General features: G+C 49.4%; 96 protein-coding genes and 2 other annotated features (1 of these 98 only partly in view). Of the genes, 25 read left to right on the forward strand and 71 right to left on the reverse strand.

All coding sequences use genetic code 11. The features are described from left to right. Window positions 1-168 precede the first annotated feature (168 nt). The 10 genes from DFR60_RS20590 to add all read right to left on the reverse strand — a co-directional run bounded on the left by DFR60_RS20590 (window position 169) and on the right by add (window position 13,587). Window positions 169-1,110, reverse strand: coding sequence for a glycoside hydrolase family protein (locus DFR60_RS20590; RefSeq protein ID WP_110324572.1), 942 nt, complete (start codon window positions 1,108-1,110; stop codon window positions 169-171). A gap of 57 nt (window positions 1,111-1,167) precedes the next feature. Then, entirely contained in the window at window positions 1,168-2,001 is an 834-nt protein-coding gene (locus DFR60_RS20595; protein WP_110324573.1) for a carbohydrate ABC transporter permease, read from the reverse strand. Next, on the reverse strand, window positions 2,002-2,883 hold the full coding sequence (locus tag DFR60_RS20600) for a carbohydrate ABC transporter permease (RefSeq protein ID WP_110324574.1): 882 nt from the start codon (window positions 2,881-2,883) through the stop codon (window positions 2,002-2,004). Window positions 2,884-2,980: 97 nt separating this feature from the next. Next, on the reverse strand, window positions 2,981-4,279 hold the full coding sequence (locus tag DFR60_RS20605) for an ABC transporter substrate-binding protein (protein ID WP_167437663.1): 1,299 nt from the start codon (window positions 4,277-4,279) through the stop codon (window positions 2,981-2,983). A 142-nt stretch (window positions 4,280-4,421) separates the two neighbouring features. After that, a complete protein-coding gene (locus DFR60_RS20610; RefSeq protein WP_110324576.1) occupies window positions 4,422-5,954 on the reverse strand; it encodes a response regulator transcription factor in 1,533 nt (510 codons plus the stop codon). Between the two features lie 33 nt (window positions 5,955-5,987). Continuing rightward, entirely contained in the window at window positions 5,988-7,727 is a 1,740-nt protein-coding gene (locus tag DFR60_RS20615; RefSeq protein WP_110324577.1) for a cache domain-containing sensor histidine kinase, read from the reverse strand. A gap of 20 nt (window positions 7,728-7,747) precedes the next feature. Further along, entirely contained in the window at window positions 7,748-9,226 is a 1,479-nt protein-coding gene (hemZ, locus tag DFR60_RS20620; protein WP_110324578.1) for a coproporphyrinogen dehydrogenase HemZ, read from the reverse strand. A 13-nt stretch (window positions 9,227-9,239) separates the two neighbouring features. Then, window positions 9,240-9,884 (reverse strand): MBL fold metallo-hydrolase, encoded by a 645-nt coding sequence (locus DFR60_RS20625; protein WP_110324690.1) that lies wholly within the window; start codon window positions 9,882-9,884, stop codon window positions 9,240-9,242. 128 nt (window positions 9,885-10,012) lie between these two features. Beyond that, window positions 10,013-12,352: a RelA/SpoT family protein gene (locus tag DFR60_RS20630; RefSeq protein ID WP_110324579.1), complete on the reverse strand. Its 2,340-nt coding sequence runs from the start codon at window positions 12,350-12,352 to the stop codon at window positions 10,013-10,015. 242 nt (window positions 12,353-12,594) lie between these two features. Next, the gene (gene add / locus DFR60_RS20635) at window positions 12,595-13,587 is read right to left on the reverse strand and encodes an adenosine deaminase (RefSeq protein WP_110324580.1); all 993 of its coding nucleotides are present in this window, start codon (window positions 13,585-13,587) and stop codon (window positions 12,595-12,597) included. Between the two features lie 160 nt (window positions 13,588-13,747). On the opposite strand from add, the gene DFR60_RS20640 reads away from it, so the two are divergent. Genes DFR60_RS20640 through DFR60_RS20650 form a run of 3 tightly spaced genes read left to right on the forward strand, consistent with a single transcriptional unit; the run spans window position 13,748 to window position 15,980 of the window. Continuing rightward, complete coding sequence (locus tag DFR60_RS20640; RefSeq protein WP_110324581.1) at window positions 13,748-14,293, forward strand: cupin domain-containing protein; 546 nt, start codon at window positions 13,748-13,750, stop codon at window positions 14,291-14,293. 5 nt (window positions 14,294-14,298) lie between these two features. Further along, complete coding sequence (locus tag DFR60_RS20645; RefSeq protein ID WP_110324582.1) at window positions 14,299-14,844, forward strand: nitroreductase family protein; 546 nt, start codon at window positions 14,299-14,301, stop codon at window positions 14,842-14,844. Further along, complete coding sequence (locus tag DFR60_RS20650) at window positions 14,826-15,980, forward strand: hypothetical protein (RefSeq protein WP_110324583.1); 1,155 nt, start codon at window positions 14,826-14,828, stop codon at window positions 15,978-15,980. Before DFR60_RS20645 ends, DFR60_RS20650 begins: the two co-directional genes overlap by 19 nt. A 162-nt stretch (window positions 15,981-16,142) precedes the next feature. On the opposite strand, the gene DFR60_RS20655 is transcribed toward DFR60_RS20650, so the two are convergent. The 15 genes from DFR60_RS20655 to proC all read right to left on the reverse strand — a co-directional run bounded on the left by DFR60_RS20655 (window position 16,143) and on the right by proC (window position 32,017). Beyond that, window positions 16,143-17,354 carry an NAD(P)-dependent oxidoreductase gene (locus DFR60_RS20655; protein WP_002602154.1) on the reverse strand — a complete coding sequence of 404 codons (1,212 nt, stop codon included), beginning with the start codon at window positions 17,352-17,354 and terminating at the stop codon, window positions 16,143-16,145. 196 nt (window positions 17,355-17,550) lie between these two features. Further along, complete coding sequence (locus DFR60_RS20660; protein WP_110324584.1) at window positions 17,551-18,423, reverse strand: helix-turn-helix transcriptional regulator; 873 nt, start codon at window positions 18,421-18,423, stop codon at window positions 17,551-17,553. A gap of 226 nt (window positions 18,424-18,649) precedes the next feature. Next, window positions 18,650-20,263, reverse strand: a complete 1,614-nt coding sequence (locus tag DFR60_RS20665; RefSeq protein ID WP_110324585.1) for an amidohydrolase — start codon at window positions 20,261-20,263, stop codon at window positions 18,650-18,652. Window positions 20,264-20,294: 31 nt separating this feature from the next. After that, window positions 20,295-20,819 carry an adenine phosphoribosyltransferase gene (locus DFR60_RS20670; RefSeq protein ID WP_110324691.1) on the reverse strand — a complete coding sequence of 175 codons (525 nt, stop codon included), beginning with the start codon at window positions 20,817-20,819 and terminating at the stop codon, window positions 20,295-20,297. Between the two features lie 280 nt (window positions 20,820-21,099). Continuing rightward, window positions 21,100-21,474: a TM2 domain-containing protein gene (locus DFR60_RS20675; RefSeq protein ID WP_110324586.1), complete on the reverse strand. Its 375-nt coding sequence runs from the start codon at window positions 21,472-21,474 to the stop codon at window positions 21,100-21,102. 51 nt (window positions 21,475-21,525) lie between these two features. Beyond that, complete coding sequence (locus tag DFR60_RS20680) at window positions 21,526-22,392, reverse strand: sugar phosphate isomerase/epimerase family protein (protein ID WP_110324587.1); 867 nt, start codon at window positions 22,390-22,392, stop codon at window positions 21,526-21,528. A gap of 20 nt (window positions 22,393-22,412) precedes the next feature. Next, window positions 22,413-23,417, reverse strand: coding sequence for a Gfo/Idh/MocA family protein (locus DFR60_RS20685; RefSeq protein WP_110324588.1), 1,005 nt, complete (start codon window positions 23,415-23,417; stop codon window positions 22,413-22,415). A 91-nt stretch (window positions 23,418-23,508) separates the two neighbouring features. After that, window positions 23,509-24,702: a Gfo/Idh/MocA family protein gene (locus DFR60_RS20690; protein WP_110324589.1), complete on the reverse strand. Its 1,194-nt coding sequence runs from the start codon at window positions 24,700-24,702 to the stop codon at window positions 23,509-23,511. Between the two features lie 18 nt (window positions 24,703-24,720). Then, window positions 24,721-25,599 carry a sugar phosphate isomerase/epimerase family protein gene (locus DFR60_RS20695; protein ID WP_110324590.1) on the reverse strand — a complete coding sequence of 293 codons (879 nt, stop codon included), beginning with the start codon at window positions 25,597-25,599 and terminating at the stop codon, window positions 24,721-24,723. Between the two features lie 18 nt (window positions 25,600-25,617). Then, window positions 25,618-27,090, reverse strand: coding sequence for an MFS transporter (locus tag DFR60_RS20700; RefSeq protein WP_110324591.1), 1,473 nt, complete (start codon window positions 27,088-27,090; stop codon window positions 25,618-25,620). A gap of 152 nt (window positions 27,091-27,242) precedes the next feature. Then, a complete protein-coding gene (locus tag DFR60_RS20705; RefSeq protein ID WP_110324592.1) occupies window positions 27,243-28,469 on the reverse strand; it encodes a helix-turn-helix transcriptional regulator in 1,227 nt (408 codons plus the stop codon). A gap of 224 nt (window positions 28,470-28,693) precedes the next feature. Beyond that, a complete protein-coding gene (gene xerD, locus DFR60_RS20710; protein ID WP_002602131.1) occupies window positions 28,694-29,581 on the reverse strand; it encodes a site-specific tyrosine recombinase XerD in 888 nt (295 codons plus the stop codon). A gap of 262 nt (window positions 29,582-29,843) precedes the next feature. Beyond that, a complete protein-coding gene (locus tag DFR60_RS20715) occupies window positions 29,844-30,470 on the reverse strand; it encodes a stage II sporulation protein M (protein WP_110324593.1) in 627 nt (208 codons plus the stop codon). A 136-nt stretch (window positions 30,471-30,606) separates the two neighbouring features. Beyond that, window positions 30,607-31,155 carry an NUDIX hydrolase gene (locus DFR60_RS20720; protein WP_002602129.1) on the reverse strand — a complete coding sequence of 183 codons (549 nt, stop codon included), beginning with the start codon at window positions 31,153-31,155 and terminating at the stop codon, window positions 30,607-30,609. 64 nt (window positions 31,156-31,219) lie between these two features. Continuing rightward, entirely contained in the window at window positions 31,220-32,017 is a 798-nt protein-coding gene (gene proC / locus DFR60_RS20725) for a pyrroline-5-carboxylate reductase (protein WP_002602128.1), read from the reverse strand. Between the two features lie 327 nt (window positions 32,018-32,344). Between proC and DFR60_RS20730 the strand changes: the two genes are divergently transcribed. From DFR60_RS20730 to DFR60_RS20740, 3 genes are all read left to right on the forward strand, one after another. Beyond that, entirely contained in the window at window positions 32,345-33,079 is a 735-nt protein-coding gene (locus tag DFR60_RS20730) for a helix-turn-helix transcriptional regulator (protein WP_110324594.1), read from the forward strand. 94 nt (window positions 33,080-33,173) lie between these two features. Next, on the forward strand, window positions 33,174-34,328 hold the full coding sequence (locus DFR60_RS20735) for an aminotransferase class V-fold PLP-dependent enzyme (protein WP_110324595.1): 1,155 nt from the start codon (window positions 33,174-33,176) through the stop codon (window positions 34,326-34,328). Then, window positions 34,321-35,415: an amidohydrolase family protein gene (locus tag DFR60_RS20740; protein ID WP_110324596.1), complete on the forward strand. Its 1,095-nt coding sequence runs from the start codon at window positions 34,321-34,323 to the stop codon at window positions 35,413-35,415. Before DFR60_RS20735 ends, DFR60_RS20740 begins: the two co-directional genes overlap by 8 nt. A 130-nt stretch (window positions 35,416-35,545) precedes the next feature. On the opposite strand, the gene DFR60_RS20745 is transcribed toward DFR60_RS20740, so the two are convergent. The 5 genes from DFR60_RS20745 to dgoD form a co-directional block, all read right to left on the reverse strand. Further along, on the reverse strand, window positions 35,546-36,325 hold the full coding sequence (locus tag DFR60_RS20745) for an IclR family transcriptional regulator (protein ID WP_110324597.1): 780 nt from the start codon (window positions 36,323-36,325) through the stop codon (window positions 35,546-35,548). A 99-nt stretch (window positions 36,326-36,424) separates the two neighbouring features. Then, window positions 36,425-37,258: a carbohydrate ABC transporter permease gene (locus DFR60_RS20750; protein WP_110324598.1), complete on the reverse strand. Its 834-nt coding sequence runs from the start codon at window positions 37,256-37,258 to the stop codon at window positions 36,425-36,427. After that, window positions 37,251-38,129, reverse strand: coding sequence for a carbohydrate ABC transporter permease (locus DFR60_RS20755; protein WP_110324692.1), 879 nt, complete (start codon window positions 38,127-38,129; stop codon window positions 37,251-37,253). The genes DFR60_RS20750 and DFR60_RS20755 overlap by 8 nt, the downstream gene beginning before the upstream one ends. Before the next feature lie 84 nt (window positions 38,130-38,213). Further along, a complete protein-coding gene (locus DFR60_RS20760) occupies window positions 38,214-39,578 on the reverse strand; it encodes an ABC transporter substrate-binding protein (RefSeq protein WP_055656781.1) in 1,365 nt (454 codons plus the stop codon). Between the two features lie 28 nt (window positions 39,579-39,606). Next, entirely contained in the window at window positions 39,607-40,758 is a 1,152-nt protein-coding gene (gene dgoD, locus DFR60_RS20765; protein WP_110324599.1) for a galactonate dehydratase, read from the reverse strand. 370 nt (window positions 40,759-41,128) lie between these two features. On the opposite strand from dgoD, the gene DFR60_RS20770 reads away from it, so the two are divergent. The 3 genes from DFR60_RS20770 (at window position 41,129) to DFR60_RS20780 (ending at window position 43,500) form a co-directional block, all read left to right on the forward strand. Further along, window positions 41,129-41,761 (forward strand): bifunctional 4-hydroxy-2-oxoglutarate aldolase/2-dehydro-3-deoxy-phosphogluconate aldolase, encoded by a 633-nt coding sequence (locus DFR60_RS20770; protein ID WP_167437665.1) that lies wholly within the window; start codon window positions 41,129-41,131, stop codon window positions 41,759-41,761. A 19-nt stretch (window positions 41,762-41,780) separates the two neighbouring features. Further along, window positions 41,781-42,761 carry a 2-dehydro-3-deoxygalactonokinase gene (locus tag DFR60_RS20775; RefSeq protein ID WP_167437666.1) on the forward strand — a complete coding sequence of 327 codons (981 nt, stop codon included), beginning with the start codon at window positions 41,781-41,783 and terminating at the stop codon, window positions 42,759-42,761. Window positions 42,762-42,828: 67 nt separating this feature from the next. Then, a complete protein-coding gene (locus DFR60_RS20780; protein ID WP_110324602.1) occupies window positions 42,829-43,500 on the forward strand; it encodes a GntR family transcriptional regulator in 672 nt (223 codons plus the stop codon). Between the two features lie 28 nt (window positions 43,501-43,528). Here the strand turns inward: DFR60_RS20780 and DFR60_RS20785 are convergent, their stop codons facing one another. From DFR60_RS20785 to DFR60_RS20820, 8 genes are all read right to left on the reverse strand, one after another. Continuing rightward, window positions 43,529-44,950 carry a GntP family permease gene (locus DFR60_RS20785; RefSeq protein WP_002602126.1) on the reverse strand — a complete coding sequence of 474 codons (1,422 nt, stop codon included), beginning with the start codon at window positions 44,948-44,950 and terminating at the stop codon, window positions 43,529-43,531. A 19-nt stretch (window positions 44,951-44,969) separates the two neighbouring features. Then, complete coding sequence (locus DFR60_RS20790; protein WP_320955236.1) at window positions 44,970-46,136, reverse strand: UxaA family hydrolase; 1,167 nt, start codon at window positions 46,134-46,136, stop codon at window positions 44,970-44,972. An 18-nt stretch (window positions 46,137-46,154) separates the two neighbouring features. Further along, window positions 46,155-46,469, reverse strand: coding sequence for a UxaA family hydrolase (locus DFR60_RS20795; protein ID WP_002602124.1), 315 nt, complete (start codon window positions 46,467-46,469; stop codon window positions 46,155-46,157). Window position 46,470: 1 nt separating this feature from the next. Then, window positions 46,471-47,751 carry a nickel-dependent lactate racemase gene (larA, locus tag DFR60_RS20800; protein ID WP_110324604.1) on the reverse strand — a complete coding sequence of 427 codons (1,281 nt, stop codon included), beginning with the start codon at window positions 47,749-47,751 and terminating at the stop codon, window positions 46,471-46,473. 263 nt (window positions 47,752-48,014) lie between these two features. Continuing rightward, a complete protein-coding gene (locus DFR60_RS20805) occupies window positions 48,015-48,764 on the reverse strand; it encodes a DeoR/GlpR family DNA-binding transcription regulator (protein WP_002602122.1) in 750 nt (249 codons plus the stop codon). A 173-nt stretch (window positions 48,765-48,937) separates the two neighbouring features. Then, window positions 48,938-50,338, reverse strand: coding sequence for a GntP family permease (locus DFR60_RS20810; protein ID WP_110324605.1), 1,401 nt, complete (start codon window positions 50,336-50,338; stop codon window positions 48,938-48,940). Window positions 50,339-50,420: 82 nt separating this feature from the next. Beyond that, on the reverse strand, window positions 50,421-51,422 hold the full coding sequence (gene pdxA / locus DFR60_RS20815; protein WP_025530305.1) for a 4-hydroxythreonine-4-phosphate dehydrogenase PdxA: 1,002 nt from the start codon (window positions 51,420-51,422) through the stop codon (window positions 50,421-50,423). A gap of 27 nt (window positions 51,423-51,449) precedes the next feature. Continuing rightward, window positions 51,450-52,757 carry a four-carbon acid sugar kinase family protein gene (locus tag DFR60_RS20820; protein WP_110324606.1) on the reverse strand — a complete coding sequence of 436 codons (1,308 nt, stop codon included), beginning with the start codon at window positions 52,755-52,757 and terminating at the stop codon, window positions 51,450-51,452. A 325-nt stretch (window positions 52,758-53,082) separates the two neighbouring features. Further along, window positions 53,083-53,389, forward strand: a binding site (T-box leader). 139 nt (window positions 53,390-53,528) lie between these two features. Here DFR60_RS20820 and DFR60_RS20825 point away from each other — a divergent pair. Genes DFR60_RS20825 through trpA form a run of 7 tightly spaced genes read left to right on the forward strand, consistent with a single transcriptional unit; the run spans window position 53,529 to window position 60,246 of the window. Beyond that, the gene (locus tag DFR60_RS20825; RefSeq protein WP_110324607.1) at window positions 53,529-55,016 is read left to right on the forward strand and encodes an anthranilate synthase component I family protein; all 1,488 of its coding nucleotides are present in this window, start codon (window positions 53,529-53,531) and stop codon (window positions 55,014-55,016) included. Then, window positions 55,016-55,639 carry an anthranilate synthase component II gene (locus tag DFR60_RS20830; protein ID WP_110324608.1) on the forward strand — a complete coding sequence of 208 codons (624 nt, stop codon included), beginning with the start codon at window positions 55,016-55,018 and terminating at the stop codon, window positions 55,637-55,639. The genes DFR60_RS20825 and DFR60_RS20830 overlap by 1 nt, the downstream gene beginning before the upstream one ends. Before the next feature lie 58 nt (window positions 55,640-55,697). Next, window positions 55,698-56,741, forward strand: a complete 1,044-nt coding sequence (trpD, locus tag DFR60_RS20835) for an anthranilate phosphoribosyltransferase (RefSeq protein WP_002602116.1) — start codon at window positions 55,698-55,700, stop codon at window positions 56,739-56,741. A gap of 10 nt (window positions 56,742-56,751) precedes the next feature. Beyond that, window positions 56,752-57,585 carry an indole-3-glycerol phosphate synthase TrpC gene (gene trpC / locus DFR60_RS20840; RefSeq protein WP_110324609.1) on the forward strand — a complete coding sequence of 278 codons (834 nt, stop codon included), beginning with the start codon at window positions 56,752-56,754 and terminating at the stop codon, window positions 57,583-57,585. A gap of 45 nt (window positions 57,586-57,630) precedes the next feature. Next, complete coding sequence (locus DFR60_RS20845) at window positions 57,631-58,296, forward strand: phosphoribosylanthranilate isomerase (RefSeq protein ID WP_207659562.1); 666 nt, start codon at window positions 57,631-57,633, stop codon at window positions 58,294-58,296. Window positions 58,297-58,298: 2 nt separating this feature from the next. Beyond that, window positions 58,299-59,483 carry a tryptophan synthase subunit beta gene (gene trpB / locus DFR60_RS20850; RefSeq protein WP_110324610.1) on the forward strand — a complete coding sequence of 395 codons (1,185 nt, stop codon included), beginning with the start codon at window positions 58,299-58,301 and terminating at the stop codon, window positions 59,481-59,483. Further along, window positions 59,476-60,246: a tryptophan synthase subunit alpha gene (gene trpA / locus DFR60_RS20855; protein ID WP_110324611.1), complete on the forward strand. Its 771-nt coding sequence runs from the start codon at window positions 59,476-59,478 to the stop codon at window positions 60,244-60,246. Before trpB ends, trpA begins: the two co-directional genes overlap by 8 nt. A 101-nt stretch (window positions 60,247-60,347) precedes the next feature. Here the strand turns inward: trpA and DFR60_RS20860 are convergent, their stop codons facing one another. After that, a complete protein-coding gene (locus DFR60_RS20860; RefSeq protein ID WP_110324612.1) occupies window positions 60,348-61,334 on the reverse strand; it encodes a hypothetical protein in 987 nt (328 codons plus the stop codon). Between the two features lie 855 nt (window positions 61,335-62,189). Here DFR60_RS20860 and DFR60_RS20865 point away from each other — a divergent pair. Further along, window positions 62,190-62,657, forward strand: coding sequence for a hypothetical protein (locus DFR60_RS20865; protein WP_110324613.1), 468 nt, complete (start codon window positions 62,190-62,192; stop codon window positions 62,655-62,657). A gap of 35 nt (window positions 62,658-62,692) precedes the next feature. On the opposite strand, the gene DFR60_RS20870 is transcribed toward DFR60_RS20865, so the two are convergent. From DFR60_RS20870 to DFR60_RS20940, 14 genes are all read right to left on the reverse strand, one after another. Next, the gene (locus DFR60_RS20870; protein ID WP_110324614.1) at window positions 62,693-63,949 is read right to left on the reverse strand and encodes a response regulator; all 1,257 of its coding nucleotides are present in this window, start codon (window positions 63,947-63,949) and stop codon (window positions 62,693-62,695) included. Next, window positions 63,927-65,744, reverse strand: a complete 1,818-nt coding sequence (locus tag DFR60_RS20875) for a sensor histidine kinase (RefSeq protein WP_110324615.1) — start codon at window positions 65,742-65,744, stop codon at window positions 63,927-63,929. Before DFR60_RS20875 ends, DFR60_RS20870 begins: the two co-directional genes overlap by 23 nt. Window positions 65,745-65,897: 153 nt before the next feature. Next, window positions 65,898-66,629 (reverse strand): hypothetical protein, encoded by a 732-nt coding sequence (locus DFR60_RS20885; RefSeq protein ID WP_110324616.1) that lies wholly within the window; start codon window positions 66,627-66,629, stop codon window positions 65,898-65,900. Continuing rightward, window positions 66,626-68,638 (reverse strand): beta-galactosidase, encoded by a 2,013-nt coding sequence (locus DFR60_RS20890; protein WP_110324617.1) that lies wholly within the window; start codon window positions 68,636-68,638, stop codon window positions 66,626-66,628. The genes DFR60_RS20885 and DFR60_RS20890 overlap by 4 nt, the downstream gene beginning before the upstream one ends. A 37-nt stretch (window positions 68,639-68,675) precedes the next feature. Continuing rightward, entirely contained in the window at window positions 68,676-69,518 is an 843-nt protein-coding gene (locus DFR60_RS20895) for a carbohydrate ABC transporter permease (RefSeq protein ID WP_243005136.1), read from the reverse strand. Window positions 69,519-69,523: 5 nt separating this feature from the next. Next, window positions 69,524-70,411, reverse strand: a complete 888-nt coding sequence (locus DFR60_RS20900) for a carbohydrate ABC transporter permease (protein ID WP_110324618.1) — start codon at window positions 70,409-70,411, stop codon at window positions 69,524-69,526. Between the two features lie 61 nt (window positions 70,412-70,472). After that, window positions 70,473-71,882 carry an ABC transporter substrate-binding protein gene (locus DFR60_RS20905; RefSeq protein WP_110324619.1) on the reverse strand — a complete coding sequence of 470 codons (1,410 nt, stop codon included), beginning with the start codon at window positions 71,880-71,882 and terminating at the stop codon, window positions 70,473-70,475. Between the two features lie 152 nt (window positions 71,883-72,034). Further along, complete coding sequence (locus DFR60_RS20910; RefSeq protein ID WP_110324620.1) at window positions 72,035-73,510, reverse strand: sulfatase; 1,476 nt, start codon at window positions 73,508-73,510, stop codon at window positions 72,035-72,037. 14 nt (window positions 73,511-73,524) lie between these two features. Next, window positions 73,525-74,871, reverse strand: a complete 1,347-nt coding sequence (locus DFR60_RS20915; RefSeq protein WP_110324621.1) for a sulfatase family protein — start codon at window positions 74,869-74,871, stop codon at window positions 73,525-73,527. Between the two features lie 109 nt (window positions 74,872-74,980). Next, on the reverse strand, window positions 74,981-75,844 hold the full coding sequence (locus tag DFR60_RS20920; protein WP_110324622.1) for a carbohydrate ABC transporter permease: 864 nt from the start codon (window positions 75,842-75,844) through the stop codon (window positions 74,981-74,983). Window positions 75,845-75,855: 11 nt separating this feature from the next. Next, window positions 75,856-76,752, reverse strand: a complete 897-nt coding sequence (locus DFR60_RS20925; protein WP_110324623.1) for a carbohydrate ABC transporter permease — start codon at window positions 76,750-76,752, stop codon at window positions 75,856-75,858. 133 nt (window positions 76,753-76,885) lie between these two features. Then, window positions 76,886-78,190 carry an ABC transporter substrate-binding protein gene (locus DFR60_RS20930; protein WP_110324624.1) on the reverse strand — a complete coding sequence of 435 codons (1,305 nt, stop codon included), beginning with the start codon at window positions 78,188-78,190 and terminating at the stop codon, window positions 76,886-76,888. 261 nt (window positions 78,191-78,451) lie between these two features. Beyond that, the gene (locus tag DFR60_RS20935) at window positions 78,452-79,978 is read right to left on the reverse strand and encodes a helix-turn-helix domain-containing protein (protein ID WP_110324625.1); all 1,527 of its coding nucleotides are present in this window, start codon (window positions 79,976-79,978) and stop codon (window positions 78,452-78,454) included. Beyond that, window positions 79,975-81,771 (reverse strand): sensor histidine kinase, encoded by a 1,797-nt coding sequence (locus DFR60_RS20940; RefSeq protein WP_110324626.1) that lies wholly within the window; start codon window positions 81,769-81,771, stop codon window positions 79,975-79,977. The genes DFR60_RS20935 and DFR60_RS20940 overlap by 4 nt, the downstream gene beginning before the upstream one ends. A 156-nt stretch (window positions 81,772-81,927) precedes the next feature. Between DFR60_RS20940 and DFR60_RS20945 the strand changes: the two genes are divergently transcribed. From DFR60_RS20945 to DFR60_RS20970, 6 genes are all read left to right on the forward strand, one after another. After that, complete coding sequence (locus tag DFR60_RS20945) at window positions 81,928-82,842, forward strand: YitT family protein (protein ID WP_110324627.1); 915 nt, start codon at window positions 81,928-81,930, stop codon at window positions 82,840-82,842. 165 nt (window positions 82,843-83,007) lie between these two features. After that, window positions 83,008-83,493, forward strand: a complete 486-nt coding sequence (locus tag DFR60_RS20950) for a PTS sugar transporter subunit IIA (RefSeq protein WP_110324628.1) — start codon at window positions 83,008-83,010, stop codon at window positions 83,491-83,493. 36 nt (window positions 83,494-83,529) lie between these two features. Further along, the gene (licT, locus tag DFR60_RS20955; RefSeq protein WP_110324629.1) at window positions 83,530-84,366 is read left to right on the forward strand and encodes a BglG family transcription antiterminator LicT; all 837 of its coding nucleotides are present in this window, start codon (window positions 83,530-83,532) and stop codon (window positions 84,364-84,366) included. A 35-nt stretch (window positions 84,367-84,401) separates the two neighbouring features. After that, window positions 84,402-85,952, forward strand: coding sequence for a PTS transporter subunit EIIC (locus DFR60_RS20960; protein WP_167437667.1), 1,551 nt, complete (start codon window positions 84,402-84,404; stop codon window positions 85,950-85,952). Window positions 85,953-86,002: 50 nt separating this feature from the next. Then, a complete protein-coding gene (locus DFR60_RS20965; RefSeq protein WP_110324696.1) occupies window positions 86,003-87,352 on the forward strand; it encodes a family 4 glycosyl hydrolase in 1,350 nt (449 codons plus the stop codon). Window positions 87,353-87,620: 268 nt separating this feature from the next. Then, the gene (locus tag DFR60_RS20970; protein ID WP_002604492.1) at window positions 87,621-88,181 is read left to right on the forward strand and encodes a manganese efflux pump MntP; all 561 of its coding nucleotides are present in this window, start codon (window positions 87,621-87,623) and stop codon (window positions 88,179-88,181) included. A 132-nt stretch (window positions 88,182-88,313) separates the two neighbouring features. Here DFR60_RS20970 and treC read toward each other — a convergent pair whose 3' ends face one another. The 10 genes from treC to DFR60_RS21020 form a co-directional block, all read right to left on the reverse strand. Further along, window positions 88,314-89,978 (reverse strand): alpha,alpha-phosphotrehalase, encoded by a 1,665-nt coding sequence (gene treC / locus DFR60_RS20975; protein ID WP_110324631.1) that lies wholly within the window; start codon window positions 89,976-89,978, stop codon window positions 88,314-88,316. A 16-nt stretch (window positions 89,979-89,994) separates the two neighbouring features. Then, window positions 89,995-91,404: a PTS system trehalose-specific EIIBC component gene (gene treP, locus DFR60_RS20980; protein ID WP_110324632.1), complete on the reverse strand. Its 1,410-nt coding sequence runs from the start codon at window positions 91,402-91,404 to the stop codon at window positions 89,995-89,997. A 542-nt stretch (window positions 91,405-91,946) separates the two neighbouring features. Then, on the reverse strand, window positions 91,947-92,660 hold the full coding sequence (treR, locus tag DFR60_RS20985) for a trehalose operon repressor (RefSeq protein ID WP_110324633.1): 714 nt from the start codon (window positions 92,658-92,660) through the stop codon (window positions 91,947-91,949). Between the two features lie 154 nt (window positions 92,661-92,814). After that, window positions 92,815-94,005, reverse strand: coding sequence for a hypothetical protein (locus DFR60_RS20990; RefSeq protein ID WP_243005137.1), 1,191 nt, complete (start codon window positions 94,003-94,005; stop codon window positions 92,815-92,817). A 190-nt stretch (window positions 94,006-94,195) separates the two neighbouring features. Next, the gene (locus tag DFR60_RS20995) at window positions 94,196-94,651 is read right to left on the reverse strand and encodes a NanQ anomerase/TabA/YiaL family protein (protein WP_110324635.1); all 456 of its coding nucleotides are present in this window, start codon (window positions 94,649-94,651) and stop codon (window positions 94,196-94,198) included. Continuing rightward, the gene (locus tag DFR60_RS21000) at window positions 94,645-95,433 is read right to left on the reverse strand and encodes a hypothetical protein (protein WP_110324636.1); all 789 of its coding nucleotides are present in this window, start codon (window positions 95,431-95,433) and stop codon (window positions 94,645-94,647) included. The genes DFR60_RS20995 and DFR60_RS21000 overlap by 7 nt, the downstream gene beginning before the upstream one ends. 85 nt (window positions 95,434-95,518) lie before the next feature. Next, entirely contained in the window at window positions 95,519-97,648 is a 2,130-nt protein-coding gene (locus tag DFR60_RS21005; protein ID WP_110324637.1) for a hydantoinase/oxoprolinase family protein, read from the reverse strand. Between the two features lie 19 nt (window positions 97,649-97,667). Beyond that, the gene (locus DFR60_RS21010; protein WP_110324638.1) at window positions 97,668-99,014 is read right to left on the reverse strand and encodes a citrate transporter; all 1,347 of its coding nucleotides are present in this window, start codon (window positions 99,012-99,014) and stop codon (window positions 97,668-97,670) included. Between the two features lie 44 nt (window positions 99,015-99,058). After that, window positions 99,059-100,066, reverse strand: a complete 1,008-nt coding sequence (gene yiaK / locus DFR60_RS21015) for a 3-dehydro-L-gulonate 2-dehydrogenase (protein ID WP_110324639.1) — start codon at window positions 100,064-100,066, stop codon at window positions 99,059-99,061. 485 nt (window positions 100,067-100,551) lie between these two features. Beyond that, a complete protein-coding gene (locus DFR60_RS21020) occupies window positions 100,552-101,544 on the reverse strand; it encodes a LacI family DNA-binding transcriptional regulator (protein ID WP_025532487.1) in 993 nt (330 codons plus the stop codon). A gap of 471 nt (window positions 101,545-102,015) precedes the next feature. Between DFR60_RS21020 and DFR60_RS21025 the strand changes: the two genes are divergently transcribed. Continuing rightward, window positions 102,016-103,311, forward strand: coding sequence for an HD-GYP domain-containing protein (locus DFR60_RS21025; RefSeq protein ID WP_110324640.1), 1,296 nt, complete (start codon window positions 102,016-102,018; stop codon window positions 103,309-103,311). A gap of 45 nt (window positions 103,312-103,356) precedes the next feature. Here the strand turns inward: DFR60_RS21025 and DFR60_RS21030 are convergent, their stop codons facing one another. The 4 genes from DFR60_RS21030 to DFR60_RS21045 form a co-directional block, all read right to left on the reverse strand. Next, complete coding sequence (locus DFR60_RS21030; protein ID WP_110324641.1) at window positions 103,357-104,400, reverse strand: ribonucleotide-diphosphate reductase subunit beta; 1,044 nt, start codon at window positions 104,398-104,400, stop codon at window positions 103,357-103,359. Between the two features lie 53 nt (window positions 104,401-104,453). Next, entirely contained in the window at window positions 104,454-106,985 is a 2,532-nt protein-coding gene (locus DFR60_RS21035) for a ribonucleoside-diphosphate reductase subunit alpha (protein WP_110324697.1), read from the reverse strand. 454 nt (window positions 106,986-107,439) lie between these two features. Beyond that, complete coding sequence (locus DFR60_RS21040; RefSeq protein WP_110324642.1) at window positions 107,440-107,967, reverse strand: putative immunity protein; 528 nt, start codon at window positions 107,965-107,967, stop codon at window positions 107,440-107,442. A gap of 334 nt (window positions 107,968-108,301) precedes the next feature. After that, window positions 108,302-109,411 carry an RNA-guided endonuclease InsQ/TnpB family protein gene (locus DFR60_RS21045; RefSeq protein ID WP_110324643.1) on the reverse strand — a complete coding sequence of 370 codons (1,110 nt, stop codon included), beginning with the start codon at window positions 109,409-109,411 and terminating at the stop codon, window positions 108,302-108,304. 145 nt (window positions 109,412-109,556) lie between these two features. Between DFR60_RS21045 and DFR60_RS21050 the strand changes: the two genes are divergently transcribed. After that, on the forward strand, window positions 109,557-110,465 hold the full coding sequence (locus DFR60_RS21050; RefSeq protein WP_110324644.1) for a hypothetical protein: 909 nt from the start codon (window positions 109,557-109,559) through the stop codon (window positions 110,463-110,465). 130 nt (window positions 110,466-110,595) lie between these two features. Here DFR60_RS21050 and DFR60_RS21055 read toward each other — a convergent pair whose 3' ends face one another. From DFR60_RS21055 to DFR60_RS21070, 4 genes are all read right to left on the reverse strand, one after another. Further along, complete coding sequence (locus DFR60_RS21055; protein WP_110324645.1) at window positions 110,596-111,135, reverse strand: GNAT family N-acetyltransferase; 540 nt, start codon at window positions 111,133-111,135, stop codon at window positions 110,596-110,598. Between the two features lie 229 nt (window positions 111,136-111,364). Next, complete coding sequence (gene tyrS / locus DFR60_RS21060) at window positions 111,365-112,588, reverse strand: tyrosine--tRNA ligase (protein ID WP_110324646.1); 1,224 nt, start codon at window positions 112,586-112,588, stop codon at window positions 111,365-111,367. Between the two features lie 69 nt (window positions 112,589-112,657). Beyond that, window positions 112,658-112,937 (reverse strand) — a binding site (T-box leader). A gap of 68 nt (window positions 112,938-113,005) precedes the next feature. After that, the gene (locus DFR60_RS21065; RefSeq protein ID WP_110324647.1) at window positions 113,006-114,862 is read right to left on the reverse strand and encodes an aryl-sulfate sulfotransferase; all 1,857 of its coding nucleotides are present in this window, start codon (window positions 114,860-114,862) and stop codon (window positions 113,006-113,008) included. A 17-nt stretch (window positions 114,863-114,879) separates the two neighbouring features. Further along, window positions 114,880-115,343, reverse strand: partial view of an SLC13 family permease gene (locus tag DFR60_RS21070; protein WP_110324648.1) — the 3' end only. Its footprint extends 973 nt past the window's final position; the window shows 464 of its 1,437 coding nt (coding positions 974-1,437); the start codon falls outside the window, past its right edge; the stop codon is at window positions 114,880-114,882.

A 115,343-nucleotide genomic window follows, 5' to 3' on the forward strand; every position in this document is an offset into this window, starting at 1 on the left:
ACGGGGTTTTTCCTAAGTGTTAGGAAGCGAGTTTAACCGCCAAATAGCAAAATAAAGAGTCCGGCTCGCCGGACTCTCTCGCTGAAGCGCGGTCGCTTCAGCAGCCATATTTCCTTAGCGCGGAGTACGCATACCCGATAAAGCAGGGCACGCTGTTCAATCCTTCTCCTAACTTAAGTCCATTTCCACATCATCCCGGTTACACTCCAGATGATCCCCCGCCACAGTCAGCTCCGCCGCCTGCAGTGACGTCCTCCTGTGCCTGTATTCCCATACAAAATCCGGGTTATTCCGCTCCTCCCGGCCCACCTCCGGATGCGTAAAATAGAAGATATAGGCCCTGTCCTTATAAACCAGCACATCGGCATGGGCACCGATCGTCCCGTCGTCGGTTCTGCTGCCCGGCTGTACCAGAATATTGGGACAGCGGTCCCAGTGCTTCATATCGTCGCTTCTGTAAACCCCAAGTCCCTCCCACGGGTCGGTAATCATCCAGTAATGGTCTTTAAAGAAAAATACATTGGGGCCTTCATGAGGGCAGTCGGTAATTTCCGGTCCGCCTACCGTCCAGTAATACAGATCTTCACTGTACGCCGCATAGGTGTGACTATTATGTACTTCATCCTTATACCACATTTTCCATTTCCCATGCGGACAGGCCATCACACAGGCATCAATCACCCGGTCAGAGGAGAGAGAAAGCGGTCCTGCAAACGTCCAGTCCCACAGATTCCGGCTGGTATAGTGGAGAATCGTTCTTGGGCAGTCCCACGTGGTTGGAATTCCTCTTACATACGACACATACATGTGGTAAATCCCCTCATGCAGGACTATCTCCGGTGCCCAGTATGTATTTCTGCCCTTTTCATACTCAAGCCCCTGAGCAGTTCCCCTGTACGTCCATGTCTTCCCGTAATCATCAGAACTGGCAATCCCGATATCACTTCCGTGCATGTAGGAGAATCCATGATTCACCCCTGCCGCCCTTCTGTTTGTATAAAAAATCCACCAGTTCTGTTCCTGTTCGTTCCAGATAATGACCGGATCCGCGGCTCCATCGTATACCGGATCGCGAAACAGCGGTGCCTGTGGTATCACTCTGTTTTTCATGATCAATCTCCCTTTTTAGTATTGTAATGATATAAGTGCGCCCTCTTCCGGGTACTCTTATCCTTTAACCGCTCCGCTGGTAATGCCGGCAATAATATGCTTTTGCATAGCCACATAGAAAATTGTAATCGGAATCAGCACTATCACCATCGTACAAAGCATCACGGTCCAGTTATTGGCAAACTGTCCGACTCCCTTATATACCTCCATAATTAATGTAAATTTATCTGAAGAACTGATAAACAGATACGGCAGCATAAAATCATTCCATATCCACATAACGTCAAAAATTATAATTGTCGTCGTCACCGGTTTCAGCAAAGGAAACACGATCCGCCAGAACAATTTCCAAAGGTTCGCACCGTCGATCAGCGCGGCTTCCTCTAAATCCTTTGGCACTCCACCTAAGAATCCCTGATACATAAACATGGCAAAATTACACCAGCTGGAGTACAGTACAATCATGCCTGCTACCGAATTCTGAAGCTTTAAAAAAGACATCAGGTTAAACATTGGAATCAGCGTCGTCTGTACCGGAACCATGAATCCGACCAGAAAGTAAAAGAACAGAAACTGAGTCAGCCTGTTTTTTCTCCTGCTTATGGCATAGGAAGCCATGGAGCCTATGGATATAATAATCACAACTGAAACTACGGTAATTAGAATTGAATTGCGGAAGCTGCTCCAGAAATTGATGGTGTGGAGCGCCTCTTTATATAAGTCCAGAGTAAAACTTTTTATGGGGAGAGATAACGGTGACACAGTCGCTTCCCTGGCCGGTTTAAATGTATTGACGAGAAGATAATAAAACGGGATGAAAAAAATAACACAGACGCCAAGCATGGACGCTTCAGCCAGAATACCCTTTACACTCTTCTTTTTCACTACCATTTACTCCACCTCCCGCTTCTTCATAAGCTTTAACTGAATCACACTGACAATTGCAATAAAGACAAAGAAAATTGCCGACATGGCAGTTGCTTTTCCATAAGATTTTTCAACAAATCCAGTCTTAATAATGATCTGTGAAACCAGAGTGGTTGACGTGCCAGGGCCTCCGCTGGTCAGCGCAAACGGCAGATCGTACAGTTTCATGGAATTTAAAAGCAGCAGCATAACGCTGACGGTCATGGCCGAGGCCAGCATGGGAAAGGTAATATACCGGAATTTTTGCCATGCAGTCGCTCCATCCACATTAGCAGCTTCATAATACTCTGTTGGAATACTCTGAAGCTGAGCCAGATAGATGCAGGCATGCCAGCCGACGACACTCCATAAATTAACAAGAAGCACGGAGAACATCGCCCATTTCGGCACTGCCAGCCACATAACCGGATTGATCCCGAAGATTCCCAACAGCTTATTTAACAGCCCGTTGCCTGTAGGCGACAGAATATAAGACCACAGATAACCCAGAATAATGGCGCTGGGAACTGATGGGAAAAAGAATACGGCTCTCTGGAGGTTTTTTGTTTTCATCCCGGAATTCAGCACCAGTGACAGCGGTATGGCAAAAACCGTCGTCACCAGAGGAAATACAATGCTGTAAAAACATGTATTCAGCAACGCGTTCTTCATCGAACGGTCCGCAAATACCATTTTAAAATTCTTAAGACCCGTGAAGCTTAAGTTGCTCATAGAGTAACCATCCCAGTTGGTAAAGGACAGGCCCAGTGTCTGAACCAGCGGTATCACGGTAAGTACCGTGTATACAATAAACGCAGGCAGAATAAACAACAGATATGGCAGTTCTTTTCTCAGTTTAACCTTCATTTCAATCATCCTTTCATGAAAAATGGGTAGAAAAAGGGTGCTGCAAAAGGGTATGTTCCTTTTGCAGCACCCTTTTATAGCTCTTACATAATGAAAGCTATTGACTTAATTCTGCCTGTTTTTCATCAAGCCTTACAGGTATATTTTCAATCGTATCGGCTCCCGTAATCGTATCTTGAATACCAGATAAGAATTCCTTATAGATTCCTGAGGAATTATTCCACACAATCTGAGGCAGGTAGAAACTGCCTGTAACTGCGTCCTCTTTGAATTTCTCAAAGACGGTTCCCATGGTATAGTCGATTCCTTCCACTATAATCGCATTATTCGTGACCTTCTGCCACTTCACAATATTTTCATCCCTGGCCATATATTCTATAAATGCGCGGCAGGCATCTTTATGCTCTGAGGAGGTGCTGATTGACAATCCTACATTTACAGCCCCCGGCAGGACACGGTTTCCGTTATTGTCGGAAAGTCCGAAAATGTCGTAGTTCAAATCGGGATTCTTCTGTTCGATTGTGGCAATATTCCAGGGGCCTCCGTGCATCATGGCAACCTCGCCGTTGGCGAACATGTCAATCACCTGGTCGCTGTTCAATCCCAACGCCATCTGGCTATAGAGCCCGCTGGCTATCATATCCTCGTACCAGCGTCCTAACGGTTCCGTGTATTTTTCCTGAAACGTCGCACGGCCTTCGTTGATCTGAACATCCGCATCCGGTTCCTGACTGATTACACTGCACTGGTACAAATCCTGGGCCAGGTTATGAACGTTGTCGGCATCATCCAGATATGGTTCTACACCTATAGCCTTCAGTTTTGCTGCACACTCCACAAACTCCTGCCACGTCTTCGGCTCCCCTTCGATTCCGGCCTGTTCAAATAAGTCTTTGTTATAGAAAATACCGCCAATCCATGCATCAGGAGAATAACCGTATATCTTCCCATCTTTACCATAGGTCGCCGAGGTCGCCGGATCAATTCTTGAGAAAATCTCCATATCGCTGATATCCTCAGCTACCCCTTTACTTATAACCTCCTGCTTGTTCTCCGCAGCAATATAGAACATATCTGTCATCTGTCCTGATGCAGCTAAAACACTGAATTTATCCACATACTGTTGTACTGGCGGCACATACTGAAGGTCAATCTTTATATTGGGATTTTCCTGTTCGAATCCCGTGATAAAATCTCCCAGAATCTCATCCGTATTCCAGGATAAAAGGCTGATTGTAACCTTTCCCCCTGCGTCTTTCATCTTTCCTTCCGCCGTACTCTCTGCTGCCGTACTGTCCGCTGAAGCCGTCTGTCCTGTATCTCCCTGTCCGCCGCATCCGGAAAGAACTGCCGCTGCTGTTAATACTACTGTTAATAAAGCTGCTCCTCTTCTCATATGAGGAAACCTCCCTTTCTTTGATAAGTACATTATACCCATCCGGAACCCGTTACTAAATGCGTAAAACTCAGGTATTTTTGCTTCTTATCAAGGGAACGGCCAGCCTTCCTGCTGAAAACTACACTTTCTTTGCTCAAAACTACGAATGCCGGCGATACTGATTCGGCGACTGCCCCGTATACTCTTTAAACTTTCGTGAAAAATGGTACTCACTTTCATATCCAATCCGCCTCGCAACAGCCCCAACCGTGTCGTCAGTCGTCGCCAGAAGTTCTTTGGCCTTCTGCATTCGCAACTGTGTCACATAATCCCAGTATCCAAGCCCTGCTTTTTCTTTGTAAAGACTGGTAAAATAATTTTTACTTATCCCAATAAAATCAGCTGCCATCTGAACCGAAAAGCCGGGATCAGAGAATTTCAGCTCTGCAAATGAATTTGCCCGGAATACGACGTGCTCACCTTTTCCAGCCTGAAGAATCTTATGTTCCAGTTCTCCAAACGCCTCTTTTATTTTAAGGCATAAAAAGCCATTCAACGCTTCGCAGCTGACGGTATCATAGATTTTCTCCATGCGGAGGTTCCTCATAAGAAAGAACGACTCCTCAGGAGCAAATTTTTTCAGGCAAAACTTTATCTTTACCAGGACGTCAAGCACAAAATTCTTCAAAAGACGCGGAGAAATCATTTGATTTCTGGCATAAAAAAATTGACTGGCGATAAAGTCCAGCAGCCTCTCAGGCGAATTTTCCGAGAGAGCTGCTACGATCAAACCATCTAACGGCGCAGTATACAGCTCCGTATCAAGAAAGGGATACTCTTCTATCTCATACACTTTGCCGTATTTTTCATAAAATCCATAGTTTTCCTGTGAGCTGGACCGTGCCAGAAACTCGTAAAGCGGCCATGTGCTTTTCCCGTTTTTCCATGCGTAAATCTCTGCGGCATAATCATTTTTCCGGTAAAATCCTATGATAGACTGCATGGCCGGTTCATCAGAAAAAGTGCAGCCAGAGCCAAGATAGAGAGAGGTTCCTGTCAGAGAAAAAATCATGTCCAGATGCCCGGCGACTGCAGGCAGTGCCGCCAGCTCTGCAGTAAGCTTTTTCATCTCCGCTGCAGAGACCTCCTCGCCCAAAATCGGCCGCAGAACCAGGTGATACATTGTCTTTATTTCCGGAAGATGCTTAAGCGGCGGCGGCCCTCCCTCCACATTCTGAGAGATACAGGCAAATACCTGATTCATTTCATCGACATATGGATTGGAACAGATATCCCGGCTTTTCTCTGGCTTTTGCCTGGCATCCAGCGTCTTCCTGATTTTGTCCACCTGCTGATTCAGCATCATACGGCTCACCGGTTTTAAAAGGAAATCCTGAACACCGTAACGGATTGCCTTCTGCGCATATGAAAAATCGCTGTACGCGCTGACTATAACAATCTGGACATCCTGATTTTCTTCCCGGATACAGCGAACGCACTCAAGGCCATCCATGAGAGGCAGCTGGATGTCCATAAAAATCAGATCAGGCTGAAGGCGCTCGTACATCCGAAGCGCTTCCAGACCATCCGCCGCAGTTCCCACAACCTGAAATCCCTTTTCCTCCCATGGAACCATTTTTTCAAAAAGCTGGTAGTTAATGGTCTCGTCATCCACAAAACAAACCTTATACATAATCTCCCCCAATGATACAGTTAGTGCAGCGGATCATAAATCCTGGTACGGGATACGCAGCGTGACCTCCGTGTACTCTGATTCCATGCTGTCAATGGTAATGCCGTAGTCTTCACCGTAGGTCAGCCTAAGCCGGGAATTCGTATTGATAATCCCGATTCCCCCTGCCTCAGCCTGCCCGTTCAGCCGGCTGCACAGTGATACATAAGTCTCTTTCCCAATCCCGCATCCATTATCTCTCACCGAGATCAGAATATCTTTCTCCTCTTTCCATACTCGGATGACAATCATGCCTCCCGTTCGGTTCTTAAGCCCGTGCTTAAAACAATTTTCCACCACCGGCTGCAAAATAAACTTGCAGGTCAGACAGTCAGTCAGCTTCGGATCACAGATAATTTCATAAGAGAACATCTGTGTAAATCTTTTTTTGTAAAACATCAGGTAATCATCGATATAATCCAGTTCCTCCTTAAGAGGGACGCGTTCCCGTTTTCTCTCCATCGTGTAACGCATCATTCTGCTGAGCGCCTGAATCATCTCTTCAATCTCCAGATTATCTGACAAGACAGCCTTAGCCTGGATCAGCTGAAATACATTATAAAGAAAGTGGGGATTAATCTGGTTCGTCAGCGCCTCCAGTTCCGCTTCCTTCTGCTTCAGTTTTGCTACGTAAACGTCATTAATCAAGTCATTCATGTGATCTGCCATTTCCTCAAACCGGGAACGTATGACAGCCAGTTCCTGCGGCGCATGCTCGAAGCCGCTGATATCAGTAGACCGGCTTCCGTCGTAGGAAATGATTCTCTGAATCAGGGCGTTAAACGGGAGCTTGATCATATGGCTGTTGTAAGCAGTGATCATAACCAGAAAGATCAGAATCACTGCCATCAGCAGCGCCACAACCACAAGCAGCTGTCTGATCGGCCGTATGACGACACCCAGACCGTTCTCCGATACCATCGTCCAGTTATTCGACAGCTTTTTAGAGATATAAATGGACTGATCCGTCTGAATCACGCTGCATTCACCTGCCTGTAAACTGCTAAAAGCCTCTTCTGCCTGCTGCTCCAGCCGATTCCGCTTATTTTTATAGTCCAGAATGATATGGTTATTTTCATCAAGTATAACAAATCCGGAATCAGAAAGCTGCTGTGACAAAAAGGACTCCGTCAGCTTGGATAAATCGCACTCCATCAAAATATAGCCTATCAGCAAATCGGACTGATACACCGGATAAAAAGCCGTAATCGTCCTATACGGCCCTTTATTCTCATACATGTGGTCTCTTCCATGGGGAGACGCGTATTTTACAAAGGTATCCTTTGAAACAGCCTCCTGGAACCAGTTCGAATTCACGTAATCATAGCCGCTGCGCAGAATATCATTCATGCTGTACACAACGGTGGAATCCGGCTGGATGAAAAGTACATCGGTTATGTAATCACTGAACAGATTGATATTGGTCAGAAATGTGTCAACACTGCGTACTGCCTGCATCCAATCAGCTGAATACAGCGTATAATGGCTCCTCAGCAGTCTAACCGCCGGAGTGTAGCCTGACAGCGTGACGAAAGGCTCCTCCAGGCTTTTCAGCCGGCTGTCCAGCGTATCAGCCACAGTGACCAGCTGTTCCTCCTTGCTGCGAAGAATATTCTCCCTCATGTATCTGCCGATAAATATGGTAAACACAATGGTTAACAGAATAACTGCCGTAATAAATACACCTGAAACCCTCATAACTGTCTGGGTTACAATTGACCGCTGCTTTTTCAATATTTTCCCCTGCCCCCGGATTAATCCTGCTGACACCGCACTGCACGGACCAGCAGCCTTTCCTTCCTATCCAGCATCTCATCGATCCTTGATATATACTGTTCCACGTCCTTGACGTTCTCCACCCGTTCCAGCCGGTTTTCCGCCGGGAACACCACCTTTGTGGTTGTACCCGCTCCACAGGCCACGATCGTCTGTTTTTCTTCCATGATCAGAATATTATAGATGCAGGCTTTGCCCGGTCTGGAATAGCCTACATTTTCAAAATTACCTGCCATGTTTTTCTGGCGGTATAAATAGTAAGGCTCCTGTCCCATTTCGCGGGCGCAGGCGGCGGTTAAGTCAATCATCTCTTCGGTATTCATGATCTTTAAGTCTCCGTACCGCTCCTTAAACATGTTAAGGCGCGCCGCGCGCTTGATGGCCAGGGAGTGAACGGTGATGCTGTCCGGATCGAGCGATTTGATTTCTTCCATAGTACGGCGGACATCCTCCAAATCTTCCTCCGGAAGTCCGATAATTAAGTCCATGTTGATATTGTCAAAGCCCATTTCCCGCGCAAGACGGTATTTCTCCTTCACCATATCCACCGTATGGCGGCGGCCGATTAAGTCCAGCGTCGCCTGCTTCATGGTCTGGGGATTGATGGAAATACGGGTGACGCCATGATCCAGCAGAACCTTTAACTTTTCCCCTGTGATACTGTCCGGTCTTCCCGCCTCAACTGTAAATTCCTTGACTGTGGAGAAATCAAATGTGGCTTTTAGCTTCTTCATGACCATCTCTAAGTGTTCCGCAGAAAGGGAAGTAGGCGTCCCGCCCCCAAAGTATACCGTATCCAGGGTGCGGCCAGCCATGGTCCGGGCCACATAATCCATTTCTTTAAATAATGCATTTAGATACTCATCCATCCGCTTTTCCCAGCTTTTAATAGGGAATGAGGTAAACGAACAGTAAAGACACGTGGTTGGACAAAATGGGATTCCGACATACAGGCTATAGCCGTGTTCATAGTCAATGGCAGAAAGCAGCTCCCGCTCCCGTTCTGCAATCTCAATACTCAAATCGATCTTAGCGTCACTGGCTAAGTACGTCTCTTTCATGTAAGTCCGGATTTCATCCTCATTTTTACCTTCCAGCAGCTTGGTCATGGCTATTTTGGTCGGCCGGATTCCCGTGAGCGTCCCCCAGGGCAGCTCTTTCTTCGTTTTTTTCGAAAGCAGGCCGTACAGCATACGCTTAATCCGGTTTTTTGTCTCAAAACGGTTGGAATAGTCTGCTTCCACTGCTGCTTCGTTTTCGAGGATTTTTCCATCCTCCCCATACTCTCTGACGGTCAGCGAATAGCAGTCCGTTCCTGTAGTTCCATATACGGAGAAACGGGGCATCTCCTCCCCGTCCCTTTCTTCATGAATATACGTTTCTCCCGGGTAAAATGCCATGAGCAGCTCCCGGATATCCTGCTCATACGCGTTGTCATCTAATATAATTCCTATCATCGTATGTTCGTTCCTATCTATTGTAAAATGCAACCGGATTATGGGTCTTCTCATGTCCTATGGTAGTCGGCTCTCCGTGTCCCGGATAAACCATCGTCTCGTCCGGCAGTATGAATAAGCGCTCTTTGATGGAGTGTATGATCTCTGCGGCGTTTCCTGTCGGAAAATCGGTCCGTCCCAAAGATTCCGCAAACAAGGTGTCTCCGGATATCAAAACATCTTCCTCCTCAATCCATAGGCAGACAGAGCCGGCGGTGTGCCCCGGAGTCTCCAGCACCTTCCACTTGAAACCGGCAAGCTCCAGAACGTCCCCATCCTTTACCAGGCAGTCCGGGCTCAGCGAAAAGCCGGTTCCGTAGGAGCCTGTCATATTAAGCCTGGGATCCCCCAGAAGCTTCGCTTCCTTCTCCGCCGCGTAGACGGTTATCTCCTTGAATGCACGGCGGATCTCCTCCACCGCTAAAATGTGGTCGAAATGGCCATGGGTCAGCACGATCGCCTCCGGAATGATTCCATACTCCCTGCACTTATTCAGAATATGGGCTCCATTGTCTCCCGGGTCCACAATGACCGCCTTTTTTAAATCTTCCCTGTAAACCAGGTAGCAGTTGGTTCCGACCATTCCAACGGTACACGTTCTGATTCTGAAATTATTCATACGCTCATCCTCTCTCTCCACGTTCATTTCCCTCTGCTTTATTATAAAAGCCTTTTCGTCAATGACCCTGCCGGAAATTCCGAAGTCTTCGGTGTGCCGGCAGGGTCATAAGGAAAAGCAAAACTGCGTTATCCCGCAGTCCTCTCTATATCAATTACGCCTTCAATTTGTCTCAGTTTATCGGTCAGCCGGTTCAGTTCCTCCACACCGTGAATATCGAATGTCATCGTGATGGTGGCCTTTCCCTGTTTGTTCGTTCTGGAATTCATGGAGGTGATATCGATCTGGCGCTCCGTGAAGACCTTGGAAATATCGACGAACATACCGATCCGGTTGTTTGCATAGATCTTGATCTCCGTCGAGTAGCGTTCCTTCGTATCATCGCCCTCCGGTGTCTGCCACTCCGCATCGATCAGACGGCTTCTCTCATCTTCCGGAAGGTTGATGACATTTACGCAGTCGGTCCTGTGGATGGAAATTCCACGGCCGCGCGTGACAAAGCCTACGATCTCGTCGCCCGGTACCGGGCTGCAGCATTTGGAAAAACGGACCGCCAGATCATGGATTCCCTTGACCACGATGCCGCTCTTGCTGTGTTTGTTGACAGGCAGTTTATTGCTCATGTCCTCGATATCATTTAAAATCGTGGTATCGGTGACTTCCTTCTTCATCTTCTTGGCCCGCTCATCCACCATCTTGTTGATGACCTGGCCCTCTTTCAGTCCGCCGTGTCCGATCGACGCCAGCACGGACTCCCAGTCACGGAACGCATAGCGCTTCATGACCTTATCCTGATACTCCGGCTTGTTGATATCGGAATAGACGATACCCTTCGCCTTGCAGTAGCGGTCCACCATCTCTTTGCCCCGGAGAATATTGTCCTCCTTAAGCTCTGTCTTGAACCACTGGTTGATCTTATTCTTGGCCTGTGTGCTCTTTACGATATTCAGCCAATCGCGGCTCGGCCCCTTGCAGTTCTGGGAGGTGATGACCTCCACCTGGTCGCCGTTCTGGATCACATAATCGATATTGACCAGCTTACCGTTCACCCGCGCGCCGACCATCTTGTTGCCAACCGCACTGTGGATGGAATACGCAAAGTCAATGGGTGTGGAGCCGCTTGGAAGATTCTTGACATCGCCGGATGGGGTGAAACAGTAGACACTGTCGGAAAACAGGTCCAGGTCGCCCTTGACCATATTCAGGAATTCCTTGTTGTCTGACATGTCTTTCTGCCATTCCAGGATCTGGCGCAGCCAGCTTAACTTCTCCTCTTCCTTGCCTGCCGCCACCTGTCCGCTTCCGCTCTCCTTATACTTCCAGTGGGCAGCGATACCATATTCCGCGGTCCGGTGCATCTCATACGTACGGATCTGAATCTCAAACGGCTGACCGTTGCTCCCGATCAGTGTTGTATGAAGTGACTGGTACATATTGGGCTTCGGCATGGCGATATAGTCCTTGAACCTGCCAGGAATCGGCTTATACAGTTCATGGATGACGCCCAGCGCCGCATAGCAGTCCTTGACGCTGTCCACGATGATTCTCACCGCAAACAGGTCGTAAATCTGGTCGAGAGTCTTGTTCTGGTTTACCATCTTCTTGTAGATACTGAAGAAATGCTTCACTCTTCCGTCCACCTTGGCTACGATGACCGCCTCGTTTAAGTGTTCCTGCACTTCATCCACGATACTCTTTACAAACGACTCTCTGGCGTCTTTCTTTAAGGAAATCTTCTCAGCCAGATCGTAATACACATCAGGCTGCAAATATTTTAAGGACAGATCGTCCAGTTCTATCTTAATTTTGGAAATACCGAGCCGGTGAGCAATGGGGGCATAGATCTCCATGGTCTCGCGGGCTTTTTCCTTTTGTTTCTCCGGTTTCATGTACTGGAGCGTTCTCATGTTATGAAGCCGGTCCGCCAGCTTGATGATGATGACACGGATATCCTTCGCCATGGCCAGAAACATCTTCCTCAGATTCTCGGCCTGCAGCTCCATCTTATCCATGGACCAGGACAGCTGAGTCAGTTTCGTAACGCCGTCGACAAGAAGCGCCACCTCTTCCCCAAACTCTTTTCCCAGTTCATCGAGCGTCATAACAGTATCCTCCACAACATCGTGAAGGATTCCTGCCGCGATCGTCTCCTTATCCATCTCTAAATCGGCCAGAATAATGGCAACACAAAGAGGGTGAATGATATACGGTTCACCCGACTTCCTCTTCTGCTCCTTATGAAAATCATCAGCAACATGGTAAGCCTTTTCGATCATGCTGATATCATCGGAAGGATGGTATCTGCGGATACTGGCGATCAATTCCTGATACAGCACCTCCGGACTGGTAAAATCAGCCGGAGCCTCCAGTTCCTCATCATTAGGCGACTTGATCTCCACCGCACCGTCAACCCTTCCAACTCCCAATGGAGTCTTATTCAGTTTTTCCATGGTTGATTCATCTGCCATATACTGTCACCTTTTCGCAACTTATCGGTTATTATAAACATAGTTAACATTCATTATAAAATTTTTTGACGAAAAATGCAAATGGTTTTTTATCCCCATGTGCCAGCAGCCGAAAACAGGTTGCAGTTCACTCCCCACCAGGGACACCGCAGTCCGGTTCGGCGGTATCCCTGGTGGGGAGTGAACTGTAGCAAAAACGGAAGATGAGATTCGGTAAGCCAGCTTATCGAATCTCATCTTCCCTACTCACCTAAAACCAGCTTTCGCAGCCTGCCTTTCACCTCTTCTCCCACAAACGCCCCATCAATCGCATACTCATTCATCTTCTTAAGTTCCTCTTCCCGGAATCCCAATTCACTCATAATCAATTCTGCCTCCCGCTCCAGGGAAGTGTCGGATACCGTCATATTATCGGTATTATATGTGACTCTTATGCCCCTGTCGAAAAACTTCTTCAGCGGATGCTCCTTGATTCCGGCCACAGCCTTTGTCTGCAGATTGCTCACCACGCACATCTCCAGGGTGATCTTCTCCCGTTCCAGCAGCCTCATGCAGTCTTCCGACTGAATGGCCGCACAGCCGTGCCCAATTCTCTTCGCGCCAAACGCCACGGCTCTCGCCACATTCTCATAATCTCCGCATTCCCCGGCGTGAATCGTAAACGGTACCCCGGCCTGATACACCCGCTTAAACATTCCTTCAAAATGCTCCATCGGAACGAATCCCTCCGGCCCGGCGATATCGGCTCCGACCACACCGTTCACGGTCTTTTCTCCGCAAAACGCCTTCGCCAGTTCCATGGTCTCCGCATTCTCTGCATCGCTGCCGTTTACCATGGCGCAAAGCAGCACACCTGCGTAAATTCCGGTCTCCAGACATCCTGCTCTCACGCCTTTCACAACAGCCTCCACCGCCTGTCCCTGCGTAAGTCCCTTCTGTTTATGAAGCTGCGGTGCAAATCGAATCTCTGCGTAAACCAGCCCCTGCCCGGCCAACCTTTTCACCAGATCACAGGCCGCATATTCCAGCGCCTCCTCCGTCTGAAGCAGAATGCCTGGCAAATCAAAGCATTTTAAATAATCCGGCAGGCTTTCACAGTTTTCGCCTACAGACAGCAGTTTCTTTACATCCTTCCCTTCAAAATCATATTCAATTCTATCTGCCAGTGTTTTTACTGCATCAATAGACAGCGATCCATCGAGATGCAGGTGTAAATCCGTTTCCGGTCGTCTCATAATCAATCCCTCGTTTCTGCAAAATGATAGATTCAGTATAACATAATCATAAAATTCGCGAAAGAGCGTTTCCAGTTGTATTTTTTTGAAAAAAGCATTATGATTAGAATCAGGATACGGACCTCCGCGGCAGATCTATCTTACATAAAAAAGGAGCTTCATGAAAAACAAAAAAGAAAACAGCAATACAGGTAATTCCCATTCCTTAGACCCGTCTTTCATCTGGAAAGATGCAGCAGGTCTTATCACGAAAGAACTGGGAAAATCCGTGGGAAGTGAACGAATTTATATTCATTTAGACATTGTACCTCCAGGTACTTTCAGCACATCGTACCACAGCCATTCCTGCCAGGAAGAGTTCTTCTATATTATGTCAGGAACCGGAACACTTCGTCTCAATGATGAGAACTATCCGGTCGGACCAGATGATTTTCTCGCCAAACCCGCAGGCAAAAATATCGCTCATTCCTTCTACAATTCCGGCAGTGAAGATTTGTGCATTCTCGATATCGGAACCGTAGATCCTGAGGATACCTGCTACTATCCGGACGAACAGATGTATCTGCATAAATCAAATGGAGAGAGAAGAACGTACCGCGCGGATGCTACCGAAAGCGACTGGTCTTCCGCCCCGAACGATCACTCACACGCTATGCGCACGATTCACCGCGACAATCAGCCGCACAAACACAAGAAAGGAGAATAACAATCATGGATACTATGAACGCAATCCGCAATCGCAAAAGCTTTCGTGGCCCCTTTACAGACGCCCCCGTTTCACGGGAAGATTTGACAGAACTTCTGGAGGCAGGTTACTTAGCCCCCTCCGGCTGCAACCTGCAGACCACCAGGCTGATCGGCGTGGATGATCCGGAGCTTCTGGCCAAACTTGCCGATATCTACAGCCACGAATGGGCAAAGGGAGCCACCGCCGCCATCCTTCTGCTCGGCAGCTTCACTATGTCCCCCAGCGGAGTTTCCTACCACGTCCACGATTACTGTGCAGCCGCTGAAAACATCTATCTGGCTGCCGCTGACAAGGGCCTTGGAACGGTGTGGATTGAAGGTCAGATCCGCGGAGAAAGGGCAGAAAAGATGGGCAGATTACTGGGTGTTCCGGAGGATCAGACCGTCTATATCTACATGCCGGTGGGTTATCCCGCACAACCCGGTCCTGATGCCAAAAAGAAGCCGTTTGAGGAACGGGTATGGTTCAACGGATACGGGGGCGCCGAATCATGCACTTCACCAGAATAATAAAAAAAGCAGGCGTTCTCACCTTCCTTGCCCTGACTCTGGCCCTGGGCCTGACCGCCTGCTCAAAAAGCCTGGCAGGGGAGGCGGATTCCTCCTCCCAGACATCCACGCAGCAGTCCCCGGCCTCCGATACAGCCGGACAGCAGACCGCCGCTGTCGATTCCACAGCCCCGTCTGCCGGCCAGATCTACTTGTTCGGTGAGGAACATGCCGTGGAAAAAATCCTGAATAAAGAGGTTGAAATATGGAACGATTATTACCACAACCAGAATATGAGACATTTATTTGTGGAGCTTCCATACTATACCGCAGAATATTTAAACCTGTGGATGAAGTCGGACAGTGACGAGATCCTCGATGCCATCTACGATGACTGGGACGGCTCCGCTGCCCACAATCCCTACATCAGGCCATTTTATAAGGCAATTAAGGAAAAGTGCCCCGAGACCATTTTCCACGGAACCGATGTGGGACACCAGTACCTCTCGACCGGAGAACGATATCTGGCTTATTTGAAAGAAAACGGGCAGGAAAACTCCGAGCAGTACCAGTTTACACAGAAGGTTATCGAACAGGGAAAATACTATTACGACCATTCTGACGATGTCTACCGTGAAAACATGATGGTAGAAAACTTTATCCAGGAATACGATAAGTTAAATAACATAGACATTATGGGCATCTACGGAGGCGCCCACACCAATCCCGAGTCCCTGGACAACACCGGTACCATTCCATGCATGGCAAACCAGCTGAAGGAGCATTACGGTGATGTCATTCATTCGGAGAACCTGATTCTGGCTGTGAAAGACGACACTCCCGTCCGAACCGGCAAACTCACTGTCAACGGAAAAGAGTACGAGGCTTCCTACTTCGGGAAACAGGATTTAACAGGCTTTAAGGATTATTTATCCCGTGAATTCTGGCGCCTGGACAATGCATACGATGATTTTAAGGGCTGTGCTTTAACCGGAGAGCAGCTTCCCTATGGCAATTACCCCATGCGGATCGAAACCGGACAGGTCTTTGTCATAGACTACACTAAAACCGACGGTTCTGTTACGAGGCAGTATTACCGGTCTGACGGAAACCAGTGGAACGGATCGCCGTCAACGCAGGGCATTACCGTGGAGTAATTTCTCTCTGCTCGTAGATATAAAAATGGCTGCGCCGGAAAGTACGATGAGATATTCTGTGCTTTCTGACGCAGCCATTTTCACTTATTTTCTTATGACGCCTGACGGTTTGATTTCATATGTGCATTTCATATATCCAGTTCTTATATCCATTTCTTATATTCATCTCATATACTCATCCATGGCTTCCGCCACCACTTTGGAATAGGCGGCCGCCTCCACCACAGTTCTCGCGCCCAGCACCACATCGCCGGAGGCAAAGATTCCCGGGATCGTTGTCTGGCCATTCTCATCGGTCATCAACAGGCCGTTGGGCGAAGCCTTCAGCCCTTCCGTCGTATTGACGAGCTTGCTTTTCGGACCCTGGCTGATGGAAATGATCGTGGAATCAGCGTAAATCTGTTCCATCTTCTCATCGACACCGGTCTGATTGCCCTCCTCGTCGTAGAGTATATTTTCAAACACCGGTCCGTCATCTGTGATCTCTGCAATCTGTTTCCCAAATTCGAAGGCCGCGCCATCCAGTCTGGCGTAGGCGGTCTCATGTTCACTGGCATTGCTGGCAAGGCCTCTCGCATATAAGGTCACCTCACGGGCGCCGTGACGGATCACGGTACGGGCCACATCCATGGCCGAATTCCCCATGCCGATAATGGCCACCCGTTCTCCCAGATCGTAGGCGTCCGGGTTCGCCAGATAGTCGATGGCATAGTGCACATTTCCAAGGGATTCCCCCTTGACGCCCAGGGTCTTCGGCCTCCAGACTCCGGTTCCGATAAAGATGCTCTCGTATCCGTCCCGGAACAGATCTTTAATCTCCAGCGCCGTGCCGATGGCCGTGTTGGGCCTGATCTTCACACCGATTTCCAGCAGCTTCTTCTTATAGCGGTCCAGGATCGTCTTCGGCAGACGGAACGCGGGGATTCCATACTGAAGGACGCCTCCGATCTTATCCTTCGAATCGAAGATGGTGACGCTGTAGCCCTTCTTTGTCAGCAGGATAGCAATGGTAATTCCGGCCGGGCCCGCGCCGATAACCGCAACCTTTTTTCCATTTTTCGGCTGACACTCAATCTTCATCTTATCAAAAATAGTATCGGAAATGTAATTTTCAATGCTGCTGATATGGACCGGCTGTCCTTTTCTGCCGAGTATGCAGTGGCCCTCACACTGATTCTCATGATTACATACCAGAGAGCAGACTAAGGACATGGGATTATTGGCGAATATCATATCTCCCGCCCGGTTTAAATCGCCTTCCTTAAACGCCTCGATCATTTTGGGAATCGGTGTGTGTATCGGGCACCCCTGCTGACACATCGGCTTCTTGCAGTTTAAACATCTGTTTGCTTCATCAATTACATGAACAGCCATGACAATCCCTTCCTTTCACTGTTTGGAACACTGCTGTATTTTGTATACAATTATTTTTGTCCACATCATAGCACAAAGGAAACCAGTAATCAATATCCGGACTTCATGTATTGAAAAAAATAAATTTTGATATTTTATTATCTTTTTCGTTTATTTTTAAACGATTTGAAACAGGGCTTGGGGCCGTTTAATCCCCTCACTTCTTATCCCCCCAGATCACCGCTACAACGGCACAGAGAATTCCGCTGATGGGGTAGACGATCCAGGCAATCCGAAACATATCCCATGCCAGCCCCAGATAGAGGAAGAGAGCCGTAGCCAGAAGCATAATGACACCGCACGCCTTTCCCACGATCGTCTCCCCTTTCTCTCTGCTCCCATCGTGGCGCTTATTGTATTCCTCCACCTCATACTTTTCCTTCTGAATTCCGAAGTACACAAACATACCAACCGCAATGGTGACACAGAGCAGGAAAAAGCCGCCGGAAAACTGTTCTTTTAAAGGAATGTTTATGGAATCCAGCGCGATATTCACACAGATTCCAAACAGGATCAAACAGACTGCAAAAGCGATGGCAATGCCGAGTCTTCTGGTGAAGACGGAACGCTCTTCTTCCGAATAAAAATCCTGAATATGAGGATATTTCTTTTCAAACGCTTCCATGCTGATACCGGTCACAATCATAACGGCCACTGACACGCCCACGACCGCGATCAAAAAAATCGCCAGAATATCCTCATGAACGATCCCATCCAGGAAAGCCATCAGCGTAACCGCGGCCAGAATTAATGTAACGCAGGCTGTTATGCGATGGGAGAAGCTGTTCATGAAACGGTCGTATCCCGCAGCATCCGCCTGGTCCTCCAGTGTCATATCTCCCTTGACCAGGGAATCCATGTCACAGTGAAACATATCGCAGATGATTAACAGTTTTTCCATCTCCGGATAAGACTGACCCGATTCCCATTTGGAAACCGCCTGCCTCGATACCTCCAGCTGCTCCGCCAGCTGTTCCTGAGTCAGATTGTTCCTTTTTCTCAACACTTGTAAATTATCAGAAAAACTCATATATTTTCCCTCCTGTAGGATATATTTTATAGTCTTATTCTACAGTTGCATGGCCGCCACTTCCACCAACCTGACGTAGCATTCCATTTTTTTCATGCTACTTGCGGTTGCATCCCTTATTTTGCGTGCTTTTTGATGAGTTCTATTACATAAAAACGACCGGCCGCACGGTCTGCCTTTTGGCAGTCTGATACTGCGGCCGGCCTCCATAAGGATCGCCGTTACCTTATAGTCTGAAAATTGTATCTCCGGATTTTATCGTTTCAAGTACTCTTATTTCTCTAAGTTCATCTTTAGGAACTGTAAGGGGATTTCTTTCCAGTACAACCAGGTCTGCATCCTTCCCCGCCGCTATGCTTCCCTTCCTGTCCTCTTCAAAAATCTGGTACGCCCCGTTCACCGTCACGGCCTTAAGCGCTTCCATTACGGTGATCGTCTGCTCCGGTCCCAGCACACGGCCCTTTGCCGTCTTCCGGTTCACGGCGTTGTGTACCGCCCCCATCACGTCGGGCGGAGCCACCGGACTGTCCTGATGAAGCGTAAAGGAGACTCCGCGCTCCAGGGCCGAACGGGCCGGGCTGATACGGGCCGCCCTCTCCGGGCCCAGCACGGACTCATAGTGGTAGTCGCCCCAGTAATACACATGGTCGAGGAAAAAGCTGGCAATCATGCCGATCGCTTTCATCCGATCCAGCTGATCTTCCCGCACGGTCTGGCAGTGAATGACCACAGGGCGCAGATTCTTCTCACTTCCCGTCTCTTCAAGTACCGACTGATAGCAGCGGATCATCTGCTCGATCGCTTCATCTCCGTTGGCGTGTACATTGATCTGCCAGCGGTTTTTCACGCAGGTACGCATGATATCCATCACATAGGCTTCCCTCTGCACCGGAAATCCCCGGTAATCCGGCTTTTCACCGTCCGGAACCACGTAGTACGGCTCTGACAGCCAGGCCGTCTTCCCCTGAGGCGAGCCATCCAGAAACAGCTTCACTCCCGCGGGGCGCAGATGGTTTTCATAGCCTTTCGCCGCAAGCGCTTCCGGTCCCTGCTCCGTCAGAAACTGACCGGCCAGCTCCGGTATCAGATACATGACCACATCGTTCTTTAAAAGTCCCATGGACGCGGCTCCCTTTAAGAGCTGATACTGCCCTTCCGTAACCTTGCCGTCGTGAACCGTAGTCAGGCCATAGGATGCGTACAGCTCTGAGGCATCTCCCACCGCCTTCACTACATCTTCGGGAGCCGGCCCCTGCATCACTCCGTTTTTCCCGAGAAATGCCTGTTCCTTCAAAAGCCCTGTGGGTTCCACGACTCCGCCCTCGGGAACTGTGAAATGATCTCCCGTGTACCCTAAAAGCTCCAGCCCTTTCGTGTTCACCACACACAGATGGCCGGAGACGTGAGTCGCCGCGACGGGAATCTCCGTGCTCACACGGTCTAAGTCTTCCTTCGTGGGATGAACGCCCTCCGGGAAGACGCTGTTGTCGTATCCCATGCCCAGCAGCCACTGGCCCGGTTTTAGTGAATGCGTCTCCAAAAATGTCTTCAGCACCTGCACCACGTCCTCCACGCTGTCGCAGGTTCCCAGCGGCGACGGCTTTAGGTTGGCGATTAACAGCTGGTACGCCACCGCGCTTAAGTGGGAGTGGCCATCGATAAAGCCGGGAAGCACCGTATGGCCTTCCATGTCCCAAAGCGCGCCGTCCGGAGCCAGCGCCTTCATCTCCTCCAGCGTGCCGGTTCCGCCGATCATTCCGTCCCGGATCAGAACCGCCTCCGGTTCAGTCCGGGACTCATCCATTGTCAAAAATGTTCCATGGTACAGGATTTTATCCATTCTCTACACCTCTGTGATTCATTTTCCTCAATTAGTTACCCTCGTAGGCAATCAGGGATTCCACATCATATCCCTCTAATTTTTCTCTTCCATTCAAGCCCTTTAACTCCATGATAAAGCAGATCTTTACAACCTCTCCGCCCATCTCCTTTATCAGTCCGATAATGGCCTCGATCGTGCCGCCCGTGGCGATTAAATCATCGATGATCACGACCTTCTGGCCTGGCTTTATGGAATCTCTGTGCATCTCGATGGTGGCTTTGCCGTATTCCAGCTCATAATCGGCGGAGATAACCTCCCTCGGAAGCTTTCCCTGCTTTCTCACCGGAACGAAGCCTTTGTGCTCCGCGTAGGCAACCGGAACGCCGAAGATAAACCCTCTCGATTCCGGGCCGACTACGACATCGTAATCCACATCCTTTAACATCTCCCGCACGCCGTCAACCGCCAGTGCCAGTCCGTCCGCGTCCTGCAGAATGGTGGTGACATCCCGGAAAATGATGCCCGGCTCCGGAAAATCCGGGATACTTGTTACGTAATCTTCTAGTTTTTTCATGCTTTTTACCTCTTCTTTATATTTTGTAGTTTTACTTTTTTCATGCATCATTTCATAGGACAAGCTTTCCTCGTATGAAATAAAAAACAACCGGAAACCATGAGCGGTTTCCGGCAGCGTTCCGAATCTTCCTTGCTCTTCGCGGCCCTTTCATTATAGCACAGGCCCACGAAGAAATCAGTCTATTTTTTTGCTTTTCTTTTTACATTTCTTATTCCTGTACGGCAAAAAAAATGTACCAAAGCTTCCAGCCAGCCGGGACGCAGAAGCTGCAGCGCCATTACAGAAACAGCCTGCCCTGCTCGTCAGCCTGCCTGGGCAGTGCAATCATCAAATCAATCAATGTCATTGCAAACGGAATTCCGGTCCAGCAAAACAGCAGGTAAATAAAACCCAGGGCATACTGCTTCGTATAAAACCGATGACCGCCGGCCCAGCCCAGGCACAGGGCTAACAGGATATATTTCTTTCTGTATACCGGTACCGGCTGTCTGGTCCCGGCATGGTTTGCGATGAAATCGCCAAGACGCATCCACCACTTCGGTTTATCCACGATTCCGTACTCTTTTTTCAGCGCAGCCATCTCCTCTTCCAGAGCGATCATCCGGTTGGGATCAATGTAATCCGGATGGTCCTGCATCCTTCTTTTCCCCATCGTTTTACCTCCTGCCGCCGGGAGCCGCACTCCCGGCAGGTATCTAACCCTCTAATCCATGAAAAACCAGTCCGCATATCCCATCTTCTCCAGGTTCTCTTTGCTGATCCTCAGGCTTTCAAACGGGTCTCTCCCGTACGTGGTATCCTGTTCAATAAGAAAATATTCGCTGCCTCCGGCAAAACCGGCTTCTATACATTCCTTAACCGGAAGATTCCCCTCTCCTATCTCCGCAAATTCCACGATGTCAGAAAATGCAGCCATGAAGGCCTTCGGATCAAACGGTCCCTCCGGCATCTGAATCTGTCCGATGCGGTAATCCTTTAAATGGAGCAGCCGGATTCTTCCATCATACTTCTTTATGAATTCCACCGGATTCTCTCCACCGCGGTGGATCCAGTGGATATCCAGCTCAAATCCCATATATCTGGTATGATTCCTGATAATGTCCAGCAGATATTCACCGTCATACTTTACGAACTCCACATGATGGTTGTGATAATATAAATCAATTCCCTGCTCTTTTAATCTGCCGGCGATCTCATCTGCACGTTTCACAAAATCCAGAGCCTTCTCACGGCTCCCCATGCAGGTCATTGGAAGCATGCCGATACGCAGCATATCACAGTTTAACGTCCTGCAGTCCGCCACAATCTTATCGAAATCTGTAGTCAGGTATTCCCCTGGCATACCCGGCATCATCGGCTCCATGGCTGCGCTTAAAGCTGCGATTTTAATTCCGAATTCCTCACAGGCCTTCTTCATGCCTGCAACATTCTCCTCTGTCATAGGGATCTGAGACACCTCCACGCAGTGATATCCCAGCTCTGCGCAGGCCTTTAGTGTCCCATAGGCCCCAAGTTCTGCAATTTTATCTTTGATGGTACTCATCTGAATTCCGATCAGTCCCTTATTCATACGATATCTCCTCTCTGAAATCACGATATGGTTACGTAAGCGCCGCTCCTGCCAGACTCTAAAATGGCGTCTATCAGGCGTATGCTCATTTCCGCGTCCTTTACTCGGATATAGTCCCCTTTATCCTCTTCCAGTACCTGATAAAACCTGCGAATCAGTTTTTCGTGACTGGCGCCGTAATAGAAACGGGTCCCTGGAAATTTCCTGTCCTCAGTCAGATACTTTTTTTCTCCATCCGGCAGGATTTGATACAGGATATTTTCCTCTATACGGAACTCAGCGCGTTCCAGCTGGACCGCAATCTGCACCGCCTCGTTCTTGTAGCTGGCATTCGTGGCAAAGAACAGACCTCTCGCACCATTTGCATAATCCAGCCTTGCGGTCACCGTATCCTCTACCTCGATGCCATAATCCATGATCTGGCTTACAGAGGCTTTCAGTCCTTTCACATTTCCGCCTAAATAGTACAGAAGGTCCAGAGTATGCACCGACTGATTGATCATACAACCTCCCCCTGCCGTAATCCAGCTTCCTCTCCAGGGCTTTACGCGGTAATACTCGGCCGGACGGTACCAGGGCACGATGCCTCTCGTCCCCACCACCTGCCCATATTCACCACATTCTATGAGCTTCTTTAACAGCTCCACGCTTTCGTTGAGACGGTTCTGCAGGCAGATGGTGATACGAACCTCCGGATGCGCTTCTTCCAGCCGGACAAACAGTTCGGCTTCCTCCGTATTTAAGGCCACCGGCTTTTCACAGAAGACGCTGCATCCCATCTCCACCAGCTCTTTCGTCACCGGATAATGCAGGTAATGGGGCAGACACACATGAACACAGTCCGGTCTTTCTTTCTCCACCAGCTCATGGTAATCCGTATAAAAGGCTGTGCCGGACGGCGCTGCTTCCTTCGTCTCCGGATTGCTGTCGCAAACCGCGCACAGAACCATATCCGGACTTGACTCTATGATCGGTATATGTATTTTGGATATATCTCCCAGTCCAATAACTGCGGCCTTCTTCATCTTTCTTCCTCCAGGTTCTGCGGATATGCGCCGGTGCAGAACCGGCGCATTTACGCTAATGCTGGTACTGTGGAATTCGTGCAATGCAGTACTAGCGGGTTGGAAATTTGCCTTCGGCGGCAATCTTCCTGTTTAGTTCTTCCAGATACAGCTCCTCGTCGACCGGCAGATCCACTTCCTTTCCCAGCCAGCTGGAAAGCAGGGTCGCATTCGCCAGGTTTACACCGTTGATGCCGTCGGCCCCCGGTGCCAAAAGAGGGGTTCCCTCCAGTATATGGCATGCGAAATCCTCCATTACGGTCATATGCTGCACGCCCCATCCATCTGTATTCTCAAAGGTTTCCACCGTGTACAGGCCATCTGCTCCGGCAGAGTTGCCCTGTGTCAATTTCACCAGCTCCATCATGGACATCGTGCGGTTTAACTCGTCTTCCTTTTTCTTCAGCCGGTAAACTGTCGCTGTTCTGCTGTCTTCCACGACAATCTTTCCGCCGTCCAGGTCGATCTCCAGACGGTCTGTACCGATGGGATCATGGGTACAGGTTACAAAGCTCCCGGTCGCTCCGCCAGGATATTCCGTAACAATGGTAACGTCGTTCTCCACAATAATATCCCTGTGATCGCCATAGATGCATTTTGCGTAAACCTTATTGGGGATTCCGCATATCCACTGCCACAGATCCAGCTGATGAGGCGCCTGATTGACCAGGACACCTCCGCCCTCTCCTCCCCAGGTCGCGCGCCAGCCGCTCTGACGGTAATAGCTGTCCGGACGCCACCAGGAATTGATAATCCAGTTAGAACGGCGGATCTGTCCCAGTTCTCCGGACTCGATGATATTCTTAACCTGCTGATACAGCCTGTTCGTACGCTGATTAAACATAATACCGAAAGCCGTCTCCGGATGCGCCGCCGCGCATTCGTTCATCTCACGCACAGACTTTGCGTATACCCCCGCCGGCTTCTCAACCAGGACAATCCTCCCCCTTTCCAGACAGTAAATCGCAATCTCTGTGTGGAGATAGTGGGGAACCGTCGTAACTACCGCGTCAACCGTACCGGAATCCACCAGATCCTTCCAGTCTCTAAAAAACGGTGTCTCGGGATACTTTTCTTTACACATGGCCTCCTTCGCAGGGTCCGTATCGCACAATGCACCGAGGGCACAGTGAGGCGGACACTCCGGTGCGGGCATCCCCGGGAAGCCGCCCCTGCCCGTTAAAAATCCAGCGTACGCGCCTCCCTGCGCCCCGATTCCAACTAATCCAAATCTTACTTTATCCATAATAACTCTCCTTTCCACCTAACACTCTATAGCGTTTAATATCTCTTTCAGAGCGTGATACTGCATCGCGTAGCCTTCCGCACCGTCCGTGGCCTTGTTTTCCCGGATAATACTGTCCGCATCCGCGAGCTCCAGGGATTTCAGCGCATCAAATACTACCAGATGGGGTTCCAGTGTCAGGAAGCCCTCATACCCTTCTTCTCTGACAGCTCTCTCCAGAATCTCTTTAATTTTTCCTTCGCCGGTCCCGCAGAGCACATTTTCTTTATCTGATACCACGGCATCCTTAATGTGGATATAAACAACCTGGTCATGGAGAAGCTTCCAGCACTCCGCAGGGTCCTCTCCACACTGCACAAAGTTGGCAAAATCAAAGACTGCCTTAAAATGATCACTTCCCAACGCATCCAGGATCACCCTGCAGCGCTCCTTCCCATCTCCATAGATCCCCTTTTCATTTTCATGGATCAGTACAACGCCGTACGTTCCGGCTACAGCGTCAAACTTTATCAGCTTTTCGATCACTGCTTCCCGGTAGTCCTCCGGATTCCGTCCCTCCGGAATATAGAAACTGAAAATGCGAATGTAACGACAGTCCAGTACCTTTGCGATCCTGCATAGCTCCTCCAGCTGAACCAGCTGCTTTGCGAACCCTTCCTCATCACCGATTTCAACTTTACCGATGGGAGAGCCTAAGGAAGATACCCGGACTCCTGCGTCCTTAAGCTTCGGCAGCAGCTTCTCCGTCACTTCTTTTGCCGTATAATCGGCTATACTCTTACCATCGGCAGTACGAAGGGAAATGTACTCCATACCAAGTCCCGTAACCACCTTCAGCTGTTCATCGAAATCAGAACTGATCTCATCGGAAAATCCGGAAATCATAATTTTCTCCATATGAAGCATCCTCCTGTTTTAAGCATGCTGCGCCTGCGCTTTGATTTCTGCGATCCTTTCCTGAATTTCTTCCATCTTTTCCTTTGTCAGAGGATAGAACTTCATGGCAACCAGGTTACAGAACAGGCCAAATAAAATCAATCCAAAGAAACAGGTCAGGCCGATGACTTTCAGTTGAGGACTATAGGGAGTATCTACAGTAGGCAAAGTCTCTTTAAAACCGATCATGGCGCACATAACGCCTACGATACTCGCCGCCAGAGAGGAAATCAGCTTATCTACAAAACTGAACAGGGTTCCCATCAGGCCTGGAACGTATTTGCCGGAACGGTAAACTTCATAGTCGGCACAGTCAGCAGTCATGGGAATAACGATGTTGCCGGATACTCCCATACACCCCTGTCCCAGAATATACAACACCAGGAATGCGACGGTGAAGAAATTCCAGCCGGTGAAGCCTGCAATACCCGGAAATGACATCTGCGCCGGATCTCCGACCACAAACAGTACAATATTTAAGATTGTAAAAATGAGACCTCCCCAGGTTCCGAACAGCATGGCCTTTCTCTGTCCTAAACGGGTTGCGATCCAGCCTACGCCGAAGAACAGGATCAGCATGTTCGGAATGGACGTATAACCGGCTACAGCGCCGGACAGTGCATAGTTGCCGCAGATGATTGCATACAGGATAACGCCTATGGTAGAGTTGCTTCGGACAGAGGATGCCAGCTTATCCGTAGATGCCGCTACTACCAGCATCTGGATAGCTCTGTTATTCTTAAGCACTTCCCAGTAATCCTTAAACCCTACCTTGACCGCTTTGCCTGTACCAAAGAACTCCAGGCGGTCCTTGCTGGAAATGCAGTAAACTGCAATACAGGTCAGAATCGCGGATACAGCTGCCACATAGCACCAGATTTCGTGGAAGAATGCGGCGTTGAATCCGCCGTGTTTCGGTACTAAATAACCGGAAATAAAGATCGGAAGCACCGCAAATACGAGCGTATTATAAACGCCGTCAAATATCGAGAACAGAGGTCTCTGCCTTGGGTCATTGGTCAGACAGGACTGGGCGGATTTCGTAACTACGCATTGGAACGTATAGCCAATGATATAAATCATGTAAATCAGCACAAAGAAAATAAAACGCGCCCCCTGCGGAAAGAGATGGGTAACATGAAGCAGGATAAAGCTTGCCACGGCAAGAATCACATTCCCGATAACCATAAACGGACGGTTTTTGCCGAATTTTGTATTCGTCTTATCTACCAGATATCCGATAAACGGGTCTGTGACACCGTCCCAAATACGCATTGTGGTAATCAACGTTGATGCAACGACTACACCTACGCCTACATAGCCGGTTAAGTAATAAGCGATAAAGTTCATCATAAACATGTACAGGTTCGTAGCCGTATTATTAAATGCAAATCCCCCGATCTGCCACAACTTCGCGCGGTGCATGCCGCTTGTATTCGTTGTTGTTCCCATATGTATAAACCCTCCTGATATTTTAATAAAAGCATGGTCCCGTTAGGACAGCCGTCCTCCTTTTTCTAACGACATTTTAACACTGCTCAGAAAAATGTATGAGGAGAGTTTTTGTAGAAATCTGTAATATTATTATATTTTTTGTGAGCTCCCTACAATTGGGTCCTGACGAGAATCAGCTCCCGATACTCGCTGGGAGTTTTACCTGTAGCCTTTTTAAACAGCTTGCTGAAATAATTCACATCCGAGATTCCCACATCTGCCGCAATATTCTGAATCTGCATATTGGACGTATTCAGATAACGGATCGCCTGCTTCATCCTCTGCTGGTTTACGTATGCCGTAATGGTTACTGACATCTCCTTCTTAAACAGTGAGGACAGATAGCTGGGATTAACACAATACTCTGCCGCCAGATTCCTGAGTGATAAGTCGGACATCAGGTTTAAATCAATATGGTTGACTACCTTTTGAACCAGAGGCGAATATCCCTGAAGAGAGTAATTCCTCACGAGCATACAGTACTTGCGAATCATCTCCAGATTGAACCGGTCTGCCTCTGTCTTCGTCATCAGCGTTTCTATCTTCTTCGCAAACCTGCAGGACAATTCATCGATATGTACCGGATGCACGCATCCCGCCTGGGCCGCCTTCCGGTAAAGTGTATTGGCCGTAATCATAAGATTCCTGAAGTTCCTTGCAGGATCTTTATACCGTTTGGCAATGTGGAAATTACGGAATCTCCCATGAACCTTTAAAGCTTTTTCCATATTTCCCTGAGCTATGGCAGCCAGCAGCTCCTCTTCTGCTTTATATCTTTCTTCAATCAGCTTTGCCGCCAGAGGCTCAGCCGCAGGATTAGTGAAAAAATTCATATCCCCGTATTCATCAATGCTTTCTCTGCGGACAACTTCCATTTCCACTCCACCATAGAGTTTCCCTGCCATAGCTGTAAGGACTGCCAGCCATGGCTCATAGAGCAGCATAACCGGAACCGCATTATAGTATTCCTGCAGCTCCTTCATCAGCCCCATGGGGATTTTATGGGACTGCACAAGCATATTGAGCTGATACTCATCCACATATTCCTTCTGATACGGCCCAACTAACACCATTTCTCCATACTGGCCTTCTTCCTTCGGTATTCGGAACAGGCAGTACTCCATTTCAAAACAGTCATTTAAGAAGTACAGGATCCCCTCCCGGCAGAAACTGTACAGATGCCTTACCGTCTGTCCGATCCCGCCTTCCTCCATAAACGTTTTCCTGATACCCAGGTCAAAATCCCCGATTTCGTCATCAGGTGTTTTTATGACTGTCATATTTACTCCAAAGCCCCCTACGAACTCCTCAATGACTTCCAATAAATCTACCTGCATCTTTTCCTCCATCTGTTTTACAAATATACGAATTCTGCATCAGGACACACGGCCTGTGATCTAATTGCTAATATACCTTAAAACGTTTTGGAATCGGTAGAACAATTTCAAGCATATATCGTAAAATTTTTACCCCAAATGATCGTTACTCCTGAAATTTTGCTGTTTACTGCATCAAAAAAGAGCCAGGTACTGAAAACCTGGCTCTTTCATAAAATTCTCTGTTAATTTCTCGGATGTGCCCCCGCGTATGCACTGCGAACCGCCTCTCCCTGGGCATAATTCATGTACATCTGGGTCGTCGCCATATCGGAATGGCCCATCATGGCCTGAACCGCGTGAATATCGGCTCCGTTCTTAAGAAGATGGGCGGCGAAGGAGTGACGCAGCGTATGAGGCGTTATATCCGCCTGAATACCGGCCTTTTCTCCATAAAATTTAATAATCTTCCAAAAACCCTGGCGGCTCATGGGGCGGCCGCTGCAGTTGGTGAACAGCCACTCGCTCTCCTGGCCCTTTAACAGGCTGACGCGTCCGTTTTCCATGTAATTCAGCATGGCCTGCTTCGCAACCTTCCCGAAAGGAATCATGCGCTCTTTATGTTCATCCCGGCATGTGATAAAACCGACTGCCAGATTGATGTCTTCCACCTTTAAATTAATCAATTCCGAAACACGGATTCCCGTAGCATAAAGAAGCTCCAGCATGGCCTTGTCCCGGATCTCCTTCGGCGAATCGCCGTTTGGCTGCTCCAGTAAGCTGTTCACTTCCTCCACTGTCAGTATGGTCGGGGCTTTTTTCTCAATCTTCGGAGCCTTTATAAGTTCCGCCGGATCTCTTCGAATCCGTCCCTCTCCGAATTCATAGTGAAAAAACGCTTTCATGGAAGCCAGAGTTCTGGAAATGGTTGTAGTCGCCCTGCCCTCCTTCTCCAGATACAGCACATAGGAATTAAGGCTTGTCTTTGTAACCTTTTCCACATCCGTAATTCCCTGCGCCTCCAGATAGGAAGCCAGCTGCAGTAAGTCTCTCTGATAAGAGACCTCCGTATTCTTAGAGGTCTTCTTCACCTCTCTTAAGTACTTTACAAACTCATTTATCTCCGTAACCATCTCTACGTCCCCTAACCTGCCGGTATCAAAACAGCCCCAAAATCGGCCTCTTCCTATCCATTATATAGAGTTATTTCGATAAAATCAAACACATTTTTCCCACTTTGGGGGCATTTTCGTACTACTTTACATAAAAAGTACAACATGTTGGAAACGCAGGGATTTTTCTCGCAACATGTTGTAAAAAAAGTTTTAAATATTTTTTTGACTTTTTTCTTCATTTAGCCTGAAATGCCCTTTTCATGCGGTCTTTCAGACATTTTTACCCAGTCATGCTCAGGAAGTAGGGATTCAGCCACACCTCGCACGCGCTTCCGGCAGCCACAAAGGCCAGCACCAGAAGCAGCGCCGGAATTCTCAGTCTTCCGTTTCTCCTGATTCCCCACATAAGCAGCAGACACCAGACCGGAACGTACAGAAATGCCTGCGGCATCACACTCGCAAGAAAAAACGGCAGTCCCAGAATTCCCTTCTGTCCCGTCATGACGGATAAGACCACCCCCACCGACAGGCCGAAACCGGCGCTCAGGACGCAGAAGCACGGCACCGCGTAGGCGGTCAGGCCGATCAGCCAGGCGATCAGCACTTCAATCATCCTCTGACGGCAGATATCTCCAAACAGCGCCAGCTGCTCCGTCCTTCCCAGATTCGACTGGTGGCTCAGCAGATTTAAATAGTATCCCGCCTGATCGCTTAAAGAAGCATGCAGGAAATTAGCCGCGGCTGTCCCTGCCAGGAGTCCGGCAAAAAAGAACAGGATAAAACGGTTTCCGCCGCTTCCGTATCCCACGGCAGGCAGGGCAGCCGGGCTTTTCCGAAAATGGATGGGCGTAAACGTTCCGCCCCGTATCCGAAATCTCGGCCCCATGCTTCGAAGTCGTATGGCCATATACAAAAACCCCCTCACAGGTCTTGTCACAATCTATGCCTGTAAGGGGATTTCTATGCACCGGATTCGCCGGGGAGCGGCTGATTCGTCCCGCCGACCGGCTAATCCGCCTGCTGCCGACCGGCTAATCCGTCCGTTATTCCACATGGTATTTTCTGGCGTATGCCATGATGGCGGCGATCGTCTTTCCGTCCGTAATTTTTCCTTCAAAAATAAGCTTCTCCAAATCAGCAACTGTCCATTCTTCCACATCGATGCACTCGTCGTCATCGAGATGCTGTCTGGACGGCTCCAGTTCCCTCGCCACAAAGATGTCGATGGCCTCGTCACAGAAGGCCACGGTCGTGTTCACGCTGATTAAATACTCCATCTTTTCTTTGTCTGTCTTAAATCCGGTCTCCTCTTCCAGCTCCCTGTGTGCACAGTCCAGCTTCGGCTCCTCCGGGAAATCCAGAGCGCCGGCCGGAATCTCCAGCGTATAGCGGTCCAGTGCGTTCCGGTACTGGCGGACCATCAGAAGCTTTCCTTCCTTCGTCACGGGAACCACTGCGGCCGCGCCGTTGTGATGGATAAAATCCCAGTGAGCCTCATGCCCATTGGCTTCCACTGTGTCCTCGTAGATCTTTAAAATTGTTCCCTGATACTTAAGTTCTCTGTTTAATCGCTTTACCGGCGGCTGTTCCATCTGATATCCTCCATCTTTACACTTTATTTCTTAATTATATATTTCGTCATTCTGATAAGTGGCGTCATTTTATATTTTCACATTTCTCATAACAGGCGTCTCCCGCCTTAATCACCGCATTGCGGAAACCATGTTCCTCCAGCGCCGCTACCGCCGCGATCGTCGTACCGCCCGGCGAGCAGACCTTGTCTTTCAGCGCACCTGGATGTTCTCCTGTTTCCAGCACCATCTTCGCGCTTCCCAAAACAGTCTGGGCCGCCATCTTATAGGCGGTGTCCCGGGGGAGTCCGTACTTTACCGCACTGTCAGCCAAGGCCTCGATAAACATGTATACATAGGCCGGAGAGCTTCCGCTGGCACAGACAACCGCACTCATCAGCCGTTCCTCCACGATACACATCTCACCAAATGAGGTAAATATCTCCCGGATGGTCTCTTTTTCCTCATCATCAAACGCCTTTGCATCGTAGCAGACGCCCGTCATCCCTTCGCCCAGGAGCGCCGGTGTATTCGGCATCGCCCGCACCACCCGTTTTTCTATTCCCAGCTTTTCCTTCAGCTGGCCGATGGTGATTCCCGGCGCAATGGAAATAATCACATTGGCTTCCGTCACCACGTTGCGGATATTTTTAAGCACCGGATCGAAATACTGGGGTTTTACCGCCAGAATGATGTACTTCGCCTGATTGGCACATTCCGCGTTGCTTCCCACATGAGTGACTCCCGTCTCCTCCGTGATCTCTTCGCATTTCTCCTCGTTCACATCCGTGAAAATGATGTCTCCCTTACCATATACATGAAGCAGCCCCTTTAATATCGCACTGCCCATATTGCCGATGCCGATAATTCCAATCTTCGCCATATACGATGCCTCCTGTTCCTTATGTTTTGCCTGTTCCTTATGTTCAGCCTGTTTCAATGATACATATTCTAACACTCTTCCGTTCATTATTCAATGGCCGCAGAACCATGAAATTCCTTTTTCAAAAAATCCCGCTCAAAAATCAATTCATTTTATACTCATCCATATATCCATTTTAATTTTTTCTACTTTTTGTCAGGTTATGTTCATACTTTTTGTTGATTATATCGTTTTTTCCATATTCTTTTCAACATTTTGTTTGACTAACCCATACCTCAGTGATAAAATTAAATGAGAAAAGACAAGCCATCAATAACGGAGGGGTTTATGAAAACTATCTATGATAACTGGCCATTCTGGCAGAGGCTTTTAAACATGCTGGAGAATGAATTCGGCAACCGCTGTGAACTGATTCTGCACGATCTGACCAGGGATTACGCCCATACGGTCGTCGATATCCGTAACGGCCACATTACCGGGCGCAAAATCGGTGACTGCGGAAGCAACCTTGGGCTGGAGGTACTGCGCGGAGAAGTTAAGGACGGAGACCGGTACAACTACGTTGTCCACACACCGGATGGGAAGATTCTGCGCTCTTCCACGATGTTTCTCTATGACGATGATGGTAATGTAATCGGCTCACTCTGCATTAATCTGGATATCACGCAGACCGTCGCCCTGGAAGGGATACTGCACCAGTATAATCGTTACATTCCCGGCATGGAGACAGAAAAAACGGAGGAGGAATGCAAGGAGACGTTTGCAGGCAACATCAGTGATGTACTCGATTTTCTTATTGAGCAGGCCGGAGAACTGATCGGGAAACCGGCAGATGAGATGAACCGTCTGGAAAAAATCCGTTTTACAGGATATCTTGACGCAAAGGGCGCTTTTCTGATTACCAAAGCCAGTGACCGGGTCTGTGATTACTTAAAGATTTCCCGCTATACACTGTATAACTACCTGGATCTGGCCAGAACCGAGAATGGTGAGTGCAATTTAAGCACCAAAAGTTTAACAAAATCAACGAGAATTCTCCCAGCCTCTACAAGTGGGAGATGAATCGCAAAAACAAACTTGTGTCATTCTGGTTTTTGTATTCTGGACTCAGAATGTGGATTGAAATAAGCACCAAAAGAGAAGGGACAGGGGAAAAATGAATATTTATGACGAACTGAATGTGGACAGAATCATCAATGCCAGCGATACCTACACACGAATCGGCGGTTCCCGCATGAGCCGCCGCACACTGGAGACCATGCAGGAAGCCGCAGAAAGCTTTGTGGACATCGGAGAATTATCTGATGCCATCTGCAAACGAATTGCAGAGCGCACAGGCAATGAGACGGCGTTTATCTCATCGGGGGCGGGAGCCTGCGTCGTTCTCACTGCCAGCGCCTGTATGACCAGGGGAAACGAAGAGCTGATGTACCAGCTGCCGGATGCCTCTGCCTGCCCGAAGAATGAAATCATCGTATTTGCGTCTCAGAAGAACTGTCCGATTCTTCCCTACTGGCATTTAACTGAGCTTTCCGGCGCATCGCTTATTCCTGTAGCGGACAGTATGAAATCGCTTCAGGAGGCCATCAGCCCGAAGACGGCCGCCGTCTTTTTCTTCACCGGAACCGTTTATGAATGGACCACTCCCGACTTAAGGGATGTGATTGAAACAGCACACGCGGCCGGTGTGCCCGTGATCGTGGATGCGGCGGCTCAGCTTCCTCCGAAGTCTCTGATGTCCTGGTATACCGTGGACCTAAAGGCGGATGCCGTCATTTTCAGCGGCGGAAAATTCATAAACGGTCCTCAGACGACAGGGATCGTGCTGGGGCGCCATGAGATTCTCGACCACTGCCGGGCCATGGCCAGCCCTAATGTAAGAATCGGCCGGCCCTATAAGGTAGGCAAAGAGGAGTATGCGGCATTTTACAGGGCCTGCATGGATTTCCTGGACCTGGATGAGGAAACGAAGTACCAGGAACTAAAGGCAGTTCTGGAACACATAAAGGCCTCCCTTTCCGGCGTTTCAGGGTATCACAGCTACATAGAGGAAACCGGACGTCTCGGCCAGCAGATTCCCATGCTCTACCTTCAGTTCACCGATGGAACTACGGGAAAAGAGTGCTATGACTTCCTGTATTCTGCACCAGAACGGATAGATATCGGAACCTTTAACCCCAAAGATCCCACGGGTGATCCGTGCCGCATCTTCATCAACGCCATCAATCTGCGTGAACCGGATCTCCCAATTCTGATTCAGAAACTGAACCGCTTCCTCACCTTGCCGGAAAGGGGGCGTTCCCATGAATAAAAAAACGCTGGTCCGGTACTACGATGCCGAAAAAAACCGTTTCTTTAACGGCGAGCTCTGTGGCCGGGATGGAGACTGGCATGTCGAATACAGAAACGACGGCCCGCCCGAAACAGATCTTTTCTTAAGCCCCGGATGGATCGATATGCACGCTCACATCTTTGACGGCTTCGGCATTTTCGGTACGGAAGCCGATGTGGTTGGCTGGAAGACAGGAACCTGTCTTCTGGTCGATGCCGGAACCGTGGGGGAGTACACACTTCACGGCTTTACAAAGTATGTGGCGCCGACTATTGAAACGAATATCAGGCTGTTCCTCTGCATCAGCCCGATCGGCGTGATCTTCCATCACGATTACAATGCCATGCAGTATTTGAATGCTGACCGCTGTGCCGCATGTGTGGCCGAACATCCCGGACTGATTTCCGGTGTGAAGGTGCGTATGGGCAGTGAGACCATCCGTCACGAGGGTCTCGAACCGCTGCGCTTAGCCAGCCTTGCCGCCCGGAAGGGAGGTGTTCCGATGATGGTTCACATCGGAGGAAATCCCCCGTATTTAAAGGATATGGAACCGTATTTTGAAAAGGGAGACATCATAACCCATGTATTCAATGGCCGTGGCGGCGACGTGTGGAACCCTGACGGTACACCGTCAGAAGCACTTCAGAGGCTGATCGACCGTGGCGTCTGGCTTGATGTGGGACACGGAAGCAGCAGCTTCGATTTCGATGTATTTGAAAGAGCCGCCCGCCACCCGCTGCCCCGCTTCCTGATGGGAACCGATTTACACCAGAGCTCTGTGAAAAAACTGGTACGAAACATGGCTGTTCTGCTCTCCAAACTATACGGCTGCGGTGTTTCTCTGGAAGACATTCTTTACGGTGTCACCACAGGTCCCGCGACGGCGCTGGGACTCACCGACTGGTGCCGCTTAAGTACAGTTCAGAATGCCACACTGTTCCGCATCGTGAATCATACGGAGACGTATGAGGACTGTCAGGGAAATTCGCGGACCTTTCACAAAGCGTTTTCGACAGAGGCTGTTATACTGAATGGGGAGTATCGAAAGACTGCTGCTGGATTATAACTAAAAGGAAACAAAAAAGCTGATCTCCATGGACCGTTTGGATCCACGGAAATCAGCTTTACTTTTTTATCAGGAAATGTCTCTCATTGCTGCGGCTTTCCTTCCCCACTGCTCTTACCGCCTTCCACAGCTACATAATCCCATTGAAATCTGCGTTTTTCAGCAATTTTTCCAGACGAAGCTGCGCTTCTCTTAAAAGCCGGATCGTGAGCGCTTCCTTTTCCGGATCATACCGGAATACCGGCATGGCGATGCTCATAGCCGCAATGACTCCGCCATCCCGCCGGATGGGTACAGCCACACAGCGAATGTACTGGGTTGATTCCTCACATTCAAAGGCAAGCCCGTTTCTCTGTATCTCATCCAGCTGGTATGAAAGCCTGTCTATGTCGGTTATCGTATTCGGCGTCAGCGCTTTTAAGCCGTCCGGATACAATCGCCTCAGTTCGTCCTTTGATTTTCCTGACAGCAGCGCTTTCCCGATTCCCGTCGCATAAGCGGGCAGCCGCTGTCCCGGGGATACCACGGAACGGACCGGCTCGGTGGAATCCACCTTATAGAGGTAGAACACGTCTCCCTCTACCAGTTGGGCAAAGTAGCAGGTCTCGCCGCAGGCTTCCACAATCGTATGCATCTGCGTCTGAATGTCGGTGGTGAGACCACCTCTTCTTAAATATACATTACCAATCTCATAAGCCTTGTACCCGATACAGTACCGGCCCGTATCAGGATTCAGGGACAGCATATGAAGCTCACAGAGCGTATGTACAATTGGGAACAGGCTGCTTTTCGGAGCTTTTAATGCGGAAGCAAGCTCTGTCAGCGTCATTCCCTGGGCGGGCGCCGCCGTCAGCTGCTCCAGCGTATCAATCACGCGTTTCGTCGCGCGGTGAAGTTCCTCGTTTGGCACGTTCTAACACCTCTTCTTTTATTTACAGCTGTGTATCTGCCGCACAGCTGAACAGTTATTCTTATTGTACACACTTTTTCCAAATAGTACAAGCATTAATTAACCTTTTACAGCCCCCTGCGTCATGCTGCTGATAAAGTAGCGCTGCAGGAAAATAAACATTACCACGACGGGAAGACTGGAGAGCAGGGAAGCGGCCATCAAGTCGTTCCACATGATCTTATCGTAACTCGCCATCTGTCCGATCGCCACCGGTAACGTCTTCATCTTATCCGATGTAATACACAGCATGGTAAACATATATTCATTCCAGCTCTGGATAAATGCGTAAATGGTCGTGGAGATCAGACCAGGCAGCGTCAGCGGAGCAATAATTTTCCAGAATATCTTCAAATGGCTGCAGCCATCGATTCTGGCCGCCTCGTCCAGTTCCCGTGAAATGCTGTTAAAGAATCCATACATCATCCAGGAACAGAACGGTATGACACTGGCGATGTGAACCAGAATGATTCCTCTTCTGGAATTGGCCAGTCCATAGATTGTAAGAAGCTTGTAATAGGGTACAAACAGCATAACTGCCGGAAACATCTGTGTCACAAGAATGAACATCATGATCATCCCTTTTCCTTTAAACTGAAAACGGGAGAATCCATAGCCGGCCAGCGTGGAGAAAAGGACCGCAAGCACGGTTGCCACCGTGGAGATAACCACACTGTTTTTTAAATAGGTAAAAAACGGATACTCTGTTATCACGTTTTTGTATGCCTCCAAAGAAAATGTCTTTGGGAACATCGTTACGGTGGAGCTGGTCATAATCTCGTTGATTGATTTGAATGAGGTGGAGGCCATATAGAGAATCGGCACAAGGACGATTAAGCTTCCCAGAGTCAATCCCATATAGCAAAGCGCATTTATTCTCTTTTGACTATTCATCCTTTAACAACCTCCTCTGCATAATACTGATAACAATACAGATCAGGAACACCACAACCGCCAGGGCGGACGACGGACCGAAATCGAAAAATTCGAATGCCCGCTTATAGATATTGACGCCGATGGTATTGGTGGCGCCGTTGGGACCGCCCTGGGTCAGCAGCCAGATCATCGTCACATGCTTGAACCACCATACGACATCGAGAATCAGGGTAACGGAAAGTGTCGATTTCATGCTGGGAACCGTCACATACCAGAAGGTCTTCCAGTTGGTGGCCCCATCGATTCTGGCCGCCTCAATGATGTCACCCGGCACAGTCTGAAGTCCGGCCAGAAGCTGGATCATCACGAGAGGGTATCCTTTCCAGATACAGATAAAGATTAGTACTGCAAGTGCCAGCTTCGGAGATCCCAGCCAGGACATCGGTTCCTGCAAAATCCCCATGGATACCAGCGTACTGTTTAAAAATCCCATGGTAGGATTGAAAATCCACCGCCACAGGTTAGCGATTACAACTTCCGGAAAGAGCCATGGAAGCAGTAAAATAGCCCGGAATACGGTGCGCCCCTTTATATCCCGGTTCAGCATAACCGCAAATAAAAATCCAAAAATAAAGTGTCCCAGCACGACGCCAACCGTAAAGATCAGTGTGATCTTCATGCTGGAATAGAAATCGGCCTCCGTCAAAACCTTTGCATAGTTTTTCAGGCCGATAAAATTCCATTTGTTGACCAGATTCGTCTTAAAAAAGCTGATATAGATTCCATAACAGAACGGATAAAGAAGCAGCAAAGCCAGCGTAATCACCGCAGGCGTGACAAAGCCATAGGCCGCAACGCGCGTTTTTACCCGATTCATCGTTCCATTCATTCCGTGCTTCAAATAATCACTCCCCTCAACATACAGGAAAGACCGGCTGCCGGAGGGCAGAGCCGGTCTTTCCTGGCTGGTACTTTAACCTTCATTCGCGGCGTCACAGATCTCCTGCGCTCTCTTCTGCGCTTTGGCTGCTGCCTCCTCTACGGTCGATTCTCCGGTGAATACAGACTGATATGCCTGTCCATGTACATCGTTGATCTCGCTGTAGCCTGGAATGTTCGGTGTTTCATAAACGGTCTGGCGTGCCTCTAAGAAACCGGCCAGCTCCGGCATATCGTTGATGCTCGGATCGTCAAGAGTCTCTGTACGGGTCGGAAGACGGCCTGTCATAACAGAAAATTCAAGCGCTCTCTCCTTCTCAAGCATAAACTTAATAAATTCAGCAGATTCTTTTTCATGTTTTCCAGGTGTAATGAAATATCCAAACCCGCCCGGTGTGCTGACAGAACGCTCCACTGCCGGTACCGGGAAGGAACCGAGTTTGCCCTTTAACTCCGGAACCTGAGAGGTTATCGCACCAATTGCATTGGAGCCGGTAATCAGCATGGCTGCTTTGCCTGATGAAAACAGATTGACTGCGGTCGGATAATCGGTCTCAATGACTCCCGGAGGGCAGGTATGGTAAGTCACATCCAGATCGGTGTAGGCACGCAGTGCGTCAATATACTTCTGAGAACCGATATCGGTAGTCCACTTTCCATCGTCTCCCAAAATAAACTCATCCACACCAAAGTTACGGATCACATACTGGAATCTTCCTGCGCCGGAACCATTGTTTGCGCCGACCAGTGTATTGCCGTAGGCTCCGTCTCCTGTCAGGGCTTTGGATACTTCTACAAATTCATCCCATGATTTCGGTACCGCTACCCCTTTTTCATCGAAGATATCTTTACGGTAAACAATACCAGATGCTCCGCTGAACCATGGCGCTCCGTAAGCCACTCCGTCTACACTTGCGCTTGCAAGGCTGACACTTTCAAATCCATCCACGTAGTCCTGACCAAAAATTGGTGCGATTTCCGCAGCCAGCCCCATGTCCACAATCGTAGCGGTATCCAGCATGTTCGCCAGGAAGAAGTCCGGCATGGAATCCGATGTTGCCAGCGTTATGTACTTTTTCATAAGATCATTGGCGCTGACGCCCTCTACTTCCACGGTAATTCCGTTGCCCAGCGCATTGAACTCCTCAATACACTTCTTTTCAAAGTCTCCCTCCGGAGACTCCAGAATCGTGGAAGAAATATAAGTAATCGTCACATTCTCTCCACTGCTTTCCTTTGCAGCTTCTGTCTCCCCCTCTGTCTTTGCTGCTTCCGTCTGCTGTGTCTCTGCAGCTGCCGCTTTCGTAGTCTCCGGAGCCGCTTCTTTTCCACCGCATCCGGCCAGCATAGAAGCCGCCATCACTACTGATAATCCAATTGCCAGATTCTTTTTAACCATTTCTTCTCCTCCTTGTATCTCTTTATCATTACCATTCAATTGGTGTTCCGTCGTAGGTCCGCCACATTGGATTCTTCCAGTTATGGCGGTTCTTGTTCTGTTCCTGAACCATCTCCTCGTCTACTTCTACGCCGAGTCCCGGTCCTTCGGGAATCTCAACAAAACCATCTTTAAAATGAAATACTTCCTTATTCTTTAAGAAATTGATCCTCGGGTTCGTATCGCCTGCATCGTGAATATCAATGCTCTGTTCCTGAAGTACCAGATTCGGTGTCGCCGCTCCCATCTGAATACAGGAAGAAAATGCAATCGCGTCCAGAGGACAGTGCGGCGCAACTGCCACATCGTAAGCTTCCGCCATGGCTGCGATTCTTCTCGCTTCGCTGATACCACCCGCATGGCTCAAATCGGGCTGGATAATATCCACATATCCCTGTTCAAACAGAGATTTATAATCCCACCTGCTGTACATTCGTTCTCCTATGGCAATGGGCGCAGATGTATACTTCGCTACCTCACGCAGCGCTTCCTTATTCTCCGGAAGCACCGGTTCCTCCATAAAAAGCGGATGAAACTGGTCTAATTCCCGGACCAGAACCTTTGCCATAGGCTTGTGAATTCTTCCGTGAAAATCAATGGCCATATCGATGTTGTTACCGATGGCATCACGGATTGCTCCTACTTTTTCCACCAGCTTACTCACGCTTTGCAGAGTATCTACATAGTGGGTGGGGTCTGTCGGCGAAGTCTTAATGACTGTATAGCCTTCTCTGACCGCCTGTCTCGCATCCTCTGCCACTTCTTCCGGCGTATCACCGTGTATGCTTCGGTATACCTTAATCTTATCCTTGACCTTTCCCCCCAGCATCTCATAGACAGGAGCATGATAATAACGCCCCTTGATATCCCACAACGCCTGGTCGATACCGGCGATCGTGCTCATCAACACCGGACCTCCCCGATAAAAGGCGCGGCGGTACATGGTCTGCCAGTGCTCCTCAATCCGCAGCGGATCTTTTCCTATAAAATAGTCGCGCCACTCATTCACGGAAGCTTCCAACGTTGCAGCTCTTCCTTCTACCAGAGGTTCTCCCCAGCCACAAATTCCTGCATCCGTCTCAATCTTTAACAGCAGAAAACGGTGTGGCATAAAATAGAGCTTCATGTCTGTAATTTTCATTTCTCTCCTTACATCCCTTTCTATTTCGTTATTCGTACTTCTTGCTTATTTGTTCGTATATAGGAACTCAGTTCCTTATATTAACCATATTTTTACTATACCCCATGTTTTCCCGTCTGTCAATACAGAAAATCGTTTTTTTCTGTATTTGTTGTTTATTATGTATTCTTTTCTTCTTTTACATTTCATTTTTTCTAGCATATTATTATTATATTTATTCTTTTAACAAAAAACAATTGACAAACGCTTTTCCTCACGCCTATAATATAATTAGTTTTTACAGAACGTAGTTCGTATATAGGAACAATTAGTTTTTCAGATTATCAACTTTATTTTACTTTTCATGTTCTTTAAACAGGAGGTCATCATCATGACAACTTTTGATAAAGTTCTGGCAGGCGGTATCATCACAATTATCCGCGGCCTGAATTCCGATCACGCGGAAAAGACGGTGGAGGCAATCTTCGCGGGCGGGCTTCACCTGGCCGAAATCACCTTTGATCAGACGGCCGAGCCGGAGGTTACAGCGAATATCATCCGCACTCTAAACCGGAAATTCGAGGGGCGGGTCCTCATCGGCGCAGGCACCGTCATGACCGCCAAGCAGCTTCATGCAGCGTATGACGCCGGAGCCGCCTACATTATTTCACCCAATGCGGATTCCTCCATTATCCGTGAGACAAAACGACTCGGCCTTCTTTCCATGCCCGGTGCCTATACCGCTACGGAGGTGGCACGCTGCTATGCCGACGGAGCCGATATTGTAAAGGTATTCCCCTCTGATTCCGCCGGTCCAGGTTACATAAAAGCGCTTCGCGGCCCGCTTCATCACATTCCGCTTGCCGCAGTCGGCGGAGTAAACCTGGAGAATATTCGGGACTTCTTCGACGCAGGAGCCTGCTGCGTGGGCATTGGCTCCAATATTGTCAGCAAACAGGCCGTACAGGAAGGGGATTTTGTCAAGATCCGAATGCTTGCCGCCGCTTATGCGGCAAAACTTTAATAAGAAAGTTGGTGTTTCCTTGTATTACTTCTACTTTGACTCAGGTACAACAAACACGCGGGCCTGCCTCTTAAAAGGCGGGACCATTCTAAACCGCGGAGAAATTCCGGTCGGTTCCCGCGATTCAGCCCTGCATCAAAACCGGGATGTCCTCATATCCGCGTTAAAGCGGCTCTATGACCAGCTCCTCTCCGAATCAGGAATTGTCGATACGCAGGTGGCGGATATCTATATGTCCGGAATGATCTCCAGTCCCTCTGGAATGACAGAGATTGAGCATTTGTCCACCCCTGTGGATTTTAAGAAATTGAAAAACAGTATTGTCACTCATTATGAGGCCGATTTCTTTCAGCGAAACGTTCATATTATTCCCGGAATCAAGACGCTTCCCCAGGGAGTGACGGCTTCCGTCGAGACTGTGGTTGATGCCAATAACATGCGCGGAGAGGAAACCGAGCTGTTTGGAATTCTCCATCGCTGCCCTGGTCTGGCCAGCGGCAGAAGCATCATCCTGCTTCCCGGTTCCCATACACAGGCGGCTTTCCTGTTCGACGGTACCATCGAAAATATCTCTTCCACCATAACAGGGGAGCTCTATCACGCCCTGACCGGGCACACGATTCTCGGTTCCAGCATCAATGGAGAGAAGTGTACGGAACTTCTCCCCCACATGGTCTGTATGGGATACGATATCGTCCACCGGTATGGTTTCAACCGCGCGCTGTACGTCGTCCGCAGCATGGACTTATTCGCCGGTTCGACGCTGTCTGAGCGGCGCTCCTACTTAGAAGGCGTAATTAACGGCGGGGTCATGGATGCCATCGTCTCCGTCACGCAGGACAAACCAGCTACCATCGCCGTGGCCGGACCGCATATGCAGTATGAGATCTTTTCGGCCTTTGCCGATAAGCTGTTTCCGCAGTTTAAGATCACGGAAGTGCCTGTCACTCCGTCATTTCCGTTTGCCGTAGAGGGATTTTTAAGTCTTATGGGACTTTAGGAGACATTGACATTTTACCCCTTTTCAACTATGATTGTTATACAAATCATTTAAGGGGGAAACTGCAATGGCAGGAACACGCAGACCGGTCACTACCATTAAGGAACAGGTATATCAAATCATCAAAGAGGATATCTGTAATGGTGTCTATCCGCCGGGCTACTGGCTTCAGGAAACTGATCTTTCCGCCGCGCTCTCCGTCTCAAGAAGCCCGATCAGGGAGGCACTGCGCCAGTTGGTTGCGGATGGACTTGTGGTAGAATACCCGAACCGCGGTGTCTTCGTCAAGGAATATACACAGAAGGATATAGAAGATATCTTCGATCTGCGGATTATCCTGGAGAGTTATGCCATCCGGCGGTCCGGTCAGAATCTAACCCCTGCATATATCGAAAAGCTTAACGCCTTCATGGATACTTTAATCTACTACCATAAAGCAGATGATCTCCAGAATTACATCAACGCTGACACCGGACTCCACCAGCTGATCATCGAGCTGAGCGGCAACAACCTGGTTATCAGCACTTATGAAAGGGTCTATTCCATGGTACAGCAGTTCCGGATCTATTCCCTTACCAGCAAGGAGCGTTTTGACGAATCGGTGACGGAACATACCAATATCATACAGAACATCCTGTCCGGGAACGCCCGTGAGGCCGACCGGATCAATCGGACTCACTTAGAACTGGCCCGCGAAAAGATCATAGTATACTTAAACAAAAAAGATGCTCTCCCTTAGCCTGTCGCCAAAGGAGGGCATCTTTTTATTAATGGAAAAATACTGCAAGAATACAGATCAGGACGGAACCAAAGATCGGTATGATAATGGTTCCTATGCTCCATGTCTTCAAGCTGGTCTTGATATCCATTCCACTGAAGTTGGTTACTACATGGAAATAGCTGTCGTTTAAGAAGGACGGACACATGGAGGTCAGGCAGACCGCCAGACCGGCCAGGTACGGATTAATTCCCAGGGTTGTAAGCATAGGGGCAATAATCGCGGAACCGGTAATCATCGCGGTTGTGCCGGAGCCCTGTGGGAAACGCATAATCGTTCCAATCAGAAGCGGAACCAATATTCCCGGAATGCCTACTGCGACGATTCCATCTGCCATCAGCTGAGCCGCGCCGGTTGCTTTTACGACCGCACCCAGAGCGCCGCCTGCCGCGGTAATGCAGACGATCGGGCCCGCATCCTTTAACGCGTCGTTCATCATTCCGTTGACCGTCTTCTTATCCATGTCCTTAGCCAGAACAAAGGCGCCCAGACAGAGAGAGATAAACAGTGCGATTACAGGATTTCCGAGGAAGGTAATCACGCCTCCCACGGCGTTAGCCTTCCATGCGGTCTGGCTGACAACGGTATTGCAGAGAATCAAAAATACGGGAAGCAGCAGAATCGTAAAGGAAATACCCGCTGACGGAAGCTTTTCCGTGGACAGCAGCGCCTCAAAATCAGAGTTCTCCAGCTCTTTTCCTTCTTTCAGCTTTTCATCGATCTTATCCAGAACCACCAGCTGAGCCTTCGTATACTTGCTTCTGTCGATCTCGCTCGGAACGATGAAATCAGGGTACCGGTTTCCGAACCAGCGGAATAAAAAGATGGATACGATGAACAGCGGAATACTGAAAAGCAGTCCTGCTATGATAAACATACCCAGATCAACGGGGATGCCTTCTTTCTGGAACGTACTGACTACCGCCAGAGGTCCCGGTGTCGGCGGAACCATAAAGTGGGTAATATAGAGGCCCATACCCAGGATGCCGCCCAGTCCTACCATGGATTTCTTGGTCAGACGGGAAAATTCTTTTGCCAGTGACGATAAGATGACGAATCCCGAGTCACAGAACACCGGAATGGAAACCACAAAGCCCGTCAGGCCCAGCACCACATCGGCCCGTTTCACACCTACCATCTTTAAGATGGTAAGAGCCATACGCTTTGCCGCTCCGCTCTTCTCCAGGAAAATTCCCATGATACAGCCGAAGCCGATCACGATGCCGATACTGGCCATCGTCCCGCCAAAACCGCTCGTCACGGTGCTGATGGATTCTCCTAACGGAATGCCTGATAAGATGCCGATTAAAATTGCAGAAATAATGAGTGATGGAAACGCATGCATTCGCGTAAAAATAATCAGTCCCATCATAACGACTACACCAATTAACATAGCTATTACTGGATTCATACAGTTACTCCCCTTTCTACTAGATGACCGGACCGAGACACTGAATGTCGATCGAGCTGAAATACTGGATCGCTTCATTCTTTGTCATTTCTCCATTTAAGGTCCGTATCATTTTATCAAACGCTTCTTCTCCTACCTGTTCAATCGTCTTTTCACCGGTAATAATCAGTCCGGCGTTTAAATCCATATCGTCTTCCATCCGCTCATACGTATTGGGATTTCCGCAGATCTTGATGACCGGCATGCTCGGGAATCCCTGAGGCGCCCCCCGTCCAGTGGAAAACATCATGAACTGTGCCCCCGTGGCCGCCATACCGGTCAGTATCTCCGGTTCTCTGCCCGGCGTATCCTTGATCCAGAGGCCCTTCTGATCCGTCACCCGCTCCGGATAGTCAAGCACGCCCTGAATCGGCTTTGTTCCTGACTTGACGATGGCTCCCAACGATTTTTCTTCAATACTGGAAAGTCCCCCTGCGATATTCCCCGGTGTGGGCTGTCCTTTTCTCATATCACAGCCTAAGGATTTCGCCCTGGCCTCCATCTTGTTTACAATGGTGTAGATCTGATCTCCCACCTCTTTACTGACCGCTCTGCGCGCCAGCAAATGTTCTCCTCCGATAAACTCCGTCGTCTCGCCAAATACCACCGTCGCGCCCAGATCCACGAGACGGTCGGCCACATAGCCGATCACACAGTTGGAGGCCATGCCGCTGGTGGTGTCTGACGCGCCGCATTTGATCGCCATGACGACGTTGGATATATCCGCAGGCGAACGCTGCATGCCCGAGGCCTCGATCACGAGCCGGCGCGCAATGTTGGTACCGGCCATGATGGCCTTGCTGACTCCGCCCAGTTCCTGAATGTGGATGATCTCCACGCGTTTTCCGGTGGCGGAGATCTCCTTTACCATCCGTTCATGATCCGTCCCCTCGCATCCCAGGCTTACGATCAGCACGGAGGCCGTGTTGGGTGAACATCCTATGCTGATTAAGGTATCCGTCACCCGCTCCAGATCAGGCGGCAGCTGACAGCAGCCCTGATGATGCAGATAGGTTACCGTTCCCTGGACCTGGCGGCAGATGGCAAGCGCCACGTCGTTGGCGCACGTCACGCTGGGAATAACCGCTACGAAATTGCGGGCGCCCACCTTTCCGTCTGGGCGTATGTACCCCATGAATTCCATCATTAATCCTCTCCTTTCCGTCTACTGTGCGGCTTTCTCCGCCCAGTCTCCTCGTCCGCGCATGCTGTCCAGATTATGAACATGCACGTATTCCCCCTTTTTTATATCCGCGGTGGCAATTCCAATCTCTTCTCCGTACTTTTTTATCAGTTCTCCTTTCTTAATTGTTGTAACTGCTATTTTATGTCCATAAGGAACATCGCCTGTTACGGTCACCGTCTCCCCGGTTCCCTTTTTGTCACGGATCTCCACTTCCGTTCCATCCGTAATACCTTCAGCGAAGATTGTAGCCACGTTGTCATCATCGCTGACCTTCAAAGCTAATTTCAGACTCATGTTATTCCTCCTTTACCACCATAACACTGACCCCATCGGGTATTACCACGACGCCCGCTTCGATTCCCTTTCTCTCATAAGCCATTTTAAGCGCCTCATCCAGGCTGGAAGCGGGAATCATATTGGCTCGCCTTACCATCTCATGATCCAGGAATGTCGTAACCACGATCACCGTATGTTTTCTTAATATTCTGGAATAAATCTGCGGGCACCACTGCTCCGCGATCGTCTCCTTCGGCGGTATCTTTGATAAATACGCGTCGATCTCCTCCGGCGTTCCCAGTGTGATCAGCCGTTCAAAGTGGGTTCCGCCCATACCGTCACAGCAGGAACAGCACATGATGATGACTCCGTCCTCACCCGCGCACACCTCTGCCGTGGACACGGCCTTGGGGCTCTGATACAGATTCTGGTCCAGAGGATATCCCCCGTTGGATGTCACCACGATATCTCCGGTCACCGCCCGGCACTGGGACTGAGACCGGATAAATTCCACGCCTGCCTCATGGGCCTCCTCCAAGTCTCCCGCGAAGGCCGCAACCACCTTCTTCTCTCCGTCGAGCGCCACATTTAAGATAAATGCAGTATTGACCTTCCTGGCCGCATAGACCATATCCTCATGAATCGGATTTCCCTTCAATACTCCCGTAGCCGCATACGGACTGGCAATCGCCCGATAGCTGTGATTCTCATTCACCGTCTCTTTGCTGCAGATTCCCGGAAGTATGCTCTTTCTTCCCCCTGAAAATCCCGCGAAGAAATGGGGCTCGATAAAGCCCTCCGCCAGCAGAAGATCGCACTCCGCCGCCAGCTTATTCACATAAAAATCAGCGCCGGAAGGAAGCGTGCAGATATTTGTAAACTGATCCGGATCAAATGCGTCATTGGAAACTATCGTTTCATGATCCACAATGTCGTCCCCGAACATCCGGCGCTGCTCCTCTTCCGTAGGCGCGCGGTGCAGTCCGGTCCCTATGAGGATCGTAATCTCCGCCTCCGGATTCCCCTTTCTGATCTCCCGAAGCAGAATCGGAAGCGTCAGTTTGCTGGGCACGGCTCTCGTATGGTCGCTGGTCACAAGCGTCACCCTCTTCTTCCCTACCGCCAGCTCACTTAACCGCTTCGTTCCGATGGGATTCGCCAGCGCCTCCTCCACGAGCTCTCCTTCTCCCTTTGTCCGGGTGAACTCATGCATTTTAGCAGTAATCACCGCCTTTAAATTTTGTTCTGATACATGAAGGTCCATTGTCCCTTTGTAATATGGAATTTGTATGGTCTTCATCCTCATCCCTCCTTCTCATGATCTGTTACTTTTTGAAATTACACCATAAAATGGAACCGTCCGAAAATCGCATGTTGTAGATTGTGTGTTGTAGATTGTATGCAATTTCGATCTATATTTTTGATTATAATATAGTTTTGTGCATTGTCAACAATAAAATAGTTTTATTTTTAATTTTTATATATTTTATCACCTGTATTTTTTTGCGTAATCGATTAAGTACGCAAAAAAACAGCACTGGATTGCTTCAATCCAGTGCTGTTTCAAACCGTTATGATACGCGCGCCCTCTTTTCTCAGCAGCGTCTTTTCCGTTTCCTTAAACTCATGGTCTGTAATGACTCCGGTGTAGTCCGACAGTTTATTGATAAAATTCATTCCCTGCCGGTTAAACTTGGAATCGTCCACCACCAGAAAGGACTGCTGGCACTGATGGGCCAGCTGGCGTTTTAAGAATGCCTTGTCGATGGTGGGCGTCAGAACGTGAAACTCCTCGTTGATAGCCGCCGCTCCGAAAAATCCCATATCAAAGCGGAAGTTTTCCATCATCTGTGTCGCATAGTAGCCGACGGCGCTCCCCGTCGATTTTTGAATGTAGCCGCCGCAGATAAACAGTTCCACCCGACTGCTCTTTAAGAGCAGGGCGACCTCTAAGTCGTTGGTAACGACCGTCATGTTCTCGTATTCCATAATGTGCTTCGCTATTTCGTACGTGGTGGTTCCCGCGTCCAGGAAAATTGTCGTCCCGCCGCGGATAAACTCCGCCGCCTTCAGGGCGATTTTCTCCTTCTGGGTGTGGTTGCTGACACTCTTCACCGCGTAATTTACCTCGGTCTTATTGACAGCGCCGCCATGGCAGCGCTCGATCAGACCGTCCTTCTGAAGCTTCTCCAAATCCCTCCGGATCGTCATGTGGCTGACGTCCAGCTTCTTCGCCAGTTCCTCCACCTGTACGCTTCCATTATCCTGTATCATTCCTAAAATCTTCAACTGCCTTTCGGCCATTAACATCATAAATATGCCTCCTCATTCCGGGTTTCTTTCCTTTCCGCAGGCGCACGGCGGGCCGGAATGCGCTTCGTTCCCCGGGACAGCTTCCCCGTTAAAACGAAAAGGCCCCGTACCGGAATACCCGGCAGCGGAGCCTTTGTATCTGCACATGAATCCCATGTGTCTATCATATATGATTACAGGAAAATACTCAATATCAAAACTTCAATAAATCCTACCGCCCACGCAATCGTTGACGTGATGGAATACGTCATGATCTGGTCCTTTACCTCGCCTACGCCCAGAGTTCTGTTTACAACCCAGAAATAGCTGTCGTTGAAATAGCTGAAGAATAAGGAGCCCACGCAGCATGCCAGCGCGCCCAGGATCGGATTCACACCGGCTGCAAGGATGATCGGAGCGGAGATGCTGGCCGCTGTCGTCATGGCTACCGTACCGGAACCCTGGATAAATCTCATTGCCGTGGAAATGATGAACGGAAGAACTACGATCGGAACCGCTGTTCCTGCAAGACCTTCTGCCATATATGTACCGAGTCCGCTGTCCTTAATAATCTGGCCCAGCGCACCGCCGCCGCCTGTTACCAGCATGATGATGCCTGCGGAAGCCATTCCCTTTTCCATTTCCTTAATTGCTTCTTCTCTTGTTAAGTTTCTTCCAAGTGTTACAATCGCTACGACGAGTCCTAAGCCTACCGCCACGATCGGGGATCCAAGGAACTGGAAAATCTGCATAAATCCGGTTGTAAGACCGAGTGCGCTGGATACCGTACTGATCAGGATCAGAATGATCGGCAGTACAAGGGGTGCAAATGATTCAAGCGTAGATGGAAGTCCGGTGAAATTCGTTGTAAAATCAGTGGAGTAATCCGGTTCCTGATAAGGAAGGCGGTCAAAGCCCTCGTCGTCGTTGGGAATCTGATAGATTTTCTTGCCGACCCATCTTGCGTAAATGGTACAGGCAATCGCCATCGGAATCGCAATCACTATGCCAAACAGGATAAATTTTCCCACATCGACTCCGAAAATACCGCAGACACCCAGAGGACCTGGTGTCGGAGGTACCAGCGTATGGGTAATAACGAGGCCTGCCGCCAGTGCGACGCCCAGGGAAATTACGGATTTTTTGGTTACCTTTGAAATCGCTTTTGCAATGGGAGCGAGAATAACGAAGCCGGAATCACAGAAGATCGGGATGGATACAAGGAATCCGGTGATGCCCAGTGCCTCTTCCTCTCTTCCCTTGCCGAACAGCTTTAAGAACGTCTGCGCCATTCGTTTCGCTGCGCCGGTCCGTTCAAATATCTGCCCCATCATGACACCGAAACCGATAATAATACCGATGCTTCCCAGCGTACCGCCGAAGCCGGTTGTAATCGAGTTGATGATGCCCAGCGTCTTGCCGTTTTCCAATGTTACATTCACCATCGGCATTCCGCCCACCAGTCCGATGATGACCGCACTCATAATCAGCGCGAGAAATGCGTGAATCTTGGTCTTTAAGACCAGAACTACCAGTACGATAATACCGATCAACAGGCCGATCAGCATCCTTTGCCCACTAAGTCCGCCTACCATAAAATAAACCCTCCTTTAAATAAATTGACTTTTTATTTCTATGCCCCCCGGACACGAAATACTGTTTCAGTTTCGCCGCAAATTATTTTCTGGTAAAATTTGGTGAATACTTTGCCGCCAGTAAAATAGCCTCAATCATGCTTATGGCGCTTACCTTGCCCGTACCTGCGATATCGAACGCGGTTCCGTGATCTACGGAAGTTCTGAGAATCGGCATTCCGTTGGTGATCGCAATCGTCCTGTCGAAATCCAATGTCTTCGTCGCGATATGGCCCTGATCGTGATACAGGGAGAGCACACTGTTAAACCGTCCCTGTGCCGCCTGATGAAATACAGAGTCTGCACCGATCGGTCCGGTTACCGGATATCCTTCCGCCTGCAGCTCCTCGATGGCCGGCATGATTTCCCGAACCTCCTCGTCGCCGAACAGGCCGTGCTCGCCGCAGTGAGGATTTAATCCGGCAATCGCCATGGTGCCGCCGGTTACGCCCAGCTTCTCAAGGGCCTCCAGACAGCGTTTTACGTAATCCTTGATTCTCTCCTTCGTAATCATGTCAAGCATCTGGCGCAGGGAAACGTGTCTCGTCAGGAAGAACACACGCATTCCGTTGGTCTCAAACATGGTGAGTGGATCTTCCGTTCCCGTCAGCGCTCCAAATATCTCGGTATGGCCGATAAAATGAATATCGCCGGCCTTTAATGCCTCTTTATTGATCGGAGTGGTGGCTACCGCATCCGCTTTTCCTTCATTGGCGAGCCGGATACTCTCGGCGATATACTCGTAAGCCGCTTTTCCGCACATTCCGCTCACTTTGCCGAATTCAAACTGGTCCATGTCGATATTGTCCAGGTCAATGAGATTTAAGACGCCCGGCTCATAGATCCCTTCCTCCGGTTCCTTAACCACGTTTACCCTTACCTCTGCTCCCGTGATCTTAACAGCCTGCTCCATGATCTTCCGGTCGCCGACGATGATACATCTGGCCGCTTCCGCCACCTTGCTGTCCGCCAGGGCCATTGCTACGATTTCCGGTCCGACACCCGCCGGATCTCCGATAGGAATTGCAATTAATGGTTTGTTCATGATGTTTTCCTCCATTCTCTTTTTATGTTACATGTATAATTTTTCTTTCAGATAGGTGATACAGCGGTTTGCGGCATCGCTTTCGCCCACCATTCCGCCTTTTGTGATGATATGAACGCCTTCGAAATCGCCCTTTAAGAACTGGCCGTAGGCCGCCAGAGGAAGCACCTCATCCAGCAGACAGAGGCCCGCCGTCTGGAATCTCCGGCACACGGAGACGGTGATATCGCCGCCGCTGCTGTATATTCCCTTGAATCCCTTGTGCATGGCGAACACCCGGTGCGCGATTTCGGCAAAGGAATCGTTGATCGTTCCCGTCATATCGTCCACACCGCCCGGAAACCGGTTTTCGTATTGTTTAAAGTCGATTCTGTTTTCCGGATAAATGCCGTCGCCCGTCACGGTTATAATATCAAAAGCCCGGCTGGCCTCCAGCACCTCGTCGGTGATGCGGGTGATTTCCGCTTCCCGCTCCTCTTTACTCTCCAGAAAACGTTTGGTGGCTGCAAATATATTATACGCAGTTCTCTGAGAAAGCCACAGCTCTTCCATCTGCTGTCTCGTCACCGGGTTTACGCTTCCCACAACTGCCAGAATCTTCTTTTTCTCCTTCTTATCGGCCGGCGCGATCAGCTTTCTCGCAATGGTCGCCGTAAAGACTCCCGGATCTACGGCCACGAATTTCAGCTGGCTCGTGATTACGGCGTCTGCAATCAGGTCTAAATCTTCCTGGGTCACACAGTCCGTCACGATGATCCGGCACCCGTCGGCAGCCATCTCCTTCATGCGGTCGGCCAGGTAATGCTTTCCGTTCATCATGTCGTTCATCAGAATGCTTCCTACCGGATACTTGCTCTGCTGCTCAAAAATCTGTTTCACATCTGACACGGTAACCGGCGTCTTCGGATCCAGCGCTACCTCGGTCTTATGAAGCGGCAGCCCCTTGACCAGCATGTAACCGCCTATCACAATTCTTCCCGATGCCGGGAAACAGGGTGCCGCAATGGCTATGTAATCATCTCCCAGCGCGTCTAATATGGCGTCTGTCTCGCTTCCCACATTTCCCCGCATGGTGCTGTCAATCCGCTTTGCGTAAACCTTTACCCCGTCTTTCTTTAATAAATTCGTTACGTTGTATACCCGGTTGTATGCCAGTGAGCTGCTTACGCCCCTGCTGTCCGTCGGATACATGACACAGTCACAGCTGTCGAACAGTGCCAGCTCCAGACGTTCGGAATTCATCACCGTATACGTCTGATAATTCATCTTTTTTAAAAGTACCCCCGTCGCATTGGCCCCGGTCAGATCATCTGCAACTACTATACACTGAGGCATATCATTTCCCCCTTTTAACCGCCCGTTTTCCATTTTGCTTATGTTCGTTTATGTTATATTATATGTTCGTTCTAGTTCGTATACTACATCACTTCGTCACATTTGTCAATATTATTTTTCGTTATTTCGGTTGTTTTTTTGTTTTTCTCATGTTTTGTTGTTTGTTTGTGTTCGACTTCAGAAAATGATCTGTTTTGTTCCTTTCGGTGGGCAAAACGCTTTCCGTGAACGGGAAAGAAACACGGGCGGAAAAATTTTTTAGATTTTTTTGGAAAATAATATTGACATTTCAGATTCGATCTCATATACTGTAGCAAAGCAAATCGATAAACCGATGAGCAGGAGTAAGTAAGATTTTTCTATCATGCGCAGAGAGCTTCCGGATGGTGTAAGGAAGCGTTGGTAATGAATCTGAATGGACTTGCGAGGGCGGCTTGAAACCGGTATTCAGGGAAAGCAGTTCTGTCTGAGAAGACAGGGGGAGCGTGAACTGGCCGGAAGTAGATACCGACGGGTTTCCTATCCGTTACCAAGGGGAGGCACATGTTAGTGTGTTACAGAGCGGATGAATGATATATTCATCAATCAGGGTGGTACCGCAGAAGAGAATTTATAGAGCTCCTGTCCCTCTTTATCCATATTTTATGGGTAAGAGGGACGGGGGCTTTTTTGGTTTCACAGGAACGTTCGCCCCATGAAACCAAAACCTTCCGACGGCCCGTACTTAACTATAAAAACAGTTTATCACTCACGAAAGGAGCGTTGCCAGCTATGAAACTCACACCAGACTGTACAGAAATTGAAGCACTCGCAGCAAAGTATCCTATCATTCCAGTATGCAGAGAAGTGTTCGCCGATATTGTAACGCCGATTACACTGCTGAGAAAAATCGCAGGTTTAAGCAGCCGCTACTGCCTGCTGGAAAGTATTGAGGGCGGTGAGAACTGGGGACGCTACTCTTTCCTCGGGTATGACCCCATTCTCCGGGTCACTAACAAAGACCACGTGGTAACGATCCGCCGGGAACCGGCCGGTATGAGGAAAGAAGAAAAAGTGATAGAAACAGACCAGCCCTTCGATATCCTCAGAGACATTTTAAAGGAATACCAGTCTCCGAAGCTTGATGGAATGCCTCCGTTTACAGGCGGCTTCATCGGATACTTCGCCTACGGCATGATCGGTTACGCCGAGCCGACGCTGAGCATCAAAAAGGGGGACTGCAGCGATTTCGACCTGATGCTGTTCGATACGGTTATCGCCTACGATCATCTGAAACAAAAGATCGATATTGTTGTCAATATGAAGACCGGGCAGAGGGCGGAATGCATGGCCAATTACGGAGCGGCCTGCGCCAGGTTAGAGAGCATTGCGCAGATGATCGCCAATCCCGCGCCCCTGGAAAAATCGGTTGCAGACGACAAACCGGACTTTACCTGCAACGTCTCCAAAGAAGAGTACTGCCGGATGGTGGAGAAGACGAAAGAATATATCGTGGACGGAGATATCTTCCAGGCAGTCATTTCCAGACAGTTTTCCAGCGATTACCACGGAAGCCTGCTCAACGCCTACCGGGTACTCCGCACCACCAATCCTTCGCCCTACATGGTTTACTTATGTATGGACGATACGGAGATTATGAGCACCTCACCGGAGACTCTGGTCCGTTTAAAGGACGGACGGCTCACCACATTTCCGGTGGCCGGGTCCAGACCCAGGGGCGCCACACCGGAGGAGGACGCCAGGCTGGAAAGAGAACTTCTGGCCGATGAGAAAGAGCTGGCCGAACACAACATGCTGGTCGACCTGGGACGGAACGATCTCGGACGGATCTCAAAGTTTTCCACCGTGGAGGTCACCGGATACCAGATGATCCACAAATACTCCCGCATCATGCACATCTGCTCCCAGGTGGAGGGAGACATATTAAAGAACTGCGACGCGTTTTCCGCCATCGGGGCAGTCCTCCCGGCAGGCACCTTATCCGGCGCGCCAAAGATCCGGGCGTGTGAAATTATCGAGGAGCTGGAAACGGTGCCGAGAGGCATCTACGGAGGGGCGCTGGGATACATTGATTTCACCGGAAACATGGATACCTGCATTGCAATCCGCATGGCGGTAAAGACCAAAGGAAAGGTCTATGTTCAGGCCGGCGGCGGCATTGTGGCCGACAGCGTCCCGGAAAAAGAGTATGAGGAATCCGCCAACAAGGCAAAAGCCGTAATTCACGCCATCGAGGCGGCAAGCGAGGTGAATGACTGATGATATTACTGATCGATAACTACGACAGCTTTTCCTACAATCTGGTCCAGTTTTTCGGCACGCTCTGTCTGGAGAACAAGGAAACTCTCACTCCCCATCGTTCGGGGGAATGCACCGGAGCGGAACCGGATATCCGGGTGATCCGGAACGATGCGATGACCACAGAAGAAATCCGGAACCTTCATCCAGACCACATCATCCTCTCCCCCGGACCCGGATATCCGAAAAACGCCGGTGTCTGTGAGGATGTGGTTCGCCAGATGAAGGGCGAGGTCCCTATCCTCGGCGTTTGCCTCGGACATCAGGGCATCTGTGAGGTATTCGGCGCCGAGATTGTTCACGCGGCAAAGCTGATGCACGGAAAACAGAGCACCATCACCATCGACAACAGCGATCCCATTTTCCAGGGCCTTCCGGAGAAGATTCCGGCGGCCAGGTACCACTCTCTCATCGCCAGACGCGGTTCTCTCCCCGATACCTTAAAAATCATCGGCGAGGACGATATGGGAGAAATCATGGCAGTCCGTCATACCGACTATCCGGTCTACGGCCTCCAATTCCATCCGGAATCGATTCTGACCCCCGACGGCATGACGATACTTCGGAATTTCCTTAACTTATAACCGGCAACAGCAAACAGAAACGAACAACGTTAATTTTCATATATGGAGGTAACAGACTATGATACAGCAGGCGATTCACGATGTAATCGAAGGACAGGATTTAAGCTTTGAGGCTGCAAAAGAGGTCATGAACGAAATCATGAGCGGCGAGACGACTCCCGCACAGATGGCGGCATTTTTAACAGGACTCCGGATGAAAGGAGAGACCATCGACGAAATCACAGCCTGCGCGACGGTCATGAGAGAAAAGGGGCTGAAGCTGGAACCGAACTTTGCGGTAATCGATATTGTAGGTACCGGCGGCGACGAGGCAGGCACCTTTAACATCTCCACCACCAGCGCATTTGTGGTCGCGGCGGGCGGGGTTCCGGTGGCAAAGCACGGAAACCGAAGCGTATCCAGCAAGAGCGGAGCCGCCGATGTACTGGAAAACTTAGGCGTGAACTTAAAGCTTACGGTGGAACAGTCGGAACAGATTTTAAAGGACACCGGCATGTGCTTCATGTTCGCCCAGTCCTACCACTCTTCCATGAAATATGCCGGACCGGTCCGCAAGGAAATGGGAGTCCGCACCATTTTCAACATTCTGGGGCCTCTGGCCAATCCGGCAGGAGCCACCATGCAGCTTCTGGGCGTCTATGATGAGAAGCTGGTGGAACCGCTGGCAAAGGTGCTCAGCAATCTGGGCGTCAACCGGGGACTGGTAGTCTGCGGCAACGACGGGCTGGATGAAGCTACCGTCACCGGACCGACCCACGTGTGTGAAATCCGTTTCGGCGAACTGACCATGTATGAAATCACTCCCGAGCAGTTCGGTTTCTCCCGCTGCAGCTTACCGGAGCTGGTCGGTGGTAATCCCGAGGAAAATGCACAGATTACCAGAGATATCCTGACCGGGAAGCTCACCGGACCGAAACGCGATATCGTCGTCTTCAACTCGGCTCTGAGCCTCTATCTTGGAATCGATGACTGTACGATCGGCGACTGCGTCGCTCTGGCCAATGATTTGATCGACTCTGGAAAGGCGGCCGCCAAACTGGAGGAATTTGCAAAAGCAACCAACAAATACAACACTCCATCGGCTGCCGGCGGAATGGAATAGGAGGGTCCTCATGATTTTAGATACACTGGCTGCTTCCACCCGGAGACGGGTGGAAGCGGCAAAAGAAAAAATCCCCCTTGAGACCATGATGAACCTGGCCTCGCAGGCGTCCGAATCCGAGCAGAAAGCCGCCCTCACATGCGTTCAGCAGAATGTTACGAAGGAACGTGTCTTTTCCTTTGAAAAAGTGTTAAAGGCGCCGGGAATGTCCTTTATCTGCGAGGTAAAGAAGGCTTCTCCCTCCAAAGGCCTGATCGCCCCCGATTTCCCCTATGTGGATATCGCAAAGGATTATGAGGCCGCCGGAGCCTCCGCCATCTCCGTCCTCACGGAACCCGAATACTTTTTAGGAAGCAATGAATATCTGAAAGAAATACGCCGGCACGTCTCTGTTCCTCTGCTTCGCAAGGATTTTACCATCGATCCCTACCAGATTTTCGAGGCGAAGGTCATCGGAGCTTCCGCAGTTCTTTTGATCTGCGCCCTCCTTGATACGGAGACGCTCCGTACCGGGATCCATTTATGTGACAGTCTGGGGATGAGCGCGCTGGTCGAGGCCCACGACGAGGAAGAGATCAAGTCCGCTCTCCGGGCAGGCGCACGGATCATCGGCGTCAATAACCGGAATTTAAAGACCTTTTCAGTAGATTTCTCCAACTCCATCCGATTAAGGAGCCTGGTGCCCGACGGCGTACTCTTCGTCGCGGAAAGCGGAGTAAAATCAGCGGACGATGTCCGGCTGCTCCATGAAGCCGGGGTGGATGGCGTACTGATCGGCGAGACGTTAATGCGTTCCGCCGACAAGAAAAAAACACTGGATTCCTGGAAACAGGCGTGTGGGTAAAGGAATGCAGGGAGTCATGCAGAAGGAAGAGAAGGAGTCTGAATCATGAGTAAGTCAAAAAAAACGCTGCACAAGAGAATAAAGATTTGCGGCCTGACACGGCCGGAAGATATTGCAGCTGTGAACGAATACCGGCCCGACTACATCGGTTTCGTCTTTGCGCCCAGCAAGCGGAATGTGAGTGAGATGAGGGCCGCCGGACTGAAGAAGCTCTTATCACCGGATATCACGGCCGTCGGAGTATTTGTCAACAGTCCCATCGATGACATCGTGCGGCTCGTGAGCCGGGGGATTATCGGCGCGGTACAGCTCCATGGCGATATGGAAGGCTTTGAGACAGTTCAGTATGCAGAGGATTTAAAGAAGGCGCTGGCCGCGGCAAGGCCGGCCGCTTCCGTTCCCCTTATCCGTGCTGTGCGGGTAAAGGATGGGGACGATATCCGCAGGGCCGTGAGTTATCCGGCCGAATACCTGCTTTTTGATACCTTTGTCAAAGATCAGTATGGCGGAAGCGGAGTCCGTTTCGACTGGTCCTTAATCCCCCACATCGAAAAACCGTGGTTTCTGGCCGGCGGCCTCTCTGCCTCCACCATAAAAGAAGCGCTGAACACGGAGGCCTGCTGCCTCGACTTAAGCAGTGCCGTCGAGACCGACGGACGGAAGGACCCGAAAAAGATACAGGAAATCATACAAACAGTAAGGAGTGTTTAATCATGTCAAAAGGAAGATTTGGACAGCACGGCGGACAATTTATCCCCGAAACGCTGATGAACGCAGTAAATGAGCTGGAAACAGCCTACGAAAAATATATCCATGACGAGGCGTTTCTCGCCGAACTCGACGAGTTAAACCGCACCTATACGGGAAGGCCCTCTCTCCTCTACTATGCGGGAAAGATGACAGAAGATCTGGGCGGTGCGAAGATCTATTTGAAGAGAGAGGATTTAAACCATACCGGCTCCCACAAGATCAATAACGCGCTGGGGCAGGCGCTTCTGGCCAAGAAGATGGGCAAGACCCGCGTCATCGCCGAGACCGGCGCAGGTCAGCACGGCGTTGCAACCGCTACCGCCGCCGCGCTCCTGGGGCTGGAGTGTGAGGTCTACATGGGAAAGGAAGACACCGACCGCCAGGCCTTAAACGTATTCCGCATGGAGCTTCTGGGCGCCAGGGTCCATCCCGTCACCAGCGGCACGCAGACCTTAAAGGATGCCGTCAACGAAACGCTGCGTGAATGGACGAACCGCGTGGAGGACACCCACTATGTGCTGGGTTCCGTCATGGGGCCTCATCCGTTCCCCACGATCGTCCGTGATTTTCAGAGCATTATCGGCAAGGAAGTAAAATCCCAGCTCATGGAAGCAGAAGGAAAGCTTCCGGACATGCTGATCGCCTGCGTCGGCGGCGGCAGCAATGCCATGGGGCTCTTCTACGACTTCATTGACGAGCCGGGTGTTGCGCTGGTGGGATGCGAAGCCGCCGGACACGGTGTCGATACGGATAAGAATGCCGCCACCATCGCCACCGGCAGCCTGGGAATCTTCCACGGCATGAAATCCTATTTCTGTCAGGATGAATACGGCCAGATCGCTCCGGTCTACTCCATCTCCGCAGGGCTGGATTATCCGGGAATCGGACCGGAACACGCTTCTCTGCACGACACCGGCCGGGCTCAGTACGTTCCCGTCACCGACGATGAGGCAGTAGATGCATTCGAGTACTTATCCCGGATGGAGGGAATTATCCCGGCCATCGAAAGCGCCCACGCGGTAGCTTACGCAAGAAAAATCGCTCCGGCAATGGGAAAAGATCAGGTAATCGTCATTAATCTCTCCGGCCGCGGAGATAAGGATGTGGCGGCAATCGCCAGATATAAGGGGGTAGAAATCTATGAGTAGAGTAAAAGACGCATTTGCAGATGGTAAGGCATTTATCCCGTTTGTCACTGCCGGAGACCCGGAGCTTGCTGTCACGGAAGAGCTGATTGTTGCCATGGCCGGCGCCGGCGCCGATCTAATAGAAATCGGTATCCCGTTCTCCGACCCGGTGGCAGAGGGAATCGTCATACAGGAGGCGGACATACGGGCACTGGCTTCCGGTACCACCACCGATAAGATTTTCGATATGGTGAAGCGGATCCGTGAGAAGACAGATGTACCGCTGGCATTTATGACCTATATCAATCCGATCTTCGTCTACGGAAGTGAGAAATTCATCCGCACCGCGGCAGAAACCGGCGTCGACGCGCTGATCGTCCCGGATATGCCTTACGAGGAGAAGGGCGAGCTGCTCCCGCTCTGCCATCAGTACGGCTTAGAACTGATCTCCCTCATTGCCCCCACATCGAAGGAGAGAATCCGCGCCATTGCGAAGGAGGCCGAGGGCTTCGTCTACTGTGTCTCCTCCATGGGTGTTACCGGGGTCAGAACGGAGATCACTACCAACATCGGAGAGATGGTTTCCTTGGTAAAAGAGGCGCAGCCCATCCCATGTGCCATCGGCTTCGGAATCTCCACGCCGGAGCAGGCCAGGAAGATGAGTGAACACGCCGACGGCGTCATCGTCGGAAGCGCAATCGTCCGGATGGTGGCGAAATATGGAAAAGACTGCGTTGGTCCGGTGTGCGAGTACGTCAGGGAAATGAAAGCAGCAATTTTATAAAAATTTGTTTCTCCCAAAAAGCCTTATACAAACCAGGAAAGCGGCTTCTAACTATAGTCGCTTTCCTGGTTCTTTTTATAAATTTCTCTTAATTCCTGATTTTAGGGATTTTTACCTGTTTTGTTTCTGTTTAATAGAATTCCGGCAATTTCTAAATCCGTTTTCCCGACCTTCTCTGCCAGCAGATTCAAAACGTTTTTTACGTAAGGTTCCTCCGTATTCAGCATGTCCGCAATTGATCGGGGATCAAGCCCTTTAGCGGCCATATTACGGATAACCATTACTTTTTCCGCCTCTCTTCCTTCTTCTCTTCCTTCTTCTCTTCCTTCTTCTCTTCCTTCTTCTCTTCCCGCTTTCTTAGCGCCTTCCCGAGCAATCGCCAGTTGTTTCTGCTCATCATATTCATATAGAATCAAATTACATACCTCCGCTCTGTTCTTTTTCAGAATGTCTGCAAGTATCCCCTCATTGATACAGGAATTAACCGCCAGCTCTACCGCTTCATTAAGAGCCATGCCTCTCCTTTCATTTTCCCTGATACGGTTCACAAACACCGCATAATCTTTCAGACGTTTGCAGCGGTCCATCAGCTCCTTATTATGGCCATAATTAATATTAATCATAGTCGCTCTGCATTCCAGGCAGCCATTTTCCTCCGGATTCTGGCACAAAAATGCGTCCGAAAGCCTGAGTTCCACCCGGTCCGGTTCCTCTTTTGTCCCATTGTAAAAGACAATATACTGCGGCATCGGAAGGCGGATCAGCTTTTCTCCATAGATGTCCAGTCCGTTCCTATCAATATATTCCCGGTAGGTGTCTGCAAAATAATTCAGCCCCCGGACAGGCATATTAGGATTAATACTGCTTTGATGCTCATATAAGTTAAGTACATCCGATACCAGAAAAGATATATCATTTTTCATACCCAGATAAATCGCGTCTACCAGTGTGGTAATGATAAGATCATCCGGATTCGTATACTGTCTGCCGCTTACAGCGTTATACAAATCCAGCAGATCCTCTTTCTCCTGAAAGGCCAGCCGGAACAATCTGTCTTTATAGTTTCTGTTTATGTTGGTCTGCTGCATTTTCCTACCTCCATTATAAAGGATTCTATCTGTAGTTGCAATAAAAAAACATTGTTTTTATGTAAACCTAATTATTCGTCATAAGCAGACCTCCCCCCTGTAGTTTTGAGTACTCTCGGAAACTCCTTGTGCTCAGATTTGTGAGATGATTTTTCGTCAGATGTGCACAAATTTACGAGGCGTACACGGCGTGTACGTTGAATAAATTTGTGTGCATATGGCGGAAAATCAGCCACAAAGATGGGCGCAAGGGAGTTTCCGAGAGTGCTCTTATTAGAATACTTGAGAAATTGTGGCTGAAACGCCAGGACGATTCTCCATGGTGAAACAACATAAAGAACCGAATGAAACTCAGCCGCTGTGATCCGGCTGAAAAAGGAAACAGATCATTGTTTCGTTCCTTTATTATACCTCGTATAAGATAAAATACAAGACTCCATTCTGGTAATACAAATCCTTTTGTTACAATTCACGGCTCCTTTGTCCGCCCCCGCTGTTCGGTCTGCTTTGGCGGTTCGCACTCCGGTTCCAGTTCCGGTTTCGGGCATAAGCGGTTCTAAACGTGCAGTATTTTTCTAAAAACCAGAGAAAATGCCCAAACTCGCTGCGCTCAAACAGGTGGGTATTTCCCCTGAACGAAAAATTCTGCGCGTTAAGAACCGCTAATGTCCTGCAAAGTCACAGGAACCGGAGTGCGAACCGCCAAAGCAGACCGAACAGCGGGGGCGGACAAAGGAGCCGTAAATTGTAACATCCTTTTAGAAAATATTAAGAAAATTATGCTCTGTTTTTTCCTTTCAATCTGTTATTCTCATATTACAGACAAACGGAAAAACCAGGAAAGGGGGATTTACCATGAAGCGCACCGCACTCTTTACAATACTTATCATATTCTGTCTCTCAATAACCGCCTGTGCCACTGATCCAAATCATTTAATCGATGCTCAAACCAGCATCTTCCATTCACTGAATGTCACACATACAGACCGCTCCATCGTCGTAAAGGCTGACGCCTACTTAAACATTACCGACGCCGATTTCTTAATAATTGATGTCTCTGAAGAAGAGACTGTTTCCCTCACCTACACACTGACCAGAAATAAAGGGGACATTACACTCTCTTACCGCACACCGGATGACAGCACGGTTCTCCTCGCGGATACGGAAGACAAGACATATGGGGAGGAGACAATCACTTTACAGCCGGGGATCACCACATTTTTCCTTGCGGGCACGGACGCTGCCTTTCAAGTGTCCTTCTCGGTCAAGGATATCGATATCTCAAAGGTTAAGTCCATCAATGACACTGCTCCCGAATTGTAGGGAGAGGACGGAAGAAAAAAGGAGAAAGCACCATTTTATGGGTTCTTTCTCCTCTTTTCTTTTGACATCGAATGTCCCAGCTGCTTTTTATAGACACTGTAGAGATAATGCCAGTCGGAATATCCCACCAGCTCTGCAATCTCATAGATTTTCATGTCTGTGTTCATATACAGGCTTCTGGCCTTCTCCACTCGTAGCCTGGTGACATAGTCGATAAAATTGACGCCCATGACTTCCTTGAATATCCGGCTGAAATAATTCCGGCTGATTCCAACCTGATCCGCCACCGTCTGAAGCGACAAATCCTTATCCCCCAGATGGTCCCGGATATAATCCAGGGCTGCCCGCATCTCCTGTTTTAAACTGCCGGAATCCGGACCACCGGCATAGAATATCCCCGTTTCACTTTCCCTTCCATTGTCCGCAGCCTCCGTGTATCCCTGACAGCAGTCAAACAGGCTGGCTGAACTGCGGCTGATGCCGATGGAAAACTCCAGTCCGTAATACCGCCTCAAAAAGTCTGCCGCTGTCCGGATCAGCGCTTCCAGCCGTTCATAAAACTCCTGTCTTCCATCTTCCCGTGCCTCCCAGACAATCCACACGTACTCATCAAACTTATTGCATAGAAACTGGCAGTCCTTTACGGAATCCAGCGCCTCGGACATGACATTGCAGACAGAAGCACGAAGCAGGGAAACGTCATTTTCAAAGATTTCCGCCATGCTTTTCCGGTACCGGATCAGCCGGAATACCACAACTGCATTTTTTCCCACCGGCTCCGGCAGTCCAAACGCGGCGGCCCGCTCTTCAAACCAGGTTCTTCCGATTCCAGCCGCGCTTATAAGATCCCGAAAAAACTGTTCTCTGTCTCTGGAAAGCCTCTTTCTGTCAGATTCCGCTATCCTGCTGCTGCTCTTTTCCCGCTGTTTCTGCAGCGCCTTTTTGACCACCTCGATGATATCCGGCGGAAGCATGGCAGGCTTGAACAAATAGTCAAACGTGCCGAGCTTCATGGCCTGTCTCACAAGATCAAACTCATTATAGCTGCTCAAAATGATGACCTCCATGGAAAGGCCTCGTCTTCGCACCTCCGCCAGCAGCTCCAGGCCGTTCATACCAGGCATTTTGATATCCGTCATCAAAAGGTCAATTTCTTCCCTCTCTAGGATTCCCAGCGCCTCTGAGGCTCCTCTGGCACTGAAGACTTCTATGCCGCTCCACTCGGCCCGCAGAATATCTTCAATAGCCGTCCTGGAAAACATCTCGTCGTCAACGATTAAAATCTTTTCCATCTGCCTCCTCCGCCTTTTCGCAAACCGGTATTTCCACCGTCACTGCAGTTCCTTCTCCTGGCTCACTTTCCAGTTCCACGCCGTAGCCATCTCCATAGTTCAGCCGGATTCTGTCCTGAATATTATGAAGCCCCACGCCGGTTAGTTTATCGAAGCCCTCATACAGAAAGCCCTGTCCATTGTCCCGGATTTGAAACTGTACCCGGTCTCCCATAAGCCTTCCGGTTATCAGGATCCGGTTATCGATATTGTCCTCGCCAAAGCCGTGCTGCATGGCGTTTTCCACCACCGGCTGAAGCAGCATCTTTAAGACCAGACAATTCTCCAGCTTCGGATCGATGTCAAACTTCATATGAACGCTGCTGCAGCACCGCCCTTCCTGGATGCAGACGTAATTTTTGATGAAATTTATTTCCTCTGAGATGCGAACGGGCACATCGATCTTTTTGCAGCTGTATTCCAGCATATTAACCAGGGCTACTACCATCCGCGCGATCTCCTCATTCCCCGCCCGCACCGCCATCCACTTCACGGTATTCAAGGTATTATATAGAAAATGGGAATTGATCTGGGAATTGAGGGCCGTCTGCTCCATGTTAAGCCGTTCTCTCTCTTTTTCTATGTTTTCACGCATCAGCTTATCCACCTCGGACACCATGGTGTTAAAGCTTAAGGCCAGCTCGGATAAGTCTTTATCCTTCGGTGTCTCCACCTTTGTGGAAAAATCGCCGCGGCTGACGCGGCTCATACTCCTTATGAGGCTGGTGACCGGTTTTACAATGCCGGCCGAAAGGCTTGAGGCGAGAAGAGCCGCGGACACCATACAGGCACCGACCACGGCCGCCCATACCTTACGGAATCGGTCCAGCTCCTGCTTAAGCATTCGTCCGCTGTTGATCTGAATAATCGAGAATCCGCTGTTTCCTACGCGGCGTTTGCGAATCGTGCCGCTGTCTCTTCCATAGTCCAGATGAATAAAAAAGTTTCCGTCCTCCTCCGCGCCTCCGTCAACAGCAGAAAGAATCTGCGCCAGACTATACGTCCCCAGAGAAACGTCTGCTGCAGAAAGTCCCGCCATGGACTCCTTCGGCGCAAAGATTACCCGCCCCTCTTCGTCCACGACAAACGCCATATCGCTGTCGTCCATCTCCATGCAGTCCATGGCCGCCCTGATCTTTTCATAGCTCAAATCAATCTGTACCAGCCCAATGACGCTGTTTCCCGTATAGCGGTTTAAATACGTTACGATACTGACCACCAGGGGATCCGCCGCTCCGGAGTTCAAGTATTTGTAAGCGGCCGGATGCGTCGGTACGATAATACTTCCGCCTGGCTGGTCTTCCCGAATCTCTGTCCAGTCATTTTCGGCAAATTCACGTTTATTCCAGCCCACATTAGACGAATAAGCGCCTCCATCAAACGCCAGCAGATAGATATGATCGATGGAATTATTGGCGATCCGGATGTTCGACAGTGTGCCGTTTATATTGCGCATCAGGTTTAAGCGCTCATAGGCATTCATCTCTGTGTAGCCGGAGAACAGGTCCGAGGTGACGGAAAGTCCCAGAACCTGGTTCAGCACCACCTCGCTCTGCTTGATGATATCCTGCATCTTCGCCTCCATCAGCCTCAAGGTATTCTCCTGGTACATCCAGGTCTTATCCTGGTAGAAGTCCCTCACATTCCTGTAGTAAACTACCGCCAGTATCAGCCCCGGAATCAGCGACATCAATACCATGGCAAGTGTAAATCTCACCTTCAGTGAACTCCGGTTCCCCTTTTCCGTCTCCCTCATCCTTATCCCTCCGCTGTTAAAACCAGTACTGTATTGCGTAAATAACTGTGATATAGTGCTTGATATCTGCGTCAGGTGTGCGTCCGCGAAGCGACGGCGTAGTGGACCCTACGGCTAGCTTCACGGGCGTGCTCCTGGCGTAGATAGCGAGTGCTATATCACAGGAATTTGCGCTATACAGTGCTGGCATATCCTTTCGTAAGTACGACATTCCGAAAGCTCCATACAGAGTACTTCCGGCTTCCTCCTGTACTCCTTCTCCATCAATGCCAGAACCTTATTATAATCCCGTTCCCCGCCATATCTGTCCGATGTGGAGATTCCCACCAGTCTCCCCTTCCTCATCTCCAGAATGCAGTTAAAATACAACGCCCCGCCGTTCGTAATCCACAACAGATATGCATGATCCCCGTCTTTATCCCCCAAAAGCCGTCTCAGCCGTTCAAAATACCAGCGTTCTTCTTTTTCCTTTCTCCGCACAACGGCCACTCCAGCCGTGCTCTCGAAGATACTATAGATTTCAGATACTGCCTCGTCAATATCCAGCTGATACAGCTCCGCTTTCTGGCTCTCTGCGAAGCACTGCCGCAGACCTTCCATCGTATAAATCCTGATTTCCATAATATCATAAAAATCCCGAAAAATCCGCTCCGTATTCAATTCTTCTCCTTCCATATACTGGGAAAGATCGAGGAACGGGCAGCCGGAATCACTCACACACACGGTGCCTGGCCCCCTGCTGCACTGAACCGCCCGGTACAAACCGGAAGCCAGCCTTCTGACGTGCAGGACCTGCCCCAGCTCGGATAATGGCCGCAGGATTTCCCCCAGATGCGTCCAGAGTTCCGGATCCAAATATTCCACTTTTAAACCACCGTCTATCATACGTTCTCCTCCACACTCAAAATGGCCACAGTATAACCGGGGATCTGTGCCGTTATGCCGTCTTTCTCCATTTTTATCTCCACAGGCCCCTGCAGCACAGAAAAACGGCGTCCTCCTGTACAGGTTATAAATGCCGTTTTCTCTTCTCCTGAGAGATTGGCTATATAAAGCAGGTGATATCCGCTTCCCTCCCTCCGGTGCACGGCCAGCTCGATCTCCGGATCCCCGCATCCGTACTCTCTGCTCCGCCTTAACCGCTCCCAGAAACCGGCACCGATCTCTCCCACCTCTTCCGCAAACAGAATTCCGGAGTCCTCCCCCTCTTCCACCATGCGTTTCAGTATTTCACACGACTTTAGGTTTCTGTCACACCGGGGAATGACCGGTCCCAGAATTACAGCCTTTCCCGGCAGACCGGCAAAATCCGCCAGGCGCTTCTGCGTCTTTGCATCCATGATATCCCCCGATGACACCGCAATCACATCGTATGGGAGCCACCTGTCATAGTCCAGATATTCATCGGAATAATCATAGATTTCATGTTCTTCGTCAAAGTGCTTTGCCAGTCCTTTTACCCAGGCATCATCCCAGTAATTTAATTCCCTGTCCAGATAAAATCCCAGCTCTTCCTCCGGCAAGAACAGCGTGGCAGGTATATCCGGCCCCTTGATGAAACAGTTGGACGAAAACGAATTACAGTCCATCACGGAATAGAGGGCCTTCAGCCTCCCCATATCGTAATTCTTTAAAATCAGCACGCGGGGAGATCGGTTGAAATGGTATATTTCATGATCTTTCAACAGTCTCAGCAGCTCCGAGAACATCTCGTAATACGGCTTCCTGATTCTTCCGTCGTTGGTCACAGGACAGCCCGTCCATCGGTCCCGCTCTGCCAGCATATAGAAATTCACGCCCTTTAAACCATTCATCACAGAATACAGGTATCCGAACCGCTCTTCCTCTGCGGTCAGAAGCACTTCCCGGTCAAACCAGGAGCCGGAACCAAATTCCGGCACGAACGGAAAACGGCTGCTGCCAGCCAGATACCGAATTCTCTCCTTCAGCATGGCTGTATCTCCCGGCTCCGGATAGGCATCAATCCCAGCCACCATGAGGCCTGGTATCTCCTCGTCTCTCTGAACCGAGACAGGCGTATAGTTCTGATACGCGCAGTTATGGAAAATCGGTACCGGCAGCTCCAGGCGGTTTATGATGTCCACCATCCGCCCCAGGGCAGCGAGAATCTGATACTCCTTAAATTCTATCCAGTCCAGATAATAGCAGAGCGACGAAAAATCGCCTTCCTCAAAGCCGCAGGGCGGTTCTGTCTCCTGAAATCCACTGTAATTTCTGTGATACCTCTCGTTCATGGCCGCCGTGGTACCGTATCGCTCCGCGAGGAATTTATGGTACTGTGCCTTCGAGCAGTCCGAGTAATCCATGATATACGGCCTGTCCCGGAAGAAATTACAAGTCTCGTTATCCGCCTGGATCAGGCAGATACAGCCGCTGCCGCCGCAGTGCCGCTGCAGAATCGGCTTCAGCTTCTGAAAATAAATCTCCGTCTTCTCATACAGCTTATCACTCGCATAGGAAGGGATTGGAAAGGGGCCCGTGGCATAGGGATACAGAACCGTGGTTCCCCATGGATTTTTCGCCTGAATCTCCTCATCCATCAAAATCCACTCCGGATATCCGAAACCGGTCATCTCCGCGTTGATATGAGGCCCCGGACGAACGATGACGGCCAGGTTCATTTCCTCGCAGAGGGTTAAAAACAGGTCCAGATCCTTCTCTTCCTCGATCTCTCCAAAATCATACTTTCCTTCCTCATATTCATGGACCGACCAGGGAATATACGTTTCCACGATCTCAAATCCCATGCCCTTGATCTGTGACAGAACATGCCGCCAGTCTTTCTTCTTCGTCCTCCAGTAGTGTATCGAACCACTGTATAGAGGCCTTTCCACTCCGTTTATCCAGATTCCGTCATGTGTGAATTTCACCATGTTATTTCCTCCTCCGGCGCTTCCTTTCCGGACGCGCCTAACCCTTGACTGCTCCCGCCGTCATACCAGCTATAACCTGTTTCTGGAACAGCAGATACATAAAGACTACCGGGACGATCGAGATGACGAAGCCGGCGCAGAGGAGACCGTACTGTGTCACATAAGATCCCTTCAGCGCGGAGATTGTCATGGAAAGCGTCTTTCTGGCAGGCGTGGAGATCAGCACCAGCCCCAGAAGCAGATCGTTCCAGCAGTTTAAAAATGTGATGGTAGCCACCGTGGCGATTCCCGGCTTCGCTACCGGAAACACAATGTGAAAGAAGATTCCCGCCCGGCCGCACCCGTCGATCGTCGCCGCCTCATCGAGCTCCCTGGGAATCCCCTCCATGAACCCGTTCATAATAAACATGGCAAAAGAAATGTTCACCGCTGTGTATACGATCATCAGGCCGGACAGATGGTCGATCAGATGAAGCCCTTTAAAGATCAGTACGGAGGGAATCAAAAGCGCATGCACCGGAATCATAATACCCAGAGAAAAGTACACGGACAGCAGTCTGCTCTTCGTAACCCTCGTGAGAATATAGCTGGCCATGGACGTAATTACGGTAAGCACCGCCAGCGTTACCAGGCAGACGAGAATACTGTTTACAAAGCTCCGGCCGACTCTGGCTCCCTTCCACGCCTCCGCGTAGTTTGACCACATCGCCGCCTTCGGAAGGCCGAAGGAATTGCTGTAAATCTCATTGTTGTCCTTGAGTGAGGAAAAGACCACCCATATAAAAGGGTAAAGCGCTGCGACCGCCGATATGCTCATGATGGCATAGCACAAAACAGCGGTAACCCTGTATCTCAGAGATCGTTTTAAAAATCGTTCCACAAGCCTCACCCCTTCTTTCTCTCTGCAAACCAGTTAAACAGTATGGTAACCGTTAAGGACACCGCCACAATGGTAATCGTCACCGCGCTTCCGAGGCCGAAATCCGAATTTACAAAGGCCGACTTATACATGAATACTCCCAGGTATGCGGAGCGCACTCCCGGTCCGCCTCCAGTCATGATCCAGGAATGATCGAATGCCTTCAACGATCCGGTCAGGCACAGGATAATGCAGATATTTATAAATCCGGTGATCTGCGGCAGGATGACGTGGAAGAACGACTGTAATTTCCCCGCCCCGTCGATCTGTGCGCTCTCGATCAAGTCCTCCGGCACCGATTGAAGCGCTCCTAAAAATATGGTTACATAAAGGCCTATATACTGCCATACCTGCGGCGCCATTACCGCATATAACAGTGTACGCGGATTGGACAGCCAGTTTGTCGCAAATCTTCCCAGACCGACCGCTGTCAGGATCTTATTGAAAATACCGATTTCGCTGTTATAAAACAGGGAAAACATCAGACCGATGGCAACCGGTGCGATAACCACCGGAAGGAAATAGATGGTGCGGAAGATCTTCATCCCCTTCGTCCAGCTGTATAAGAGGTAAGCCAGAAGAATTCCGGCTCCGATCTGGACGATGAGAGAGATCACGGTAAGCTTTACCGTGTTGGAAAATGTGAGCCAGTAGTCGCTGCTCGACGCAAGCTCCCTGTAATTGGCAAGTCCTGCAAAGACCTTCGCGGAAACGCCGTTCCAGGTCGTCAGACTGTACCAGAGCGTGAGAATCAGCGGCAGGAACAGAAAGACCGTGTAGATTAAAAATGCCGGTGCCAGGAACATCACAGTAACCGGCAGATTATGATATTTTTTGAAGTATTTTCTTTTCATGCAATCACCTTAAAAATGAGGCCGTTCCTCTCGTCCCGGAACAGCCCCATTATTTCCCCGTTTACTTATTATTCTTGTCCAAAACCGCCTGTACCTTGTCGATCAGCTCCTGCGGCGTCAGCGCATTGATAAAGAACTCGTCTAAGCTGGAATCCATCATATTAACGGCATCCTGATCGGGCATGGTTGTATAGTGGACGGAAATCAGCTTTTTATCCTGGGCATATTCCATCATTTTCTTAAAGATAAGCTTCTGGCTGTCCATGTCAATTTCAATATTCTTTGCCGGAATCATGCCGCTCTTCGTCAGCTCTGCGGATAATTCATCAGAAGCAAGGAAGTCGCAGAGCTTAACCATGGCATCGTGCTTTGCCGCATCCTCAAAGGAAGCCTTATTAATTTCAAATCCGTATACCGTAAACCCTGTCATGATACCGGCCGGATCGATATCCGCGTCAGGGAGCATAGGCAAAGGTACGATCTCACTGGCTTCCTGAATCTCTTCCGGTATGGACTCAAACATCCATGGATACGTATAGGTCATAGCCGCCTTCCTGTCGGTATAAAGCTGAAGGCTTGCAGCCCATCCCCCGTTGGCCACCGTATCCGCAGGAAACATCTTCTGATCGATCATGTCCTTAATGTTGTTCGCTGCCTTAAGCGCATTTTCGGTGTTGAAGGTCCTGGTCGCTGCCAGCTCCTCCAGTTCTTTTGCCGCCCCGTCATACTGGCCATACAGCTCACTGAAAAAGAATTCAGACGGTGTTCCGCCGTTGCTGCCGATCGCGATCGGGATAATGCCCTTTTCGTTAAAAGCCTTAGCGGTTTTTAAAAGCTCCTCATAGGTCTTTGGAATCTCCAGCCCGTTCTCTTCAAACAGCTGCTTATTAGCCAGAAATATTCCCCTGGTAGATTCAATCGGGATTCCGTAGGTCTTTCCGTCGGAAGCCGTGTAATATCCGAAGGAGGTCGGTTCAAATCCGTCTCTCTTTACCTGATCCGACGCGTTAAAGTACTCTTCCACATCGAGCAGCAGTCCCGCTTCCACCATATCGGTCATCATCGCACCGCCCCAATAGGTAAATACATCCGGCAGATCACCGGAAGCTGTCTGTGTTTTAATCTTTGTCTTGTAGTCTTCTGTGCTGTAAGTCTCCAGAGTAATGTCCATCGTATCGGCATTCGCTTCCTGAAATTCCTGAAACTTCGGATAGAAATAGTTATACTTGGAGTCCCCCTCACCCCAGTTTGTTGCAAGAACCAGTGAAACCTTCTTCTTTGGCACGGCACTCTCTTTCCCCGCTTCCGAAGCCTGTTCCTTTCCTGTTTCTCCGGTCTTCGCCTCCTTCTTATCCTGAACCGCTGTCTCCTGGGCCTTTGTTTCCTGAGTCTTTCCGCCACAGGCTGTAAGGCCCGCGCACATCGTTCCGGCAAGAATCAGGGCAGCCGCTTTATAGATACCCTTTCTCATAGTATAAGTCCTCCTCCTTATAGTAACATCATTCTCATTGAACCTGCGCAGGTATTTCTGATGGTTTTATTATAGGGGAATTGAGAGGGGAAATAAATAGGAATAAATTATGGGAAATGTTATAAATTATTACACAGTATGGGGATCTCCCCTCAGGCAAAACCGAATCTTAAATACAACTCCTCCGGAGCATCGTTAAGCCTCATAAGCCGGTACATGCTCCGCTCCATTTCGCCCGTTATATCTTCCGATACAATCGGATGCTCCTGCCCCGGATCATTCCGTAAGTCAAACAGATAGTCCCCCTCCTCGATACACCGGACTGCCGGATCTGCATCAATCTGCATAACGGGACAATTTTTCGTAAAGGAAAAGGCCTCGCGGCGTTTCATCGACTCCAACTCTTTCGTCGCAAAAAACGTCATCATATGGGTTGGCATTAACGTATACTCATGAAGGGGTGATTCCAGATTTCGCGGCGCCCTCATATACACGTATCTTCCATCCGTACAGCACAGATGTGCCCCGAATATTCCGAACAGCCCGCACGTCCGGCTGCCTTTGTCCTCCTTTATGATCCGGGAAATGTCCTGTCCCTGCATATCTGCGGCAGGATCGATACCGAAAAACTGCAGAATCGTAACCGGCAGATCTATGGTTTGCACAAGTGCCGCTCTGCTCGTTCCGGCGGAATCAGAGAATCTTGGATCCCAGATAAACAGCGGTGTATGGACAATTTCATCGTAGCAGAGCATATAGTTTTTGGCCCAATACCCGTGTTCTCCCAGCATATATCCATGATCCGTATTGACGATAACCATCGTATCTTCCCACAGATTCTGTTCGTCCATGTAATCCAGCAGACGGCCTAACTGCTCATCACACATTGTTAAGTCGGCAAAATAGGAGTACTTAATCTCGTCTGCTTCCTCTGCGGATTCCTTTACCGGTGCGTAATCCGGCCACTCATACTTTTTGCCTTTTGTTTTTCCGGGATACATATCCTTAAACTCCCCGCTCGCCATGAAGGGCTCATGGGGTGAAAATGATTCTATCTGTAAAAAGAAAGAATCCTTTCCCTCATTTTCTCTCAGAAATTCAAGGCCCTGGTCAAAGGTCTTCACCAATGGGTACTGGTCTTTTCCGGTCACTCTTGTCCGGTTCGCCAGATTCTGCCTGTACAGTCCGCTGCGCAGCCCTTCTGTAAATGCGGCAAAATTCGGGTCCTCATCCTCTGCACCTCCAACCACAGGAGCCCAGGGATCTCCCTCCTGTCCCCGTATACATTCCCATGTCGTATATTGTGTGTGATACGTTGCGCCTCCGCATTCCCAATAATGGCCGTGATCGCTGACCAGATGGCTATGGATGCCATGCCCCCGCAGGATTCCCGGCATGGAATCATCAAAAGGCTCCAAAGGACCCCAGGACCGGTGCAAAAAATTATACCGGCCCGTGTGCAGCTCTCTCCTTGCAGGAATACAGGGCAGACTTCCGGCGTAGCTGTTCTCAAACCGCACGGTTTTCTGTGCCAATCTGAGAAAATTTGGAGTGATTGTCTCCTGACAGCCATACGGCTCAAGAAATCTGCGGTTTAAGGAATCAAACATTACCATGATTGCTTTCATCTCAGCGCCTCCTTTCATTCTTCTCGAAAAGGACGAATCTCCGGTCTCTTCTCCCCGGCCCGTTCCATACAAAGCAGGAGCTTCTCACGCAGCACCCTTCTTGCCGGTTCACAGGCAGGGTCTCCCGCCAGGTTGCATCGTTCCGCCGGATCGTGCTCTAAATCAAACAGGTACTGTTCATAATAGACGTCCGCCCCCGGGCAGCTCCAGCCATCCGCATCCGCAGCGACTGCATATTTCCACTGATCGGTCCGGATTGCTCTGCCGACCTCGCTTTCACTGATCTGTATAAACACACAGTCCTCCCAGCCTTTTGATGTCCCATCGGCAAGGGGTTTCAGCGAATTCCCCTGAAAATCCTCCGGTTTCTTTATACCTGCGCAGTCAAGCAGCGTCACCGGCAAATCAATAAGACTGACCAGCTCCGTGATGGTTCTGCCGCCTTGAAACGGTCCGCCCACAGCAAGCAGCGGAATATGGATGCTCGCCTCATGACAGGAACGCTTGTACTCGCTGTTCCTTGTGCAGAAATGGCAGCCATGGTCTGATGTGTAAAACAGGATCGTATTCTCCCACAATCCTCTCGCCTTCAGCGTATCGACAAGTCGCCCGACATTTTCATCCAGGCTGTGACACTGGCCTAAATAGTCCGGGTAATGTTCCTTCCAATCCCCCTTATCCACAGGAATGTCAGCCGGCAGCTCATAATCGGTAAACTTCTCCCGCACGCCATCCGGCGCCTCAAACCGGCCGTGATCATTCTGATGATGAGGCTCGATTTGAGAAATAAACAGAAAAAATGGTTTCTCCCCATCATACTGGTGGAGGTAATGAATCGCATAATTATTAATCGAATCCGCGCGGTAACCGATAAACTCACATTTTTTCCCTTCTCGGTCAAACACATATCCATCGTATCCATGGGAGGTTGCCTCCAGAACATCGGCCGCCATCCAATAATCCCGATACCCGCCCCTGCGTTCCGGAGGAATCGCCCGGGTCTCGTAGTTTTCCTCATCGAACGGCGCCGTATAGCTGCTTCTGTTTGAGGCCAGATGCCATTTGCCCACGTAAGCCGTCTGATAACCGGATTCGTGGAAATAATCGGCCAGCGTTTTTATATCCTGCGGCAATGCCAATGCATTTCTATGGCAGTTTACCTGTGTCGCATATTTACCGCTCTGCAGGCAGGAACGCGCGGGACCGCAAACCGGCTGGCAGGTAAATGCATTTTCAAACTTTACGCCGTCCTTTGCCAGTCTGTCGAGATTGGGAGAAACGGAAAGCGGTTGTCCATAACACCCCAGCGTATCCCAGCGCTGCTGATCCGAAAAATATACAATAATATTGGGTCTTTTCATCCCTGTACTCCTCTCTGGTTACCGTTCACTCGCCACCAGGGGCACCGCAGTCCGGTTCGGCCGGGCAGGCTTGCCCCTGGTGGCGAGTGAACGGTAACCCTCTCTGCTGCTACTTAATTCCGGTCGAGACAACTCCCTGTACAAAATACTTCTGTGCACACAGGAATAACAGAATCATCGGAAGCGACATTAACGTTGCCGCCGCCATCATGGGGCCCCAGCGCACCGTGCTTTCATCCCGGAACATGGTAAGCGCCAGCTGTACGGTTCTCATATTCACTGAATTTGTCATGACCAAAGGCCATAAGTAATCGTTCCAGACTGACGATCCCTTTAACAGCGCCAGGGTTGCAAGAATAACCTTTGAGTTGGGAAGGTATATATAGAAATACGTTTTCCATTTACCGGCCCCGTCAAGCATGGCGGCTTCATCGAGGGATCTGGGGAAGTTCTCGTAAAACTGCTTCGACAGGAAGACGCCGAAGGACCCCGATACCAATGGAATAATCACGCCGGGAAACGTATTCATTAATCCCGAACCGCCAAATCCCAGAATATCATTTCCACCGATCAGCGGAAATCTCGCCATAATCAGGAACGTGGGCAGCATCGTTACCTGCGGCGGCATCATGAGGCCGACCAGCAGCAGTGTAAACAATACCTTCGATCCTTTAAAATGCAGCCGGGCAAACGCATACCCCGCAACGGAATTAAACAACAGCGAGAATACAATACTGATCAGGGTGATGACCAGGGAATTTCTAAAATAGATCAGCCAGCTTCCGGTGGACATCGCCGCCTTATAGTTATCAAGATTCAGTGACTCCGGCAGGAAATGAAATACCGCCGAGTTAATCTCCCCTGTTGTTTTAAATGAAGTTAAAATCATGACAAGAATCGGAAGCAGGATAATCAAAGAAACCATCGTCATACCGACTATCCAGATCATATGTAACCTTTTTTTCCTTTTCATCTTCGCTCCTCCTATGAAACATCCACATCCTGACCTTTATTGCCAAACTTAAATACCATCATGGTAACGATTAAAGAAAACACCAGGAGTAAAACCGCCATGGCACTCGCATATCCCATTTTGAACTCCAGAAAACCTCTCCTGTATATTTGATGGACGATCGTCGTTGTTCTGTTTAAAGGCCCGCCGTTCGTCATGATATTCACCTGTTCGAACACTGCAAAGCTGTTTACGATTCCTGTTACGAGCAGGAAAAAGGTCGTGGGATACAGCATCGGCCACGTGATGTAGAGAAACTTATGGATAGCGCCTGCTCCATCGAGCTCCGCTGCCTCATATAAGGACTGGGGAATGCCGGTAAGCCCTCCCAGGAAGATGACCATGGAATATCCGCAGTTCTTCCAGATTCCGATAATAATTATACAGAGCATTGCCTGATTCGGATTAATGAGCCACTGCTGGGCCGGTATGCCGATAAGCTTTAAAAAGCTGTTGAGAAGGCCGAAGTTGGGATTATACAGCCACAGCCATACCATGGATACGCACACCATGGACATGATATTGGGCATGTAAAGCGCTGTCCGGAAAAAAGGAACTGCCCTGGATTCCCGATAAAGCAGTACCGCCAGCAAGAGCCCCAATACCAGCTGAATGGTCAGCGTTACAGCCGTATACAGCAGTGTATTTCCAACCGATGCGAGAAACTCCGAATCATGAAACAGCTTACTATAATTCTTCAAACCTAAAAAAGCGGGAATCTGGTACATATTGAAATCGGTCAGGCTGTAAAACAGTACCATGCCGATCGGAACCAGAATGAAAATAGTAAAAATCAGATAAGCGGGCAATATCATGATATATGCCTCTTTATCGCTGCGTGTTTGTTTTCTTACTTTTTTTCCAGCCATCTTTCCTCTCTCCTCATTTCTTCTTTATAAAGGATCTGTTGATCCGGACACCGATGCAGATCACGGTGTCTTCCGCATGCGGAAGGAACAAATAATGCGGTCTATTTGTACCAAACAGACCGCATTGCCGCAGTTATTGATTATCAATTTCCTCCTGCACCTTTTCCGCAGCTGCATCAAGTGCTTCCTGGGGAGATAATTGTCCATAGAATACCTGTTCCATGGCATCGTCCACATAAGTGAATACACTGTTAAAGTACGGAACCTTGGGCGATCCTTTTCCAATTTCTATTGCTTCCATAATCATCGGTCCATTTACCGGATTCTTTTTCAGATACGCCTCTTCTAAAGAGGACCTTACGGGAGCCGTCTTTGCAGTATCCATCCAGATCTGCATTGACTCCTTGCTGCTCATATACTCAATCAATTTCCAGGCAGCCTCTTTATTCTTGGAGTTCGCATTCATAAACATAAAATGCATCCCGCAGAAGGTACCGCTGTTTGCCTTGGAAAACATAGGAACGAGCTTAATTTTTCCTTCCAGATCTCCGGTGTTGATATTATTAAACTCATTTTCAGAAATAACTGTCATGGCCGCCGTTCCATTATAGAAGGGATTCTGATCCTTCTGCGTATTATTCCAGTCCACCAGACCGGCATCCTTTAACTGCTTCATGAAATCCATCGCCTCGACTGCTTCCGGTTTATTAAACAGTATTTCATTGCTCGCTTCATCCACCAGATTACTCAGGCCGTTCTGAACAATAAATATTTCCAGGTACTGATTGATATTTCTTCCGCTGGTGGGAATTCCATAGCCGCACTGGATTACATTACCGGAGGAATCCTTTACCATCAGTTTTTTATGGGCCTCTAACAGTTCATCCCAGTTGGACGGCGGTGAATTCGGATCGAGCCCGGCCTTTTCAAATAACTCTGTATTGATCGCAAACATTCGTGCATCCGGTGTGTACGGAACACCGTAAAGCTTTCCGCCGATACTTCCGGCTTCTTTTACGCTGTCATACATATCTTCCATGCCCTCCCAGCCTTCGGCATACGAGTCAAGACACTCATACTGTCCCATGGGTACTCTCGCGCCGATCGATGCCAGGGAGTAGTGAATGACGTCCGGTGCAGTGCCGGAAGCAAATCCGGTGTTCAGTTTTGTCTCAAAATCATCTCCCCAGGGAGCTTCCTGATACTCTACCGTATAATTCGGATACTTCGCTTCAAACCCTTCTATCATCTGAGTAAAAGCATCCTTCTTATAATCTTCGGTTCCTGCCCTGAGAAAGACCAGTTTTACATTTTCATCACTGGTATCCTTTCCCGCATCGGAAACCAGGTCTTCATTACCGCCTCCACAGGCGGCCAAAGACAACACCATACAGCTGACTGCTGCTGCGCTTAAGATCACTTTCCAATTTCTTCTCATAACTTCCCTCTCCTTTTGTTTATGGTTGTTGTACTCCAGGAACTTGATAACTATATTATACTGATTTCGCGTTCTTTTACTATGTACTATGTATATCCTTTTCTGTTCTGTGTTTGTTTTTTTGTATCTTTTTTACTATTTTTTATCTTGTTTTCGCAGTATCTCTTACATATTTTAAATTTATTTTGATCTTTTTGTAATTTATTTGGCGCTTTTATACAGTTTGTTTACTTTGTCGCTTTTTTGAAATAAAAAGACGCATCAGTTTTCATTGCTGATGCGTCTGAATTCGATCGGTGTCATACCGGCATACTTTTTAAATACCTTACTAAAGTAAGCCGAATCCGGGATCCCGATCTGGCAGCAGATATCCTGAATATTATGGTTACTGTTCTTTAAAAGAATTTTTGCTTTTTCCATTCGAAGCTCTAACAGATAGGTATTAATATTCCTGCCAGTCTCTTTTTTGAAGAGATGGGAGATATAGCTGCGGTTCATATGAACATGGTTTGCAAGCTCATCGAGTGTAATGGAGTCTGCATACCGTTCTTCCATATACTGCATGATCAGAAATACAGCTTCACTGTATTTCTTCTGTTTGCCGATCAATACCCGGAGGATTTCTTCCGCCTGCGTCAAGACCTTGGTTTCAAGCTGGCCAATATCGGTACAGTGTGTCACTTCAATGATCTTATCGATCGAAAACGCTCTTCGGTCCGCCTCCTCCAGATGACTCCAGTACAGATTCAGTAAGGTATTTAGAAACAGCCTTCTGATGCAGGATACATCCGGCTCCGTTTTCCCCGCATAATCGAATATCGTTTCCATTTCTTCGACTATGCTGTTCCAGGCCCGGCTGTTGATCAGCAGCTCCATTTTTTCAAACTTCGCTTCCAGTCCAGTCTCTATATAATTGATCCGGTTCTTCATCGTTTCATAATTCAGTCCGCCAATGTGCCTGTAAAACAGCTGATAGGTCAGAACCTCCTGTGAATGCTGGTATAATGCCTCCAGTTCTTCCACCGTTTTACCGGTGTCGGAGCTGCTGACATACATATTGCTGCCGCCGAAGGAAGCGATCGTCTCATATATTTTTTCCGTAAGCTTCTGAGGGTTATCATGATTCATTTCCGTAAGTACAAGGAGCTCCCGTTCACTCTTTGGCAGCCAGTAGAGTACTCTCTTCTCCTCCTGAAAGGCAAGTGGCAGAATCTCCTTAAGCTGTTCCTGATTCAATATTCGATCGGTATCGCGGAAAATGATCACTGCATACCGCCCTTTTATCTCACAGCAGGTATTCCAGACCTGTTTTAAGATATCCCTGGAAATATAATCCGGTTCTTTAAAGCACTGCAGCAGAACCTTTTCCATCTCCCGGGCGGGAGATGATTTTTGGGCCTCCGCCGCCCCCTGATTCCTGATCCGTTCCTTCGCGGTCTGCAGGCATGCTTCCAGTTCATCCTTCGTAATCTCAGACTTTAAGAGAAACTCACTCACCCCCAGCTTCAGGCAGTCCCTTGCATAAGAAAAGTCATCATACGCACTCAGGACAACCGTATAAGGCAGGACATGATTCTGATTCAGCTTCTTAAGCAGCTCCATCCCGTCCATGATCGGCATACGTATATCGGTAAACAGCACATCGATCTGATGGTTCAGGCAGCAATTCAGTACCTGCATTCCATTGATACAGGCTTCGATCACATGATGCTCCGGCGACAGCGCTTCGATATTCTTTTTCATCCATTTTAAGATGATCTCTTCGTCATCTGCAATTACGATATTCAACTGTTTGCCCCCTCCATATTAATGACAGGTATCTTCATCCGGAAGGTAACGCCGCCCGATGAATTCACCTCTACACTCAGTCCATATTGATTGCCGAAATTCCGTAAAATTCTCATCTGAATATTGGAAAGCCCGATTCCGTTCAGCTGATCTCTGGCCTTCACGGTCTGCTGATTATGTATGCTGTTATTTATCTTTTCTAAGTCTACCCCCACACCGTCGTCTTCCACCTCGATTACGACATTTTCCTTTATCCGGTATGCGCATATGACGATATGCCCCATGCCGTCTTTCATGTTAAAGCCGTGAGAGATGCTGTTTTCAACCAATGGCTGTATGACGTTCTTCAGAATCCCCAATTCCACTACGTCTTCCGCTGCGAGTATTTTCCATTGAAATTTATCACGATAGCGGAGTTTCATTAATTCCAGATAATCCTCCGCCATGGCCAGCTCTTCCTTGATCGGAATGATCTTCTGAGAATTCACGAAGGATTTTCTCAGCAATTTTGAAAAGGCGAGCAGCGCTCTGTCTGCCTCATCATATTCCTCCATCTGAATCATAAACCGGATGGTCACCAGCGTATTATAAAAGAAATGCGGGTTAATCTGTGCCTGCAAAGCCTGGATCTCCAGGGCATGCTTCTCTTCCTCTTCTATCTCCAGCTGCTTCATCAGCTTTTCAATGTGGTCCAGCATGTAATTAAAATTGTGACAGATTTCATGGAACTCTATTTCATAGTCATCCTGGATCCTTGTCTTTAAATCCCCATTCGTCACCTCCAGAATGTTTCTATTTAATTTCTCCATTCTCCGGGAGATAAAGCCGCAGTTATAAAAAACAATGACGATGAGCACAAGAAACATCGCGGTTCCCAGGACGAGGAACAGGATTACATAGAAGGAAGTCCAGCCATGACGGTATGGTTCATAGGATATCAGCTTCCAGCCCAAACCATCGATACTGGCAAACCGTATATGGCTGTATTGGTTCATCACATTTCCCAGAAAAAAGCCCTTTGTATAATTTGCTATCTGATTATAATAAGAATTGTCCTCCACCTCATATCCATACATTCTGGGATCGGAAGAAAATATTATTTTTCTGTACTGATCGATGACGATGGTATTCTCATCGGAATCCTCCTCGCCCAGTATGACGTTCCCCCAGATATCCTGGGATATGGCCACAATCATAATACCGACATCTCTTCCGCTGTTTAAATTCCGCAGTTTCTGAACCGCAAACAGCTTGTCCTCCTGAAACAGCTTCTGCAATACAGGACTCCTGTACTTTGGAAGGAAATAGATGGAATCATCCTTTTCCATCGCCTCCTGATACCAGCTTTCCTCTTCCAGCACATCCATTGTGACTGCATCCTGCGTTAAGTTTAAAGAGGACTGATAAAAATTCATATCGTTTTTACAGAGCAGCATCACCTGATACTGCCTGTCCGGAAACAATTCCGTCAGCTCCAGCATTTTACTCTGTATGCTGTCCTGTGCACTGATATATTCATAGCCCGTTAGCCTGTTCTTCTTCGAGATCAGACGGTTAATCTCAGGATCCAAATACATACCTACCGATATTTTTATGATCTCTGTATTCCTGTTCGCAATATTGCTGCATTTTTCTTCCAGAAGGTCCAGCTTGCTGTAGTTCAGTTTGTAATTGCCGTCTTCAAATATATAGCTCATTAAAATACAGAATAAGATGAACAATGGAAAAACAACGATCAAGTCTAAAAAAATGACCTTTTTTCTTATACTGTCAAAGCGCAGCAATTGTTTCATAATTTTTAGACCCTTCTTCCGAAATATATGATATGATAGTAACAGGAAAAATACGAATCCCCTTTTGTGCCCCTGTATAAAACAATTTAATTATACAGGATTTCATGGGGAAATGGTAGTATGTGTTAAGTCTTTGCCGGAAAAAGGAGGGTCCCAATGGCAGAAAAACAGGGTGTTTCCGATTTATACAAAAAGAATGCGGAAAAGGCAGAAAAGGATAAGCGGCTCCGCGACGCTGTCTCCATCTTTTTTATCCTTTTCGGAAGTGTCATCGTAGCGGTGAATTTAAACACTTTCGTCGAACAGGGGAAGCTGGTCCCGGGCGGTTTCTCCGGACTCGCCAAGCTGATTCAGAGGGTGGGGCTGGCCTTTTTTGGCGTGAAGATCTCCTTCACCTTCTTAAACGTGGTTTTCAACGCCATCCCGGCCGTATTTGCCTACCGCATTGTCGGAAAAAAGTTTACGATTCTGTCCTGTGTGAGCCTCTTGACCGTGTCAATCCTGGTCGACCAGCTGCCTGTCATCCCCATCACCGGAGACCTTCTTCTCATCTCCGTATTCGGCGGAATCATCAACGGCCTGGGCATGAGCCTCATCCTGAACAACCGGGCCAGCGGAGGCGGAACGGATTTCATCGCCATGTCCCTCTCCACCAAATATAAGATATCCACCTTCAACTATATGCTGCTGTTCAGCGCTGTTATCATCCTCATTTCTGGGGCCATCTTCGGCATGGATATCGCACTGTACTCCATCATCTACCAGTTCTGCAACACGCAGGTGATCAACACGCTTTATAAGAAATACAAGAAAAAGACACTGCTCATCGTCACGGATAATCCAGCCGCCGTGTCTGCGGATTTGATGGAGCTGACCAACCACAGCAGCACCATCTTAAAGGGCTTCGGTTCCTACTCGGCCAACAAAAAATATCTTCTCTACACAGTCCTCTCCGACGGCGACGTGAAAAAGATGAAAAAACGCATCCGCGAGCAGTACCCCGACACCTTTGTCAATGTCATAAACTCCAGCGACGTTGTGGGGAATTTCTACATACAGCCGCTGGAATAGAGAACAAAACAGTTGACAATACATTTTTGTTTTGTTATAATCGCGCTATAAAGAAACAAGGAATGTTACTGTGAAAACAGGCTTAACCAAGATCTTTAGAAGCACACGTATGTGCTTTTAAGATTTTGGTTAAGCCTGTTTTTGTTTTCAGAAAAGGAGGAAAACATGGGATTATTTAAAAGCTGGAAGAAACAGGAGGTACAGGAGAAGGCGGCGTTCAGCCCGGTAAGCGGTGAACTCGTACCATTGGAGACAGTCAGTGACGCGGTGTTTGCGGAAAAGTCGCTGGGGGATGGGGTAGCGGTCATTCCGACAGACGGCAGTCTGTATGCACCGGCAGACGGAACAATCGTGGCACTCTTTCCAACCGGCCACGCGCTGGGGATTAAGACGAGGGACGGGGTCGAGCTGCTGATCCATATCGGAATCGACACGGTAGCCTTAAACGGAAAGGGATTTACAGTTCATGTGAAGCCGGATGACACGGTTAAGAAGGGGCAGCTGCTGGTAAACTTTAATATTGAAGTACTGAAAGGGGCAGGCTATGATACGGTAACAATGATGCTGGTATCAAACGGCGAACAGTTCGGAGAGGTTCATAAGGCGCCGCCGGGAACCGTGACGGCGGGAGAGAAAATTCTGTGGCTGTAACCGTGTCTTTTTGTTGGAGAGGGAGAGTGAGACGTCATGGAAATCAAGAGAATTTATAACAATAATGTTGTGGTAGCAGTGAACGGGGCCGACGGGCCTGAGATGATTGCCATAGGAAAAGGGCTGGCTTTTCAGAAGAAGCCGGGGGATTCCATTGAACAGGAAAAGGTGGAGAAGATCTTTACCCTGGAAGACTCCGGAGTGATGACAAGGCTGGAAAAACTGGTCAAGGACATCCCTTCCGTCTATTTATCCATATCGGAGGAAGTGGTTGAGATGATCCGCCGCGACTCCGAATTGAAAATCAGCGAGGATCTGTATATTACGCTGACCGATCATATCAGCATGTCGCTGGAACGGGAAAAGAATCACGTGATCTGCGAAAATCCGCTGCTTCTGGAGATACGGCAGTTCTATAAAGAGGAGTTCATGCTGGCCAGGAAGGCCGGAGAGATCATCTGGAAGAAGATGGGGATTCGGATCTCGGAGGAGGAGATGGGCTTTATTGCCCTTCACATCGTCAACGCCTCCATGGATCAGAGGGCCAGCTGCACGATTCAGAGTATCCAAATGGTGCGCGATATCCTTCAAATCGTATCGGAATATTTCGATGTGAATCTGGACGAAACCTCCATTCCGTACGACCGTTTTGTCCGCCATCTGCAGTTCTTCGCCAGGCGGGTGCTGGGAGAAGGCAGCGTCCAGTCTGCGGATGAATTTCTCTTCACACTCGGCAGAAGCCAGTATCCGGTGGCGTATGGCTGTGCGGAGAAAATCGGCGACTACGTGAAAAAGACGTACCATAAGGATATGACAAATGCGGAAAAGGGATTCCTCGTTTATCACATTATCAACACACTATCAGTCCATTAGAAAGGGGTTGCGCGCTCTGCGCGCAGAAAATGAATATGAAAGAAAAAATGAAAAGTGCGCTGGAACGGTTTTCCAAGGCCATTGTCCAGCCGCTCATGTATTTATCGGTTGCCGGTACGGTGCTGATTCTCGGAATTCTCCTGACAAACGGTTCGATCACAGCAAAGATTCCATTTTTACAGGCAGCGCCGTTTCAGCTGGTGGGAAAGCTGATTTATAATTGTCTGATGTTTTTGATCAACAATCTGAGCGTAATATTCTGTGTCGGTATCGCGGGAGCACTGGCGAAAAAGAACAAGGGCCACGCGTCGCTGATCGCCCTGATGTCCTATTTTTTGTTCTTAAATGCCAATAACATCACGCTGTCTTTTATCGGCAGGCTGGCAGAGATGGGACCGCTGGGATTATACGGTACGGGGCAGTCGACCGTTCTGGGCATCCAGGTGCTGGATATGGGCGTGTTCAGCGGCATCACATTGGGCTGCCTGACAGGATATATATTTAATAAGTACGGAGAGAAACAGTTTAAGGGGTATTTCTCCATGTTCTCCGGGGTAAGATTTCCATTCTTCCTTCTGATCCTTCTTTCCCTGTTTCTGGGCTTCGGCGCGTCCTACGTATGGCCGGTGGTTCAGCGGGGGATCTCGGCTCTGACCGATTTAATCAAGAGCAGCGGCAATGTGGGACTTTACATATACGGCCTGCTTAACAAGCTTCTGGTTCCCACGGGACTTCACCATCTTGTGTACGCACCGTTCCAGTTTACCGATGTGGGCGGAACCCTGGTGCTTGGAGATCAGATCATCTCCGGCGCTTATCCGATCCGGGTGGCGGAGATGAACATACCGGGAGTACCATTTTCACCGTCCACCTATTATAACAGCTACACATTCAATAATTTATTCCCGTATATCGGAATCGGCCTGGCCTTTATCACGACCGCGAGAAAGGAAAATCGGGAGAATACAAAAGCAGTCATGTTCCCGCTTATGCTGGCGGCCATTTTATCGGCAATTACAGAACCTATGGATTTCCTGTTCGTCTTTGCAGCGCCGCTGCTCTTTGTCGTTCACTCCCTGATCAGCGGCGGCATGCTGGTACTGTTAAAAGTCCTGAGCATTCCGGCCTCCACCAGCGGCGGCATCGTCAACATTATGATCTCCAATCTGGCCCTGGGTGTGGAGAAGACCAACTGGCCGCTGCTGCTGCTTTTGGGAGTGGTGACCGCAGTCGGATACTATTTCCTTTTCGTTTTTCTGATTAAGAAACTGAATCTTAAGACACCGGGAAGAGAGCTTACAGCAGAGGACGCGGGAAGCGGCGATACGGCGGGCAGCCAGTCAAAGGATGAACCCATTCGGAAGTTAATAGAAGGACTTGGCGGCAAGGCGAATATCGAGTCGCTGGACAATTGTTTTACACGCCTGCGGGTGGTGGTAAAGGATGGCAGCTTAATCAGGGATGACCTGATCAATACCATGAAAAACAGCGGAATTAAGAAAAACGGCACTGATATACAAATCGTATTCGGGATGCAGGTACCGGCTGTAAAAAGCCAGGTGGAGGATATGCTGGAGCGCATGTAGGCTGCAGAACATTAATGGAGCGGCATGGCCGCAGAAAGAGAGGAAATCATATGATAATCACAATTGTAGGCGGAGGCAGCACCTTTACACCGGGAATCGTAAAATCCATTGCTTTAAGACAGAAAGAACTGGAGGTAGAGGAAGTACGGCTGTTTGATATTGATGAAGATCGCCAGTATAAGGTGAGTCTGGTGGTAGACTGGATCCTAAAGGATATGAAGTCTCCGATTCGCCTGACGGTAACGACGGACAAAAGGACGGCGTACGAAAATTCCAGCTTTATCTTTGCCCAGATGCGCGTAGGGAAATACGCCATGAGAGAAAAGGATGAGAAGATCCCGCTGCGCCACGGCTGTGTGGGACAGGAGACCTGTGGCTGCGGCGGACTGGCCTACGGACTGCGCACACTGTTTCCCATGATTCAGGTAATTGATGACGTGGAGAAGTATGCGGCCCCCGACCATTGGATATTAAACTACTCCAATCCGGCGGCTGTGGTATCGGAAGCGTGCCGGGCGCTGCGCCCCCATGCCCGGATTATCAACATCTGTGATATGCCGATTGCAATCCTGGAGATGGTGGGTAGATGTTTAGATATTCCGAATTTTACAGACTTTGATGTCAATTATTTCGGGCTGAATCATTTCGGCTGGTTTACGGATATCACGTATCAGGGTAGAGATTTAAAGGCGGAAATTACCGAATACGTTATGAAGAACAAGACGCTTCTGCCGCCGGATGTGCTGGAGAAGCTTAAGGAACACGACCGCGTGGGAGAACGTCATTTAAACGCCTCCTGGATCCATACCTGGAATAATGTGTATAAGGTCCTGCAGTCGAATCCGGAGTATCTGCCCAATACGTATCTGCAGTACTATCTGCTGTCCAAGGATGTGGTGGAAGAATCCAATCCAGAGTATACGAGAGCCAATGAGGTAATGGACTCCAGAGAAAAGGATCTGTTTGAGGGAATTGACCACTATATCAAGACCGGAGAGGTGACTGCAAAGGCATTCTACCACGGCGCCCACGGCAACTATATCGCGGATCTCGCCATGGCTCTTAAAAATGATACGAAGAAGAAATTCATCGTGATTGTACAGAATAACGGGGCCATTGAGAATATCGCACCGGATGCCATGGTCGAGGTTCCTGCCTATATCGGCAAAAATGGTCCGGAGGTAATATGTCAGGGGCCCATCGACGATTACTATAAGGGACTGATGGAGCAGCAGCTGGCATCGGAGAAGCTTCTGGTCGCCGGAGGCATCGAGGGCTCCTATGAAAAGGTATGGAAAGCCTTTTCCATGAATAAAACGGTGCCGTCGGCTACGGTGGCAAAGGCCATTCTGGATGAGATGATCGAGGCTAATAAGGAATTCTGGCCGGAGCTTCGGTAAGCTTTGATGTTTTGCGCTTGACATACCTGGTAAAATCCATTAGAATAAACGGAAGATGAGGGAGTAGTCAGCACGCCTCCCACGGGTCAGGGATGCGGCGTGCAGCAGGATCAACATACTGATAGCGTCTGTCTATCTGGTCCTGCTTAACTTGCTTTTATGCAAAAAAGATGAGACTTGTCTGCGGGTTTTTCGCTGCCTGCAGATAAGTCTTTTTTTGTTCCCCGCATCATATACTTATTAAGCTTATACGCAGGAGGAATATCACATGTCATTAATTGAGCTGTTCATTATCGCGGTGGGCCTTTCTATGGATGCCTTTGCCGTATCCATCTGTAAGGGGCTCTCCATGCAGAGGATGAGCTGGAAAAACGCAGTCATCGTCGGACTCTATTTCGGCGGCTTCCAGGCGGGTATGCCGCTTTTCGGTTACATATTGGGATCTCAGTTTAAAGAGGCCATCACTTCCATCGACCACTGGATCGCATTTATCCTGCTGGGCATCATCGGATTCAACATGATCCGGGAGTCCCTGAATAAGGAGGAGGAATGCGTGGACTGCTCCGTGGCGCCGGGCAATATGATTCTGCTTGCCATCGCCACCAGCATCGATGCGCTGGCCGTCGGCGTCACCTTCGCCTTCCTGCAGGTACGCATCGTTCCGGCCGTCTCCTTCATCGGTTCCACCACCTTTGTACTTTCCATCATTGGTGTCAAGGTCGGCAATGTCTTCGGCACCAGGTATAAGTCCAAAGCCGAGTTTGCAGGCGGGCTGATCCTGGTGATTATGGGGGTGAAAATACTGCTTGATCATACATTGGGAATTTAGTCAAAATATAAAACAGCGTGAAAATACGGAAGAAACTGATAATCCCGGTTTGTAAAAAGGGATTATCAGCTTCTTCCGTATTGCCCTGCTGTTTTTTTATGGTCCATTTGCTTTCCTAAAAAGCGTTCCGTATCACTCTCTGATCATCATAATAGCTCCATATGGAGAAAGCCGAATCTTCTTACTCTCCCTCTCTGCCTCATCGTTGGCAATCAGCGTTCTGTATTTCGTCAGATCCTCATCCGGAAGCTTTAAATCTGCCGCCGCTATGGACTGGCTTCTGTCGGTAAAATTAGTCAGGACCAGCAGCGTATCACCGCCGTACGTCCTTTTGTAGGCAAATACTGCCTCATGATCCTCCAGTACCGGTTCGTACCCGCCTTCGCTGATGACGTCGTACTCTTTCCTCAAGCCGACCAGCTTCTGATAGTAGTAAAAAATAGAATCGCTGTCTTCCAGGCATTCTTCCGCATTGATTTCTTTATAGTTCCGGTTGACTTCGATCCAGGGCACGCCGTTTGTAAAGCCGGCATACTCCTGATCGCTCCACTGCATGGGAGTCCGGCTGTTGTCGCGGGACCGCTGGCGCAGCACCTCGTAAATCCGGGCTTCCTCCATTCCGCTTTCCTTCAGAATGTCGAAATAATGCAGGCTTTCCACATCACGGTACTGATCGGTGGAGGTAAAGCCGGCATTAGTCATGCCCAGTTCCTCCCCCTGGTAGATATAGGGCGTTCCTCTCATGCCGTGGATGGCCGTCGCCAGCATCTTGGCCGACTGCTTCCGGTATCCCGCTTCGTCCCCGAACCGTGATACCGCCCTCGGCTGATCGTGGTTGCACCAGAACACGGCGTTCCATCCGCTGCCCTCGGCCATACCGGTCTGCCAGGTGTGAAAAATCTTTTTCAGGCCCATGAAATCATAGGGCATCAGAGACCATTTGTCTCCATTTTTATAGTCTACCTTCAGATGGTGGAAATTAAAACACATCTTCAGCTGCTGTTCCTGCGGGTTGGTATACTGGATACAGTGATGGATTGTGGTGGAGGACATCTCCCCCACAGTGATGATATCGTCCTCGTACAGGCCGGTCTCCTTCACCATCTCTTTTAAATACTCATGCACCCGGGGGCCGTCTGTATAGAATCTGCGGCCGTCTCCCTCGTCGTCATCCTCAAAGTACGCGGGCTTGGAGATCAGATTGATGACGTCAAAACGAAAGCCACGGATTCCCTTCTTCTTCCAGAAGAGGAGAACCTTGCGAATTTCTTCCCGCACCTTAGGATTCTCCCAGTTTAAATCCGCCTGCGTCCGGTCATACAGATGAAGGTAATACTGTCCCAGCTCCTCCACGTACTCCCAGGCGCTGCCGCCGAACTTGGACTGCCAGTTGGTGGGGGGAACCCCTTTTTTTCCTTTCCGGAAAATATAGTAGTCCTGGTACTCCTTCTCTCCCTTAAGCGCCCGGGCAAACCACTCGTGCTGGGTCGAGGTATGGTTGAACACCATGTCAAACATCAGTCCCATACCCCGGTCAGCCGCCTCTTTGATGAGGCGGTCCAGGTCTTCCATGGTGCCGAACAGCGGGTCAATGTGGTAATAGTCCGCAATATCGTATCCATTGTCATTCTGCGGCGAGACGAAGAAGGGCGTAAGCCACAGATAATCGACGCCCAATTTCTTTAAGTAGTCCAGTTTCTCCGTGACTCCGTTTAAGTCACCGACACCATTACCAGTCGTGTCCCGGAAGGACTTTGGATAGATCTGATATACACACGATTTCCTGAAGTCTTTCATATTCTCCTCCAATTATTTACCGAACGTCTTTTTTCTTACCGACTACTACCGTCAGCACAAATGGAACCACCATGGTAATCAGCATGCAGACAGCAAATCTTCCCATATACTGCGGCTGAATGGAAAGGATTCCTGGAATTCCGCCTACGCCGATGGAATTCGCCATAACGTTGCTTCCCACAGATACGGTCGCCGCAATCGCAGAACCGATCATGGCGGAGATAAATGGAAATCCTCTCTTTAAGTTGACACCGAAGATCGCCGGCTCCGTGACCCCCAGATAACAGGAAATACATGCCGGAATGGATATCTGCTTCGCCTCTTCGTTATGCTTCTGTAAATAGATCATGCCGAGTACTGCGGATCCCTGTGCAATGTTGGATAAAGCGATCATCGGCCACAGCATGGTGCCGCCAAACTCCGCCATCAGCTGTAAATCGATGGCATTGGTCATATGGTGAAGACCGGTGATTACGAGCGGCGCGTAGATAAAACCGAATACGGTGGCGAATAACCAGCGGAAGCTTGAGGTAAGCCCTGCGTAAACCACCTTTGAGACCCAGGAGCCCACTGCCCAGCCCACAGGACCCAGAACCGCGTGAGCCGCAATCACGGCCAGCACCAGTGATAAGAACGGCACCACGATCATGGAAATCGCCTGAGGCGTAATCTTCTTAAAGAACTTCTCTAAATAAACCAGCACGAATCCAGCCAGAATCGCCGGAATCACCTGTGCCTGATAGCCGACCATCTGCATGGTGAAGAATCCAAAATTCCATACCGGAACTTCCACGCCGGGAGCCATTGCATAGGCGTTTAACAGCTGCGGGGACACCAATGTCAGACCGAGTACGATACCCAGAATCTGAGTCGTGCCCATCTTCTTCGTCACCGACCACGTGATGCCTACCGGCAGGAAATGGAATATCGCCTCACCGATCAGCCACAGGAAGCTGTGTAATCCCGCCCAGAACTGAGACACCTCGATCAGAGTCTCTGTCCCGCCGTTCATAAACCGAATCTCACCGATGATGTTCCGGAATCCCAGAATCAGACCACCGACGATGATAGCCGGAATCAGAGGTGCGAATATCTCCGCGATATTGGCTACCGCCTTCTGAACCGGATTCATGTTCCCTTTCGCTTCCTCCTTCACTTCCTCCTTGGAAACTCCTTCAATCCCGGATACGGAGGTAAACTCATTGTAAAACACCGAAACATCATTACCAATAATCACCTGGAACTGTCCCGCCTGTGTAAACGTCCCCTTTACACTCTTCAGCGCTTCGATCTTCGCCACATCGGCTTTCTCAGGATCGGCCAGAACAAAACGCATCCTGGTCATACAGTGTGTGACTGCCGAGATATTCTGTTTTCCGCCGACATATTCCAGAAGCTTCTTTGCGTCATCCGAATACTTCCCCATAACCATTCTCCTTTTCATACACGTTTTTCATTTTTCTCTTCTTGTATGTTTATCTTGTGAATCCAATATAACATATACGTATATGTTTGTCAACATGTTTGGAAAAATAAATAAAAAAAACACCAGCGATTGGCTTCACAAGGGATGGAGAAACATTAATGGCCTCCCATTGGAGAACTGTGAATACTGGAATCAACTATTGTTTTTTTATCTTAAGGAGCCAATACACAGCCTCAGAGCTTGAGGAGAGTGGAAGGAGGCGGGGAAGAAAGAGCAAACGGTTTCCTTTTCCGAGGTTCGCAGGAAGTTAAGCAGAAAGACAGGAAAAAGGGGTGGTGAAATCTGGCCTCCAAGCCAGATTTCAAGTGGACACGGAGGAGAAGTCCTTCAGGAGTTCTCCGGAGTTTGCACGATCCGCCCTTTTTTCCTGTCTTTCTGCTTTACTTCCTGCTACCGAGGAAACAAGAAACCGTTTGCTCTTTCTTCCCCGCCTCCTTCCACTCTCCTCAAGCTCTGAGGCGTAGCATTCGTCAATCCTCTATTTACAGTTTTCGCCTCGCAAAGTCCACAAACTTAAACTTATCCGGGCGGTGGCGGGACTCCGTAAACTGGAACAGCGTGGAATCTTCCAGATACGTATAGCTCTTCACCACAACGATCATATCGTAGTTCTTCATATCCAGAAGACGGCGGTCCTCATCTCCCGCCATCTGTACCGTAATCTCCTTCATGGCGAAACCGATCTTTAAGCCCACCTCCTGCTCCAGATACTCATAGACGGAATCCTGGGCCGCCCGAAGCGGAAGATTATCCACCACCTTTCTGGAGAAATAATCCTTATCGATAATGATCTTTTCCCCCTCTATCTCCCTGACCCGCTCCAGGACAAACGCCTCGTCCTCGGGGCCGATCTGCAGGGCCTCCATCAGCTTCGGGTTATTCCTGACGATCTCTAAATTTTCTACGTACGTTTTTGGCTTCGAATCGGAGAAACGGTATATCTCCTTAAAGCTGGCGATCTCCGACACCGGGAAGTTAAATTTATTCTTGTCCAGAACGACCGCAGGCTTCCCCTTCGCCTTTCTGATAAATCCGTCCTGTACCAGCAGGTCCAGCGCCTTCCTGACCGTATCGCGGGACGCGCCGTACAATTCCATCAAATCACCTTCGGAAGGAAGCTTGTCCCCTGCCTTGTATTCCCGCTTTTCAATCTGAGCCTGCAGCTGGTTGTAAAGATGTTTGTATTTACTCTCCATAATTGACCTCACTTTATTCGAATCAAGAATCCACAGCGAACCAAAACCATATAACTCCTGTATGTATTTTAACATATACGTACAGCTTAGTCAACGCAAAATAAAGAGACAAAACAGTACTCTCCCGCGCGATGACAGAAAAAAAGGTTCGTCGCTAAAACGAACCTCCATCCGAAATGACCACGTCAGAAGCGTCGATGACTCCATCTCCGCCTCCGTCACCACCCATGGAACCGATACCGCCTCCGATCCCACCGGCCCCCGGAATCTCCTGCGCCGCCCGCTCCTCTTCCCAGCTCCGGTGCTTTCCCGTCCCCAGAATATAGCAGGTGTCTGCAAGGCCTTCCCGTACAAGACTGTAATCGGCCCCATACCGGGCGGCCCTTCTCTTCTTCATCTCCAGCCTGATCTGCAGAACCTTCTTTTCCTTTCGCGCCTTCTCCGCATGCTTCTTTTGAAGCTTCAGGCTGCTTTCCCGGTCCAGCCGCCGGATCTTTCTGATTCCTCTTGCCAGCAGCTTCTGGAGAGAACGGATCGCCCTGTCGGCCTTCGTCCTCTCCTCCTCGTCTCCGAAGCAGGCCGCCAGCCTTAAATTTCCGATGCTCCGGTGAACGTCTCCCAGCACCTTCTGTACCTGGCCCTTTGTCCCCGCTCTGGCAAGGCTCCCGTAATGACCGCTGGTCGCATAGGAACTTACTGAGGCCTTTTTTACATTTATTTCTGATTCCAGCTTCTGCTTTTCCTGACTGCCCGGAAAGCCGGTAAGGCCTGATGTACCGTCTTTCTGACCGGACTTCTGCTTTCCTGCTGCCGGCGCCACCCACGTCTTTTTACCGGCTGCGTCTAAACACGCGCCCTCGCTCGCGTTGGCGCTTCCGCTCATCGCCAGTCCGCGCACCGTCTCCTTAAGAACAGCCTTACACCGTTCATACTCTCCGGCATCCCGCCCCATCCGCTTCAGGAAATCCGTAGTGACAACCAGAAAACGCCCTTTTCCCAGCGAAGCCGCCAACTGTTTTAAGTCGCGGGCCTCCTCCCGGTCCCGGATCAGAATCGTCACACCCGGATAATCTTTTTCCAGAACACGCAGATAGTCTAGCACCGCTTCTTCCGAAATCGGCCCTCTGTCCTCGCCCCCAAACGCCACCGTGTCAGAAGTTCCGGCCCGCACTGCCTCTTTCGCCGCGTTTCCTCCATACGTGATGCTCTTACCGCCTCTTACCTCAGCCGCGCCCTGACTTCCCATAGGATACGGCAGTCCATTTTCTGTTTCCGGAATCCCCGTTTTACCGATGCCTGGCCGCCAGGTGATCCGGCTGGCCGCCCCCATTTTCACACCCTCCACCTCCAGCTCCCTTCCGGCGGCTGAAACCGCCCAAATGCCGAGTCTGTCTGAGAAAATAGTATCACATCAGGGTGGTAAAATCAATGTTGATATAGCACGCAGTGCGCAGGCCCTGGAGAAGCAAAGACTGCCTGCACCGGTATTTCACCGACAGCAGGCAGTCTTCTGTATGTTTTTCTCACATCTTCATCTACACTCTGACCTTAATCACAATCTTCTTCACATAGCATGCCTCTTTAGCCTGGCATCTCGGCTTATGTGCGTCCTCCGGAGCCACAACGATGCAGTCTCCCTCCTTTAACAGGACCGTGCCCGCTTCCTCGGGTTCGCAGAAGAATACGATGTCATTCGTCTCATCATAAGGAGCCTCTTCCGTCAGATCCGCACGTTTCGCATAGCCGAACTGTTCCTCGCCTTCCACCACATACTGGATATCGAAATATCGGTTGTGCGCTTCAAACTTGCACGTATCCGCCTTCAGAGAAGTGTATTCCTGAACGTTGGCGTAAATGTCATCGCCGTCAATATCCACTCTTCCAACGGCCAGTGCCTTCAGATCCGCAGTCCGTAAAAATTCATAGCCCCTGCGGAATTTCTCAGCCAGATAGTCATATTTCTCCACTACATTCAAATTACTTGTCAGCATGTCTCTTCCTCAACTTTCCCGCCGTTTTCTCCGGCGATTTCCATGATTTCCTCAAAAAGAGCCGTAGCCGCCGCCCCATGATATCCATACATCAGAAGAACATCGAGCACGTAGGGAGAAAACGGAAGCTTAAGCAGTTCCTCTGCAAACGCCATACCGGCCATCTCGCCGAGACAGACGAGACGGGACTTATTGGAAAATGGTTTCCGCCACAGCTCCACTCTCTCCGTCTTCGTATAGATGGCATTCTCCTTCTTGAACTCCACCGCATGGAAGATCTCATGGGCCAGAAGTATATCGAAAATCTTCACATTACCCAGGAGATCCGCGAGGCCTTCCGAGGCCGCCAGCGCTTCCGCCTTTTCGACCGCGTCCATAAATATGGTCACCTCGTCCGGTTCCACATACTGTGCAAAGGTAACCTGGCCGCCGCCCACAGGTGTATCGGGAGTCGTCACATGCAGCTTCATGGAGGCCGCTGCGGATTTTACCAGACTGTCCGGCACTTCCAATACGGCTTCTGCCGCTGCCAGCACCGCCTCTTCTCTCCCGCAGGCTTCCGCCTTTCTCTGGTACTGAAGCTTCTGCTCCCGGTCAAATTTGCCCTCCAGCGGCTCTCTCGACCAGGCGTAAAGCCCCCAGGCTTCCCGGTCCAGCGAGAGAAGGCGTTCCATCATCGGACGAAGCGGAAGCACCTTCCCCGTATCTCCCAGACCCAGATCAGGCATTTCAGCCTTTCCGAACAGACTGCCCGCCAAACGTTTTGCACCATTTAAAGCCACAGCGCACTCCCCTTTCTTCTATATAAATAATATCAGAGACTGGCTCACCGGACTCTGCGTGGAAAACAGCTCTTTCTCTTCTATTCTACAACTGATTCTTCGCGCCGACAATAATAATATCATCGGAAGAGTCGATCATCTGCATTTCCACATCCATTAACATCAGAATCTGTTCCAGTTCTCCGGATCCGTTAAAGTCCATGACCCGCGCGCCGACACAGAGATAGTAGTCCGGCCGCAGAATGGCATCCGCCTTGAATATGGCCAGTTCTTCCCACATCTTCGATACAATGCTCCGATAGGAGGACGCCTTCGTCAGAACGACTTCCCCGTCTGTTCTCTGGACTTTGATAAATCCTTTCTTATCCAGAATGCGTAGCGGATTTCTGCCCTTTCCTTCCATATTATAAACGTAGAAGCTGGCCGTCTGTCCGACGAGCCGGACATCGGCAGGTTTGGCACGCAAGTCTTCCGCCGCCAGAGTCCGCGCCTCTTCCTCCGTGCACTCTTTTAATAAGTCGGTAGTCTTCACCTCCGTGGAGCCGAGCGCAATGGCGGTAAGCTTGGAAGTCTGAGGGTCGATTTCGATGTGGACCTCCACGGAATCCGGCGCCGCACCGCTCTCCACCGCCTTGTCTACAGCTTCGCGCTTGATGCTTCTTATGTCCTCCGGTGTGGGACTGGGTACCACGCGTTCTACCACATCCCGAACCATGGCCAGCGCCACGCCGATCGAGGAAATGACTTCCGCATTTTCCGGAACGCTGTACTTGATATTCATTTTATCCGCACAGAATCCGATCAGTGACGTCGCGCCGCCGCCTACGCCTACCAGGGAAATCTGGTCGTGCTCCAAATGGTATTTCGCCGCCAGATCCAGGATGATCGGTTCAATCTTCTCATACGCCCTGGTAAGAACCTGTCTCGCCACATCTTCCACCGTAACACCTAAGTAATCCGCGATCGGCTGCATCGCCTTTCTGGCTGCGTTTACATTTCCATGGGAGAAATCCTTCTCCGTCACCAGCCCCAGTACGTTAGCCGCGCAGCTGTTGGTGATCGTCACCCGTTTGCCGCTCTTTAAGCGGATCGCCACATAGTCATCCGGATCCCCCTCCTTGGGAGAGAAGAATTCCAGCTTCGGCTCCACGATCTCATCCTCGTCGGTAAATACCGCGTAATCCAGCCCCGCAATATGAGCGGAACGCGGTCCCACATCGTGAACCCCGGTCTTGTTCACACGGATCATGCTGCCCCCGGCCACACCGAGCACGCGCACATCCAGAGAACTGATATAGGTTCTGTGTCCGCCCACGATGGAGTAATCAATGGCAGGACGCCCGTTCTTAATGACACCGATATTGGTCGTCGTACCGCCCACTTCAAAATACACTCCGTTGGAGGCGCGCAAGTACATAAGCGATCCCATGACGCTGGCGGCAGGTCCCGACAGCATGGTGAGAACCGGGCGCTTCTTCATCTCATTGATTTCCATAACACCGCCGTCTCCGCGCATGATCATCAGCGGAACCTCCACGCCTGCCTCACGAACACTGCTCTCGGTACTGTTGGCGGTGTTCAGCATTTTCGGCAAAATACTGGCGTTGATTGCGGCCGTTCTCGTTCTCCTCGTCAGTCCGTAAAGCTTCGTGATGTCGGAGGCCAGTGTCGTCTCTAATCCCATTTCATCGTGGGCAATCTCATAGACGAACTGTTCTCCCGCAATATCATCCACGCCGTAGGCATCCGACGCGACCATAACCTGGGCGCCTTCTGCTTTCAATTCCTCTACCGCCTTCCTCACGGTATTCTCGTCCACTTCGTCATCCTTTAAATACCGGTTTTTGATAACAATCTTTCTGCCGGAGCCTAAATCGATGTCCTTCAGCTTCGTCTGAGCCCGGGAGAGAGCGCCTTCCATGCCCTTCGGCCCCATACCGACCACTCCGACAGTCGCCACATCGCCCTCAATCAGAGCGTTGGTGGCCTGGGTGGTGCTGTGCGCCACGAAAATCACGTCCTCCGGAGCGATATCATTTTCCCTTAAGCAGTTCTGAAACGCGGCTACAACGCCGGCCGCCACACCACTCACATTGTCATGTGTCGTTTTAACGGAAGATTTTCCGATAATCTCATGTGTCGCATTGTCAATGGCTACCGCCTTTGTATGGGTTCCGCCTACGTCAATGCCCATTCTCACTAATCTTTTTCCCATGATAGTTTACTCCTTTTCGTTAACCGAACATCACAAATGTGACAATCTGTAAGATCACGCAGATGATCCAGCCGCAGACGACGCTCATCTTCAAGAAATCCCTGGTGGAAACCTTGGCATAGCTGATTCCCCATACGATCCAGGACTGCGTGATACAGCAGGAAACGTTCATGACCGTCGTAGACGCAATCATGAGAGGCGCCAGAAATGCGGTGGAAAATCCGATTCCCTTTAAAATCCCCAGTGTGGCCGCGCCGCATCCGTATAAGGTAAACGGTCCGCGGAACAGCCCAAGCGGTGCCAGAACACAGAAAATAATGGTGATAAACAGGGTGCTGTGAGGAATTACATTACCCAGCAGCGCGTTAAAATACGGGATACACAGTTCGGCCGCCTTGTTGAACATGGGTACCATGAGCAGGAAGCCCACCAGCGGAGCGGTATCGACAACGCCGTCGAAAAAGTCTTTATTAAAGGTACGGCAGGCCGTACGGAAATTCTTAAGCTTCCCACAGACAAAGAGTGCATAGAAACCGCCGATCAGGAAACCCATGATGATCGGAACCTTAAACACGATCAGCAGGAACACAGGAATAAACGGGGTAAGAAGGGATTTGCCCGGGGCAAAATCCATTTTCTGTCTGATTGGCCGTCTGGCCGCCCAGGAATGAACCGTCTTTTTCTTTCTCATGCAGAACAGCACAAGACAGATGGTGAAAATCAGCTGAACCGCCAGGGCAATTCCGCCCCAATGCACATACTCTTCGTAAGGATAGGTGGTTCTCCCCTCCGCGTCGAGGAAAAATGCGGTATACTGTCCAAACAGGACCGGATTTAAGAACATTCCTGCGCCGATGCTCAGCATAAAGGATACCACAGACAGCACCTTTGGAATCCCAAGAGACATCAGAATCGGAAGGATAATCACACCGATCGCCACGACCGCTCCGGCTCCGAACAGAGAGGAGAAAATCGCTGTGGTCACGATACATAAGAGAATGCAGGTAACGGCCGGCTTATCGCCGCCCAGCTCTGTGGTCTTTCGGATCAGCGTGGAGGCAATTCCCGTCTCTAAGAGCACACGTCCAAACCAGGCGCCGAATACGACGTTGACCAGAACGGTTCCCCAGCCCTCCGGGCCGCTCTGAAATACTTTTGAGAATGCCTGGATCCATGTGATACTGACGTTCTCCGCATTTGCCGCGACAAATGCCGGATTTGTCGGAAATGTATTGCCGATCATGGGGAGTACGGTCCAGAGAATTGCCATGACCAGCATACCCATCATTAAGTTTCCGCCTTTCGCGGCATAGAATGCAAGGCCGAAAAATGATACCAGAATCAGAATTCCTATGATATATTCCATTGATTTTTCTCTCCCTCTCTACCATTCTTTCCGGGTAACCCCTTCTAGTGTTCCAAAGAATTCAACGTCTCCCACACCTCATCGATAACCGGAATTCCGTTCTTCGTGTTGTCGTCTCTCGTCTTCAGTTCCAGCTCGCCAGGATAGAACACCTCCCCGCCCTCTGCCGCAGGCTCCGAGGCCTTGATATCCGCCAGAATCTCATCCACAATACAGTCTGTTTCCTCAGTCGTATTAAACTTAGACGGATCCATGGCGATCATCACCTGGGATAAGCCTACCTCGTCGCCGAAGGTCCCGATCTTCTTAACGGAATTTTCGCTGGTTAAAACCGTTGCAATCAGATCCAGGGCAATCGAGATTCCGCTTCCCTTCCAGTAGCCCATCGGAAGCACTCTCCATGTCTTTTCAATCTCCGCGGGATCCGTGGTGATGTTTCCATTGGTGTCGTAGCCGCCCGGTACCGGAAGCTGCTGGCCCTTCAGCCTCGCCTCCTCGATCTTGCCGTAAGAGAACTGGGATACGGCACAGTCGATGACCGCGTGCTTACCGCTGCTTCTCGGAATCGCCATAATGAGCGGATTGTTGCCGATCTTTCTGTCTTTACCGCCCCAGGCCGGCATATTCGGCATGGTATTGGACCAGCAGATTCCGATGCAGCCCTGGTCAGCAGCCTGCCATCCGTAACTGCCGCCGCGCATCCAGTGGTTGTTATTGCCCAGCGCCACGACGCCCACACCGTTTAATTTCGCCAGTTCACAGGCACGATCCACGGCAAGCTTTGCATTTAACGGACCGAATCCGCGGTGTCCGTTCCACCGCTCAATGGCTCCCATAGCCGATTCGCATGTCGCAATAGCCGACGGATCAATCTCTCCTTTGTCCAGATAGCTGACCACTCTCGGAAAACGGTTTACACCGTGGGAATACACACCGTCGAGACTGTTTTTTGCAAACACCGTCGCCGCGTCCAGTGCATGAGTCTCGGAAAACCCTCTGCTCATCAAAATTCCCTGGAACTTCTTTAATAAATCCTCATACTGCACTCTCATGATTTTTCTCTCCTTTAATCTGACCTCCGCCGGTGGGGGACTGACGGAAAAACTTGTTTTCTTCTGAATTACCTGTCCTGTCTTCGTTACTGCTCTTTACTTTTCAGATCTCTTTTTTTGTTTTTGAGAAAGCGCTTTCTTGTAGTTTCATTATATCATTTGAGACTGTTTTGTCAATACGCCTTGTAATAAACTCTTTATTTTAGTTAATAATGCATATTTATTTGCATGTTTTTTTGTTAAAAAGTTATATCGTTTTGCATTTATGCAAAAGCGTTTTCACGCTTAAGCATAAAAAAAGAAGAGTTCATTTGATTTTAGTGTCCAAATAAACTCTTTTATATTGAGAAAGCGTTTTTACATAATCACAATTTTTTGATCCTTTTTTTGATATTGTTTTCTCGATTCCGTTTTCTCGATTCTATTTTCCCGATCCTGTTTTCCCGATCCTGTTTTCTCGATCCTATTTTCCCGATTCTGTTTTCTCACTGTGTAGTCCCGCGTATCATTAATTCTGGCTGTATAGCCACATTGGATAAGGCTTTCCGGCCTTCCAGAACATCCTTTAAAAGCTGGGCGCACATATCTCCCAGAAGTTCAGGCTTATTATCCAGCGTCGTCAATTCCGGCTCACAGATCAGAGAATCAGGAGAATTATTGCAGCCGGTCACCGCGATATCCTCGGGTACCCGGAAGCCTTTCTTTTTCAGCCCCTTCATAACCCCGATAGCGGTAATATCTTCACCGCACACAATCCCTGTAAACGGGATGCCGAGCTGACAGATCTCCTCTGCCGCCTCGAGACCGCCTTCCAGGCCGTACCGGCAGTGCACCACATTCTTTTCGGCGCCGGCGATATCATGCAGCTTCATGGCTTCCAGAAATCCCTGACATTTCGCCCGGCTGCTCTCCGTCTCCAGGTCATAGAGATAGAGCAGGTCTCTGTGTCCTTTTTCATAGAGATAATCGACGACGGAGCGGATCCCTTTCATATCGTCCACCATAACGGAATAGAAATCCGGCTGCTTCACCTGTCCATTGGCGACCACCACAGGAATCCCCTTAATCCTGGCCGTCATCTCCGGGTAATGGATCAGCTCATTAAAGACAGATCCGATCAGTACGATTCCATCCACCTGTTTTTCGGAAAGGATCTCGAAATACCGGCCGCATTCGCTGATCGAACCGCCCGTATTACAGACGGTCACATTATACCCCTCATTGCTGAAAATCTGTTCAATCACGTAAACCATTCTGGCGTAGTGGGTCACCCTGACATCCACAGTCAGAATCGCAATACTCTTCATCGTCTTCGACACCATCCCACGCGCAATGGCGCTGGGTTTATAGTCGTACTTCTTAAGCACCTCCTCCACCCGCTGTCTGATTTCCGGATTTACATTCCCTTTATTATTCAGTACCCGTGACACGGTGGAGATCGATGTCTTCGCCTCCGCCGCAATATCGTAGATATTCATAGTCTGCATCCCCTCTCTGAAAGCCCTTTCTCCATTTATTGTAAATGATTTTTCCTGATTTGTCACGATGATTTGCGAATTTATCAAAAGAACAGAATCCGTCTACGGTTCTGGCGCCATTCTCACTCAGCGAACCGCCCGTAACGCATGGAACATCCTTTGTTACAGTTCACTCCCCACCAGTGGCTCCGCAGTCCGGTTCGGCCGGGCAGGCTTCCTCAGCCTTTCCTGTGACTTTGCAGGGTATTAGAAAAATTCTGCACGTTTAGAACTTCTTATGCCCGAAACCGGAACGGGAAAGGCTGAGGAAGCCTGCCCGGTCGAACCGGACTGCGGTGCCACTGGTGGGGAGTGAACTATAACCATCCTTTCACATTTTGCTGTAAAATTCCCATACATAAGCATGACATTTCGCCCCATTTATGTTACACTTAAATTCACCATCAAACACGAAAACCGGAGAACAAAATTATGCAGTATACAGGTTCCATTGACAACCGGGGAATTCTGGAAATTATCCGTCGTTCCTGCAGCTATGTGGACGCCCGCCTGATGAATCACGGCTACAGGGTGGCCTATATTGTATCAGAAATGTTAAAGCCATACTTCCATGAAGACGCCCGTAAGATACGGGACGTCTGTTTTCTGGCCCTTCTTCATGACATCGGCGCCTACAAGACCGATGAGATTTCAAAGATGCTGCAGTTTGACACCGATGATGTTCTGGCCCACTCCGTCTATGGCTATCTGTTCATCAAATACTTTTCTCCGCTTAAAAATCTTGCCGGAGCTATTCTTCTGCATCACGCCACCTGGCAGGTTCTGGAGCATTCGGAGGCATTTCCGGAAGGAATCCGGCTTCTTGCCCAGGTCATTCATGTGGCCGACCGCATCGACGTCGCCATGGAGGTGCAGCATCTGACATGGGAAGAAACCGCGGTTCTCCTGAAGAAAGAAAGCGGCACAAAATTCTCGCCCTTTATTGCCGATCTCGCCCTCGCCTGCGATTTCCACACACCGTTCGAAGGTGACACGGACGCAGAATCGCTATTTTTTCAGCTGTTTTCCGAGATTCCCCTCACACAGGACGAAATCACGGATTACTTAAAGATGCTCATCTTCACCATTGATTTCCGAAGCCGTCACACGGTTACCCATACCATCACCACCACGACCATCAGCGCCGAACTGGCAAAACGCATGGGGATGAACGAGGAGGAATGCAACCAGATCATCTGCGGTTCCATGCTGCATGACTTGGGAAAGATCGGCATTCCGGTGGAAATCCTGGAGTATCCGGGCAAATTGAGTCCCCAGGCCATGAATATCATGCGCACCCACGTGGACATCACAGAGAAGATTTTTGGAGACGTCATCGAGGATACGGTCAAATCGCTCGCCCTCCGTCATCATGAAAAGCTCGACGGCTCCGGTTACCCGAGAGGCCTGGCCGCCGCCGACTTAAGCACCGGAGAACGGATCGTGGCTATCGCCGATATCATCAGCGCCCTTTCCGGCACGAGAAGCTACAAGACCGCATTTTCCAAAGATAAAATTTGCTCGATTATTACAGAAATGAAGGACGACGGACTGATCGACGCTGATATTGTGGCGCTCATGATTTCCGACTACGATGAGATCATGGAAGAGACCCGAATCCAGTGCCAGCCGATTCTCGACATCTATGTTCTCATACAAAAGGATTTTGACCGGATTTCCCTGGCCGTGACCGTGGATGACATCGCGGGCATGAAGGCAGTTTTCTAAAACTGTCCTCATGCCCGCTTCTTCTTTAAAAATCATCTGTCAGGTTTAAAGATCATCAACCAGAGCGCTGCTCTTCGCATAAGCCGTACTTCTGGCCTCAAAGAAATCCGTCTTTATCATGTTGGCATTGCTGTACTGGGATACCCAGGCCATACTCTCCGGTTCCTTTTCATGGCCCTCAAAAATCGGGTCAAAGCCAAGGCTGAAACACCGCAGATTGCCAAGATACTGAATATAGTCCGTTATCATATCTTTCGTCAGTCCCGGCACCTTGTCTCCGATGGCGTAATGGCCCCAGGCAATCTCCTGGCGGCATCCCTCTTTAATCATCTCTCTGTAAACATCCACGCGTTCGGGGGTAAAGAGCTCCGGCTCCTCATTTTTGAGTTCCAGAATCATGTTGCGGAACAGCCATAAATGAGTGTTCTCATCCCGGTTGATATACCGGATCTCCTGAGCGGATCCCGGCATCTTGTGGTTCCTGCCAAGGTTATAGAAGAACATAAATCCGCTGTAGAAGTAAACCCCTTCAAGGATAAAATTGGCTACCACGGTCTTCATAAATGTAAACGGGCTCTTGTCCTCCTGAAATTCATTATAGAGATTTCCGATAAAGGTATTTCTGGCAAGCAGATGCTCATCATTTTTCCACTGGTAGAGCACCTCGTTCCTGGTCTGCGGCTCGCAGATGGTATCCAGCATGTAGCTGTAGCTCTGGCTGTGAACCGCCTCCTGGAAGGTCTGGATGGACAGGCATAAGTTGATTTCATTGGCCGTAATATATTCGCCGATGGCCGGTAAATTGGCGGTCTGGATGCTGTCCAGAAATACGAGGAATGACAGAATCTTGTCATAGGCCCTCCGCTCCCCGGCGTCCAGCATAGGATAGTCCTTTACATCAGGGCCCAGGTTGATCTCCTCCGGCACCCAGAAATTGTTCATGGCCTGCCGGTACCAGTCGCTTACCCAGGTGTATTTCATATTGTTAAAATCGTTGAGATTCGTTGTATTGCCGCCTATCATACGGCGGTTTCTGACGTCGGTATCGCCGTTCGGATTGAATAACGGCTTTCTGGTTAATTGTTCCATGGTCTTTCCTTTCCTCTTTTACAGCTTGCTGCATGTTATTTCCGCGGCCGCATTTAGCTGGAGCATACCTCGCACTCTTCTACTTCCAGACTTCTGGAGCGGATATAATAAATGGTTTTTACGCCGCACTCCCAGGCCAGTACATAAAGGTTCAGCACCTGCCTTAAGGTGTATTCGTTGGTGATATAGAGATTCATGCTCTGCGCCTGATCCACATGGCGCTGCCGTATTCCCCCCGCCCGGACGGACCACTGCTGATCAATGTAGTGGGCGTTCTTGTACTGCCAGAATGTCTCGGGAGATAAATCCGGAGCCACCCGTGGCACCAGTCCATTCTTCTTTTCCTCCAGGTAATACCGGTTCATGATCGGGTCCAGGCCGGCCGTCGTTCCCGCCAGCATACTGGTGCTGCTCGTCGGCGCAATGGCGATCAGCCATCCGTTTCTCATGCCGTTTGCCGCTGTCTTTTCCTTCAGCCGGAGCCACTCTTCCGAATGGTAGTTCCGTTTTTCAAAATAGGCGCCTGTCTGCCAGTCGCTTCCTTCAAACAGCTCATAGCGGCCCTTTTCCCCGGCATAGTCACAGCTTGCCTCAATTGCCGCGTAATTAATCCATTCAAACACCCGGTCGGTAAATGTCAAATGCTCCTCCGATTCCCAGGAAATTCCGTTTTTCGCCAGCATATGGTGGTAACCGCTGATCCCCAGTCCGATGGGGCGGTACCGCATGTTGTTGATTTTGGCGTATGGAACCGGGAAAAAGTTTAAGTCGATGACATTGTCCAGCGCACGCACTGCGTACCGTGTCAGTTCGGTAACCTCTTTCCGGTCCGTCACATCGATCTTCCCGAGAGAGAGGCTGGCCAGATTACATACCACGAAATCGCCGGGCTTCGTCACTGTCACCACCACCGTTTCGCCGTCCACCGTTTCGATGCGCTGCTCCATCTGTTCCACCGGACTCATATTCTGTGCAATTTCCGTACAGAGATTGCTGCAGTAAATGATGCCCTTATGGCTGTTGGGATTTGCCTCATTGACCAGGTCCCTGTTAAAGGTAAATGGAGTTCCCGTCTCCACCGCGCTCTTTAAAATCAGGCGGACCAGTTCTTTTACCGGAATCACCCGCTTATGAATCCTGTGATCAGCGACACAGTCCCGATAGCGTTCCTCCCATTCCTGTCCATAGGAATCTTCCAGCGAGTAGCCCTTTACCGTGAGGATCTCATGAGGACACATCAGGTACCAGTCCGCGTCGATATTCTCCTTTGCCAGCTTCCAGAACAGGTTCGGATAACAGACCGCTGGAAATACGTCGTGCGCCTTCATACGGTCGTCCCCATTGTTGGTACGCAGCGCCAGGAATTCCGGAAGGTCCTTGTGCCACGCATCCAGATATACGGCGACGGCTCCCTGGCGCACGCCCAGCTGATCTACCGCCACCGCGGTATCATTCGCCAGCTTGATCCAGCGGATCACGCCCCCGGCTGCGCCCTTAAAGCCGCGGATTGCACTTCCTGCTGCCCTGACCTTGCCGAAATACAGCCCCATACCACCGCCGAACTTGCTGACCTTGGCAAAGCTGTCAATGCTGCGGTAAATGCCATCCAGGCTGTCCGGCACCGTGTCGATAAAACAGGAAGAAAGCTGATGATACGGCTTTCTCGCGTTGGAAAGAGTCGGCGTCGCCATGGTAACCTTAAGCGTACTCAGCATATCGTAAAAACGCCTCACCCATTCCAGCCGGTCGTTCTTTTCCAGCATGGCCAGATGCAGGGCGATGCCCAGAAACATCTCCTGCGGGGACTCTAACGGAACATTCTCCCGGCTGCGGATCACATATCTGGAAAGAAGCAGTTCCAGACCGGAATACGTAAAAAGCTGATCCCGTGTGCCGTCGAGGAAGCCCTCACACGTCTCGATCTCCTCCCTGGTGTAATGTTCCAGAATATAGTCGCCGTAAAGCTGTTCTCCTGTCAGGAAATACAGCTTATCGTAAAAGCTTCTGATCTGATACTTCGCCTCCATGGATCTTAAATTCTTTCTGAAGCGGACCATCAAAAGACGGGCCGCAATGTACTCCCAGTCCGGTGCTTCCTGGGTGGTAAGCTCCACAGCGGCCTGGATTAAGGCGGCCAGCTTCTCCGCTTCCGTCATCCCCTGTTTATAGAAAGCCGAAAATTTCATAAGCAGGTGCTCCAGCCGGTACGCGGTGCCGGTCCATTTTTTCTGAATCTCTTTTAAGACGGCCTCCATATCAGGAACATCGTTAAAATACCGGACCAGATCCTGCCTCACACTGCGTTCCTTACTTCGCTCATTCCGATAAAGAATAAAGCTCTTAAGCGCCTCGTAGCAGCCGGCTTCCATCAGCGACTGCTCCACCATGTCCTGAATCTGCTCCACGCTGAGAGGACTTCCGTCCCTCACCGCACCGTCCACTTTCTCTTTCACCAGGCCCATGATCCTGTCCATCCGCGCCTCGCCAGGCTCCTGATTCACACTGGCAAACGCACACAGGATTGCACTCTTTATCTTCCCGCACTCGTATGATTCCGGCTGACCGTTTCTTTTTCTGATATCCATTTCTTTTACCGCCATTCTCCAAAGTTTAATTGTCATTTTTTCATTCATTAAGCAATCAGTATTAATAACTGTTATTAATGCCGTCACTAAATGATGATACCACAAGATGTAGTTTATTACAAGATTGTGATCGCAAAATATTTGATTTTTTTACCGTTTGTAATACAACAGATCGATACATGCAAAACTAATGGCCAACCCTGAATCTGATCTTATTACACGGGCGAAAAAGCGCTTTTATTCTATTATAAACAGAATTCCGGCTTGGAATCAGGCGGCAATGAATCAGATAGTGATGAGTCTGAATGTGAGACCTTTCCCTGCGGGAACAGAGCACAAAAAAATAACGTGGAAATACCGATTAAAAAGATAAGAGGAATCGGCATTTCCACGTTGAAATTATTTTCTTTGTCGGCTGTATTTAACAGCAACAATCTTCTGCATCGGGCCCCCCCTAACAATTCCATTTCACCTTCACCGGCTGTGGTTCATCCGGCACGCAGACCTGTTTCAGTGAATCTACGGCGTTTTCCAACTCTTTGGAAGCTATTTTATCATAAACCTCAGCACCTTGTTCCAGTCCGGCCTGGCTGTATGCTGCGGCCGCCGCCCCATAAAACAGAAATCCCAGCGCGCTGGTCGGCGTATAGACCGAAGCACATGCTGTTGAAACCGCTCGCGCCGCAGCCTGCGCGGTCGGATTATCCGCCAGATCCCGGGCAAGCTGCCCCGCTTCCTTAATTACCGGTTTTATCTCACTTAATTTACCGCTTCCTTTTAAATATTCCTCACACGCCAGTATTGTATCCCTCAGACACGCATTCCCCGGGCACTCGTTCTCATAAATTCCCAGGAAATTATCTTTCGCATAGCCAACAGCCCAGCCTGCCAGCGTTTTTTCATTCTGTGTTTCAATAAGACGCATCAGAGCAATACATTCCGCAGAATTGACATCACCAAGCATTTTTCTTAATTTAGGCATCGTTTTTCTCCTGTTCCTTCTCTCATCTTTCACACAAATTTATCATACCATACTCCCCAGCACTCCATCCATCATTGTAAGTATTTGTAAACCTTTCTTAATTTTCATTTTTCTTCCAACCTGCTATAATCTAATTGGCAGCAATCGAAAAACACAACTAACTTAATGGAGGTTTTCAGTCAATTACCCATGTCTAATGCCCGATGGAACGGGGCAGGCCCAGGCACGGGCTTGTAACTCAACTACATGTAGTACGACATGTGATTCATGTCTCCTACCTCAAACGTTGGCTACAATAGGCTGATTGACGGCAGCCCGCCTGCTTCGGTTCTGCCTAACAGGCCTCTGCGAACAGAGTGTTACATCCTTTATGGTAGATGTTTATGGCTCCGGTACGGTCGTCATTACTCCGGTAACCACAGACAGTGCAACAAAATTCATGCTTCTTTCTGTTACGGTTAGCCTTTGTTGTATTACCGCAGACCGGACAGCTCTGGCTGGTGTACTTCGGGTCTATCGCAAGGACTTCTGAATACGACAGCGCTGCTTTGTATTCCAGCATCTCTCGGAACTGGTAAAACGCCCAGGAGACTATTACGTATCGGGATTTTAAACGGACGTGCTCCGTGACAGTACGAATCCCGGTTAAATCTTCTATAATAAAAAGCGTACCTGCTCCATACTGTGAGATAAGTGCCTTCGTAACCGCATGGTTTACCGCGGTTACGTAACGTTTTTCTTTCTCACGGAGCTTTTTAAGCTTACGCTTTGCTGATTTTGTTCCACATGTCTGCAGGCGCTTGCGCAGGGCAAGGGCTTTTGCACGTTTTTCCTTGATTGCGCGGCCGGAAAAGAATCTGGTGTCCCCTTCACCATCAAAGGAAACTGCCAAATGGTTCACGCCGAGATCAATTCCAACGATATGGTTTAAGATATTCCTGTTCTCAACTTCCAGGGTGACCGGTATATGCAGATAATATTTCCTGTTTTTTCGAATCAGTTTGGCAGTGCCAAAGCGTCCGCCGGCACGCAGCCAGTGTTTCATCCCTTTGGGTTCAAAGGGAATATGTAACCTGCCGGAAAGGGTATTTAAGCTGATGGACTGATTCGATATGGAGTAATCCCGGTTCCAGACCAGATCATACTCGAAGTTTCGAAAAGATGCTTTCGAAAAGGGGTGCCCATTGCTTTTCATGGATTTATATTTTGCAAGGACGGTCTTAAATACACTCTGTGTCATCTGAGAGCGGAGTCCAAACTGCTGCCTGACCGGGTAGTATAAGGCATGGTCTAATTCGAGATAGCGGATGCCTTCCTGTCCAAAAACGAATGTGGAAACAAAGTTCAGCACATCCCGGATAACGGACAGTGTCTTATTCAAAATAATCATCTGTTCTGATGTAGGGTATAGTTTGACTTTAGCAGTAATGGTAATAGATTTCATAGATTTTATACCTCATAACAGTTTTATGGGATGAGTACATTTTACCACATTCGAAAGTAAAAAAGCAAACAAATGTTTAAAAAACTAAAAAAATTAAAAAGGAGAAGGAGCTCGCAAAAAAGTCAGGAGGGGAACAATACCTCTCATGTCTAAAGACACGAGTCTCCATGTGCATTTTATGAAAAAATTAACCGGAAGTCTGCTTCTCTCACTTTTATGCGTCACAGCCGTCTTCGCCTCTGGATTTGCTTTCCGTTCAAAGGCTGACACAGGTACGGCTCCTTCTTCCGTCCGGATCTATGGAACGGTAAATCAGACCAGCGACGGCCGACTGTCCATTTCCCGGCAGGACGGGGATTTTGCCGGACAGGAATTAATTATCAATGTATCAGAAGAAACCAGAATATTAGACGCAGTAAACGGTTATCCCGCCTCGCTGGATACTCTTAAAAGCGGCGAGACCATCTACGCCTATATCAGCCCGGCCATGACCTTAAGTCTTCCGCCGATGTCTCACGGAGAGATCATTCTCTGCAGCATTCCGGCTGATTTCAAAGTTCCGGAATATATAACAGTTGATACCTTGACAGTTGCAGGTGACGGTGTTTCCGGTACCATTTCAGCAGATAACGGCACCACCTATACCGTTAATTCCGACAGTCAGATTCTTCCTTACCTCACAAGAAATATCGTCACACTTCAGGACCTTGTGAAAGGTAAGAAATGTCTCGTCTGGACACAGTCGGGCTCCAATACTGCATATAAAATCGTAGCATTTGCCGATTCAGCGAATACAGACGGCTCCGGCGAAGCGGCAGCCCCGCGCGGCTGGTCTTCCCAGGATGGCAGCTGGTATTACTATGACAGCACCGGCAGTCTCCACAAAGGCTGGTTAAATGATAACGGCGACTGGTATTACTTAAATCCGGAAACGGGCGTTATGCAGACAGGTTTTCTCACGGTTGACGGAAAGACCTATTACCTGCAGGAAAACGGAAAAATGCTGACAAAAGCGAAAACCTTTACGCCCGACGCAAGCGGCGCACTTCACTAAGCCGTTCAATTCCATTGGCAGCGCTGCTGTCAACATCGGCGTCACCACAGTAATCAGGCAATCCACATAAAAAGGATGGCGGAGGCCGGGATTCTCCCAAGAGCGATCCCAGCCTTCGCCATCCTTTTTATCACCTCTCCATATGCGGATTCAACCTGGCATAAATATAGGTATCCTTCCAAAGAGGTTTGTTATCGTCATCCTTCCAAAAATACACATTTTGTTTCAAGAAAGCTTCCCGTTCAAATCCCAACGATTCCAACAGTCTCCAGGAGCCTTGATTTTGAGGGTCACACTCAGCGAAGATTCTATGTATTCCACTGGAAAACGCCTGCCCGATTAAAGCCATGCAGCTTTCCTTAGCATATCCCTTTCCCCAATAATCCTGATTAAATACGTATCCCATTTCAAGGGCGTCAAACTCCCGCTTTCCCAAATATACATTTCCTATCATCTTATGACTGCTTTTTAATTCAACGGCAATCATCTCATCGGTCGAGATTCTCCAGGCAAGATTACTCTTTACTTCATCCATATCCATCGGTTTATAAGGTTCGTATTTAACGACCTCCGGATTGGATAAGTATTCGTACAAATCCTGCGCATCTCCTTCTGCATATCTTCTTAAAATCAACCGCTCTGTTTCTACAATCACATTTATGCTTTCCACAGTATTCCTCCCTGGGTTCTTACCTGATTCTGCGTTTCCCTGCTTTGACGGTTTTCCGGTCCCAACCGGAGTTATCATTCTACTCTAAATTCAGCTGCCGGTTTTGTCAAGTATTCCGATGTCATTTTCTATCAGCGCTTTCTGCCGCAGGCTCTGGGACAGTTATACTAAAACAACAGGAAAGCGGCGAACGCCATAAGCATTCACCGCTCTCACCAATTTCTCAAATCTATTTCGCAATAACCTTAACAAATTTCTTCTTTCCGCGCTTCACAACGACGCCTTCGCCCTCCAGGCTCTCTTTGGCAAAGACGGCCTTCACGTCATTTACTGCATTGCCGTCAACGGATACGCCGCCCTGTTCCACGTTGCGTCTTGCCTCGGAACGGGAGCCGGCGAGACCGGATTTATGAAGAATATCGAGAATATCAATGGTTCCTTCTCTGAAATCGTCATCTGTCAGCTCGCAGGTCGGCATATCGGCCGCATTACCGCCGGTGAACAGTTCGCGGGCGCTCTTCTGAGACTTTTCAGCTTCTTCCTCGCCATGAACCAGCTTTGTCAGCTCGTATGCCAGGATTTCTTTCGCCTGGTTTAGCTGGCTTCCTTCCCATTTATCCATCTCGTTAATCTGCTCGATCGGCAGGAATGTCAGCATGCGGAGACATTTTAAGACATCTGCGTCGCCCACATTTCTCCAGTACTGGTAGAAGTCAAACGGAGTGGTCTTGTTCGGATCCAGCCATACAGCGCCGGACTGGGTCTTGCCCATCTTCTTGCCCTCGGAGTTAAGCAGCAGGGTGATTGTCATGGCGTGAGCATCCTTGCCCAGCTTCCGGCGGATCAGCTCTGTTCCGCCCAGCATGTTGCTCCACTGATCGTCGCCGCCGAACTGCATATTACAGCCGTAACGCTTAAACAGCTCATAGAAATCGTAGCTCTGCATGATCATGTAGTTGAACTCCAGGAAGCTTAAGCCTTTCTCCATACGCTGCTTGTAGCATTCGGCTCTCAGCATGTTATTTACAGAAAAATGAGTTCCCACTTCACGCAGGAAATCGACGTAATTCAAATCCAGCAGCCAGTCCGCATTGTTGACCATCATGGCCTTTCCTTCGGAAAAATCGATAAAACGGCTCATCTGCTTCTTGAAGCAGTCGCAGTTGTGCTGAATCGTATCCACAGTCATCATCTGGCGTAAATCACTGCGTCCCGACGGATCACCGATCATTCCGGTACCGCCGCCGATCAGCGCGATCGGTTTGTTTCCCGCCTCCTGTAAACGCTTCATCAGGCAAAGCGCCATAAAATGTCCTACGTGAAGACTGTCCGCTGTTGGGTCAAAGCCAATATAGAATACAGCCTTCCCTTCGTTGATCATTTTGCTGATCTCTTCTTCATTCGTTACCTGGGCAATGAGGCCGCGGGCTTTGAGTTCTTCGTACGCTGTCATAATTGTTTTCTCCTTTTCTTTAATTTTTGTAGATACTTCCCTATTACATTAAAAAAAGTCCCGTCCTGTTCAAAGGACGAGACTGTAATCCCGTGTTACCACCTTAATTTATAAACGGCTCGCGCCGCTTACCTCTTCGAGTACGATTGTCATACTCTAGCACGATAACGTGTGCAGGAATCCGTCACAGTCTACTCGCCGATCCGCAGGACTCTCCGTCCTTTCCAGATCTGCTTTCAGTGTGAAGCTCAAAGATGTATTCACAATCCGCTTTCCACGCGCCTCTCATCAACCGGCTGCTTTCTGTGTGCTGTTGCGCATTATTACTTGTTCTTATCAACGCCTTTTTGCATTTATGAAGTTATTGATTAGTATATGAGGTTTCGGTTTGTTTGTCAAGAGCCTAAATTTATTTTTTCAGCCATCAATTTTCAAAGTCAGGCCAAGGCTGTATTTTGTATCATCGATAATCAGAGAAACGGCGTATTCCCCCTGAAGACCGCATTTATTCAGCCGGAAGTCCACCTGACGCCCGGAACTCTGGAATGTGCCCACACACATGGCAGTAAATGACACTGCGGAAGTGGATATGAAATAGTTATGACAGCTTCCCTCCCCGTCTTCTAAGACCAGCATCACCAGCTGCCCTTTCTCGAAGGTACCATGGAAGGTGTAACGGTCAAACTCTTCACTGATATCCAAGTGGTATTGATCCGGAATGGTGCTTATACTATATTCTGTCTCGGCGGCGGTTCCGAATTCCGGCGTTTTTCCTAATGTCCCCAGTACTGTTCCGCGTCCCAGCGTCAAGTTCTCCCCTTCGCTGTAAAGAGCCATTTTCTTTGCGCGGTAATAATTGGCGTTCAGGCACATTTCATAGACAACGCTGCCGTCCAGAAGCTCCACGGTCTTTGACTCAAGCCGGACATTTTTGTTCTCAAAATATCTGCGGGAGCCGACTCCTTCGCAGGTGATACCGTCAAGGGAGGCAATCCCGCCGGAATGCACCAGATAATTCCCCTCTCCGTAGTAGTCCACGTTGGAGATGTAGGGCGAGAAGAACTCATTTCCCCGTTCCTTTCCGTACTGCCAGATCTGTCGGACGGTCCGGTTCTCCCGGTCGATGCTAAAACGCACACCTCTTGAGTAATTGTCTTTTCCCAGGCGGTAGTGCTCCGGGTTTTTAGAACGGTAATGGCCGTTGTCAAAGGTCATAACATCACCGTCCGGGGTTATGAGACATGCGTGCTGTTCATACTGCCATTCCAGATCGCCTACCGGCTTTAAGAAGTACGCTTCCCTCATATCCTCCGGCCAGCCTTCCGGATCCCCCAGAATCCAGTTCAGTTTTCCGGTCTGAAAATCGATGTTGATCAGGACATCCTGATGGCGGCCGGATAGTGTGATGGAATCCGTCTTTTTATCATACCACAGGGCATTATTGTGGAACCAGTCATGGCGGCTCCAGCTTCCGGAAGGAGCGGCATCCTGAGGCAGAATATCTTTGAAGTCCCAGGTTTTTAAAATCGAACCATCCGCCCTGTCAATCAGGACGCACATATCCTCCACCGTGCCATTTTCAAAGCACTCCGTCAATACAAGGAGGTTCCCATCCTCCATCTCAAACTGGTCGTGGTGATAGCCGCCGGGAAGACGGTATTCGGCATAGATTTTTCCGATCAGGTCCATTTCCCACAGCCCTGTCGTATAATACGGTTTCTCCAGAAGGCGGGGGGAACCGATGGAAAAACGGCCGTTCTGCAGTTCCTTTATGGCGAAGGTGATGTTTTCCGTGCAGTACCAGCGGCAGTCTCCGCGGTAATCGTAAGCCGCCGGAAGCGCGCCCATGGCGGGTACGACGAACATCATTTTTCCGCCCATATACGCGGCTGTCGTGTCAATGGACTCCGGCAGCTTGACGGCGCTGTCCAGCGGGCCGGTGGTGATCATGATTTCTTTACGCCGCCCATCCGACAACCTCAGTTCCACGGTGTTATCCGTTCCCGGATACAGGCCAAGGACCGGTATTACGTGTTCATACGCCTCCGGAAATGATTTCGCGATGTCTCCGCTGGCTTCCATCCCTTTCACCGTAATGCTCACACTCGCCTTCTCCTCCGTAAAAAAAGCGATCACGGCAGTGAGAGGCGCTATGCCGTAAGGATTTACCGTAACGAGCGGATTTTCAAATGAGCTGTGTTCCCGGTGAAAGTTCTCCATAAATTCCTGTTCTGCTGCGGCCTGCTGGTCAATAAAATGTTCTATTGTTTTCATCCTGTTCCTCCTGTTATTTATGAAAAGAAAATATTAGCGATGGGCAGGCCCACGGCCAAGACGGCAATCAGACTGATTATGCTCATCAGGATTCCGTATTTATAGATATCACCAATTTTCAGCCATTTCGTATTTCCGTGCAGGATGGCCGATGTCGTGGAGGCTGCCGGCGTCACAACGGCAATACACACCATATACATGGACAAGCAGGCAATGGCCGCGGAGCCGGCGCCGATCTGCTGCGAAAATACATGGATAATTGGTATGAGCAGCATGCCTACCACCATATTGTTGCAGATATTGGTGAGAACACACGCAATGACAACAATGGTAATGGTGAAGACCAGCGGACTCTGCCCCTCGAATACAGGCGTTAGAATCTGCTTCAATAACACGGTGATTCCAGTAGCTTCATCGGTCAATGCATTTCCGATGGTCAATGCAGAGCCTACAATCAGCACAACGGACCAGATCATGTATT

The organism is Hungatella effluvii, from assembly GCF_003201875.1.
Classification (GTDB): Bacteria; Bacillota; Clostridia; order Lachnospirales; family Lachnospiraceae; genus Hungatella; species Hungatella effluvii.

Coding starts and splice junctions, on each gene's coding strand:
- DFR60_RS20590 (WP_110324572.1), bottom strand. CDS start 1,110: ATGAAAAACAGAGTGATACCACAGGCACCGCTGTTTCGCGATCCGGTA.
- DFR60_RS20595 (WP_110324573.1), bottom strand. CDS start 2,001: ATGGTAGTGAAAAAGAAGAGTGTAAAGGGTATTCTGGCTGAAGCGTCC.
- DFR60_RS20600 (WP_110324574.1), bottom strand. CDS start 2,883: ATGAAGGTTAAACTGAGAAAAGAACTGCCATATCTGTTGTTTATTCTG.
- DFR60_RS20605 (WP_167437663.1), bottom strand. CDS start 4,279: ATGAGAAGAGGAGCAGCTTTATTAACAGTAGTATTAACAGCAGCGGCA.
- DFR60_RS20610 (WP_110324576.1), bottom strand. CDS start 5,954: ATGTATAAGGTTTGTTTTGTGGATGACGAGACCATTAACTACCAGCTT.
- hemZ (WP_110324578.1), bottom strand. CDS start 9,226: ATGATAGGAATTATATTAGATGACAACGCGTATGAGCAGGATATCCGG.
- DFR60_RS20625 (WP_110324690.1), bottom strand. CDS start 9,884: ATGAATAATTTCAGAATCAGAACGTGTACCGTTGGAATGGTCGGAACC.
- DFR60_RS20630 (WP_110324579.1), bottom strand. CDS start 12,352: ATGGCAGATGAATCAACCATGGAAAAACTGAATAAGACTCCATTGGGA.
- add (WP_110324580.1), bottom strand. CDS start 13,587: ATGAGACGACCGGAAACGGATTTACACCTGCATCTCGATGGATCGCTG.
- DFR60_RS20640 (WP_110324581.1), top strand. CDS start 13,748: ATGAAAAACAAAAAAGAAAACAGCAATACAGGTAATTCCCATTCCTTA.
- DFR60_RS20645 (WP_110324582.1), top strand. CDS start 14,299: ATGGATACTATGAACGCAATCCGCAATCGCAAAAGCTTTCGTGGCCCC.
- DFR60_RS20650 (WP_110324583.1), top strand. CDS start 14,826: ATGCACTTCACCAGAATAATAAAAAAAGCAGGCGTTCTCACCTTCCTT.
- DFR60_RS20655 (WP_002602154.1), bottom strand. CDS start 17,354: ATGGCTGTTCATGTAATTGATGAAGCAAACAGATGTTTAAACTGCAAG.
- DFR60_RS20660 (WP_110324584.1), bottom strand. CDS start 18,423: ATGAGTTTTTCTGATAATTTACAAGTGTTGAGAAAAAGGAACAATCTG.
- DFR60_RS20665 (WP_110324585.1), bottom strand. CDS start 20,263: ATGGATAAAATCCTGTACCATGGAACATTTTTGACAATGGATGAGTCC.
- DFR60_RS20670 (WP_110324691.1), bottom strand. CDS start 20,819: ATGAAAAAACTAGAAGATTACGTAACAAGTATCCCGGATTTTCCGGAG.
- DFR60_RS20675 (WP_110324586.1), bottom strand. CDS start 21,474: ATGGGGAAAAGAAGGATGCAGGACCATCCGGATTACATTGATCCCAAC.
- DFR60_RS20680 (WP_110324587.1), bottom strand. CDS start 22,392: ATGAATAAGGGACTGATCGGAATTCAGATGAGTACCATCAAAGATAAA.
- DFR60_RS20685 (WP_110324588.1), bottom strand. CDS start 23,417: ATGAAGAAGGCCGCAGTTATTGGACTGGGAGATATATCCAAAATACAT.
- DFR60_RS20690 (WP_110324589.1), bottom strand. CDS start 24,702: ATGGATAAAGTAAGATTTGGATTAGTTGGAATCGGGGCGCAGGGAGGC.
- DFR60_RS20695 (WP_110324590.1), bottom strand. CDS start 25,599: ATGGAGAAAATTATGATTTCCGGATTTTCCGATGAGATCAGTTCTGAT.
- DFR60_RS20700 (WP_110324591.1), bottom strand. CDS start 27,090: ATGGGAACAACAACGAATACAAGCGGCATGCACCGCGCGAAGTTGTGG.
- DFR60_RS20705 (WP_110324592.1), bottom strand. CDS start 28,469: ATGCAGGTAGATTTATTGGAAGTCATTGAGGAGTTCGTAGGGGGCTTT.
- xerD (WP_002602131.1), bottom strand. CDS start 29,581: ATGGTTACGGAGATAAATGAGTTTGTAAAGTACTTAAGAGAGGTGAAG.
- DFR60_RS20715 (WP_110324593.1), bottom strand. CDS start 30,470: ATGGCCATACGACTTCGAAGCATGGGGCCGAGATTTCGGATACGGGGC.
- DFR60_RS20720 (WP_002602129.1), bottom strand. CDS start 31,155: ATGGAACAGCCGCCGGTAAAGCGATTAAACAGAGAACTTAAGTATCAG.
- proC (WP_002602128.1), bottom strand. CDS start 32,017: ATGGCGAAGATTGGAATTATCGGCATCGGCAATATGGGCAGTGCGATA.
- DFR60_RS20730 (WP_110324594.1), top strand. CDS start 32,345: ATGAAAACTATCTATGATAACTGGCCATTCTGGCAGAGGCTTTTAAAC.
- DFR60_RS20735 (WP_110324595.1), top strand. CDS start 33,174: ATGAATATTTATGACGAACTGAATGTGGACAGAATCATCAATGCCAGC.
- DFR60_RS20740 (WP_110324596.1), top strand. CDS start 34,321: ATGAATAAAAAAACGCTGGTCCGGTACTACGATGCCGAAAAAAACCGT.
- DFR60_RS20750 (WP_110324598.1), bottom strand. CDS start 37,258: ATGAATAGTCAAAAGAGAATAAATGCGCTTTGCTATATGGGATTGACT.
- DFR60_RS20755 (WP_110324692.1), bottom strand. CDS start 38,129: ATGAATGGAACGATGAATCGGGTAAAAACGCGCGTTGCGGCCTATGGC.
- DFR60_RS20760 (WP_055656781.1), bottom strand. CDS start 39,578: ATGGTTAAAAAGAATCTGGCAATTGGATTATCAGTAGTGATGGCGGCT.
- dgoD (WP_110324599.1), bottom strand. CDS start 40,758: ATGAAAATTACAGACATGAAGCTCTATTTTATGCCACACCGTTTTCTG.
- DFR60_RS20770 (WP_167437665.1), top strand. CDS start 41,129: ATGACAACTTTTGATAAAGTTCTGGCAGGCGGTATCATCACAATTATC.
- DFR60_RS20780 (WP_110324602.1), top strand. CDS start 42,829: ATGGCAGGAACACGCAGACCGGTCACTACCATTAAGGAACAGGTATAT.
- DFR60_RS20785 (WP_002602126.1), bottom strand. CDS start 44,950: ATGAATCCAGTAATAGCTATGTTAATTGGTGTAGTCGTTATGATGGGA.
- DFR60_RS20790 (WP_320955236.1), bottom strand. CDS start 46,136: ATGATGGAATTCATGGGGTACATACGCCCAGACGGAAAGGTGGGCGCC.
- DFR60_RS20795 (WP_002602124.1), bottom strand. CDS start 46,469: ATGAGTCTGAAATTAGCTTTGAAGGTCAGCGATGATGACAACGTGGCT.
- larA (WP_110324604.1), bottom strand. CDS start 47,751: ATGAAGACCATACAAATTCCATATTACAAAGGGACAATGGACCTTCAT.
- DFR60_RS20805 (WP_002602122.1), bottom strand. CDS start 48,764: ATGATGTTAATGGCCGAAAGGCAGTTGAAGATTTTAGGAATGATACAG.
- DFR60_RS20810 (WP_110324605.1), bottom strand. CDS start 50,338: ATGGTAGGCGGACTTAGTGGGCAAAGGATGCTGATCGGCCTGTTGATC.
- pdxA (WP_025530305.1), bottom strand. CDS start 51,422: ATGAACAAACCATTAATTGCAATTCCTATCGGAGATCCGGCGGGTGTC.
- DFR60_RS20820 (WP_110324606.1), bottom strand. CDS start 52,757: ATGCCTCAGTGTATAGTAGTTGCAGATGATCTGACCGGGGCCAATGCG.
- DFR60_RS20825 (WP_110324607.1), top strand. CDS start 53,529: ATGAAACTCACACCAGACTGTACAGAAATTGAAGCACTCGCAGCAAAG.
- DFR60_RS20830 (WP_110324608.1), top strand. CDS start 55,016: ATGATATTACTGATCGATAACTACGACAGCTTTTCCTACAATCTGGTC.
- trpD (WP_002602116.1), top strand. CDS start 55,698: ATGATACAGCAGGCGATTCACGATGTAATCGAAGGACAGGATTTAAGC.
- trpC (WP_110324609.1), top strand. CDS start 56,752: ATGATTTTAGATACACTGGCTGCTTCCACCCGGAGACGGGTGGAAGCG.
- DFR60_RS20845 (WP_207659562.1), top strand. CDS start 57,631: ATGAGTAAGTCAAAAAAAACGCTGCACAAGAGAATAAAGATTTGCGGC.
- trpB (WP_110324610.1), top strand. CDS start 58,299: ATGTCAAAAGGAAGATTTGGACAGCACGGCGGACAATTTATCCCCGAA.
- trpA (WP_110324611.1), top strand. CDS start 59,476: ATGAGTAGAGTAAAAGACGCATTTGCAGATGGTAAGGCATTTATCCCG.
- DFR60_RS20860 (WP_110324612.1), bottom strand. CDS start 61,334: ATGCAGCAGACCAACATAAACAGAAACTATAAAGACAGATTGTTCCGG.
- DFR60_RS20865 (WP_110324613.1), top strand. CDS start 62,190: ATGAAGCGCACCGCACTCTTTACAATACTTATCATATTCTGTCTCTCA.
- DFR60_RS20870 (WP_110324614.1), bottom strand. CDS start 63,949: ATGGAAAAGATTTTAATCGTTGACGACGAGATGTTTTCCAGGACGGCT.
- DFR60_RS20875 (WP_110324615.1), bottom strand. CDS start 65,744: ATGAGGGAGACGGAAAAGGGGAACCGGAGTTCACTGAAGGTGAGATTT.
- DFR60_RS20885 (WP_110324616.1), bottom strand. CDS start 66,629: ATGATAGACGGTGGTTTAAAAGTGGAATATTTGGATCCGGAACTCTGG.
- DFR60_RS20890 (WP_110324617.1), bottom strand. CDS start 68,638: ATGGTGAAATTCACACATGACGGAATCTGGATAAACGGAGTGGAAAGG.
- DFR60_RS20900 (WP_110324618.1), bottom strand. CDS start 70,411: ATGAAAAGAAAATACTTCAAAAAATATCATAATCTGCCGGTTACTGTG.
- DFR60_RS20905 (WP_110324619.1), bottom strand. CDS start 71,882: ATGAGAAAGGGTATCTATAAAGCGGCTGCCCTGATTCTTGCCGGAACG.
- DFR60_RS20910 (WP_110324620.1), bottom strand. CDS start 73,510: ATGAAAGCAATCATGGTAATGTTTGATTCCTTAAACCGCAGATTTCTT.
- DFR60_RS20915 (WP_110324621.1), bottom strand. CDS start 74,871: ATGAAAAGACCCAATATTATTGTATATTTTTCGGATCAGCAGCGCTGG.
- DFR60_RS20920 (WP_110324622.1), bottom strand. CDS start 75,844: ATGAAAAGGAAAAAAAGGTTACATATGATCTGGATAGTCGGTATGACG.
- DFR60_RS20925 (WP_110324623.1), bottom strand. CDS start 76,752: ATGGCTGGAAAAAAAGTAAGAAAACAAACACGCAGCGATAAAGAGGCA.
- DFR60_RS20930 (WP_110324624.1), bottom strand. CDS start 78,190: ATGAGAAGAAATTGGAAAGTGATCTTAAGCGCAGCAGCAGTCAGCTGT.
- DFR60_RS20940 (WP_110324626.1), bottom strand. CDS start 81,771: ATGAAACAATTGCTGCGCTTTGACAGTATAAGAAAAAAGGTCATTTTT.
- DFR60_RS20945 (WP_110324627.1), top strand. CDS start 81,928: ATGGCAGAAAAACAGGGTGTTTCCGATTTATACAAAAAGAATGCGGAA.
- DFR60_RS20950 (WP_110324628.1), top strand. CDS start 83,008: ATGGGATTATTTAAAAGCTGGAAGAAACAGGAGGTACAGGAGAAGGCG.
- licT (WP_110324629.1), top strand. CDS start 83,530: ATGGAAATCAAGAGAATTTATAACAATAATGTTGTGGTAGCAGTGAAC.
- DFR60_RS20960 (WP_167437667.1), top strand. CDS start 84,402: ATGAAAGAAAAAATGAAAAGTGCGCTGGAACGGTTTTCCAAGGCCATT.
- DFR60_RS20965 (WP_110324696.1), top strand. CDS start 86,003: ATGATAATCACAATTGTAGGCGGAGGCAGCACCTTTACACCGGGAATC.
- DFR60_RS20970 (WP_002604492.1), top strand. CDS start 87,621: ATGTCATTAATTGAGCTGTTCATTATCGCGGTGGGCCTTTCTATGGAT.
- treC (WP_110324631.1), bottom strand. CDS start 89,978: ATGAAAGACTTCAGGAAATCGTGTGTATATCAGATCTATCCAAAGTCC.
- treP (WP_110324632.1), bottom strand. CDS start 91,404: ATGGGGAAGTATTCGGATGACGCAAAGAAGCTTCTGGAATATGTCGGC.
- treR (WP_110324633.1), bottom strand. CDS start 92,660: ATGGAGAGTAAATACAAACATCTTTACAACCAGCTGCAGGCTCAGATT.
- DFR60_RS20995 (WP_110324635.1), bottom strand. CDS start 94,651: ATGCTGACAAGTAATTTGAATGTAGTGGAGAAATATGACTATCTGGCT.
- DFR60_RS21005 (WP_110324637.1), bottom strand. CDS start 97,648: ATGGGAAAAAGATTAGTGAGAATGGGCATTGACGTAGGCGGAACCCAT.
- DFR60_RS21010 (WP_110324638.1), bottom strand. CDS start 99,014: ATGGAATATATCATAGGAATTCTGATTCTGGTATCATTTTTCGGCCTT.
- yiaK (WP_110324639.1), bottom strand. CDS start 100,066: ATGAGAGTGCAGTATGAGGATTTATTAAAGAAGTTCCAGGGAATTTTG.
- DFR60_RS21020 (WP_025532487.1), bottom strand. CDS start 101,544: ATGAATATCTACGATATTGCGGCGGAGGCGAAGACATCGATCTCCACC.
- DFR60_RS21025 (WP_110324640.1), top strand. CDS start 102,016: ATGCAGTATACAGGTTCCATTGACAACCGGGGAATTCTGGAAATTATC.
- DFR60_RS21030 (WP_110324641.1), bottom strand. CDS start 104,400: ATGGAACAATTAACCAGAAAGCCGTTATTCAATCCGAACGGCGATACC.
- DFR60_RS21035 (WP_110324697.1), bottom strand. CDS start 106,985: ATGGATATCAGAAAAAGAAACGGTCAGCCGGAATCATACGAGTGCGGG.
- DFR60_RS21040 (WP_110324642.1), bottom strand. CDS start 107,967: ATGCCTAAATTAAGAAAAATGCTTGGTGATGTCAATTCTGCGGAATGT.
- DFR60_RS21045 (WP_110324643.1), bottom strand. CDS start 109,411: ATGAAATCTATTACCATTACTGCTAAAGTCAAACTATACCCTACATCA.
- DFR60_RS21050 (WP_110324644.1), top strand. CDS start 109,557: ATGTCTAAAGACACGAGTCTCCATGTGCATTTTATGAAAAAATTAACC.
- tyrS (WP_110324646.1), bottom strand. CDS start 112,588: ATGACAGCGTACGAAGAACTCAAAGCCCGCGGCCTCATTGCCCAGGTA.
- DFR60_RS21065 (WP_110324647.1), bottom strand. CDS start 114,862: ATGAAAACAATAGAACATTTTATTGACCAGCAGGCCGCAGCAGAACAG.